The organism is Gordonia sp. IITR100, assembly GCF_002009645.1.
GTDB classification, from domain to species: domain Bacteria; phylum Actinomycetota; class Actinomycetes; order Mycobacteriales; family Mycobacteriaceae; genus Gordonia; species Gordonia hongkongensis.
In genome coordinates this window covers 1-115,343 of sequence record NZ_MVKV01000005.1, presented here as the reverse complement: position 1 = coordinate 115,343, position 115,343 = coordinate 1, and the positions used below count along the sequence as shown (strand labels likewise).

Below are 115,343 nucleotides of genomic sequence, written 5' to 3'. Positions count from 1 at the left end.
GCGGAGCATGCTCGGCCCGTTCGCCTCGCAGGAGGCCATCAAGGAACTCGGCACCAACGGTGGCGGGACACTGTCGGCGAACTCGGCACACCCGTTCTCCAACCCGACGCCGCTGTCGAACCTGCTGGAGATCGCCGCACTCCTGTTGATTCCGGTCTGCCTGACGCGCACCTACGGAAGGATGGTCGGCGACCGCCGGCAGGGACTGACGCTGCTCGGCGTGATGGCCGCGATCTGGTCGCTGATGCTCACGCTCGTGTGGATCTTCGAGAGCCGCACCGCCGGAGGCGCTTCCGCGGCCGCCGGGGCGATGATGGAAGGCAAGGAGGTCCGGTTCGGCATCCCCGGATCGGCGCTGTTCGCGGTGTCGACCACCGGCACGTCGACCGGCGCGGTGAACTCCGCGCACGACAGTTTCTCGGCGGTCGGCGGCGGCGCCGTCCTGTGGAACATGCTGCTCGGTGAGGTCGCACCCGGCGGTGTGGGATCGGGTCTGTACGGCATCCTCGTGATGGCGATGATCACCGTCTTCATCGGTGGTCTGCTCGTCGGGCGCTCGCCCACGTTCCTCGGTAAACGCATCGGACAGCACGAGATCACCATGGCCGCGCTGTACGTGCTGGTGATGCCGGCGCTCGTGTTGATCGGCACCGGGATCTCCATGATCCTGGGATCGACGACGCAGGCGCAGGGCAACAGCGGAGAGCCGGGCACTCCGGGCTCGATCCACGGGTTCACCGAAGTCCTGTACGCATACGCATCGGCGGCGAACAACAACGGCAGTGCGTTCGGCGGACTCACGGTGACCGGTGACTGGTTCCAGGCCTCGCTCGGCATGGCCATGCTCTTGGGCCGTTTCCTGCCCATCGTGCTGGTGCTCGCGCTGGCCGGGCTGCTCGCCCGGCAGACGCCGCGCGGCGGTGACGCCCGGTCCGGGGACCCCGCGCGACCGTCGGCCGCCACCGGGGACCGAGTCGGCGGCGCGTCGACCGCGGTTCTCACCGTCCCTGCCGACACCGCCACCGATGACGTTGCGGCGGATACGCGTTCGACCCTGCCCACCTCCGGACTCCTGTTCGGATTCCTTCTGACCGCGACCATCGTGCTCGTCGCCGGTCTCACCTTCTTCCCGGCCATGGCGCTGGGACCGATTGCCGAGGCACTGCTGTGACCACACAACTCGTCACCACCGACGATCCTGACAAGACGGGCGTCGTGGATCCCACCGACCCCGAGCCGACGCTGGTGTCGCGCGGCGCCTTCGACGTGCGTTCGCTGGTGACGTCGATGCCGCTGGCACTGCGGAAGCTCAGCCCGCGCGATCAGGCCCGGAACCCGGTGATGTTCGTCGTGTTCCTCGGAGCCGTCGTCACCACCCTGCTCGCGATGCTGCGGCCATCCTGGTTCAGCTGGACCGTCGCCGCCTGGCTGTGGTTCACCGTGCTGTTCGCCAACCTCGCCGAAGCCGTCGCCGAGGGACGTGGCCGGGCGCAGGCCGACAGTCTACGAAAGGTGAAGCGGGACACGGTCGCCCGTCGGCTCATCGCCGACGACGACGTCGCCGGCGTCGGCGTCGGGGCGACCGAGGAGATCGCCGGCAGCGACCTGCGGATCGGCGACCTTGTCGTGGTCGAAGCGGGCGAGGTCATCGCCGGTGACGGCGACGTCGTCGACGGGATCGCCACCGTGGACGAGTCGGCGATCACCGGTGAGTCGGCGCCGGTCGTCCGCGAATCCGGTGGCGATCGCTCGGCGGTCACCGGCGGAACCGTGGTGCTCTCCGACCGCATCGTCGTCCGGATCACCACGGCGCCGGGGGAGACCTTCGTCGACCGGATGATCGCGCTCGTCGAAGGCGCCGCCCGAAAGAAGACCCCCAATGAGATCGCGCTGGACATCCTGCTGACGAGCCTGACGGTGATCTTCCTGCTCGCGGTCGTCGCCGTCGGGCCGATGCAGGAGTACGCCGGGCAGTCGCCCGATCCGGTGAAATTGATCGCGCTGCTGGTGTGCCTCATACCGACGACCATCGGCGCCCTGCTCAGCTCGATCGGCATCGCCGGCATGGATCGGCTGGTGCAACGCAACGTTCTGGCCATGTCGGGGCGCGCGGTCGAGGCGGCCGGCGACATCGACACCCTGCTGATGGACAAGACCGGGACGATCACCTACGGCAATCGTCGTGCCGCCGACCTGTTCCCGGCACCGGGAGTGTCCGTCGAGGAACTGGCACGGGTCGCCCACCGGTGCAGCCTCGCCGACGACACCCCCGAGGGACGAAGCATCGTCGACCTCTGCCGGACCGCGTACGGGGTGGCCGCCGACGCGGAGACGGGCCCAGACCGTCCGGTCAGCGACACGATCATCCCGTTCACCGCGCAGACCCGAATGAGTGGCGTGGACTCCCGGGCCGATGGTGTGGCAAGCGGCGGGGCCACGGTCGAGTACCGCAAGGGCGCCGCCGATGCGGTCGCCCGATGGGTCGCCGCCGGCGAGGGCACCGTCGACGACACCGTCGCCGCCGATGTGGAGCGGGTCTCGTCGGCGGGCGGTACACCGCTCGTGGTCGGGGTTCGCACCCACGGGCAACCGGCCCGGGTCATGGGTGTGATCGCGTTGTCCGACGTGGTGAAACCGGGCATGACGGCACGGTTCGCGCAGCTGCGCGCGATGGGCATCCGCACCGTGATGGTCACCGGCGACAACCCGCTCACCGCCCGGGCCATCGCGACCGAGGCCGGTGTCGACGACTTCGTCGCCGAGGCCACACCCGAGCAGAAGCTGGATCTCATCCGCTCCGAGCAGGCCGCCGGGCGCCTCGTCGCGATGACCGGCGACGGCACCAACGACGCACCCGCTCTGGCGCAGGCCGACGTGGGCCTCGCGATGAGCACCGGGACATCGGCGGCCAAGGAAGCCGGCAACATGGTGGATCTCGACTCCGACCCGACGAAACTCATCGAGGTCGTCGGCATCGGCAAGCAGTTGCTGATCACCCAAGGTGCCCTGGCGACGTTCTCGCTCGCCAACGACCTCGCGAAGTACTTCGCGATCCTGCCCGCGATGTTCACCGCCGTCTATCCGCAACTCGACGCCCTGAACATCATGGGCCTGCATTCGGCGCAGTCGGCGATCGTGTCCGCGGTGATCTTCAACGCACTGATCATCGTGGCGCTCATCCCGCTGTCGTTGCGCGGCGTGCGCTACCGGCCGGACTCGGCGTCGAAGTTGTTGGGCCGCAACCTACTCGTCTATGGAATCGGTGGGGTGGTCACGCCGTTCATCGGTATCTGGCTGATCGATCTCCTCGTTCGTCTTCTTCCGGGAATGGGATGACGTCATGAACACAGTCTGGTCCGGCTTCGTCCGGCAATGCGTCGCCGCCGCGGGCATGATCCTCGGTCTCACGATCATCCTCGGTCTCGTCTATCCCGCTGCCGTGTGGGCGATCTCGCGGGTGAACACCGACGGGGCGGAGGGCTCGCGGGTGTTCGATACCGCGGGATGTGCGGTCGGCTCGACGCTGGTCGGTGTCGACCCGCAGGTCGAAGCGGGTGCGCCCGATCCGTACCTGCATGCGCGGGTCGTGGGCGCCCCGGGTGAGCCGATGGCGACCGGCGATCCGTCGGCGTCCGCGGCGACCAATCAGGGGCCCAACAGCGAGGTCCTGCTGACCAACGTCACCGCGCGTCGTGCGCTGATCGCCGAACGGGAGGGAGTGACCCCCGCTCAGGTGCCCGCCGACGCGGTGACCGGGTCGGGGTCGGGTCTCGACCCGCACATCAGTCCCGCCTATGCCGGGCTACAGGTCGCCCGGCTCGCGCGCGAGAACCGTCGGTCACCCGCGGAGATCGAGGCGGTCATCGACGCGCACACCGAGGGCAGACAGTTCGGATTCCTCGGTGAGCCCCGCGTGAACGTCCTCGAGGTGAACCTCGCGTTGGGGCACGCGCCGCCCGGCTGTCGCGCCCCGTGAGCGCGGTTAGACTCGGTCGATGACATCAGCGGTGACCGGGCACCACGATGGTCGCGGCAAGCTGCGGGTGTTCCTCGGTTGTGCGCCCGGCGTCGGCAAGACCTACGAGATGCTCGCGCAGGCCAGAACCCTTGTCGACGAGGGTGTGGACGTCGTGATCGGGGTCGTCGAATCCCACGGTCGGGTCGCGACTGCCGCTCTCGCGGAAGGTGTGGAGGTCGTCCCGCGCACCAGACGGCCCTACCGCGGGACACCGCTGGAGGACATGGATCTCGAGGCGGTGCTGGCTCGCCGGCCGCAGGTGGTGCTGGTCGACGAGCTCGCCCACACGAATGTCCCCGGGCTCCGAAACCGCAAGCGGTGGGAGGACATCGAGGAGTTGCTCGCCGCGGGGTTCGACGTCTACTCGACGATCAACATCCAGCATCTGGAGAGTCTGAACGACGTCGTCGCCCAGATCACCGGAGTGGTCCAACGGGAGACCGTGCCCGACGACATCGTGCGCGGTGCCGATGAGATCGAACTCGTCGACATCGATCCGCAAGCGTTGCGCCAGCGCCTGTCCGCGGGCAAGGTCTATCCGAACGGGCGGGTCGACGGTGCCCTGGCCAACTACTTCCGGCAGGGCAATCTCACCGCGCTGCGCGAGCTCGCGCTGTTGTGGCTCGCCGACCAGGTCGACGACAAGCTTGCGGATTATCGTGCGGCGCGCTCCATCACCGAGACCTGGGAAGCGCGTGAACGGGTCGTGGTGGCCGTCACCGGTGGCGCCGAATCGCCGACCCTGCTCCGCCGCGCGAGCCGGATCGCATCGCGGTCGAGCGCCGAACTGCTGGCCGTCCATGTGGTCAGGGGCGACGGGCTGACCGGTGCGGGCGTGGACCTCGCCGCGCTCAAGGAACTCGCGACGGGATTCGGGGCGCGAATCCACACCGTCGTCGGCGACGACATCCCGGACACGCTGCTGGACTTCGCACGTGGCGTCAACGCCACCCAGCTCGTACTCGGCACCTCGCGCCGACCGCGATGGCAGCGGATCTTCGACGAAGGCGTCGGCGCCGCCGTGGTGAGCGAGAGCGGCCGCATCGACGTGCACATGGTGACCCACGACGAGACGACCCGGCGGTCCCGACTAGACATCCGGGACACCCGCTTCCACCGGCCGTTGAGCTGGGTCTTCGCGGTGCTGGTCCCGGCCGCCGTCACCGGGGTGCTCCAGCTGCTCGACCCGTGGCTCGGTTTCGCCAGCCAATCGGCGCTGTACTTCGTTGCGGTGCTGGCGGTGTCGATGCTCGGTGGCATCCTGCCGGCCGCGTTGTCGGCGGTCATCTCCGGCCTTCTGCTGAACTACTTCTTCACCGATCCCAGGTTCACGTTCACGATCAGCCAGCCCGACAATCTGATCACCATCCTGGTCATGCTGTTGATCGCGATAGCGGTTGCCGTGCTGGTGGATTCGGCGACCGTTCGACGTGCACAGGCGCAGGACGCCGCCCGCGAGGCCGAACTGCTCGCGCTGTTCTCCAGCGTCGTGCTCGGCGGCGCCGACGTCCCGGTGCTGCTGGATCGGTTCCGGGAGACCTACGATCAGTCGGCCGTGTCGGTGGTACGGCGGACCTCGCGGGTCGGCCGGACGGTCGAGGCCGCGGTGGGCGACTCACCGCCGACGACCCCGGAGGACGCCGACACCGTCTGCGTCGTGCCGGGTGACGAGTTCGAACTGCTCCTGCGCGGGCCGAAGCTCGGGGCGCGGGATCGTCGCGTCCTGTCGGCCGTGGCCGGGCAGGCGGCGGGCGCCGTGCAGCGTCACGCCCTCGAAGCCGAGGCGGCGACGGCCGACGCGCTCGCGCGCACCGACGAGCTACGGCGGGCCCTGCTGTCGGCGGTCGGACACGACCTGCGGACACCGTTGGCCGCGGCGAAGGCGGCGGTGTCGAGCCTGCGCAGTGACGACGTCACCTTCAGCGCCGAAGACACCGCGGAACTGCTGGCGACCGTCGACGAGTCGGTCGACCACCTCACCTCGCTGGTGGGGAACCTGCTGGACTCCTCGCGGCTCGCGGCAGGGGCGGTCCGGCCGCAGCGGCAGCGGACCTTCCTCCCCGAGGTCGTGCATCGCGCCGCGGTGACGGCGGGGCGACCCGACCGGCAACCGGGCCCGGTCTTCGATCTCGAACATGCCTGGGCGTATACCGATCCCGGACTGCTGGAGCGTGCGCTGGCGAACCTCATCGACAACGCGCGCCGACACGGCGGCGGGCAGTTCGAGATCACCGCCCGGTTGACCCCCGCCGACCCGCCGCGATGCGTGATCCGGGTCGTCGACCACGGAACCGGTCTCCCGATGGTGGATCGAGACCAGATCTTCGTACCCTTCCATCAGAATGGCGACACCAGCGGCGCGTCGTCGGGGGTGGGCCTGGGGCTGTCGGTGGCGCGGGGATTCGTCACGGCAATCGGGGGCGTGCTGAGCGTCGAGGACACGCCGGGCGGTGGCGCCACCATGGTCGTCGACCTGCCCGCGACCGACGAGGATACGCACGCCGAGACCGAAGGGCCGACTCGATGAGCGCCGAGAAGACGCGGGTCCTGGTCGTCGACGACGAACCGCAGTTGTTGCGAGCCTTACGGATCAACCTCAACGCGCGTGGCTTCGCGGTGACGACCGCGGCCACCGGGGCCGCGGCGCTGACGGCGGCCGCGCGGGAGAACCCGCACGTCGTGGTGCTCGATCTCGGCCTGCCCGACATCGACGGTCTGACGGTTCTCGAGGGACTGCGCGGATGGACGACGGTGCCCGTCATCGTCCTGTCGGCGCGCACCGACGCTGCCGACAAGGTCGTCGCGCTGGACTCGGGGGCCGACGACTACGTCACCAAACCTTTTGGCATGGAGGAGTTCCTGGCCCGGCTGCGAGCTGCGCTACGGCGCGGAGCCGTGTCGAACGCGACGTCGAAAGCACCGGTCGTGGACGCGGGTGCCTTCGTCGTGGATCTGGCCGCCAAACAGGTGACGCGCGGGGAGGTTCCGGTCCACCTGACGCCGACCGAGTGGGGCATCCTGGAGATGCTGGTGCGTCACGAGGGAAAACTGGTGTCGCAGAGTGACATCCTGACCACGGTGTGGGGCCCGGGGTACCTGGGGCAGAGCAACTACCTGCGCGTCTACCTGGCGAGTCTTCGACGCAAACTCGAGGAGGACCCGGCGCACCCGCGGCACCTCCTGACCGAGGCCGGAATGGGCTACCGGTTCGTCCGTGGCGCACCGTGATCACGGCGTCGGAGATCCCGGTCGGTCTGTCGGAGCAGGCCGCGCTCGGTCCGCTGTGGGTGGACTGGCTGTCGCGTCTACCGGGCGCGGTCTCGGCGCTCCTGGACGAGTGGGGATTGCGTCGTGACGGCGACGAGTTGTGGCACGGGTTCGAGTCACTCGTCGTTCCCGTGCTCGACCGGCAGGGTGCGCGGGCAATCCTCAAGGTGGCCTTCGACGGTGACGACGAAGGCGCGCAAGAGGCACTGGGACTGCAACATTGGCACGGTCGCGGAGCGGTAAGCATGTTGCGCGCCGATCCGCGTCGTCGCGCGATCCTCCTCGAACGACTGACGCGACGCGATCTGACCACCGTCGACGATGACGAAGCATGCCGGGTGGTCGCCGGGCTCTACGGCCGGTTGCACGTCCCCGCGCCGGGGCGGCTGGCGCTCCTCACCACCCACCTCGAGCGCTGGCTCGACAGCCTGGCCGGCATCCCGCGGGACGCCCCGGTACCGCGACGGTTCGTCGAGCAGGCGCTGTCGGTCGGCCGAGACTTCCTGGCCGACACGGCCACGGTGGGTGTCATCGTGCACGGCGACCTGCACCACGAGAACGTCCTCGCCGATGCCGACGGCCGCTGGGTCGCCATCGACCCGAGCCCGATGTCGGGGGATGCGCACTACGAACTCGCCCCCATGCTGTGGAATCGCCTCGGCCCGCGCGTATCCGACGTTCGGTACGACATCCGCCGCCGCTTCTACACCATCACCGATGCGGCGGACCTCAATCCGGACCGGGCCCGCGACTGGGTCATCGTCCGGATGATCCTCAACGCGCACTGGGCGATCGAGGACGCCGACCGCGCGTCGCGCCCGCTCCGACCGGCCGACCGAGAGTGGATCACCACCTGCATCACCGTCGCGAAAGCGGTGATCGACTGATCCGTCGACCGTGCGCCGATTCTCGTTGACAGCGCGTCGAGGTCGAGGAGCCCTCCCTCCGCTGGTTGAGCCGGCACGTCTCGCTGGTTGAGCCGGCACCCCCCTCCGCTGGTTGAGGCGGCACCCCCCTCCGCTGGTTGAGCCGGCACCCCCCCTCCGCTGGTTGAGCCGGCACCCCCCTCCGCTGGTTGAGCCGGCACCCTCCTCCGCTGGTTGAGCCGGCACCTCCCTCCGCTGGTTGAGCCGGCACCCCCTCCGCTGGTTGAGCCGGCAACGAGCCGCTAGGCGAGTCGCCGTGTCGAAACCACCTGGTGACCCGAGAAACTCAACTACCGACAATCAGGCCGGCGTCATTCCGGACTGTCTCTGGATTTCGCTGCCGGCGTGACACGCCAGCTTGTCGGGCTACGCCTCCGCGAAGACATTGACTCGACGTACACATTTGCGGCGCTTTCGGGTTGGTCGGTTGAGGGCTGAGGTCGTTACGGGTTTGCCTGGTTACCAGGTGGTTTCGACTCGGCGCCTCGCTCCGCTCGGGGCCGGCTCAACCAGCGGGTGGGGGCGCCCCTCAACCAGCGGGTGGGGGACACACTCTGACGAGACTGGTGAGTGGTTTCGACACGGCGCCTCGCTCCGCTCGGGGCCGGCTCAACCAGCGGGTGGGGACGCCTCTCAACCAGCGGGTGGGGACACCCCTCAACCAGCGGGTGGGGACACCCCTCAACCAGGGGGTGGGCCGGGCGGAGAGGTGAACAAGCTCCCGAGTCCGGGAGCGTCGACCGTGAGCCCGGTGAGTCGGAGCCCCTCCCACGCGGTGACCTGATTCGCGGTCAGCACGGGTTTGCGGAACTTGGCTTCGAGGTCGACGACCCACATCGCGGTGTGCAATGCGGTGTCGGGGACCAGGATTGCTTGTGCCGAGCCGGAATCGGCGGCCGACAGCATGTCGAACAATCCGTCGCCGTCGAACATGCCTGCCTCGGTCGCCGTCCCGATGTCGTTGGCGCGCAGGGCCACCACCTCGACACCCGCGTCGGCGAGAAACCCGGTGAAGCGACTCGCCAGTGGTTCCGGATAGGTGGCGGCGATCGCGACCCGTGACAGACCGAGATGCCGGCAGGCCGCGGCGAAGGCCAGTGACGTCGACGACGCCGGACGGCCGGACTTTTCGGCGACATCGGCGGCCTGGCGTCGGGCACCGTCGAAACCGTAGACGAAGCTGCCCGAGGTGCACGCCCACATCACCGCCGATGGGTGGTGGGCCTGCGCTCGCCGCAGGCCGTCGAAGAGGCGGTCCTGCTCGCCGACCGCAGCCATGGCCTCGACGGTGTGGTCGTCGGAGTCCACCTCGGTGATCACGACCGGCAATCGGACCTCGGAGTGGGGCTCGGCAGTGCCGATCGCCGCCTCGATCAGTTCGAAGTCGTCCTCGGCTGCGTGGCCGGGATAGAGCATTGCGACGGTGGTTGTCACGCCCACACCTCCAAGGTAGATTGTCAACAATCTACCAATCTCCCGAGGGGGCGCATGACGGACGCCACGCGGTGGCTCAGCGCCACGGAACTGGCCGAGGCCTACCGTACCGGCGAGCTGACGCCGGATTCGGTGGCGGCGGAACTGCTCGACGCCATCTATGACGTCGATCCGTCCATCAATGCGTTCTGCCTCATCGACCGCGAACGCACGTGCGCCGAGGCCCGGGAGTCCACTGAGCGATTCGCCGCCGGGACACCCCTCGGCCCGCTCGACGGGGTTCCGGTCTCGATCAAGGACCTGCTGCTGACCGCCGGATGGCCGACGTTGCGCGGCTCGCTGATGATCGAGCCCGATCAGATGGTGTGGGACATCGACGCTCCCGCGGTGGCACGTCTGCGCGAGGCAGGTGCGGTCCTGCTCGGAAAGGTCACCACACCGGAATTCGGATGGAAAGGCGTCACCGACAGTCCGCGCACGGGCGTCACCCGCAATCCGTGGGACACCTCGCGTACGTCGGGCGGGTCGAGCGGAGGCAGTGCCGCGGCGCTCGCGGCCGGCTTGGGTCCGCTGTCGGTCGGCACCGATGGTGGCGGTTCCATCCGGATACCGGCCGCCTACTGCGGCGTCGTCGGGTTCAAGCCGACACTCGGCCGGGTGCCCATGTATCCGCCGAGCCCGTTCGCGCCGGTGGCCCACGTCGGTCCGATGACGCGGACGGTGTCGGATTGCGCTGCGCTGCTGGATGTCCTGAGCGGGTTCGATCCCCGTGACTGGTCCGCACTGCCGTTGCCGACAACCAGTGCGGTCACCGCGGTCGCCGACGTTCGCGACCTCGCCGATCTGCGTGTCGGCTACAGCGCCGATCTCGGCTTCGGCACCAACGACCCAGGCGTACAGGCCAACACCGACCGGGTGGCGTCGGTACTGGAACAGCTCGGGGCGACCGTGGAGAAGGTCGATCTCGGATGGGAGGACCCGGCCTGGGCCTACCACGTCATCTGGTTCGCGGGTGCCGACGTCGTCGTCCGCGGGCTCGGACCGCACGCGGCCGAACACGTGGACCCGCTGCTGATCGACGCGGTGGAACGGCATTCCGGTTTCACTGCAACCGATTTCGTCAGCGCAACCGCGCTACGGATGGAGATGGGTACCCAGATGAGCCTGCTCCATGAGGAATTCGACGTCCTGCTGACGCCGTCGATGCCGACGGTGGCATTCGAGGCCGGTCGTATCGTCCCGGACGGGGCGGGGTCGCCCGACTGGACATCCTGGACCCCCTACAGCTACCCGTTCAATCTCACCGGTCAGCCGGCGATCACCGTGCCGAGTGGATTCGCCGATGGTCTGCCGACCGGCGCACAGTTCGTCGGCGCCCGGCATCACGACGCGACGGTGTTGCGCGTCGCGGCAGCGTACGAGGCGGCCGCCGGCTTCACGATGTTGGGAGACCGCGCGTGACCGACGAACAGCGAACCGGCCCCGCGGCCCGACTTGACCGGTTCATCACCGTGACATTGGAGAAGCGCGGGGTCACGGCGGTCGCCCGGATGCTCGATGCCGAGGCGCCTCGCACCGCGGCTGCGGTCTGGGACGCATTGCCGCTGGGCGGTCAGGTGTTTCACGGAAAGTTCGCCCGCAACGAGATCTACACCCTACTGCCGGCCTTCTCCGCGACCGAACCGGGCATGGAGAACACCACCATCACGCCCATCCCGGGCGACCTGTGTTACTTCACCTTCGACGGGGTGCTCGAGAACCCGGCGTATGGCTACGAGCTCGGCTCGGCCCCCGCCGAGCACCGGCTCCTCATCGACCTCGCAGTGTTCTACGGCCGCAACAATCTGCTGGTCAACGGTGACGTCGGATGGGTGCCGGGCAATGTGTTCGCCACGATCATCGAGGGTCTGGACGACTTCGCCGCAGCCTGCAATGACGTCTGGATGGGCGGCGCGCGCGGGGAAACACTGACTTACGCGCGCCATTCACGGTAAGAAAGAGGGAATGACGGTGACCATGAAGGTGGGGGCGAAGACGCCGGGTCCACAGGATCCGGGGACGAATCGAACCGTCGTCGACCAGGCGAAACAGGACAAATCGCCACGTCGGCGGGTGCTGTCGCCGCTGGTTCAGGAATCGACACCGGCGATCATCGCGCGTAAGTTGCACGATGCGATCGCAAACGGGGACTTCGCGCCCGGCTCGCAGTTGACGGAGTCGGGGCTGGCGGCCGATCTGGGCGTCAGTCGTGGTCCGCTGCGCGAGGCCATGCAGCGCCTGACCGCGGAAGGACTGCTGGTCAGCCACCGTAACCGCGGCTTGTTCGTCGTCTCGATGGAAGAGGACGACATCCGGGACATGTACGTCGCGCGCACTGCGGTGGAACGCGCTGCTGTGCAACAGGTGATCGCGCACCGCGAGCGGGAGGCGGTGGAGGCACTGGGCGGCGCGGTCGACGCGATGCGCGTCTTCGTCGACGAGCCGAACGGTGCGGGGATGGCCGAGGCCGACATGGCCTTTCACCAGACCTTGGTGGAATATGCTGGAAGTCAACGACTTTCGCGGTTGCACGAGACGATCCTCGTGGAGACGCGAATGTGTCTGCGAGCCATGCGAGGGACGTACTCCTCGGGAAAGGACCGGATCGACGAACACCAGGCGTTGGTGGACGCCATTGCCGCGGGAGACGCCGCGGCGGCCGATGCTCTGATGATCGAGCACATGGCCGACGGGTTGCGTCGCCTGCTCGGGAACGGCGAGGACGCCGTGAACCTGCAGGTGGCGAGGGGCTGATCGCCCGCGGCCCCGGGTCCACCGATCGCAGCTACGAGATCGACCTCAGCGGCCCCACGACTCAGGAAGCGCAGATGAGCGACACGACGACAGCAGACAGTTACGAGCAGCTCGCACCAGACCCGAACTCACCAGAGGGCAAGAGACTTCTCCGCAAGGCCATCGGCGCCTCGGCGATCGGCAACGCGACCGAGTGGTATGACTACGGCGTCTACGCCGCGGCCTCGGTCTACCTGACGCAGGCGTTCTTCCCGGGGGAGTTCGGAACCGTCGGCACCATGCTGGGTTTCGCGATCTCCTTCGTCTTGCGGCCCCTCGGCGGTATGGTCTGGGGACCGATCGGCGACCGCATCGGCCGCAAATCGGTTCTGGCGATGACGATCCTGCTCATCTCCGGCGCGACCGCACTGATCGGCCTGTTGCCGACGCATGCGTCGATCGGGTTCTGGGCGCCCGTCCTGCTCATCCTGCTCCGTGTCATCCAGGGTTTCTCGACCGGCGGCGAATACGGTGGTGCCGCAACGTTCATGGCCGAGTACGCGCCCGACAACAAGCGCGGAAAGTACGGCTCGTTCCTCGAATTCGGCACCCTGGCCGGTTTCTGCGGCGGCACACTCTTCGTCCTCCTGCTGCAATTGGCGTTGTCCGACAGCCAGATGGATCAGTGGGGATGGCGCATCCCGTTCCTGCTCGCGCTGCCGATGGGCCTGATCGGGCTGTACCTGCGGTCGCAGATGGAAGACACGCCGGTGTTCCAGGAACTCGAGCAGGACAACGAGATCAAGGGCTCGGCCTGGACCCGGTTCAAGGATCTGCTGGTCAACTACCGGCGTCCGATCATCACCATGTTCGGTCTGGTGATCGCGCTCAACGTGGCCAACTACACCCTGCTGGCCTACCAGCCGACCTACCTGCAGAACACCATCGATCTGTCCGAGACCTCGGCCAGCGTCGTCAACCTCATCGGCCAGCTCGTGATGATGCTGCTGATCCCGTTCTTCGGATGGTGGTCGGACTCGACCGGCCGCAAACCCATGTGGTGGGGTTCGCTGATCGGCCTGTTCGTCCTCGCGCTGCCGCTCTACTGGCTGATGGGGCAGGGATTCGCCTGGGCCATCGTGGCATTCGTCATCCTGGGTGTGCTGTACATCCCCCAGCTGGCGACCATCTCGGCCACCTTCCCGGCGATGTTCCCGACCCAGGTCCGCTATGCCGGTTTCGCGATCTCCTACAACGTCGCGACCGCGGCATTCGGCGGAACCGCGCCGCTGGTCAACGATGCGGTGGTCGAGAGCACCGACTGGAACCTGTTCCCCGCGGTCTACATGATGGGTGCCTGCGCCATCGGCATGGTCGCCCTTTGCTTCCTCAAGGAGACCGCCGGTGCCTCGCTGCGCGGTACCGAGATCCCCAGTCTCGAGAACGATTTCACGGCGCTGCAGAAGCAGAAGGTGAACTAGGGGCCCAGCAGCCGCATCGCGGCGAGGGCGTAGGCTCTCGCCGCGATGACCAGGTCGGCGATGGCCACCGACTCGTCCGGTTGGTGGGCGTCGGTGTTGATGTTGCCCGGACCGAGAACGATCGACGGGACACCGAGGTCGCGGCTGACGAAGCCACCGTCGCAGGCGGCAGTCCAGCCGCCGACCGAGGTGTCCGCCCCGGCATCGGTGACCGCACCGACCGCTGTGGTGACGAGCGGGTGCGTGGCTTCCGTCGCGAAACCGGGCATCTCCATGGTCACCCGGACGTCGACGCTGATGCCGTCGGTGTCGATTCCTCTGTCGCTGATCGCTCTTCGCAGATCGTCGGCGATCCGGTGCGGGTCCTCATCGGGCATCAGGCGCCGGTCGATGCCGAGCGAACAACCCGGTGCCACCACCGAGATGCCCTGTCCGCCTGTGATGGTGCCGACATTCCAGGTGCCGTGACCGAGCAGGTCGTCGGCCGTCTCGGCCAGCCGTCCACCGTCGGCGCGGATGATGTCGACGACGGCGGCCGCGGCGTCGATGGCGCTGCGACCATCGGTGGGACGTCCGGAATGAGCCGCGCGACCGGTCACCTCGATCTCGATGTACGACGCACCGCGGCAACCCCGAACCACCTGCATGTCGGTGGGTTCGGCGACCACGCAGCCGCGGAACTCGAGGTCGGCGGGGCGGCCCACGAAGTCCCGCACCCCGGTCCCGTGTTCCTCCTCGTCGACGGTGCACACCAGGCGGACCGGTCCGGAGAGTTCGACCCCGACCTCGGCGGCCCGGCGTAGCGCGGTCATCGCCGCGACGACGGCGGCGAGTCCGCCTTTCATGTCGGTGGCACCGCGGCCGTAGATGCGGCCGTCGCGGATGCGGACCGTGTACGGGTCCGCTGACCAACCGGGACCGGCCGGGACCACGTCCGAATGTCCGAGGAACATCAGTCCCGGTCCGGTGCCGGCAGGCACGGTGGCGACGAGATTGGGCCGCCCCGGTGCCACTTCGTGGGTCACGACGTCGAAACCGAGCGCGCGGCAGGCACTCTCGAGCACGTCGACCGCGGCTTCCTCGGTACCGCCCGGGTTCTCGCTGGGCGCCTCGACCAGTGCCGAGGTGAGCGAGATGATCGCGGCCTCGTCGATGAAGCCGAGCACCGCGGTCTCGGCGGCGGTCAGGTCTGGTTCACGACTCACCCGGCCATCTTCTCAAGACTGGCCGTGAGACGTCGGACACCCTCGTCGATCCGTTCCGGGGTGCTCGACGCGAAGCAGAGACGCATCGAGTTGCGGAAGCGTCCACCGGGCGACAGCGCGGGGCCGGGAATGAACGCCACCCCGTCCGCGAGCGCGACCTCGAAGAGTTCTCGCGTGTCGATCTCGGCGAACTCGTCGCGCAACGTGACCCACAGGAAGAAGCCGCCCTCGGGGTCCGTGGTCACCACCCGATCGCCGAGGTGACGTCTGATGGCGTCGAGCATGGCCTCTTTGCGCTCGCGGTACAGCAGGCGAATCCCGGCGAGATGGTCCTCGAGTCCGCCGCGGGCGATGTACTCGGCGACGATGTGCTGGTTGGGCACGTTGGTGCAGGTGTCCATCGCCTGCTTGCCGTTGATCAGCAGCTGGCGTAGGGAGGGATCGGCGTCGACCCAGCCGACACGCCAGCCCGGCGCGAGGATCTTGGAGAACGTGCGCACCGAGAAGATCAGCGGGTCGCCGGGGCTGAGCGTCTGGAAGGTCGGGATGTCGGTGCCGGCGAATCGCAACAGCCCGTACGGGTCGTCGTCGATGATGACCGACCCCCAGGTGTGCGCCAGCCGCAGCAGTTCGCGGCGGCGCTCCTCGGACATGGTGACGCCGGACGGATTCTGGAATGTCGGGATCGTGTAGATCGCCTTCGGCGTCTGACGGGTGCGTGCGACGAGTGCCTCGAGCTGATCGACCTGCATGCCGTCGTCGTCGACGGGAACCTCGAGCAACTGCGCGCCGTAGGACAGCGCGGTCGCACTGCCGTTGGTGTACGTGGGGGATTCGACGATGACCAGGTCCCCGGGATCGACGAACAGCTTGCAGGCGAGGTCGAGTCCCTGCATCCCGCCGGTGGTGATGACCAACCGGTCGAGGGACGACGGGTCGGGGGTCGTGGCGAGATAATCGACGAGCAGTTGCAGCAGCCGGGGTTCGCCTTCCGTGGCCCCGTAGGTGAACGAGGTGTGATCGAGGATCTCACCGGCGATCTGACGGAACTCGTCGGCCGGTACGGCCTCGTCCGCGGGGGAGCCCATCGCGAACCGCACGATGTCGTGGGACTGCGCGGCGAGCAGCGAGGTCGACGAGTCGATCATCGAACCGACGAGGTCCTTGGCGCGGCCCGCCAACGGCAGTGTCGGTGCCGAATGCCGGTTCTGGTAGGCGGTTTCGGTTGTGGTCACTTTCTTCACCTCGTCTCGGCAGCCCTTCGTGGCTCGTCGCTTGCGCTCCTCGCACCTCAGGGATCAGATTGTGTGGTCGTCGTGTTGGTTTCGCACCTCAGGGATCAGGTGGTGTGGTCGTCGTGTTGGTTTCGGACCTCAGGGATCAGGTGGTGTGGTCGTCGTGCTGGTTTCGGACCTCAGGGATCAGATTGTGTGGTCGTCGTGCTGGTGTCGATCAGGTTGTGTGGCTACTTCTGGATCAGTTCGCGCGGGAAGTCGGTGAAGCATTCGACGCCGGTCGGGCTGACCCGAACCGACTCGGACAGCTCGAAACCGTAGTTGTCCATCCACATTCCGCAGACGATGTGGAAGGTCATGTTGGTCTCCAGTACCGACTCGTCCTCGCTGCGGATGCTGATCGTGCGCTCACCCCAGTCGGGCGGGTAGCCGATGCCGATCGAATAGCCCAAACGCGAGGGCTTCTCGAGGCCGTACTTCGCGAGCGTCCAGTTCCACGTCGAGGCGAGTTCGCGCGTGGCCACACCCGGCTTGATGGCCTCCAGCACGTTGTTCAGGCCCTCGGCGGTTGCCTTGGCGACGTAGTCGAGGTCCTTGCTCGGGGTGCCGAGGGACACCGTCCGGGCGAGCGGACAGTGATATCGGTTGTGTGCACCGGTCAATTCGATGACGACCGCCTCGTCCTCGACGAAAGTGCCCTGGTGCCATGTGAGGTGCGGGGTGTCGGCCGCCGCGCCGGTGGGCATCATCGGGACGATCGCCGGGTAGTCGCCGCCGTACTCCGGGGTGCCCGTGATCTGCGCCTGCGAGATGGCCGCGGCCGCATCGCATTGCCGGACCCCGATGTCGATGGTGTCGATGGCGGCGCGCATGGCCTCCGAGCACACCATCCCGGCTTGCCGCATCAGCTGAATCTCGGCGTCGGACTTCACCGACCGCACCCAGTTGACGAGTTCGAAGTTGTCGACGAGTTTCCACTCCGGGATCGCGTTGAACAGCGCCCGATAGGCTTTGGGAGAGAAGAAATGCGAGTCCATCTCCAGCCCCACCGAGCCGGCCTTGGACGCCGGTGCGATCTGGTGGCGCTGTCGCAGTGACCAGGCGACCCAGTCGAACGGGTGCAGATGTGGGCGCTGCACGTAACTCTCCGGGTAGCCGACGATCTGGTCGGCAGGCAACCACGACGTGCGATGTGCGCCATGCGCATCCATCTCGCGAGCGTAGAAGATCATCTCTCCGTCGATCGGCACGAACAGCATCTGCGGGGTGTAGAACGACCACGCGTTGTAGCCGATCAGATAGAAGATGTTCGCTGGATCGGTGACGATGATGGCCGAGAGCCCCTGACGGTCCATGAGTTCGCGGACCCGTGTCAGGCGCTGTTCGTACTCGCTGTCGGTGAACAGCTGAGCACCCAGGTACATGGTCTTCTCGCTCCTGTCTGAACGGGATGGATAACGGAACCCCTGTCAGCGACGGGGAATCGGCGTGGCGGTGTACTTCATGTCGAGGAATTCCTCGATGCCCACGCGTCCGCCCTCGCGGCCGAGTCCCGATTCCTTGACGCCCCCGAACGGGGCTGCGGGATTGGACACGGCGCCGGTGTTGACCCCGACCATACCGGTTTCCAGCGCGGCCGACAGTCTGGCGCAGCGGTCGACGTCCTGGCTGAACAAGTAGCTGACCAACCCCCACGGGGTGTCGTTGGCCAGTGCGATGACCTCGTCGTCGGCCGCGGGATCGTCCGCGTCGTCGGCGTTTCCGAACGGGATGATCGCGGCGACGGGCCCAAAGATCTCGGTACGAGTGAGATCCGCGTCGAGCCCGACGTCGGTCAGGACGGTCGGCGGATAGAAGAAGCCCGGGCCGTCCGGGTTCTCGCCCCCGCAGACGACCGTGGCGCCTTTGGCCACGGCATCGGACACCAGCGCCGAGACCTTCTCGACGGCTTTCGATTCGACGAGCGGGCCGACCTGCACACCGTCGGCCGCACCATCACCCACCTGCAACGCAGCCATCTTCGCGGCAAAGGCGTCGGTGAACTCGTCGATCACGCTGCGGTGCACGAAGACTCGATTGGCGGCCGTGCAGGCCTGACCGATGTTGCGCATCTTGGCGAACATCAGGCCGTCGACGGCCCGCGGGATGTCCGCGTCGGCGCAGACGATGAACGGCGCGTTGCCGCCCAGCTCCATCGACGTCCGCATGACCGTGCCCGCCGCCTGACGCAGGAGTAGTTTCCCGACCTCGGTCGACCCGGTGAAGCTGACCTTGCGGGCGAGTCCGCTCTCCATCCACTCGGTGACGACGGTCGACGGGTCGCTGGTCGTGACGATGTTCAGCACCCCCGCGGGCAGACCGGCCTCGACGAGGATGTCGGCCAGCAGCAGGGAGGTGAGCGGGGTGAGTTCGGCGGGCTTGAAGACCATGGTGCAACCGGCCGCGACGGCCGGCCCGATCTTGCGGGTCGCCATGGCCAGCGGGAAGTTCCACGGCGTGATGAGGATGCACGGGCCGACGGGCTGCCTGGTCACCACGACCCGGTGCGATCCGTCGCCGGTGGTGGTGGAGTCGCCACCGATACGCACGGCTTCCTCGGCGAACCAGCGGAAGAACTCGGCGCCATAGGCGACCTCGCCCTTGGCCTCAGCGAGGGGCTTGCCCATCTCCGCGGTCATCGCCGCGGCGATCTCGTCCGCGCGCGTCATGATGAGTTGATGTGCGCGATAGAGGATCTCACTGCGGAACCGCGGTGAGGTCGTGGCCCACTCGGCCTGGTGCGCGGCCGCGGTCTCGAGCGCGCGCCGAGCGTCTACGGCGTCGGCGTCGGCCACCTGGGCGAGTACCTCTTCCGTGGCCGGGTTCACGACGTCGAAGCGCTTGCCCGACGCGGCCGGAGCCCACTCGCCGTCGACGAACAGGTCGGTGTGGACGCGGGACACTGCTTCGGCAGCGGTCTGGGGCGCGATGGTCGTCATGGTTGTACTCCTGGAGTATCGGTATCGGGTGATGCCCTGAGCAGTTCGGCGAGATGGATTCCGCGTACGCGCGCGGGGGCGAGGGCGTCGTCGACGGCGGCGAGGTGTTCGACGGCCATCGCGCAGCTGAACCCGTCGGTGACGACGGCCCGCTGCGGCGCGTTCCGCAGCGCCGGTGCGAGTCCGTTCTCGGCGACGGCCATGCTCACCTCGTAGTGACCCTTCTCGAAACCGAAGTTGCCTGCCACGCCACAACAACCGTCCGCGGTGAGCACGGTGACCCCCAGGGCCTCCAGGGCGGTGATGCCGACCCGGGCGCCGAACACCGCGTACTCGTGGCAATGGGTCTGCAACGTCACCTCGTCGGGCAGTGGTGGTGGTCGCCAGCCGGCATCGAGCAGAGTGGGCACATGGGCGGCGAAACTTCGCACGCGTGCAGCCACGCGACGGGCGGCGTCGGTCGGCACGAGTTCGGGCAGGTCCTTCGCGAGCGCCGCGGCGCAACTGGGTTCGACAACGACGATCGGTCGGTCCGTCCCGTCGTCGAGGTCGGCGACGGTGCGGCGCAGCACCTTTCGGGCGCGGTCGAGCTGTCCCGTCGAGATCCACGTGAGACCGCAGCAGTTGTCGGCCGCACAGCCGACGGAAGCTGATGCACGGTCGACGGGATCCGACGCACGGTCGACGGGGTCGGCGGCTCGGAGGATCTCGGCGACCGCGGTGGCCACCTGCGGCCGGAAGGCGCGGGTGAAGGAGTCGACGAACAGCACGACCGTGGACGACGCGTCGACCGGGGAGAGTGGCCGGAGATGGGTGCGTCGCGCACGTCGTGTCGCAAAGGCGGGCATCGTGCGCCGGGGGTCGAGTCCGCCGGCGCGCGCGGCGAGACCGCTCAGCCTGGATCGCAGTGCGCGGTTGAGGACCGGTGCCGCGAGCCCCGCCGCCGACAGCCACGCGGGCATCCAGCCGAGGGAGTAGTGCGACAGCGGGCGGAGCCGACGTCGATAGTGGTGGTCGAGGAACTCCGACTTGTAGGTGGCCATGTCGACGCCGGTCGGGCAGTCGGTGGAACACGCCTTGCACGACAGGCAGAGTTCGAGCGCCTCCGCGACGTCGGTGGACCGCCACCCCACGTCGACGCTCGGCGCGGTGCGGACCATGTCCTGCAGCACACGGGCCCGCCCGCGGGTGGAGTCCTTCTCGTCGCGGGTGGCCTTGTAGCTCGGACACATCACCCCGCCGGAATCCGCCCGGCACCGTCCGACGCCGATGCATCCCTGCACCGCGTGGACGAACGGGTCGACGAGCGGGAGTTCGTGCCCCAGATCGAAGGTGGTGGGCCAGTGGCGACGCGGCACGTCGGCGAGGGCGAGGTCGGCGGTGATCGGGGGCGGATCGACGATGCTGCCCGGGTTGAGGATTCCGCGTGGGTCCCAGATCGCCTTGAAGCGGGTGAAGGCCGACATCATCGCCGGGCTGTACATGAGCGGCAGCAGCGCCGACCGGGCCCGCCCGTCGCCGTGTTCACCGGACAGTGAACCGCCGTGTCGCACCACGAGTTCGGCGGCCTCGGTGCAGAAGCGTGCCATCACCGCGCGCCCCTCGGGAGAGCGCAGGTCGAACGTGATGCGCACGTGCATGCACCCGGCGCCGAAGTGGCCGTACATGACGCCGGTGAGGCCGTGCCGGTCGAGTAGGTCGGCGAAGTCGTCGAGGTAGTCGGCGAGGCGCTCGGGTGCGACGGCCGCGTCCTCCCATCCGGGCCACGACTCGTAGCCCGCGCCGATGCTCTCGTCGTCGGGGTCGGCGAGGCGCGACGACAGACCGGCGCCGTCCTCGCGGACCCGCCACAGCGCCCGGCGGCGGGCGGGGTCGTCGACCACCGTGGCGTCGGTCATCCGTCCCTGTGCGCGCAGGTGGTCGAGCAACCGCTTGGCGGTCGCCGGCACATCCGACTCGGATTGCGCGGCAGCGCTGTCCTCGTCGACGTCGATGAACAACCACGCGGATCCGTCGGGCAGGCCGGCGACGGCGTCGTGGCCACGCCGCGCCGCCATCGTGGAGACGATCTTGCGGTCGATGCCCTCGATGGCCGACGGTGCGAACGGAAGGATCGCCGGTACGTCCCGGGCGGCGTCGGCGGGGGAGTGGTAGCCGACGCACAGCAGGAGCTGAGACGTCGGGACCGGTACCAGCGTGACGCGTGCCGACACGACGATCGCGCAGGTCCCCTCGCTGCCGACGAGTGCGCGAGCCACGTCGAAACCGTTCTCCGGCAGCAGCTTCGCGAGATGGTAGCCGGAGACCTGCCGCGGGATGGTCTCGAGCTGGGTGCGCAGGATCGCGAGGTTCGCGGTGGTCAGCTCCCGCAGCGACGCGGTGATCTCGGCCGCGCGCTCCGCTGCCGCGGCATCGGCGGCCTCGGTGGCGCGGAGCCCGTCACGCGTTGCGGTGAGCATCAGGCCGTCGGCGGTGACGAGGTGCAGTTCGACGATGTGGTCGCTGGTACGGCCGTACCGAACCGAGTGATTGCCGCAGGCGTCGTTGCCGATCGCGCCGCCGAGGGTCGCGCGCGAGGCCGAGGACGGGTCCGGCGCAAAGGTGAGCCTGCCGCCGGTGGCGGCTCGTGCGTCGGCGGCCAGTGTGGTCAGGACGATCCCGGCGCCCGCGACCGCGGTCGCGGATTCGGCGTCGACGGACAGGACGTGGTCGAGATGCCGGGACAGGTCAAGCACGACGCCGGGCCCGATCGCGTTGCCGCCCATGGAGGTCCCACCGCCGCGGGGAACCACCGGGACGCGGTGGTCATGACACCACCCGACCACCGTCGCGACGTCGCGGGCGCTGCGCGGGAAGGTGACCGCCAGGGGCGGGACACGGTAATTGGAGGCGTCGTAGGAGTATTCGGCCAGGCGACGTGTCGAGGCGTCCGCATCGACACCGAGAGCGGTGAGTTCGGCTGCGATGTCCACCCGTGGCATGTGAGACCGGGCTGTCAGGTCTAGCCCAGGGCCGCGGCGAGCGCGGCACCGAAGCGGGCGACGCCGAGGTCGATCTCCTCGGCGGTGACGACCAGGGCGGGGATGAGGCGCACTACGTTGGCCGACGGCCCGCACGTGAGCGAGAGCAACCCCTGGGTGGTGCTGGCCTGCTGAACGGCGAGCGCGGCCGCCGCGTCGGGCGTCGTGTTCCCGGCGGCATCGGTCGTGATGAACTCGATGCCGGCCATCAGCCCCAGCCCGCGGACGTCGCCGACGCCCGGGAACGGTGCACACACCTGCCGCAGACCGGCGAGCAGCTGCTCACCGCGGACGCGCGCGTTCTCGACGAGGCCCTCTGACTCGATCACATCGAGGGTCGCGATCGCGGCGGCGGCCGCGACGGCGTTGCCGCCGTACGTGCCCCCCTGCGACCCCGGCCACGCCTTGCTCATCAGTTCCGTCGGCGCCGCGATCGCCGAGATCGGGAATCCCGACGCCAGGCCCTTGGCGGTGATGAGGATGTCGGGGGTCAGGTCCGCCGCGTGCTGGTGACCCCAGAACCTGCCGGTGCGACCGAATCCCGCCTGTACCTCGTCGAGGACGAGGAGGATGCCGTGGCGGTCGGCGCGCTCGCGCAGACCCTGCAGGAAGCGCGGCGGGGTGGGTAGGTATCCGCCGTCGCCCAGGACCGGCTCGATGAGGAAGGCCGCGGTGTCGTTGGGGGCGACGCGCGACTGCAGCAGGTAGTCGAGTTCACGGAGTGCGAAGTCGACCGCGGTGTCGGTGTCCCAGCCGTAGCGGTAGGCGTAGGGGAACGGAGCCATGTGCACGCCGCTCATCAGAGGCGAAAAACCGGCGGAGAAGCGGGTTCCGGCGGTCGTCAGGCTGGCCGCGGCGACGGTCCGGCCGTGAAAGCCGCCCTGGAACACGATGATGTTGGGCTTCGCGGTGGCCATCCGGGCGAGACGGACGGCGGCCTCCACGGCTTCGGAACCGGAGTTCGCGTAGAAGACGGAGTCGAGGCCCGTGGGCAGTACCGCCCCGAGTCGGGCGGTGAGCTCGAGGAGCGGGGTGTGCATCACGGTGGTGTACTGCGCGTGGATGATCCTGGCGCACTGCGCCTGCGCGGCCGCGACGACGTGCGGGTGGCAGTGGCCGGTACTGGTCACGCCGATACCGGTGGTGAAGTCGAGGTAGTCGCGACCGTCGGTGCCCCGGATCCACGAACCGGCCGCAGTGTCGACGACGACGGGAGTCGCCTGTTTCAGGGCGGGGCTCAGCGACGCGGTCTGGTCGGTGCGGACCTGGGAACTGTGGATCTGGGACTCGACGCCGGCAGTCATGGCTACACGGTGACGCTCGATCGTACGATTGTCAACAATTAGACATCAGCGCTGGTCGTCGAGTTCGTCCAGGGCGGCGCTGAGATCGCGGAGTGCGGTCAAGGCGTGCTCCCACCGGGCCGGGTCGAGTGCGGCCGCCAACCGGATGGCCGCCGCGCGATGTCCCGGGTTGATCGCGCGGACGGCCGCGAGGCCGGCCGCGGTGGGAGAGACGAGCTTGGCGCGACGGTGGGCCGGATTGTCGCGGTACTCGGCCAGTCCGTCGGCGACGAGGAGGTCGGCGGTGCGCTGCACGCTCTGGCGCGTGATCCCCATCGCCCGTGCGATGCCCGCGACCGGCAGCGGTTCGTCGAGCACCGCGCCGAGCACCTGCCACCGCGTGGCGGTCAGTCCGGCGGGTTCGGCGAGACGCTCGGCGAGGCCGAGGAACTGCCCGTTCAGCCGGAACGCTGTCAGCGCGGACGCCGACAGCAGGTCTTGCGGGTCTTTCACTGCTTGCCGGCCAGCGCGTAGAAGGCGCTGGGGTCCTGGTGGCCGTAGAGCTGGTACCAGGCGTCGAGCACCGGCGGCGTGTAGACGCCGAGCAGCGCGAAGACCTCCCGTGCGAAGTCGATCGGGGCGATCGCCGCCGCGGTGATGACGCCGCGATCGGTGACGGCGGGGGCGTCGACGTAGTGGGCGGCACCGGCATAACCGGTGGGCGACAACTGCTCCGGCGCGTTGCTGGTGTGGCGTCGGTCGTCGAGTAGTCCGGCCCGCGCGAGACCCATTGTCGCGCCACAGATCCCGGCAACCGGGGTGCCGGCTTCGGACCAGCGCCGCGCGGCGTCGACGAAGGCGTCGTTGGTCTCCCAGATCTGGGCGCCGGGCAGGACGAGCATCGCGCTGTCGTCGGGCGTGATCTCGTCGAGCGTCGTGTCGGGGACCATCGTGACCCCGCCGATGGTGCGGACCGGCTCGGTCGTCGCGCCGACGGTCACGATCCGGAACGTTCCCGGCTCGGCCTGGTACTCGGGATTGTTGATGCCGGACGCGACGTACCCGAACTCCCAATCGGCGAGCGTCGGGTACAGGGCGAGATGGACGGTCTTCATGGTGCCTCCTTCGGACGACTATTGACAGCATCCTGTCATTAATGACAGGATGCTGTCAATAGTTGGCCCGCGAGGTCAGCTGCGCAGACGTTGTCGCAACGCGGGTCGCCCGGCGAGCGCGGGAGCCGTCTCGCGGATGACCATCAGGCAGCAGAGGCTGATCGCCATCAGGGCCGCCGCATAGAAGCCGACGGGGATCACGCTGCCGGTGGCGCTGACGATCCGGTTCGCGATCATCGGCGCCAGGCCGCCGCCCAGCACCGCGCCGACCTGGAAACCGATCCCGATGCCGCTGTAGCGCTGCGTGATCGGGAACAGCTCGGCGAAGGTGGTGAGCATCGGACCATAGACGAACCCGGTCAGTGCGAAGCCGATGGAGATGACCGTGATGCAGGCGGCCAACGACCCGGATGCGGTGACGGAGAACAGGATCGGAGCGAACAGCAGCGACGTGATCATCCCGAAGCCGATCACCGTCTTGCGGCCCAGCCGGTCGGACAGGTAGCTGCCCAGCACGACCGTCGCGGCGTGGCAGGCGAGCGCCAGCGTGCTGCCGAAGACCACCGGGGACCGGTCGAAGCCGCGTCCCGGATCGGTCTCGGTCAGGAAGGAGAGTATGAACGTGAACAGCAGGAAGGCGTAACAGTTCTGCCCGACGTTGATACCGGCGGCCAGCGCGACGCGACGCCAGTTCTGGCGGAGCACGGCGAAGGCCGGCGGCGACTTCTCCTCGGCCTGCTTGGACTCGACGAAGTCCGGTGTCTCACTGACGCGGGACCGGGTCCACACCCCGATCGCCAGCACGACACCGCCGATGAGGAACGGGATCCGCCAGCCCCAGGCCAGGACCTGTTCCATCGGCATCAGCAGGACGAGGGCGAACGACAGGTTGGCCAGGATGCCGCCGACCGGCGAACCGAGGGTGACGAAGCAGCCGTACAGACCGCGCCGGTGCGTCGGCGCGTGTTCGGCGGCGAGCAGGGCGGCGCCGCCGATCTCACCGCCGCGCGAGATGCCGTGCACCATGCGCAGGAAGACCAGGATGATCGGTGCCACGATCCCGATGGCCTGGTAGTCGGGGAGGACGCCCATGGCCAGGGTCGATCCGCCCATGAGCAGGAAGGCGGCGGTCAGCGCCTTGCGTCGGCCGAATTTGTCCCCGAAGTGTCCGAAGATCAGGGCGCCGATCGGCGCCATCACGAAACCGACCGCGAAGGTCGCGAAGCCCAGGAAGGTGCCGAACCAGGGATCGTCGACGTTGAAGAAGATCTTGTTGAAGACCAGTGCCGTCGCGGTGCCGTAGATCGCGAAGTCGTAGAACTCCATGATCGTGCCGACACCGGACGCGACGGCGACGCGGGTGGTGCGTTCCCGGCGCGGCCGGCCGGTGCCGGTGGCCGAGGGGTCGGGTGGTGCAGAATTGTCGAGAGTTACCACGGATCACTCCTCATCGGTGGGCGAACGGACCCTCGAGGCCGTCGTTCGTTGGCTGTACTCGTGGATGGATCGATTGTGTCGAACCCGCGAGTCGGGGGGAATCGGGAAAAGCTTTACCGCGCCGAGCTATTGGCCGCGTTCGGGCACGCTTCACCGCGCCACCGGAACCGGGTCCGGTGGCGGGTGAGGTCGTCGCCCGATCCGTCAGTCGGCCGTGCTGAACTCCTCGTGGCGGGCGAGACGCCCGACCGCGTCGAGTACGCGGGCGAAGTCGGCGATCCGCTGGGCGCGGTAGTCGGCCACGGTGGCCGGGTCGAACTCGTAAAAGCCTGCGCCGTCGGATATCCCACGACGCCCGGAGGTCATGTTGGACTCGACCAGCGGGGCGGGCGCGAACCGCTCGCCGAGTTCACCACGCAGATAGTTCGACGCGTGGAACAAGGTGTCGCAACCACCCCAGTCGATGAACTCGAGCAGGCCGAGAACCGCGAAGCGCGAGCCGAATCCGATGCGCACCGCGGTGTCGATGTCCTCCGCGCTGGCCACCCCCTCGTCGACCATCCGGGCCGCCTCGTTCATCACGAGCGCCTGCAGCCGGGGCACGATGTACCCGGGGGACGGGGCGCACACGACGGGTACCTTGCCGACCGCGACGAGCAGGTCGCGGGTGGCGTCGACGACCCCGCGGCCGGTGGCGGTGCCCGGCGCGACCTCGACGAGCGGCATGAGGTCAGCCGGATTCAGCCAGTGCGCGTTGAGGAATCGCTCCGGGGCCGACAACGCCCCGGCGAGCTCGTCGACGAGGAAGCTCGAGGTGGTCGACGCGATGGGGACGGTGTCGCCGACCATCGCCTCGATCCACGTGAGCGCGTCGCGCTTGATCTCGGCGACCTCGGGTACCGCCTCGAACACCAGATCGGCGCCGGCCATCGGACCCAGGGCGTCGACCTCGCCGACGACGGTGACCAGCGCCGCGACGTCGTCGAGGTCCTCGACCGCCAGCAGGCCGAGCGTGACCTTGTGCGCCAGTGCCTGACGGACCGCGGTGCGAACCCCGTCGAGGTAGGCCGCGGCGTCGGCACCGCGGTCGCGGAGGTCGACGACCGTGACCGGCACGTTCCCGAAGGCCAGCGCGGCGGCGATGCCCTGACCCATCCGGCCGGCGCCGACGACGGCGACGTGGCGACCCGTCACTGCGCCGGCCCGTCGTGGAGCAGTGCCTGCATGCCGGACCGGTCGAGGTCGGCCAGTCCCAGGTTCTCCAGGGTCCGGCCGCCGGTTGCGGCCGGACGTCCGGTGACCGCGCCGGCGAGGGCGAGCAGGCCGTCGGCCACCGGCGTCGGTACCGACGCCCACCGCCCCACCGAGCTCAGCAGCGCCAGCCCGATCTCGACGTCCTCGGTCATGTAGCGGTGGGTGTGCAGGTCGATGTTCTCGCGCCAGTCGCCGCTGTCGGTGAGCTTCTCGTGGGCGGCGTTGCCGTACATCCACTCGTCGCCGTCGGCGGTGTAGTGGTCGGCGAGCGGGAAGTGCGGTGCGCCGTAGCCGAGCGCCTCCCGGACCGCGATGCGCTCGGCGTCCAGCGCGGAGGTGACCCGCCGGATGGCGTCCTGGGTGCCCTCGTTGTGGATGTCCCACGACGGGAAGTGTTCCAGCGGACCGGCATTCATCAAGATCAGCGGCGGGTGGATGATCGGGCCGGCGTTCATGAGCGCACCGCTGAGGGCGTCCTCGCTGCGTTCGACGGCGGGATAGACCTCACCGAGGACCGCCAGCGCCCGATCGGTGTGCCGGGCCGGGAACACCCCGGTGGGCAGACGGGTGGCGTACCCGCTGACGACGACCCGGGTGTCGCCGTGCTTGCGTGCGAGGTAGGGCAGGGTCCCGGTCTCGGCGAACGCGACGTCCGCGGGATTGCCGGCCGCGCGCACCGCCCGCGCGAAGACGAACGACCCGAAGCTGCCCGGCGGCAGGTAGACGACCTGGCCGTCGCGCAGGTGCGGGGCGAGCTGCCGCGCGAGCGACTCGTGGGCGAACGCCGGGACCGGCGCGACGATGACCTCGGCGTTGGACACCGCCTCGGCGAGATCGGCGACGATCGAGATCCCGCCGCTCGCTCCGCCGTCGACGCCGATCTGCCGCCGGCCGCGGTGGTCGTCGATCTCGAGCGTGCCGCGCTCGACCAGGGACGAGAACGCTGCGCCGTCCCGTCGCCACCAGGTGACATGGTGGTCCTTCTCGGTGAGCTCGGCCGCGGCCGCATAAGAGCCGTGACCTCCGCCGATGACGCAGACCTTCACGAATCGTCCTCCTCGATCTCGGGCCGCTCAAGCGGCCACTGGGGTGTTGGGAGGAAACGTAGGAGCGCTGCCGCGGACTGTCCCGGCGTCTGCCGAAACCGAAAAAAGTTCACCTCGTGATGCAGGATTGTTGCGTGCCGGACGACCTCGATTATCAGATCGTTCACGCTCTGCAGGTCGCGCCGAGGGCGCCGTGGGGCGTCGTCGGCGACGTCGTGGGCGTGAGCGCGGCGACCGCGGCCCGACGCTGGGAGCGGCTCGTCGACAGCGGTCTCGCCTGGATCGTGACCTATCCCGGGGCCGCGTACCTGAACACCCGCTGCAGCGCGTTCGTCGAGGTCCAGACCTCGTCACGGCGTGCGGCGCTCGTCGAGCGGTTGTCGGCGGACCGGCACGTGGCCACCATCCAGCGCACCGCGGGCGACGGCGACCTGCTGCTGACCGTGATGGTCCCCGATCTCGGCTTCCTCGGCGACTGGGTGCAGCGACTCGCCGACCTCGAGGGGGTCGCCCGGACCCGGACGAGGGTGGTGATGCGTGTCTTCGGCGAGAGCGAACGCTGGCGGGTGCACACACTGTCCGACGCCGAGGAGTCGGTGCTCGCCGAGCACCGACCCGAGCACCGCCCGCTGGCGCACGAACCCGATGAGATGGATCTGCGACTCATCGCCGCCCTGGCGCAGGACGGCCGGCGTTCGGCGGTCGATCTGGCGACCGCGAGTGGTCTGAGCGCGCCGACCGTCCGGCGTCGGCTGACCGCACTCGTCGCCGAACGCGTCCTGTCGATCAGATGCGAGGTGTCGCACGTGATCAGCGGATGGCCCGTCACGGCGAACGTCTGGGCGCGGGCGTCGTCGAGGTCGATCTCGGCGCTCGTCGACGCGCTCGACGAACTACCCCAGGTACGGGTCTGCTGTGAGGTCACCGGTACCGCGAACATCCTGATGGCTGTCTGGCTGCACACCGTCGGCGAACTGTCCGAGTTCGAGCAGCAGCTCGAGAGCCGGGTGCCGGGACTCGTCGTCGCCGACCGCTCGGTCACGCTGGAGACCCCGAAGCGACTGGGTTCGCTGCTCGACCGGTCGGGGTGCCGGACCGGTTCGATCCCGGTGGTCCTGTGACCACGTCGACGTCGCTGCGCTTCGCCCTGCTGATCACCGCGGCGTGCGGTTTCCTCGACAGCTACACGTATCTGTCCCGGGGCGGGGTGTTCGCCAACGCCCAGACCGGAAACGTCATCCTGCTCACGCTGAATCTGTCGGAGCAGCACTGGTATCAGGCCTCCGGTCATCTCTGGCCGATCCTCGCGTTCCTCGTCGGCGTCGTGCTGGCGGTGCACGTGAAGGCCGGCCGCTTCGACCATCTCCTCGTCTACCCGATCCGCGTGACGATGGCGCTGCAGGTGACCATCCTCGTCGTGATCGGCTTCGTCCCCACCTCCGTCCCGCACTCGTTCGTCACCATCCCCATCTCGTTCATCACCGCCATGCAGATCGAGTTGTTCCGCAACATCGGCGATCTCAACTACATCGCGGTGGCCACGACCGGGAATCTGATGCGCCTCGTGGAGGCCGGGTACGGCGTCACCGTCGACCGGTCCCCGGACGCGCGCAAGGCCCTGACGGTCTACGGCCGCGTGGTCGGTGCGTTCGCCGGCGGCGCACTCGTCGGGGCGGTCTGCACCCAGGTGATGGGTGGCCGCGCCGCCTGGGTGCCGGCGGGTTTCCTCGCGGTGACGCTGCTGCTCTTCGTGATCGACGAACGCACCGACCCGTCACCTACGGTGGGGTCATGACCCCACACGTGCCCGTGGTCGCCCTGCTGATCTCGCCCGACGATTCCCCGCCGGGCAACCTCGCCGAGCTCGAGGAGCTCGCGACGGTACGGCTCTGCACGGCCGACGATCTCGGCGCGGCCTTGCCGGGTGCGGACGTTCTCGTGTTGTGGGACTTCTTCTCCCGTGGCCTCGCCGACCACTGGGGCGCGGCCACGGCATCGTTGCGCTGGGTTCATGTGTGTGCGGCGGGCGTCGACTCGTTGCTCTTCGACGGGCTACGGGCCTCCGACGTCGTGGTGACCAACGCCCACGGCGTCTTCGACCGGCCGATCGCGGAGTTCGTCCTCGCCGCAGTCCTTGCGCGGCACAAGGGTTTACACGAATCGATGGCGCTGCAGCGCGATCATGAATGGCGACATCGCGAGACCGTGGCGACCCACCGCACCTCCGCCCTGGTCATCGGGACCGGCGGGATCGGCCGCGCGATCGCGAAACTGCTTCGCGCGGTGGGTGTCCGGGTGGTCGGGGCGGGCCGGACCGCTCGCGACTCGGATCCGGACTTCGGGCATGTCGTGGCCACCGACGATCTCGCCGCACAGGTCGGCGGATTCGACACCGTAGTCGCAATCGCGCCGCTGACCGAGCAGACCGCCGGGATGATCGACGCGACGGTGCTGGCGGCGATGAAACCCGGCGCCCACCTCGTCAACGTCGGCCGCGGCGAACTCGTCGACGAGGCGGCCCTCGTCGAGTCGCTCCGCTCGGGCCACCTCGGCGCGGCCACGCTCGACGTCTTCGTGACCGAGCCGCTGCCCGCCGACAGCCCGCTGTGGGATCTGCCCGGGGTCGCGATCTCGGCGCACATGAGCGGAGATGCCGTCGGATGGCGCGAGGCGCTGGCCGAGCAGGTCCTCGACAACCTGCGGCGCTATGTCGCGGCGGGTACCGCGGACCCGGCCGAGATGCTGGTCAACGTCGTCGACAAGGAACGCGGGTACATCCGGGGAGGCGGATGACCTCACCGCGGGCCCGCCGATAGTAGGCTGTAGCGCGATGACCACCGTCTATTTCCTGATCGCCGCCGTGGCCCTACTGGGTGCGGGTGTCCTGTTGTGGCTCGACCGCCAGCGGTCGAGCGTCGCACGGCACCAGCGTGCGGTCTGGGGCGATGAGCACGAGTTCAAGTTCCGCGAGTCGGACACCAAGCTGCGCAAGGTCTTTCGGCGCGCCACGATGAACGTCGGCGACCACATCCCGGTCCAGGACGTCGCCTACGGCCACTACGCCGGGGTGGAGGCCGTGGTCTTCGACCTGGCCGAGACCGCGACCGTGATCGCCGTCCGACGCTCCTCGCCCTCGCACGTCGTCGTCGACCTCCGGCACGAGGACGTCCTCGCGCCCGCCGAGGAAGACGTGGAACTGCTGGGCGCGATGGGCCCGCGCGTCATGTTCTCCAACAACCTCGACGTCGCCCGCCGGGTCTGCGACCGCCGCATGGTCGCGCTCGCCAACAAGGCGCCCGCGTTCGTCGAGGTCCTGTGGAACGAGGGTAACTGGGCGCTCGGCTCGATGCCGGTGACCAACGACCCGGCGAAGCTGAACACCGGGCTGGAGGTCGTCCGCCGGTTCGCCGATCTGCTCCGGGTGCTGCCGCCGATGCGAGAGCCGGAGGATTCGCCCGATCCGCGCGACCCGCACGGACCCACGCGGGCCGAGCTCGCCGACGAGAAGACCGAGTCCCTCCGCGACAAGCGTCGGCGGCAGGCCGCCGGCACCTCGACCGCAGCGGCGTCCCAGACCGGCGCGTCCGCTGATCCCGAGAGCCCGGCTGCGGCACGCAAGCCCCCGGCCCCGTCCACCGGGGGCCGCCGGATGTCGCCGATGCCCGTCCGCGGGTCCGCCGGGTCCTCCGACGACGCACCCCGCCGCGACGCCGGCGAGCGGCCCAACCGGCACCGCAACTGATCGCCTGACGCTCCATGTTCGACCGAGAGGGAAGCCGCATGTCCTCGTCCGCCCCGGTTCCCGCCGAGACCCCGCAGGTCGACCCGACCGCGAAGGCGCGGCTCGCCGAGCTCGTCCGCGACCTCGCCGTGGTCCACGGCAAGGTGACGCTGTCGTCGGGTAAGGAGGCCGACTACTACGTCGACCTGCGCCGCGCGACGCTGCACCACGAGGCCTCCCGCCTCATCGGCCGGCTGATGCGGGAACTGACCGCGGACTGGGACTACGTCGCCGTGGGCGGCCTCACCCTCGGCGCGGACCCGGTGGCGACGTCGATCATGCACGCCGACGGGCGGCCGATCGACGCCTTCGTCGTCCGCAAGGCCGCCAAGGCACACGGCATGCAACGCCAGATCGAGGGCCCCGACATCGTCGGTCGCGACGTGCTCGTCGTCGAGGACACCAGCACGACCGGCGCCTCACCGTCCACGGCTGTCGAAGCCGTCCGCGGTATCGGCGGCAACGTCGTCGGGGTGGCCACTGTCGTCGACCGCGCGACCGGCGCGGACGCGGTCATCACCGGTCTGGGCGTGCCGTACCGCTCGCTCCTCGATCTCGGTGACCTCGGGCTTGCCTGAGGCCGGCCCGGCGGGCTCCGCCGACGAGACCGGCGCGGTACCCGGTCCCACCGAATGGCAGACCGGGCCGGCCGTGGGAGTCGGGCCCTGGGCCGACGAACATCCCGATCAACCCGTACCCGCCGACCCGCGCCTCGACGCCGAGTTGCTCGCCCACGGCGACACCCGCAACGTCGCCGACGCCTATCGGTACTGGTCGCGCGAGGCGATCGTCGCCGACATCGATGCCCGACGACATCCGCTGCACGTCGCCATCGAGAACTTCGCCCACGACGCCAACATCGGCACCGTGGTGCGCACCGCCAACGCCTTCGCGGTGGCCGCCGTCCACATCGTCGGACGACGTCGGTGGAATCGTCGCGGAGCGATGGTGACCGACCGCTATCAGCACCTGATGCACCACGAGACGGTGGCAGATCTCATCGACTGGGCTCGTGACGAGGGACTGACCGTGGTGGCGGTCGACAACACGCCGGGAGCCCTGCCGCTCGAGACGGCGGATCTACCGCGCGACTGCGTGCTGGTCTTCGGGCAGGAGGGTCCGGGGGTCAGTGACGACGCGCAGCGCGCGGCCGACCTCACCGTGTCGATTGCGCAATTCGGTTCGACGCGCAGTATCAACGCGGGCGTCGCGGCCGGGATCGCCATGCACGCGTGGGTCCGTCAGCACGCGGACCTCGACGCCGCGTGGTGACGGGACTCAGTTGGCGGGAGGGGCGGAGTTGTTGGCCTCGTCGGAGGCGGGGAGGGGCTCCTCCTCGACGACCTTCTTCCGCGAGCGCAGGATGCGCTTGACGATCTCGGAGATGATCGGCAGCACCGAGATGAAGACGATGAACAGGAAGATGTAATCGATGTTGTCGCGGATGAACTCGATCTGGCCCAGGAAGTAGCCGAGCAGGGTGACACCCGCACCCCAGGCGATCGCGCCGACGATGTTGTACGTGAGGAAGATCGGGTACCGCATCTTCGCGGCGCCGGCGACGAGCGGCGCATAGGTGCGCACGATCGGGACGAAACGCGCGAGGATGATCGTCACCGGGCCGTGCTTCTCGAAGAACTCGTGCGCTTCCTCGATGTAGACCTGCTTCAGGACCTTCGCGTCCGGCCGGAACAGCGAGTACCCCGCCTTCTTACCGATCCAGTAGCCGACCTGGTCGCCCAGGAACGCCGCGATGGGGATCAGGACGAGCAGCACCCACAGCGGGGCGAAGGGCTCGATCTCCGCCGACTTCGCCGCGACGATGAGGCCCGCGGTGAAGAGCAGCGAGTCGCCGGGGAGCAGCGGGAAGAGCAGACCCGACTCGATGAACACGACCAGCAGCAGACCGGCCAGCATCCACGTGCCGAACGAATTCAGCAGGTTCACCGGATCCAGGAATCCCGGTAGCAGCGCCAGGTTGGTGGTCGTGGTGGCAAGCGCGGAGTCGATCACGGGGAGCCAGAGTACCTGCGCGTCCGTCGAGGACAGAATCTCACGGGTCCGCCACCGCCGTTTTCCAGCAGGTCCGGGCACGAATGGTGCCCGCGCCGGGCGATGTGGCACCTGCCATACTGGGAGAAGTCCGGCCGCGGGAAGTCCGGCTGCTCGCCACCGAAACATCAGTCGACGGCGAGAGAACCCGAACACCAGAGCACATCAACACCCTGGAGGATTCGTCGATGCCCATTGCAACCCCGGAGCAGTACGCCGAGATGTTCGACAAGGCGAAGAAGGGCGGTTACGCATTCCCCGCGATCAACTGCACCTCGTCGTCGACGATCAACGCCGCGATCAAGGGTTTCGCCGATGCCGGCAGTGACGGGATCATCCAGTTCTCGACCGGTGGCGCCGAGTTCGGGTCCGGCCAGGGTGTCAAGGACATGGTGACCGGAGCGGTCGCCCTCGCCGAGTTCGCGCACGTCGTCGCGGCCAAATACGACGTCCTGATCGGTCTGCACACCGATCACTGCCCCAAGGACAAGCTCGACACCTACGTCCGGCCGCTGCTGCAGATCTCACAGGAGCGCGTCGACGCCGGTCGCAACCCGCTTTTCCAGTCGCACATGTGGGACGGCAGCGCCGTACCGCTCGACGAGAACCTGGAGATCGCCAAAGAACTGCTGGCCAAGGCGGGAGCGGCCAACATCATCCTGGAGATCGAGATCGGCGTGGTCGGCGGCGAGGAAGACGGCGTCGAGAACGAGATCAACGACAAGTTGTTCACCACCCCCGAGGACTTCGAGAAGACGATCGAGGCGCTCGGTGCCAGCGACTCCGGCAACCGCTACCTGCTCGCGGCAACCTTCGGCAACGTGCACGGCGTCTACAAGCCGGGCAACGTCAAGCTGCGTCCCGACGTCCTCAACACCGGCCAGGAGGTCGCGGCCAAGAAGCTCGGCCTCGGCGACGCCGCCAAGCCCTTCGACTTCGTGTTCCACGGCGGTTCGGGCTCGCTGAAGAGCGAGATCGACGAGGCCCTGAGCTACGGCGTCGTGAAGATGAACGTCGACACCGACACGCAGTACGCCTACAGTCGCCCGGTCGCCGGCCACATGTTCAGCAACTACGACGGTGTGCTGAAGGTCGACGGCGACGTCGGCAACAAGAAGGTCTACGACCCGCGTAGCTGGTCCAAGAAGGCCGAGACCAGCATGAGCGAGCGCGTCGTCGAGGCGTGCAACGACCTCAAGTCCAACGGCAAGTCCCTGACCGCCTGACGGACGCACAGCATTCTGCCCGCACCCTGAAAAGGGTGCGGGCAGAACTGTTTCAGGCTTGGAAGGCCCGGTCCCCGCGGCGGCCGGGTTCAGGTGATGGCGAGTCCGACGACGACCGCACCCGCGAGAGCGATCATCACGAGCGCCGCGATCACGACGGCCGGGTCGACACGCGACCGCGATCGCCGCGGCGGTTCGACCGGATAGGGCCGGATCCGGGTGCTCGGTACCCGGTTCTCCCCGAGACGGTTGTCCGCGGCGGGACGCGGCCGCGGCGCCGATGCGGCGGGTGCCACCGGACGGGACGGCGGGGTGTAGAAACCCGGCGTAGAGCGGCCACCCGGTCCGGGCGGCGGGCCCGGCCGGTGTCCGCTCGTCACGTGGGGTTGCACACCTTCCAGTCGTCGCCGTCGCGCTGCAGGTTCAGCGTGACGGTTTCGGGCTGGTCCGGGGCGTTGGTGTGCACCGCGACGACTTCGACGACGGCCTGATCTCCGCCCTCGACGACCCGGACCGCGTTGATCGACTGCGTCTGAACGAGCTCGTTGCGGGCCCGCTGCGCTTCGTAGGTCCGCTGATAGGCGGCGTCGTCGAAGTCGGTGTAGAACGCATTGAGTTCACCGCAGGTGACCGATCGCAGGGTCCCGAGGTCGCCCTCGTAGAGCGCGGTGGTGTAGTCCATGGCCACGGTCGCGGCCTCATCGGCGGGCGCCGGTGCCTGCAGGCTGCTGTAGGCGAAGATGCCGCCGACGACGGCCACGATGGCCACCACGATCGCCGCCGCGGCGATCAGCAGACCCTTGCCGCGCTTCTTCCGCGGTGCCTTGGGGCCGCTGCCCGGGATGACCTGGGGTTCGCGGTCGGTGGTCGTCCATCCGGCGGTCGAGGCGGCCACGGCCGGCTCCGGGGTCGTCCGCGCGTCGTCGTCGGCCGGCGCGTCGGTCTCGGTCCGGGCTTTGGCGGCGGTGGATGCCGCTGCTGCCGCCGGGATGACGGCCGTCGCCGCGCCCGAACCGGAGTCGTCGTCCTCGGTGTCGGTGTCGGTGGTGTCCGGCTCGGTTGTGTCGGTGTCCTCGCCGGTCGGGACGGCGATCGCCTCGGTGGGGGAGTCGGCGTCGGCGTCAGCGTCGGCGGCAGCATCGGTCTCGGTCGGCGAGTCGACCTCCGTCACGGCCGAGTCGTCTGCGGTCGAGTCGTCTGCTGTCGCCGCGTCCGCGGGGGTCTCGTCCGGGGCAGGCTGTTCCGCGACCGGCTCCGCCGGTGCTGGTTCGGTCTCGACGCCCTCTGCCTCTGCGCCCTCCGCCTCGACGCCCTCGGCCTCGGCTGCGGCCGGCTCGTTCTCGGCGTCCGAGTCGGCTACGGGGTCCTGGTGCGCCTCTGCCTCGTCTGCTGCCGTTTCGTCCGTCGCTGCCTCGTCTGGCGCCACGTCGGTATCCACGGCCTCGGACTCGGCCTCGGACTCGTCGTCGGCCTCGGACTCGTCGTCGGAGTCACGAGTCGTTCCGGCTGCCACGGCCGCCGCGCCCGCCGCGCCCACACCGGCGCTGACCGCGGTGCCCGTGGACGGGTCCGTGTCGTCGTCGGCAAGCGCTGGTTCGGCGGCCGCACCGGTGTTCTGATCCGACTCGGATTCGGGCGCGGACCCGGACTCGGTGGACGCGGTCTCGGCGTCGGAGCCCTCGGTCCTGGAGTCGGCGCTCTCTTCTCCGGCGGACGCTGCCTCGGGCTCCGGGGCCGTCGGGTCGATGTCGTCGAGGTCCTCGAGCTCGGCGGCGTCCGGGAGGTCCGAGCGACGGATGACGGTGGTCGCGGAGTCGCTCGGGCCGAGCCGGGCCGGTGCCGGCGGGGCGGCCTCGGCGTCGTCGGGCTCGGTCGTTTCGGTCTCCGCGGTGTCGGGCGCCTCGCTGAGCGGGTCGATGTCGTCCAGGTCTTCGAGGTCTTCGGCGGACGGGAGGTTGTCGCGGTTGATGATCTGGGTGGCGCCGTCGATCCCACGCCCACCTCTCGGGGTGGGTGCCGCGGGCTGCTTCGCATCCTTGTCCGTCGCGTCCTTGTCGGTCGCTGCTTTGCGCGTGGTGGTCTCCTCGGACGTGGACGCGTCTGTCGTGGACTCCGCCGGGGTCGCCTCGGTCGGGGCGGCCGTGTCGTCGGCGGTCTCGTTCTCGGTGGGATCGTCCACGGGTGGCTCGTGACCCTCTCTGCTGGTGCTGGGTGGAGCGGCGTCGGTGCCGGTCGGAACAGTATCGGGGGTCGGCCGCGTGTCCGTCTGACGAGCCCGGCGCTCGTCCCGCACCTGCTTGAGCGTCGACAGTGCCTTGGTGACAGCGGCTCTCGGCCTGTCGGATCGCGCCATCGACTGAATCACCCCGCATCTCGCCCGTGCACGACTACGGCCCGGCCGCCCGGCGTCGCCGTTCAGCGGCGGGCAGCAGGACCGATTGCGCCATTCACCCTAGCGAACGGCCCGGCGGTCCAGCACTAGGGCATTTGATCGAATGGGCGCCGGCCGCCGCGAGCGAACGGCGTCGGAGTCCGCAGGCGGTGCTTGAATAGAGGACATGACGTCTTTCGGAGATCTACTCGGCCCGCAACCCGTTCTGCTCACCGGGGACGACGACGCCGAATCGGACCTGCTCAACGGCGCCGCGCCGGCCGCGGTCGCAGCTGCACACCCGACCGCCTCGATCGCCTGGGCCTACCTGGCCGAGGCGGCTCTAGAGTCGTCGAAGACGGCCTCCGCCGGCGACGACATCGACACCGCCGCGGTCATCGCGGCCTATGCCTACGCCCGGACCGGTTACCACCGCGGCCTCGACCAGCTCCGACGCCACGGTTGGAAGGGTTTCGGGCCGGTGCCGTGGAGTCACGAACCCAACCGCGGCTTCCTCCGCTGCGTCGGGGCATTGGCCCGGGCCGCCGAATTGATCGGCGAGGAGGACGAGCACCTGCGCTGCCTCGACCTGCTCAACGACAGCGACCCGCGCGCGACCGCCGAACTCGGCCTCGTGTGATCGCACCGAGTCGATCGGTCACCTGCGGATGACGTCCGCCTGATGGCTCCGAGTGCCGCGAACCCGTCGTACCCGCGCCGGGTGTTCAATGCGATGCCCGCGCCGCTGAAGAGCCGCCTGCGCCGGCTGCGCGTGTCGCTGGTCCCGATCGTCCAGTGCGCGCTGGCGGCGGGGGCGTCGTGGTGGATCGCGGTGGAGATCTTCGATCATCCCGATCCGTTCTTCGCGCCGATCGCCGCGGTGATCTCGCTCGGGCTCTCCCTGGGACAGCGTTGGCGCCGGGCCGCCGAACTCGTGGGCGGCGTCGCGATCGGCATCCTCGTCGGCGACCTCTTCATCAGTCTCGTCGGCGAAGGCGCCTGGCAGATCATGGTCGTCGTCGCGCTGGCGATGTTGGTGGCGGTCTTCCTCGACGACGGTCCGCTCGTCCCCATGCAGGCCGCCTCGTCGGCCGCGCTGGTCGCGACGCTCCTCCCGCCCGGTGGGGTGGCGGGTTTCCATCGCGCGATCGACGCCCTCATCGGCGGGCTGGTGGGCATCCTCGTGGGTGCGTTGCTGCCGGTGAACCCGGCCAGCCGAGCGCGACGCGACGCGGCGGGCGTCCTGGCGACGGTCCGCGATGCCGCTCGCCGGCTGGCCACCGGACTCCGCGAACGCGACGAGGAGCTGATCGCCGCCGCCCTCGAAGCAGGTCGCGGGACGCAGGCCGAGATCAACAAGATGCGATCGGACATGACCGGCGGCCGCGAGGTCACCCGCATCTCGCCCCTGTACTGGGGATCGAGGATGCGGCTGGACCGGATCTCGGCAACGGCCGACCCCATCGACAACGCGGTCCGCAACTTCCGGATCATCGCCCGGCGTTCCCTCGGCCTCACCCAGCGGGGTGTCGCGGTGCAGCCGGAGCTGATCGAGATCATCGACGATCTCGCCGGGGCGTTCGAGGTGTTACGCGCGATGATGATGGCGGACCCCGGCGAGGCACCCGATCAGGCCGACGCCGCGCGGGTGATCCGCAGCATCGTGCGCAAGGCGCGTGCCGATCTGGTGACCAACAGCGAACTGTCGGAGGCCGCCCTGCTGGCCGAGATCCGGTCGTTGCTCGTCGACCTGCTGATGACCGCGGGGCTCCGCCGATCCTCCGCGCTGGCGACCCTGCGGAGCTGACCCGGCTGTTGCCACATATGCGAAGTTCTGCATATATTGACCGGCATCATGGGGCACTCACATTCGCACTCGCACGCTCCCGCCGCGGCTGCGGGACAGCGTCGGCTCTGGCCGATGGTGCTGGCGGTCGGGCTGATCGGCGGCTACTTCGTCGTCGAGCTCGTGACCGGCATCCTGGTGAACTCGCTCGCGCTGATCGCCGACGCCGGGCACATGCTGACCGATGTCGTCGCACTCGTCATGGGGCTGATCGCGCTGTTGCTCGGCCGGCACGGGCGGATCACCGACACCCGTAGTTTCGGGTGGCATCGCGCCGAGGTGTTCACCGCCGTGGCCAACGCCGTGCTGCTGATGGGCGTCGCGGTCTTCGTGCTCTACGAGGCGGTCGAGCGTATCGGTAGCGACCCGCAGGTCCCGGGCCTCACGCTGATCGTGGTGGCCCTGATCGGTCTGCTGGTGAATCTCGGGGTCATGCTGCTGTTGCGGGCGGACGCCAAGGAGTCGATCGCGGTTCGCGGCGCCTACCTGGAGGTGTTGGCCGACGCCGTGGGCAGCGTCGGCGTGCTGATCGCCGGCGTCGTCGCGATGACGACCGGGTGGGGTTACGCCGACATCGTCGTCGCGGTGCTGATCGCGCTGTGGGTGGTCCCGCGGGCGGTGCGACTCGCGCTCGACGCGCTGCGCATCCTCAACCAGCAGGCGCCGGCCCACATCGACGTCGAGGCCCTGCGGGCCGATCTGGCCGACATCCCCGTCGTCGACGACGTGCACGACCTTCATGTCTGGACGCTGACGACCGGGATGGACGTCGCCACCGTGCATCTCGGCAGCAGCCGGCCCAACGATGAGGTGTTGCCCGCGGCACAGGCCGTCCTGGCCCGCCACGGCCTCGAACATGCGACGGTGCAGATCGACCCCGACGACCATCAGCGACGTTGTCGTGACGAGATGACCTGGTGACCGTGCGTCGTGGCGCCGTGAATGTCGGTTATGCCCTACATTGCGGCGAATGGAACGACGCGATTTTCTCGCGGTGCTCGCCGCCGGCACCGTGGGGGCTCTGACCTCGGGCGTCCTCGTGGGCTGCGCGACGCCGGTCCCGGCGGCCGAGATCGACCCGGCCGATGGGCCGTCCACCCCGCCGCGGCCGACCAGCACGACGCCCGTCCCGTCGTCGGGACTGTTGCCGCCGGCGGTCGGAACCCGCCGACCGCTGCCCGACGGGGCCATCACCGCACTGCCCGGTCCCGGCCGGTGTCTCGCGCTCACGGTCGACGACGGCGCGAGCTCGGAGGTGATCGGCGCCTATGTGAAGTTCGCCCGGGACACCGGCGCCCGGTTCACCTTCTTCGTCACCGGTTCGTTCGACGGCTGGACCGACCACCGCAGCACCCTGCGGCCGCTCGTCGAGTCCGGCCAGATCCAGCTGGGCAATCACACGTGGAGTCATCCCGCGCTCACCGAGCTGTCCTCGCGCGGGGTGGCCGACGAACTGCGCCGGACCAAACGGTTCCTGAGCAACCAGTTCGGTGTCGACGGCACGCCGTACTATCGCCCGCCGTTCGGGTACCACAACGCAGGCGTCGACGCGGTGGCCGCCGACCTCGGTTACACGGTGCCGACCCTCTGGTACGGCTCGTTGTCCGACTCCGGCCTGATCACCGAGAGGTACCTCATCCGCTGCGCGCGCAAGTACTTCCGTCCGCAGAGCATCGTCATCGGCCACGCCAATCACGATCCGGTGACCAAGGTGTATCCGGAACTCGTCGAGATCATCCGAAATCGGAAGCTGCGCATGGTGACACTCGACGATTACTTCGCCGCGGGCCGCTGAGGTCCGACCGCACCTCCGGTGGCGGCGGCGAGGTGCGGACGCCGACCGCAACTTTTCGTTCACGCTGATTCGTAGTCGTCGGATCGGGTCGCCGCGTCGTTACCGTGTGTCGGTCATGGCTACCTCCACACTTCCACCCGTGCTCGCCGGCGAGACCGACGTCGAACGTCGCAAACGGCTCCGGACCGTCGTCGCCGCAAGCCTTCTCGGCACCACGGTCGAGTGGTACGACTTCTTCCTCTACGCGACCGCGGCGAGCCTCGTGTTCAACCAGTTGTTCTTCCCCGACCAGAGTTCGTTCGTCGGCACCCTGCTGTCCTTCGTGACGTTCGCGGTCGGCTTCGTCGTGCGCCCGATCGGCGGAGTCGTCTTCGGGCACATCGGTGATCGCATCGGCCGCAAGCGCACGCTCGCGATCACCATGGTGATGATGGGCGTCGCGACCGCCCTGATGGGTGTGCTGCCCACCGCCGAGACGGTCGGTGTGCTCGCCCCGATCCTCCTGCTCCTCCTGCGCATCGTGCAGGGTTTCGCGCTGGGCGGGGAGTGGGCAGGTGCGGTGCTGCTGTCGGTCGAGCACAGCCCGGACGGCAAGCGCGGTCTGTTCGGGAGCACCCCGCAGATCGGCCTGGCCCTCGGACTCGCCTTGGGCACCGGAGTGTTCGCGCTGCTGCAGGTGGCCCTCGACGAGCAGGCGTTCCTGACCTACGGCTGGCGCATCGCGTTCCTGGTGAGCATCGTCCTGGTGGTCATCGGGTTCGTCGTGCGGTTGAAGGTCGACGAGACGCCGGCGTTCGCCGAGGTGGCCGAGCTCGCCAAGAAGTCCACGGCACCACTGCGCGACGTCGTGGTCCCGCCGAACACGCGCAACACCGTCCTCGGCCTCCTCGCCCGGTGGGGTGAGGGGTCGGCCTTCAACACCTGGGGCGTCTTCGCGATCGCCTACGCGACCACCGAACTGGACATGGAGAAGGTCCCGGTGCTGGTCGCCGTGACCATCGCCTCGCTCGTGATGGCGGCCCTGCTCCCGTTCTCCGGACTGCTCACCGACCGGTACGGCGCCAAGACGATCTACCTGATCGGGATCACCGCCTACGGCGTCGCGGTCTACCCGGTGTTCGTGCTGTTCGGGACCTCGAACCTGCTCTGGTTCACCGTGGGACTGGTGATCGTCTTCGGGGTCATCCACGCACTCTTCTACGGCGCGCAGGGCACCCTGTTCGCGAGCCTGTACCCGACCCCGGTGCGCTACACCGGACTGTCGGTCGTCTACCAGTTCTCCGGCATCTACGCCTCGGGTCTGACGCCGCTGATCCTCACCGCGCTGATCGGGGCGGCCGGCGGGTCACCGTGGCTCGCCGCCGGCTACCTCGTGCTGACCGCGATCATCAGCGTCGTGGCCACGACGCTCATCCGGCGCGACGATCTCCACCTCACGACGGGCCCCCAGGCGCGGCCGGTCGGCTGAGTCCCGGATCAGGGGCGCACCAGCAGGAGATCGGTGACGTGGCGGTAGAACGTCGAGCGCTTGAGCACGCGCGGGTTCACGACGCCCTCGCGCTCGACGACGACGTTGGTCCCGCCCGTCTGACACGCGCGCCCGGTGAACCACTTGCCCGGCAACAACATCCGCTCCACCTGCGCGCGGAGGCCGGGTGCGGTCAGGGTCGGTTCGATGAGGATCGAACGCACCTCGCCGTCGAAGAGGCGCTCGTTGTCGACGTAGGTCTCACCGTGCAGCTTCGCGCCCTCGGCGCCCAGGTGACGCGCGCTGCCGATGATGACGGTCGCGGCGTCGTCGCGGATGAGCGGCACCGCGACCGCCGTGCCGTGTTCGGCGAGCTCGCGGGCCGCGGGTCCGTGCGGCAACCGGTAGCGACGCGTCGCGGGTGTGGCCTCGGCGGAGACGTATGCGATCTCGACGTCGAGTCGTTCGGTGACCATCAATGCGGCCAGCACCTGGGACAGGAAGATGTCGTTCTCGTGCGCCACGGTCGGTGCGAAGCGCTCCGCGACGCGCGGCTCGACGACGAGTCGGGTGACGTCGGGATCGGTGAGGGCGTCGGCGACCGCGGCGCGGACGGCCTTCTTGTCGTCGGCGCGGCTGGTCTGGCTCAGAAGGGCAAACGGCACGCGGATAGCGTATCGAGCGCGCCGACCCAGTAGTGTTGGTCAGGTTTGGTCCCAAGCGCGCCACACAAAGGAGTACCGGACATGGCCGCGATCGTGCTTATCGGAGCCCAGTGGGGTGACGAGGGCAAAGGCAAAGCGACCGACCTCCTCGGAGGCCGGATCAACTGGGTTGTCCGCTACCAAGGTGGCAACAACGCCGGGCACACCGTCGTACTCCCCACCGGGGAATCCTTCGCGCTGCACCTCATCCCGTCCGGCATCCTGACGCCCGGCGTGCAGAACGTCATCGGCAACGGCGTGGTCGTCGACCCCGGCGTGCTGCTCACCGAGCTCGGTGGCCTCGAGGACCGCGACGTCGACACCTCCGGCCTGCTGATCTCCGCCGACGCGCATCTGCTCATGCCGTACCACGTCGCGATCGACAAGGTCACCGAGCGTTTCCTGGGCAACAAGAAGATCGGGACCACGGGCCGCGGCATCGGTCCTTGCTACCAGGACAAGATCGCCCGCGTCGGCGTGCGCGTCGCCGACGTCCTCGACGAGAAGATCCTCACCCAGAAGGTCGAGGCGGCGCTCGAGCTGAAGAACCAGATCCTGGTCAAGATCTACAACCGCAAGGCCCTCGACCCGGCGCAGGTCGTCGACGAGGTCCTCGGGCAGGCCGAAGGATTCAGGCACCGCATCGCCGACACCCGGCTGCTGCTCAACCAGGCCCTGGAGAACGGCGAGACGGTGCTGCTCGAGGGCTCCCAGGGCACCCTGCTCGATGTCGACCACGGCACCTATCCGTATGTGACGTCGTCGAATCCGACCGCCGGTGGCGCCGCGGTCGGCGCCGGCATCGGACCCAACAAGATCACCACCGTCCTGGGCATCCTGAAGGCCTACACCACGCGCGTGGGCTCCGGGCCGTTCCCCACCGAACTCTTCGACGAGTGGGGCGCCTACCTCGCCAAGACCGGCGGCGAGGTGGGTGTCACCACCGGTCGCGCTCGCCGCTGCGGCTGGTTCGACGCCGTGATCGCCCGCTACGCGACCCGCGTCAACGGCATCACCGACTACTTCCTCACCAAGCTCGACGTCCTCTCCAGCCTCGACACCGTGCCGATCTGCGTGGCCTACGAGGTCGACGGTGAGCGCGTCGAGGAGATGCCGATGACCCAGACCGGCTTCCACCACGCGAAGCCGATCTACGAGGAGATGCCCGGCTGGTGGGAGGACATCTCCCAGTGCAAGACCTTCGACGAACTGCCCCAGAACGCGCAGAACTACATCCTGCGGCTCGAGGAGCTCTCGGGTGCGCACATCTCGTGCGTGGGTGTCGGTCCGGGACGGGACCAGACGATCGTGCGGCGCGAGATCGTCTGACCCTTCGCTCCTGGGGTTTCGGCGGCTTGGCGGCCGTCGAGGGTCTACGAAAGAACACCCGTGAGCGTCTGATTTCATGCTCCCTGAGGTGCGAGCGAAGCGAGCCACGAAGGGCTCGCAACGTGTCTCACCAGGCCCTTCGTGGCTCGTCGCTTGCGCTCCTCGCACCTCAGGGGCCAGTGGGGCGGCGGGCAGTTGCTTGCGCTCCTCACACCTCAGGGAGCAATGGGGTCGCTTTTTCGGATTAGGGAGCAGGGTTGGGGCGGGGTGATGCTCCGCTCGGCGAGCTCGTCGCGGATTCGCGGTCTGCTCGTGATTAGCTAGTGCCCATGCGTGCCAAGCGGGGGAGTCGCGACTACGGGTCCATCCTGCTCGGCTCCGTCGGCGAGAGCTCGGTCAAACAGCGGATCCGTATCCAGACCCTGCTGACCGCGTCGATCGTGGTGGCCAACCTGTTCGGGGCGATCGTCGCGGTCGCGCTCACCGCGGTCGGCATCCCGCAGCCGACCATCTTCACCGCCGAACTGTGGTGGGTCAACTTCATCGTGGTGCCCGTCTACATCACCGCGGCGTTCGTGGTCGGGATCGGGTGGGGCACCTATGTCGGCGTCCGTGATCTGCGGTGGGCGATCCGCGATGTCACCCCGACGAAACGCGACGCCCGGCGGACCATGCGGCTGCCGTGGCGACTGTCGCTGGTGCAGGGATTCCTGTGGGGCATCGCCGCCATCATGCTCACGATCATGTACGGGATCGTCGACCCACAGCTGATCCCCAAGACCATCTTCGTGGTGAGCCTCAGTGGTGTTGTGGTGGTGGCGATCTCATATCTGTTCATCGACTTCACTCTGCGTCCCGTTGCGGCGGAACTGATCTCGGCCGGCCACCGCCGGCGCAAACGTACCGGTGTGCGGGCGCGCTCGGTCGTCTCGTGGATGGTGGGTTCGGCGACCCCGATCATCGGCATCCTGCTGGTGCTGGCGTTCGGGCTCGCGCGGGACGAGACCTCCAAGCTCGACCTGTTCGTCGGTGCCACGGTCCTCGGGGTCACCGCACTCTTCACCGGCCTGCTGCTGACGCTGCTGTCGAGCATGAGCGTCACCGGCCCCATCCGCAGCGTGCGCGCCGGGATGAACCGCGTGAGCGACGGTGACCTCGACAACGCCGACCTCGTCGTCTACGACGGCACCGAACTCGGCGACCTGCAGGTGGGTTTCAACTCGATGGTCGCGGGACTCCGTGAGCGAGAACGGATACGGGACCTGTTCGGACGGCACGTGGGCCACGAAGTCGCCGAGGCGGCCATGTCGTCGAACCCGGAACTCGGCGGGACCGAACGTCTCGCCGCCACGCTCTTCGTCGACGTCATCGGTTCGACGACGCTTGCCGCGCAACGACGCCCGACCGAGGTGGTCGAGATCCTCAACAAGTTCTTCGCGGTCATCGTGCGGGCGGTCGAGGAACACGACGGCCTGGTGAACAAATTCGAGGGCGACGCGGTGCTCGCCATCTTCGGCGCACCCATCGATCTCGACGACGCCGCGGGCAGCGCGCTCGCCGCCGCGCGCGACATCGCCCGCGGCCTGGCCGAGGAGGTGCCCGACCTGTCGGCCGGTATCGGGGTCAGCCACGGGGCCGTGGTCGCCGGGAACGTCGGTGCCATCGAGAGATTCGAGTACACCGTCATCGGCGACCCGGTCAACGAGAGTGCCCGCCTGTCGGAACTGGCCAAACGGGATCCGCGGCGGCCGTTGGCCTCCGGACGCGCGGTCAAGGCCGCGCAGCGGGACGAGGCCGAGCGGTGGGAGGAACAGGAGACCACCTCGCTGCGCGGCCGGACCGAGGAGACGACCGTGTTCGCCGCATTCGTCGACGACGAGTGAGGGCCTCGCTCAGCCGATCGCGTCTTCGGAGCTGATCAGCCGCCCGTCCGGGCCGACGATGCTGAGGCCCAGTCCGTCGAAGACCGAGTACTTGTACCCGTTGTTGTAGGCGACGTAGTAGTGACGGCCGCTGCCGTTCTCCTGCACGTGCACCTCGGACACCGGGATGCACAGGGTGTTGCCACTCGAACGCGCGACACCCCGGTATTCGAGGGTGCCGTCGGCGCGCCACTGACAGATCGACGCCGCCGACCGGTCGGTGACGACGGAGGTGACGGTCCGTTGCCCGGCATCGCAGGACGGTGCCGAGGGCGCGGCAACCGCGGTCGAGGTGCCGACGGCGAGCGCGCCGGCGGTGAGGACGAGGGAAGCGCCGGCAGTGGCCAGGCGGGTGATGGTCGTGTTCATGAGAGCGAAGGTAGGACAGGGCTTGTCGAGTGGGAATGGGCAGAACTCCCCGGGTTCGTTCGGATGGGGGACCCTTCGAGACGCGCTCCGCAAGCTCCGGGCTCCTCAGGGAGCGAGGGGGGTGTCGCCCGCAAGCTCCGGGCTCCTCAGGGAGCTAGGGGGGTCGCCCGCAAGCTCCGGGCTCCTCAGGGAGCGAGGGGGGTGTCGCCTGCAAGCTCCGGGCTCCTCAGGGAGCGAGGGGGGTGTCGCCTGCAAGCTCCGGGCTCCTCAGGGAGCTAGGGATCCCGGTCGCCCTGCCCCTCGGCGAAGTCGAGACGACGCAACGCGATTCGCAGGACCTCGTCGTCGATGCGTCCGGCATCGCGTTCGGCGATGAAGACCGCGCGCTGGATCTGCAGGATCTCCGTCCGGAGTCGTGCCCCGGCGGACGTCGGACTCTCGCCGAGATCCTCGGGACCCCGGCCGAGTTCCTCCCAGGCCACATTGCGCTGCGTGGTGATCCACTTGCGCAGCATCGCCACCTGGAGCCGGCGCGGATCGTCGTCGGACAGTTCGGTGGCGTAATCGTCGAGGCGCCGTTCGGATTCCCGGGACGCACGGTCCTGCGCGGCCGCATACGCCAGCCGGTCCTGGGCGCGCTCGTCGCCGCTCACTCCGAGGAAGCGGATGACCCAGGGCAGGGTGGTGCCCTGGATCAGCAACGTCCCCACCACGACCACGAATGTCAGGAACAGGATCTCGGCGCGGGCGGGGAACGGTTCATTCGTCTCGGTGTAGACGGGGATGGCGAACGCGGCGGCCAGTGACACCACGCCACGCATACCGGCCCAGGAGACGACGAACACCGACGCCGGACTCGGCGGCGGCTCGCGGTCGCGGATCCGTCGCGAGAGCAGTCGGGGCAGATAGGTCGCCGGGTAGACCCAGACGATGCGCACGAGGATCGTCGCCGCCAGGACCGCCGCGGCGTCGATGGCGATCTGCGTCCACGACTCGTTCTCGACACCCTCGATGAGCATGGGCAGCTGGAGCCCGATGAGCAAGAAGACGAACGACTCGAGGATGGTGTCGATCGACTTGCGCACCGCCTCGTCCTGCAGGCGCGTCGCATAGCCCAGCCGCACCGACCGGTGGCCGAGGTAGAGACCGGCGGTGACCACCGCGATGACACCCGAACCGTGCAGTTCCTCGGCCGCGTAGTACGTGCTGAACGGGACGATGATGCCGATCGCTGTCTCCATCGGCGGGTCGGTGAGCCAGACACGCACCCAGGACACGACCACCCCGACGAGGAGGCCCACGACCAGGCCGCCGAGGGCGGCCACCGCGAACGTCAGGACGCCTTCGCCGACCGTCGCGGTGGCCCCCACCGCCGCGGCGAGCGCGATCCGGAACGCGGTGAGGGCCGTCGCGTCGTTGAGCAGGCTCTCGCCGCCGAGCAGCGTCATCATCCGGCGCGGCAGACCGAGCCGGCGGCCGATCGCCTGCGCCGACACCGCGTCCGGCGGCGCGACGACCGCGCCGAGGACCAGTGCCGCGGCGAGCGGGAGATTGGGGACGACGAGGTATGCGACGTATCCGACCACCAGGGTCGTCACCAGCGGTAGGCCGACCGCCAGGAATCCGATTGCACGCCAGTTGGCGCGGAACGCCTGATATGAACTCTCCTGCGCGGCCGAGTACAGCAGCGGCGGCAGGATGAGGAAGAGCACGAGCTCGGGTTCCAGGGCCACCGACGGCAACTCGGGAATCCATGCGATCCCGAGACCGACGGTGACCAGCACCAGCGGCGATGACCAGCCATAGCGACGACACAACGCGGCGACCGCCACGGCGATGACCGCGACCAGCAGTAGCGATGCGCCCATTCGAGCGACTCTAATCGCGCCGGCCCGATGGATAATGTCGGGCATGAAGATCTTTCGGCGGAAGTCATCGGCCGCGTCCGGGCCGGCGGGGTCCGGTTCCGACGCCTCGAGCACGGCGCGCTGCGTCGAACTGGAGTCGTTCGACGCCGCGCCGGCCGCCGACCCGGCGCCGGCATCGGGCGACGATCGCAGTTGCCAGGACTGTGTCGCGATCGGCGAGACCCACTGGGCACATCTTCGGAAGTGCCTGACGTGCGGGCACATCGGTTGTTGCGATTCGAGCCCGCGACGACACGCGACCGGTCACTTCCACGAGACCGGGCACCCGGTCATGCGTTCGGCCGAACCGGACGAGGTGTGGCGCTGGTGCTTCGTGCACGAGGTGACGGGATGATCACCCGACGGTCCTTGGTGTGTTCGACGAGGTGGAGGAGTGCGCCGGGATCTGTGCTGGCGGCAAGTAGGATTTGAGGATGACGTCGAACAGCGAGAGTGCGCCCAGCGCAGCCCAGCCGGCGCCGACGACCGGGCCGCCGGACGTCATCGGCACGCCGCTGAGTCCGACCGCGACCAAGGTGATGGTCCTGGGGGCAGGTGAACTCGGCAAAGAGGTCGTGATCGCGTTCCAGCGCCTCGGCGTCGAGGTCGTCGCCGTCGATCGCTACGCCGACGCGCCCGGCCACCAGGTCGCCCACCATGCCGAGGTCATCGACATGACCGACCCCGCCGCCCTGCACGCGGTCATCGACAAGCATCGTCCCGCGTACGTGGTGCCCGAGATCGAGGCGATCGCCACCGAGGCCCTCGTCGACGTCGCCGAACGCGGTATCGCCGAGGTCATCCCCACCGCGAGCGCTGTCGTCGCCACCATGAACCGCGAGGGAATCCGACGTCTCGCCGACGAGGAACTCGGGCTGCCGACGTCGCCGTATCTCTTCGCCGACACTCTAGAGGAGGTCACCGTCGCGGCCCGCCAGGTCGGGTTCCCGTGTGTGATCAAGCCCGTCATGTCGTCGTCGGGCAAGGGACAGTCGGTCGTGCGGGGCCCCGAGGAGCTGGCCTCGGCCTGGGAGACCGCGAACACTGGTGGTCGGGTGCAGGGCAGTCGCGTCATCGTCGAGGGCTTCGTCGAATTCGATTACGAGATCACCCTTCTCACGGTTCGTGCGATCGATCCGGCCACCGGCCGGCTCACGTCCCACTTCTGTGCGCCCATCGGTCACCGACAGATCAACGGCGACTACGTGGAGAGCTGGCAGCCCCATGAGATGAGCACCGACGCGCACGCCTCGGCGACCTCGATCGCGGCGCGCATCGCCACCGCGCTCGGTGACGGAAAGCTGGCCGGGCGCGGCGTTTTCGGCGTCGAACTCTTCGTCAAGGGCGACGATGTCTACTTCTCCGAGGTCAGCCCGCGGCCCCATGACACCGGCCTCGTCACGATGGCGACCCAGCGACTGTCCGAGTTCGAGATGCATGCCCGCGCGATCCTCGGTCTCCCGGTCGACGTCACGCTCGCGTCCCCGGGTGCCTCGGCCGTCATCTACGGGCAACTCGACGAGCCGGCGATCGGTTTCGAGAACGTCGCCGCCGCACTTGCCGTACCCGAGACCGACATCCGACTGTTCGGCAAGCCCGAGAGCTTCCACCGCCGGCGCATGGGCGTGGTCACCGCGACAGCCGACGACGTGCCGGTCGCGCGTGAGCGTGCCGTCCGCGCCGCGTCGCTCGTCACACCCGTGCCGGGCCGCCCGGCCGTTCGCAAGGCCACTAACCTTCCGCCGACCCCGCCCCCGGCGCCTCCGCGACGCCCCGGGCCACCGCCCGGCCCGGTCGGCCCGCCGCGCGGACCCGTGGGTCCGCCTCCCGGTGTACTGAAACCACCGGGTGCGCCGCTGGGACCGCCGCCCGGTCGTCCGGGACCGCCGCCCGGGCCCCGGCCACCCGTACCGCGGCCGGCCGGGGGTCCGCGCCCGGTACCGCCCGCGCCGATACCCCCGTCGGGGACCCCGCCGCGTCCGTCGGGCCCGCCGCCACGGCCGGCCCCGCACGAAAAGGCCCCGCACGATCAGGCCCCGGCGATGACCTCGATGGTCAAGACCGACGACCGGCCCGCCGACGCGCGCCCCGGTGCGTCGTCGAAGCCCGGCGAGTGATCGGACGAGGTCCGGGTGCCGTTCTGGGGTGAGCTGCTGGTCGCAGCGGTGATCTTGGTGGGCCTGGTGGGCATCGTCGTGCCGATCCTGCCCGGCACCTTGCTCATCGTCGGCGCACTGTTCGTCTGGGCCCTCGTCGTGGGTGGCTGGGCCTGGTCGGTATTCGCTCTGGCCCTCGTCGTCATCGGCGTCGGCGAGGTGCTCAAGTACCTGATCGCGGGCCGGTCGCTGCGCGCGGACGCGATCCCGAACCGCACGATCGTGGTCGGGGGCCTGGTCGGCATCGTCGGCTTCTTCGTCGTCCCCGTCATCGGCCTGCTGCTCGGCTTCATCGTGGGCGCGCTGGCATCGGAACTCGTTCGCACGCGCAGCTTCGACGGCGCGTGGCGGGGCGCGTTCTCGGCGCTGAAGGCGGCGGTGAAGACGATCGGCATCGAACTCCTCTTCGCGCTGATCGCGACGGGCATCTGGACCGGCGGCGCCTTCACCTGGTGACCGAACGGGTCGCGGCGCCGGCCGTGACCTGCCAGTATCAAATCCTGTGATCGCGGTCACCGATTGATGTGTACAGTCGTGCACCGAAGGGTAATACCGGTCAGTAACTCCAGCCGTGGGGATTTCTAGGGGAGGAGTCTGAGTGAACCTGTTGAAGTGGAGCAAGCGGCCGGCGGCCGGGGTCGAGGCCCGGAAGCCGGAGGTCAACATCATCCGGGGTCTGGTGGCCCGAGCGACCACCCCGTTGCTGCCCGACGACTATCTGCACCTGATCAATCCGCTGTGGAGCGCGCGCGAGCTCCGCGGCAAGGTGCTCGACGTGACCAAGGAGACCGACGACACCGCCACAGTCACCATCCGGACGGGCTGGGGGTTCCCCGAGTCGTACAAACCGGGCCAGTACGTCGGGATCGGTCTGCAGATCGAGGGCAAGTGGCACTGGCGGTCGTACTCGTTGACGTCGTTCGGCGCCAACGAGGACAAGACCATCGCGATCACGGTCAAGGCGAACCCCGACGGATTCCTGTCGTCGCATCTCGTCGACGGCGTCAGCCCCGGGACGATCATCCGGCTGCAGTCGCCCAAGGGCGACTTCCACCTGCCCGAGCCGGTTCCGGGCAAGATCCTGTTCGTGACCGCGGGCAGCGGGATCACTCCCGTCATGGCGATGCTGCGGCAGCTGAGTTCGCACGGTCAGACACCCGACATCGTGCACATCCACTCCGCGCCCACCCGCGACGACGTGATCTTCCTCGACGAGATGGAGACGCTCGCCGACGAGGCCGATGATTACGATCTGAATCTCCAGCTGACCAAGGAGATGGGCAAGTTCGACGTCTCGCGGATGGACGAGTGGGCGCCGGATTGGCGTGAACGCGAATGCTGGGCCTGCGGACCGGTCGCGCTGCTCGACGCGATGGAGTCGCACTACGAGGACGGCGGCCTGCGTGAACGTCTCCACGTGGAGCGGTTCGCCATCGCGCGCACCGACCACGGTGGCGAGGGCGGCACCGTGAAGTTCGCGATCTCGGACAAGGAAGCCGAGATCGACGGCGCCACAACACTTCTCGAAGCAGGGGAGAACCTGGGAATCCAGATGGCGTTCGGCTGCCGGATGGGTATCTGCCAGACCTGCGTCGTGCCGCTCGCCGGGGGTTACGTGCGTGACCTGCGCACCGGCGAGGAACGTCGCGAAGGAGAACGAATCCAGACATGCATCAGCGCCGTGTCTGGTGAATGCACCCTAGATCTGTAGGAGGCTTCATGGCCATCACCGACATCGATCAATACGCACATCTCACCGAGAGCGACGTCGAAACCCTCGGCGCCGAGTTGGACGCCATCCGTCGTGACATCGAGGAGTCGCGGGGCGAGGCCGACGCCAAGTACATCCGCCGGGCCATCACCCTGCAGCGCAGCCTCGCTGCCGGTGGCCGGCTCGCCCTGATGTTCAGCGACAAGAAGGTCGCCTGGGCTGCCGGGACCGCGATGCTCTCGCTCGCCAAGATCATAGAAAACATGGAACTGGGCCACAACGTGATGCACGGCCAGTGGGACTGGATGAACGATCCGGAGGTCCACTCGTCGTCGTGGGAGTGGGACACCACCTGCCCGAGCGTGCAGTGGAAGCACTCGCACAACTTCGTCCATCACAAGTACACGAACGTCGTCGGGATGGACGACGACGTGGGCTACGGAATCCTGCGCGTCACCCGGGACCAGCCCTGGGAGTGGTGGAACGTCGGTAACCCGATCTACAACCTGACGCTCGGCACGTTCTTCGAATACGGTGTGGCGCTGCACCATCTGGAGACGGAGAAGCTGCGCAACAAGGAGAAGACCTACCGTCAGGCGGCCAAGGATCTCCTGGTGATCGGCACCAAGGTCGGCAAACAGGCGGCCAAGGACTATCTGATCTTCCCGGCTCTGGCGGGTCCGAACTGGAAGACGACGCTCACCGCGAACTTCACGTCGAACATCATCCGGAACTACTGGGCGTACATGGTGATCTTCTGTGGTCACTTCCCCGACGGAGCCGAGAAGTTCACGGTCGACGAGTTCGAGAACGAGGACCAACCGCGCTGGTATCTGCGTCAGATGTTGGGATCGGCCAACTTCAAGGCCGGACCGCTGATGCGGTTCATGAGCGGGAACCTCAGTCATCAGATCGAACACCACCTGTTCCCCGACCTGCCGAGCAGCAGGTACGAGGAAATCGGTGTGCGTGTCCGCGAGCTGTGTGACAAATACGACCTGCCGTACACGACGGGGACCCTCCTGGGTCAATATGCCCAGTCGTTCCGGACCATCGCCAAGCTGGCACTGCCGAACTCGTTGTTGAAGGCGACGTCGGATGATGCGCCTGAGACGGCGTCGGAGCTGCGCTTCGCGATCCGGGAGGGGATGAGCGACCACTTCGGCGTCGACCCGGAGACCGGGAAGCGACGGGGTCTGCGGACGGCGTTGCGTGAACTGAAGAACTCGCCGGTGCGGTCGGCCCATGTGGGGCGGGCCGCGTCCGGGAGTCCGGGACGGAACCAGCACTGACACAACAGATGTCGCGCATCGTTGCGTATCCCGCGACGATGCGCGACATCTGCGAATCGCGCCCGGGCGTGGTGTGCCCGTGTCAGAATGACGCACGTGCGCATCGGGATGACCATGCCTGTGATGGAGCCGGATCTCGACGCCGAGATGCTCCACTCGTGGGCCACCACCATCGACGACGGTCCGTTCAGCTCGCTGTGCTCGGGTGAACGTATCGCGTTCGACAATCCGGAATGCCTGACCTTCCTCGGCGCGCTGGCGGCGTGGACGCGACGGGTGCCGCTCGTGATGACGGTCGTCGTGCCGCAGCTGCACGACCCGGTGATGCTCGCCAAGTCGTTGGCGACCGGCGACATGCTGTCGGGAGGACGCCTCACCGTGGCACTCGGGGTCGGCGGGCGGCACGAGGATTACCGGGCCGTCGGCGCGGACCCGTCCACGCAGACCATGCGTCAACTCGCCGACCGGGCCGAGACGATGAAACGGGTGTGGGCCGGGGAGAAACTCACCGAGTCGGTCCTGCCGGTCGGTCCGCCGCCGCACCGGAAGGGCGGTCCGGTACTGCATGTCGGGACCACCGGGCCGAAGACGATTCGTAGCGCGGTCGATTGGGCGGACGGAATCGCCGGGGTCACCCTCGATCTCGATGCCGGCAAGCAGAACGAGCTCTTCGATATCGCCCGGTCGGCATGGGCGGATGCCGGTCGGGCGGCACCGCATCTCGCGACGTCGTTCTGGTTCGCGATCGGTGAGGGCGACGGTCCCCGAGCGCAGGTGACCCGGCACCTGCATCACTACATGAACTGGATCCCGTCGGAGTTCGTCGACGCGATCGCACCCACCACCGGGTGGGCGGGCACCGAGGCCGAGCTCGCCGAGGTCCTGCGGCGGTTTGCCGACATCGGTACCGACGAGGTGCAACTCATCCCGACGAGTTCGGACCCCGGTCAGCTCCGGCGCGCGGCGGACGTGGCGGCGGCGTTCTCCTGACGGATCGGGGAGCCGGGCGGACCTAGGATGCGAACTGCTCCCGCAGAGCCCGTTTGAGGATCTTTCCGGTCGCCCCGAGCGGGAGGGCCGTCACGACGTGCACGGTCTTCGGGACCTTGTAGCCCGCCAACCGGGTCCGGGCGAACGCGCGGAGATCGGCCCCGGTGGGTTCGTGCCCCGGGGTGGCCACGACGAACGCCGTCACCTCTTCGCCCCACGTGTCGTGCGGCAGCCCGACCACCGCGACCTGTGCGACGTCAGGGTGGTCGCCGAGAACCGCCTCGACCTCGGTGGGATAGACGTTCTCGCCGCCGGTGATGACCATGTCCTTGAGCCGGTCGGTGACGTACACGTAGCCCTCGGCGTCGACTCGGCCGATGTCGCCGGTGTGCAGCCAGCCGTCGGCATCGATGGTCACCGCGGTCTCGGCGTCGCGCCGGTGGTAGCCGCGGGTCGCCTGTGGTGTCCGGACGCAGATCTCGCCCTGCTCGCCGCTCGGTGCCTCGGTGCCCGATGCGGTCCTGATGGACAGCTCCACCCAGGGGTAAGGGCGGCCGACGGAGCGGAGCAGGTGCGCGCGCTCGGGGTCGGTGCCGTGGTCCGCGGCGTCGAGTTGGGTGACCGCGCCGTGGGTTTCGGTGAGTCCGTACACCTGGAACAGCGGCGTACCGAAGGTACGCAGCGTCCGTCGCAGGAGTGCGGGGGTGATCGGCGCGGACCCGTAGGCGATCGACCGCAAGGCCCCGACATCGGCTTGGTCGGCGCCCGGTACGTCCACGAGCATGCCGATGACGGTCGGTACGAGGAAGACATTCGTGATGCGTTCGCGGACAAGGGTGTCCAAGAGGGACTCCGGGGTGAAGTCGGCGATGACCACGTTGTGTGCACCGTTGGCGAGCCCCACCAACGCCCAGCCCAGCCCGCCGATGTGGAAGAGAGGCATGGCGCAGAGGCTGACCGACGAGTCGTCGAAACCCCACGGCCCGCCGGCCTGCGTGCAGGCGCCCAGGTTGGTGTTGGAGGTGAGCACGCCCTTGGCCCGGCCGGTGGTACCCGAGGTGTAGAGCTGGAGGACCACGTCGTCGGCGTCGCCGACGTGGCCCGGATCATTCGGGGACGACGCGGCCAGCAACTGTTCGTAGGAGAGCGATGGTCGTGGATCACCGAACGCGATCGGTTCGCCGAGAGCGTCTGCACCGGAACGGATCTCCGTCACCGCATCGAGAAAGTCGCGGTGGCACACGATCAGACGTGCCTGCGCGTCGTCGACGACCTCGCCGAGCTCGCGGACCGAGAGCCGCCAGTTCAGCGGCACGGTGACCGCGCCGATCTTCGCGGCGGCGAGTACCGTCTCGATGATCTCCGGAGAACTCTTTCCCAACACGGCGATCCGATCGCCGCCTCGGATACCGCGGTCACGCAGCACGTTCGCCAGGCGACTGGTGCGGTCGTCGAGCTGTTCGTAGGTGAGGTGAATCCCGGCTCCGGACAACGCCGGTGCGCTTCCCCGCCGGCGGGCCTGAAGCCGGGTCTGCTCGGCGAGACGGTACTCGGCCGGCGCCGTCATTCGGCGGCCGACAGGTCGGCGAGGTGGCGCATCACATCGGGGTACCGGCGCAGGTGCGCCCCGCCGTTGATGTTGATCGTCTCCCCGGTGACCCACCGCGAGTCGTCGGAGGCGAGATAGAGCACCGCGTCGGCGATCTCCTCCGGTCGGCCGTTGCGCCCCAGTGGGGTGTTCGCGGTGAAGTCGTCCTGGATGGCCGGGATCGAGGTGAGCGTCTGCACCAGCGGGGTGTCCACGAGTCCCGGCGCGATCGAGTTGACCCTGATCCCGCGGGGGGCCAGCTCGAGCGCGGCGACCTCGGCGAGCATCACCATGCCCGCCTTGGCCGCGCAGTAGCCCGCGAAGCCGGCGGCCGGCTGACGGGCGTTGAGTGAGGCGATGCCGATGAGTGATCCGCCGTCGTTCAGGGTTCGTCCGGCGTGCTTGGTCACCAGGAACGAGCCGGTGAGGCACAACTCGACGGTCGTATGCCACTGTGCTGCATCGAGATCGACGATGAAGCCGGGGATGTTGAGTCCGGCGCAGTTCACCGCGATGTCCACACCGCCGTGCTCGTCGGCGACGCCGGTGAATAGTGCCGCGACCGAGTCCTCGTCGGTCACGTCGACCCACCGAGCCCGCCCGCCGCCGGCGAGCCCTCCCGCAACCGACTCGGCCGCTTCGAGATTCACGTCGGCCACGGTCACCGCTGCACCGTGGACGGCCAGGGTCCGGGCCGCGGCTTCGCCGATGCCCGAGCCGCCGCCGATGACGACGGCGATCTTGCCGTCGACACGCTTGTCCGTCATGGTCTCTCCCTCTCGCCGGGTGTGATCGGTGGTCACCGGGGCAGGTTCTCGTAGTAGGGGACGACGATCTCGTCGGTGCTCGTGACGTCGCCGAGCATCATGGTCGTGATCGGGTGGACGACGCCCGGCTCGATCTCGGCGTTGATGCACGCGGGGACATCGGCGCCGAGAGCCTTCTCGACGGCGGGCGCGAGATCGTCGAGATGCTTGACGCGCATTCCGATTCCGCCGAAGGCCTCCGCGATCTTCTCGTAGTCGCTGTCGGCCAGCTCGGACACGACCACGCCCTCGGGCCCGAAGACGGCCTCCTGCCCGTGGATCGACATACCCCAGACGGCGTTGTTGAAGACGACGGTGGTCACCGGCAGGTGATGACGGGCCATGGTGTCGAATTCCTGCGGGTGGAAACCGGCTGCGCCGTCTCCGGTGATCAGCACGACGGGTGCGCCGGGCCGGGCCCGGGCCGCTCCGATCGCGAATCCCGGTCCGACGCCCAGGCATCCGAGATAACCCAGCCGCAGGACGCTTCCCGGACGTCCGACGGCGACGAAGAACTCTGCCCAGGACGGGGCCTCGGCGCCGTCGAGCACGAAGATGGTGTCCGGCGGGCAGGCCTCGACGATGGCCTTGGCCGCGAAGTAGGGGTGCATCTTGCCGGTGTCGGTGGTCGCGTCGGGGAATCCGGCGGCGTGCGCGCCCTTGGCGGCCTTCACGGTGCTCGCCCACTCGGTCCAGTCCGGCCAGGTCCGTCCGGCGGCCGCAGCGGTGAGCTGCTCCAGAGCGGCGCGGCAGTCGGCGACGATCGGCACCTCGACGTCGTAGATCCGGCCGATCTCGGCGGGGTCGATGTCGATCTGGATGATCTTGGCGCCCGGGAACATGCTGGCCCGCCCGCCGGTGAACATCCCGGCTCGCGTGCCCGCCATGACGACGACGTCGGGTGTGGGCGCCCCGAGGGCCGGGATGGTGCCCATCGACAGGAGTCCGCCACCGGCGAGCGGGTGGTCGGCCGGGATCGCACCATCGGCCTTGCCCGGATAGAACACGGGCACGCCGACGGTCTCGGCGAAGGCCACGAGTGCTTCTTCGGCACGGGAGAAGGTGATCCCGCCGCCGATCACGATCGCGGGGTTCGATGCGGTCTGCAGCAGGTCGAGGGCCAGGGTCACGGCGTCGGGATCCGCTCCGGACCGCGTCGAGACCCGGTAGTTGGTGGGGAAGCGCACCTGATCGTCGTCGGCCTCGCCGAACATGACGTCGATGGGCAGTTCGAGCAGCACGGGGCCCGGCACGCCGCTGGTGGCCTTGCGGATGGCCAGCGCGACGATCTCCGGGACGCGGGCGGCGTCGGTGATCCGGTAGGCCCACTTGGTGACCGGGTCGGCGGCGGCGATCTGATCGAAGCCGCCCTGCAGCGGATTGGTCTCGGTTTCGCGCAGCGGAGGCGCCCCGACGACGAACAGTGTCGGCGAGCGGTCCAGGTAGGCATTGGCCAGCGCGGTGTAGACGTTGGTGAACCCCGGGCCCGAGGTGACCACGCACACGCCGAAGCCGCCCGTGACGCGCGCGTACGCGTCGGCGGCGTGGCCGGCGCTCGCCTCGTGGCGGGTGTCGGTGAGCCGGATTCCCTCTCCCGCGCAGGCGATCAGGAAGGCGTCGAGGTGTCCGCCGTGGAGGGTGAAGACCTCCGTCGTGCCGGCCTGGGCGAGTGCGCGGGCAAGAAGTTGACCGCCGTTGACAGTTGCCATTGTGGGGACCTTTCGAGAGCCGTCCAACGTGTGCGGCTGAGAGTAACTGCGATCACAGTGCGACGCCAGAGTCGCATTATGCGAACACATCCGTCGGTGGCACGATGGGCGCATGGCGCGCTCCTCCCCGCAGACCGAACGCATCGTCATGCTGATGCAGCTGCTGACCGACCAGCCGACGACGGCCCGGAGCCTGGCCGACATCGCGCGGCACCTCGGGGTCTCGAAGCCCACGTGCTATCCGATGGTCATCGCGCTGACCGAAGCGGGCTGGCTCCTGCGGGACCCGGTCACCAAGGGCTACCGCCTGGGGCCCGCGGTGGTCCCGATCGGTGAGGCGGCGTCGCGGGCGATGGCCCCGGTGGAGGTCGCTCGTCCGCTGATGCGCGATCTGGCCGACGAAAGCGGCATGGCGGCAATCGCGTTCGTACCCTCGGGGGCCGACCTGGCGATCGGTGAGATCGTGCAACCCGTGGCCGGCCGCCGCGGCACGCTCGGCCTGCGGCTGGGCGACACCCTGGAGATCGCGCCCCCGCTGGGCGCCGGACTGGCCGCGTGGTACCCGCCCGATCGGCTCGACGAGTGGCTGCTCCTCGGTGCGGACCATGTCGGGATCGACCATGCCGAACTGCGCGAAATGTACCGGCCGATGCTCGAGGTGATCCGCGCCCGTGGGTACGCGGTGGAGTGCGCCGACCAGCGAGAGCAGTCGCTGTCGGCAACCGTCGCGGGGTTGCGCGGAACGGGTGTCGCCGGTCAGCGTGCGGTCTCCGCACTGCGCGAGGCGCAGCGTCGTCTGTCCACCGACGTCGTGGTCGGGGAGATCGATCCGGCCGCCGACTACCGGCCCATCTCCGTCAACGCGGTCGCCTTCGCACCCGGCGGGGTGCCCGCGGTCATCGTCGCGGTCGTCGATGCACGGACGACGATGCGCGGGCGCGATGTCATCGAACTCGGTGGCCGGGTGCGGGCCGCCGCGGCGGCCGTCACCGAAGCGCTCGGCGGGGCCACGCCCGGCCGGCCCTAGGTCATCGTGCGGGTGCTCAACCCGTCGGCTGCTCCTCGACGGCCCGCCCGGGGCGCAGCATCACGATTGCGAGGATCGCAGCGGCCGCGGTGAGCACGCCGGAGAACGTGAGGCACAGACGCATTCCGTCGAGGAAGGCGTCGCCGACGGCGTTCATCACGGCCGGGGCGTCGGCGCCGAGGTTCAGGCCGCTCGCGGCGGCCAGGCCCTCGGTGTCGACCGCGCCGATCACCCGGTCACGTACCGGCTCGGCGACATCGGCATCGATCAGCTTCTGCGGCAACGAGTTCACCGCACCGGCGGTCAAGAGGGCGCCGAGCACGGCCGGGCCGAGCGCGCCGCCGACCTGACGGAGGGCGTTGTTCCCGGCCGCGGCCATCCCCGACAGGTGGTAGGGCACGGCCGACACCGCGGTCGCGGTCATCGGCGCCATCACCAGTCCCATTCCGAGCCCGAGCACGACCAGACGCCACGAGATGGCGGCGAAGGAGGTGTGGGCGTCGAGGGTCAGCAGCGCGAACTGGGCGCCGGCGACCATCAGGAGTCCGCCGCCGATCAGGAACCGGGCGTGAATCCGATGCATCATCTTGCCGGCGAGCCCGCCGACCAGCATCGAGGCGCCGTTCATGAGGGCCAGCCGCCAACCGGCCTCGACGGTGCCGAGTTGCTGAACCAGCCCGAAATACATGCTCAGCACGAAGATGAACCCGATCAGAGCCAGGAAGGCGATCATCGCGACCAGGGTGGTGGCGGTGAAGGCGCGGCTCCGGAACAGGTCGAGGTCGAGCATCGGACTCGCCGAACGCTTTTCGATGACGACGAACCCGACTGCGGCGACCGCGGCGGCCAGCAGCGCGACGACGACGCGGGGGTCGCCGAAGCCGTAGACGCCGGCCTCGATGACGCCGAAGACGAGTGCCGTGACGGCGATCGCGGCCGAGATCTGGCCGGACCAGTCGAGGCGACGGGCATGGGGTGCGCGGGATTCCGGGAGCATCGTCGCGGCCACCGCCAGCGCGATGAGGGCGATCGGGATCGGCAGCAGGTAGATCCATCGCCAGCCGGCGGACTCGGCGACCGGACCCGCGACCAGCGGCCCGACGGTCAGCGAGAGCATGAGCGCCGACGCCCAGATGCCGATGAACTTGCCCCGTTCCCGGAAGTCGGGGACCGCGTGACTGATCAGTGCCAGGGTCGTGGGCAGGAGGGCGGCCGCGCCCGTTCCGGCGAGCGCCTGTCCGATCCACACCATGCTGATCGATTGCGCACACAGCGCCACCAACGCGCCCGACGCCGTGAGGCAGAGGCCCACCAGATAGACCTTGCGACGGCCGTGCACGTCGCCGAACACTCCGGCGGTGAGGATGAATGCGGCCATCGGCAGGACAAACGCGTCTTGTACCCAGGACAACTGGGCGGTCGAGGCGCCGAAGGCGCTGCCGATCGCCGGCAGGGTGACGGCGACGCTCGTGATGGGCAGGTAGGCGACGAAGACGCCGAGGCAGGCCATCACGACGGTGGCCGTCCGACGTGCCGGGGGAGTCGGTACGCCGGTGGGAACGGGGGAGATGGTCGCGGTCAACGCGCTCGCTTTCGCAGGTCGATGAGGGTCGCCGAACGGCGCAGGAGTTCATTGTCTGGTCCGCGTCTACGAAACCACGCACAGATCCCGAGTTCCGGTATCGATACGGCACTGTGGGTCGCGCGGCGATACACTTCCTCCACCATGGACGACATCGACGGCACGATCCTCCGTGCGCTGCAGGTGTCGCCGCGTGCGACGTTCCGCCAGCTGGGTGAGGTGGCCGGGATCTCGGAGCAGACCGCGGCGCGCCGCTACCAGGCGATGCGGCGGGCCGGCGTGATGAAGGTCGTCGGGATCATCAAGCCGTCCGTCCGCGGCCAGTCGGAGTGGGTGGCGCGGGTGCGGTGCCGTCCGGGCCGGATGGAACCGCTCGCGTCCTCGCTCGCCCGCCGGCGTGATGTCGCCTTCGCGTATGTCGCGTCCGGTGGTGCGGAGATCATCTGTCTCATCCGGGCGCCGCTCGGCGTGGCCGGTGAGGAGGCCATCGCCAAGACGTTCCCCGCCCGAGCCTCGGTGACCGACGTCCGCATCGATCTCGTCCTGCACGCCTTCGATCCCGGTCACCCCGCGTCGAGGTGGACCGGATTCGGTGGCCACCTCTCTGATCGGGACCGCGACCTCCTCGCTTCCGCTGCGGCTGCCGTGGTCGACGACATGCCGGAGGACCCCGAGCAGGACGATCCGTCGTCGGATGCCTCGGCGGGTGGCGCGCGGTTGACGGCCGACGATGCCGTGCTGATCGACGCGCTGACCCAGGACGGTCGGCGAGCGCACCGCGAACTGGCTCGGATCTGCGGATGGACGGTCGGACGAGTGCGCCGCCGGCTCCGCACGCTCGAGCGCGCGGGTGCGCTCTTCTACGACGTCGAGATCCTCCCCGACCGGCTCGGCTTCGACCTGAGCGCCACGCTGTGGTTGACGGTGACCCCCTCGGCTCTCGATCAGGTGGGCACCGAACTCGCGGCTCACGACGAGGTGGCGTTCGCGGCGGCGATCAGCGGCGAGTGGAACCTCATGGTGTCGGTGATCTGCCGGGACACCGCGCGTTTCCACGACTATCTGCGCACCCGGGTCGCCGCGATCGGCGGCGTCACCGGGTACTCGGTCAGCATCCGGATGCGCCGGCTGAAGCAGAACGCCTCGCTTGTGGTGCAGGGGCGGTTGATTCAGCCGGTGTGATGCCCGCGGCGGGGTAGCGTCCACGTGTGATCTCGCCACAGCGTGCCGACCGCGGCCTGGTGCGGTTGTGTCTGCTGGCGGTCATCGCCGGTCTGCTGACCGGCGTACTCGGTGGAGCCTTCCGCTGGTGCCTGGACCACCTGGACCGCTGGCGGGTCGAGATGCTCGACTGGTCGGCGGGACTCGGTGTCCCCGGGTGGCTCATCCCGATCGCGGTCACCGCGACCGGTGCGGCGCTCGGCGCGCTCGCCGTCCGGCTGGTGCCGACCGCGGCGGGAAGCGGGATCCAACACGTGGAGGCCGTCGAGCGCGGGGAGGCGTCACCGGCGCCCCTGCGCCTCATCCCGGCCAAGTTCTTCGGCGCGCTCGCCGCGATCGGTTCCGGACTCGTGCTGGGCCGCGAAGGCCCGACAGTGCACATGGGTTCGGTCGTCGGTGCGGAGACGGGCCGGCGCGGCGGTCTCGACGACGCCGACGTCCGGGTGATGCAGACGTCACTCAGCGGGGCCGGACTGGCAGTGGCGTTCACGGCTCCGATCGGCGGCGCGCTCTTCGCACTCGAGGAGGTCGGCCGCTCGGTCCGGTTGCGCCTCGTGGTGCCGACGGTGTTCGCCGTGGTGGCCGCCGTCGCCGCCGGACGGGTCATCCTGGGAGACCGCCCGGAGTTCGACGTGCCCTCGCTCGACGTGCCGTCGGTGACGGTGCTGCCCGTCTTCGTGGTCTTCGGTCTCGTCTCCGGACTCATCGGGATCGCCTACAGCCGAGTGGTTCTCGGCACCCTCGGCTGGGTCGGTCGATTCTCGCGGGTGCCGCCGATCGGACGCGCCGCCATCATCGGCGCGGTGATCGGCGCCTTGCTCGCCGTCGACGCGCGCACCGCGGGCGGCGGCGACGGCCTCACCCAGGCGGTCGTCGACGGCGGTGTCGTACTCCCCGCACTCGTCGCGCTCTTCCTCGTCCGGTTCGTCGCGGGTCCGCTCTCCTATGCCGCGGGCACGCCCGGTGGCCTGTTCGCACCGCTGCTCGCGCTCGGCGCCGTGTGGGGTGCCGCCTTCGCCGAGGTCGCCGACATCATTGTGCAACAACCGGATTCAGGTGCGTCGGGATTCCGGGGCGCGATGATCCTCGCCGGGATGGCGGCGCTGTTCGGCGCGGTCGTCCGGGCCCCGCTCACCGGGATGGTCGTCGTGATGGAGATGACCGCGACGACCACGGTCGCCCTCCCCATGCTGGCCGCGACGGCCGCCGCGGTGCTCGTCGCCCATCTGTCCGGGTCGCCGCCGGTCTACGACTCTCTTCGCGAGCGGATGCTCGCGAAACCGGCTGGACGAGAAGAGCCTCCCTCCGCTCCCTGAGGAGCGAGCTTGCGAGCGTCACCCCCGCTCCCTGAGGAGCGAGCTTGCGAGCGTCACCCCCGCTCCCTGAGGAGCGAGCTTGCGAGCTGCCGCACATGCTCCCTAATCCGGAAGAGCCACACACCCACTGGTCCCTGAGGTGCGAGGAGCGTAAGCGACGAGCCACGAAGGGCCTGGTGAGACGCCTTGCGAGACCCTTCGTGGCTCGCTTCGCTCGCACCTCAGGGAGCGGAGGGGCTGTCGCCGTCGCTCTTCGCATCTCAGGGAGCAGGGGCCGCGGGTTCGGATCAGGGAGCGGTGGGGGTGGCGCGGGTCCGGGAGTCCAGCGGCACGATGAGCGGGCCACCGGTGATCGGATCGGTCATGACGTGCGCCCGGAGGCCGAACGCCGCGTCGAGGGTCTCGGCGTCGATGACCTCGGTGGGCGAGCCGGTGGTGACGATGGCTCCGTTGCGCATGACGAACAGCGAATCGCTGTAGCGCGCAGCCAGATTGAGGTCGTGCAGCACCATGACGACGGTCTTGCCGTGCTCGTCGCGGAGCCGGCGGACCAGGTCGAGGACGTCGATGGAGTGCGCGAGGTCGAGGTAGGTGGTGGGTTCGTCGAGCAGGATGAGGTCGGTGTCTTGCGCGAGCGTCAGCGCGATCCAGACCCGTTGCCGCTGACCGCCGGACAGGGCGTCGAGGGTGCGGTCGGCGAGGTCGAGGGTGTCGGTCATCTCCATCGCCAGTGCCACTGCCGCCTCGTCGGCCGCGCTGGCCTGCGCGAACCAGCGCTGATGCGGATGACGTCCCCGCCCGACCAGATCGGCGACGGTGAGCCCTTCGGGCGCGATGGGATTCTGCGGCAGGATCGCCAGGGTGCGGGCGACCTGTTTGGGCCGGACCGAGGAGATGTCGTCGCCGTCGAGGTAGACCGCACCGGCCCGGGGTGGCAACAGCCTTGCGAGACAACGCAACAGTGTCGACTTGCCACATCCGTTGGAACCGATGATCGTCGTGACCTGACCATCGGGGATGTCGATGTCGAGGCCGTCGATGACGATCCGTTCGTCGTAGCCGACGGTCAGTCCGACGCCCCGCAATCGGGCGGTGGTGGCAGGGGATTCGAGGGATGACGCGGTCATACGCTCGCCTTTCGGGACATGACGATCATCAGGTAGATCAGGAACGGGCCGCCGATCGCCGCGGTGACGATGCCGACCGGCAGGCCGCCCGGCAGAACCGTACGCACCAGCAGGTCGCCGCCCAGTACCAACGACGCACCGATGACACCGGACACGAGCGGCGTGGGCACGGCGGTACCGGCCAGCCGCAGCGCGATCTGTGGGGCCAGCAGCGCGACGAAGGCGATCGGCCCGGCCGCGGACACGCTCAGCGCGCTCACCAGGACCGCGGTCAGGAGCAGCGTCGTCGACACCGCGCCGGTCCGGACTCCGAGTCCGCGGGCGAGATCGGGTCCGAGGCTGAGCATCCCGATCTGGCGGGCCAGGACGACCACCACGATGATGCTCGCGACGACACCGGCGGCGACCGGCCACACGTTGGACCAGCCGACGTTGGACACCGACCCGACGATCCACACCTGCGCACGAGCCACATCCCGGATGTCGGCGCGCGAGAGGAGGAACTGGGTCAGCGCCTGCAGCAACCACGTCATCCCGACGCCGATCAGCACGAGCCGGAACGGGTTGATGCCGCTGTTGGCCTTGCGACCCGGCCAGGCGAGGACGTACATCGCGACCGCGGTGAGCAACCCGCCGATCATCGCCGCCGCCGGGACGCCGAGATCGCCCAGCCAGGCACCCCAGCTGGTGGTCGAGAACGCGATGGCGGTCACCGCCGCCACGCTCGCGCCGGCGGTGATGCCGAGCATGTCCGGTGTGGCCAGAGGATTCTGGGCGATCAGCTGGGTCATCGAACCCGCAAGGCCCAGACCGAATCCCACGAGCAGGGCGACCAGCGCTCGGGGCAGAGCGACGTCGAAGACCACCACGTTCTCGACGCGGGTGCCGCCGCCGAGCAGGATGCGGGCGACGTCGACGGGGGTCAGCGGGAAGTCGCTGACACCGACGCTCGTGAGGAACAGGACGATCGTGACGGCCGTGGACACGACCGCGACGGTGAGCATCCGTGGTCGCACCACCATCGACAGCGGTTCGACGGCGATCCGATAACCGCCGGGGTGCGGTGCGATCCGGCCCTTCGTCGTGGTTCCGGACGTGATGTCGGTCTTGATGGAGGTCGGCGGATTCACACGGTCCCCAATCTCTGTCGGCGGACCATGACGATGAGGAAGGGTGCGCCCACCAGTGCCAGCATGACGCCGACCTGCACTTCGCCCGGACGGGCGACGATCCGGCCGAGGATGTCGCATCCGACGAGCAGGATGGCGCCCAGCAGAGCGGAATACGGGATGATCCACCGATAGTCGGCGCCTACGAAGGCGCGGGCGATATGCGGTACGACCAGGCCCAGGAACACGATCGGCCCGCACGCCGCGGTCGCCGCGCCGATGAGCAGCGTGATGGTCAGGACGCCGAGGGCGCGGATGAGCACGACACGGGAACCGAGGGCCTTGGTCATGTCGTCGCCCAGGCTCAGGACGTTCAGGAAGAAGCCGCTCGCCAGCGCGAGGACGAGGCCCACCGTGATGAACGGCAGGCTCGCCCAGAACACGTCGATGCCCCGACCCGCGGTGGAGCCGACGCTCCAGAAGCGCCACTGGTCCAGCGAATTGGTGTCGACGAGCACGATCGCGGACGTGATGGCGGTCAGCATCGCGGTCAGGCCGGTGCCGGCGAGGACCAGGGTCAGTGGGCTCGAGCCGCTCAGCGACGACAGTCCGAACACCACGGTGGCGGCGATGATCGCTCCGACGAGACCGAAGAACATGAACGCGATCGGACTGGTGATGCCCAGCAGGTAGATGCCGCCGACGACCGCGCAGGCGGCACCCGCGTTGACGCCGAGCATGCCGGGATCGGCGATCGGGTTGCGGGTGTGGCCCTGGGTGATGGCACCGGCCGCGCCGATCGCGAGTCCGGCGGCGAGGCCGAGCAGAGTGCGCGGCACGCGCAGATCCCACACAATGCCGTCGACATCGGAATCCTTGGGCACCTGCGGCATCCGTAGGTTGATCAGCGCGTTCCAGATCTCTTCGAGACCAGCGGTGAAGCTGGGCCAGATCTCGTCGAGCGGGACCGGTCGGGTGCCGAAGAGAACCGACGCGACGACCAGCGCTGCGAGGACCGCCAGGAGCAGCGGGATTCCGAAAAGTCGGAGGGATCGGCGCACGAAGGTAAACCTTACCAACCTTCGTCGACGCTTCGTCATGCGCGGCGTCGAGCTCGGTCGTCGGTGTCGTTCGTATAACGAATTGCCGACGAAACCTGAGGGATCGCTGTGCGCGCGGTAACACTTCGCTCAGGCTGGGTCGATAGTCCCGGTGTCGGTGGGTATCTCGGGCCGACCGCAGCAAGACCGGTCGTCGGGTGGGATGGCGTGAACCGCTCCCACGACGGCGACGTCGGGAAACACAGTGTCGCCTACGAACGAGGAGGATCGATGAAATCGCTGAAACGGGCTCTCACAGGGGTTCTGGTCGCTGCAGGAATCGCCGGTGGATCGTTGGTGGGTGCCGCGCCGGCACAGGCCGCCGTTCCCAACCTCCAGATGACGGGCGGGGTCTACTGCCAGTTCGCAGCCCCTGGCACGCCGTGGAATCAGGCGTGGAGCATGACCCGGTTCATGCGCGTCACCGCGCGTGACGGCGATTTCCGTAACGTCACGCTGCAGGAGATCAACGGCGCGACGAAGTTCAAGTCGCTGCTGAAGAAGAACGAGTCGCTCACCATCAAGACCACCTGGTTCGGCTGCTTCCCGTCCTCCATCGCGGGGTACGCGATCTCCGATTACGCCGAGAACCTGACCGACAACGCCGGTTTTTGGTGGAACGTCCGGCGCATCGACAACCCGTTGGACCGATTCGGTACGGGCTCCTCCGCTTCAGCAGCCGCCCTGACCGGCGGTGGCACCGACGTCGCCGGCGTGCCGGCGATTCCGGGTCGCTGACCTCATCCGACGACAGTTGAGAATGCACCACAACTGAGCCATTCGCGCCGGGCGGCGTGCGGGGAGGACGCCCCCGCACCCGCCGGGCGCATGCGAAAGAGCGGCGACCGAGAGAACTCGGCCGCCGCTCTTATGGCTTCGACAGGCTCAGCCGGCGGGGGTGGACTCAGCCGGCGGAGGGTGGCTCAGCCGGCGGGAAGCGGGGTCATGCGGACGGGCGGGACACCTTCTCCGGCTCCGATGCGGCGAGCATGTCCTCGCGTTCGACGACCTTGACGCGTTCGCGGCCTTCGGCGGCGCCGAGGGCGCGTTCGTGTTCGTCGAGGCGGTACCAGCCGTCCCAGGTGGTGAACGGGATGTTCTTGGACTCGAGGAGTTCGACGATGGCGTCTTCGCCGGGGTGGGCCGGGTCGAGGAGTGTGCCGGCTTCCATGTCCTTGAGGATGCAGTCGACGGTTTCGTTGGCGTCGCCCTTGGTGTGGCCGATGAGGCCGACGGGACCGCGTTTGACCCAGCCGGTGGTGTAGATACCGGTCAGCTGCTGCCCTTCGTCGAAGACGCGGCCGGCTTCGTTCGGGATGACCCCGGCCTGGGAGTCGAACGGGATCTGCGGCAGGTTGTCCGAGAGGTAGCCGACCGCACGGTAGACCGCGCCGACCTCCCAGTCGGTGGTCTTGCCGGTGGGTTTGACGTTGCCGGTGCCGTCGAGTTGGGTGCGTTCGGTGCGCAGACCGACGACCTTGCCGTCGGCGCCGAGGATCTCGGTGGGGCTTTCGAAGAAGTGCAGGAACAGCTTGTGGATCGCGCCCTGCTTGGGTTCGCGGATCGCGTAGTTCTCGATGATCGTGGCGACCTGGTCGGTGATCTTCGACCCGCGGCGCGCGACGGCCGATCCCTCGTCGTAATCGATGTCCTCGGGGTTGACGATGACCTCGATGTTGGGGGAGTGGTCGAGTTCCTTGAGTTCGAGCGGGGTGAACTTCGCCTGGGCGGGTCCGCGGCGGCCGAACACGTGGACCTCGACGGCCTTGTTGGCCTTCAGTCCGTCGTAGACGTTGGCGGGGATCTCGGTGGGCAGCAGTTCGTCGCCGGTCTTGGCGAGCACGCGGGCGACGTCGAGGGCGACGTTGCCCACGCCGATGACCGCGACCTTCTCGGCCTCGAGGGGCCAGGTGCGGGGGAAATCGGGGTGGCCGTCGTACCAGGCGACGAACTGGGCGGCGCCGTAGCTGCCGTCGAGGTCGATGCCGGGGATGTCGAGGGCGCGGTCGTCGGTGGCGCCGGTGGAGAAGATCACCGCGTCGTAGTGGGCGCGTAGTTCGTCGATGGTGATGTCGGTGCCGTAGTCGACGTTGCCGAGCAGGCGGACCTGGGGCTTGTCGAGGACCTTGTGCAGGGCGGTGATGATGCCCTTGATACGCGGGTGGTCGGGTGCGACGCCGTAACGGATCAGACCGAACGGAGCAGGCATGCGCTCATACAGATCGATGCTGACCCCGCGGTCCTTGGCGGTGTCGGACTTCATCAACGCGTCGGCGGCGTAGATCCCGGCGGGACCGGCACCGACGATCGCAACCCGCAGCGGGCGGCTGTTGTCGCTCATGGAGTAGGTGTCTTCCGTTGCTCAGCACGCGAGGACAAGCAAATCTCGGTGACCCCCAGGTCCGCGCGTATGGATAAGGCCTATCCCTTCTACGGTAGGCGCTTGCTGTCCCCGACCAAAATCCGTCTGTGAGGTAACCCTCACTCGGCGGGTGCATGGTGTCCGGCGGGTTCGGGCCCGCTACGCCTTGCCGGCGGCCGCGGCGATGGGTCCGACGGCCTGCTCGGCGACCCACGGGATCGTCAGGACCGTCGGCACCGACATCGCGCTGCCGACCTCCTGGGGCAGGTAGACGACCCGGCCCGACTGCGCGACCGCCAGCCGGTTGAACGCCGCGTTGGACTTGAGCTGGTCGTTGGACCCCTGCCAGTCGACGGCGACGACGACGTCGGCCGAGTCCAGCAGGTTCAGGCTCTCGGCCGGCAGGTCACCGTAGAAACCGCTGGTCACCGAAGGTTGCAGCGCGGGCGGGAAGGTGAGTCCGTAACCGGTGAGGGTCTGTCCGCGCCCGTCGCCGGGGCCGTAGATCGACACGCCGCCGGTGGGGCTGGCGGTGACCACGACCGCCGTCTTCCCGGCCAGCTGCGGGTTCTGCTCCCGCACGTTCGCGAGGAACTGCTCGGTCTCGGTCACCTTGCGATCGGCGAGTTCGGGCAGGCCGACGGCGGTACCGATCTGGCGGGTCTGCGCGTCCCACGGCACCTGCCACGGCTGGAACTGGGCGGGCCGCAGGATCGTCGGGGCGGTCTTGCTCAGCAGATCGAACTGGTCGCGGGTGGGATCGGCGCCGACGGCGGTGATGAGGTCGGGCTCGGTGGCCAGCGCCTTGGGGATCTCGTCGCCGAACGCGCCGGACGCGTTCGGCAGCACCACCGGGTCGGAGTCCGCCAGGAGTTCGGCGTTCCACGGCGCCGACGCCTGGTCGGGGTCGGCGAACGGGGCGATCGTGGTGGGGGTGACACCGAGTGCGAGGAGGGTGTCGCCGTCACCCACGCCCATCGCGGCGACGCGCTTGGGTGCCTGGTCGACGGTCGCGGGGGCGTAGGCCTGCTGCACGGTGACCGGGATCGCGCCGGCCTCGGGCGCGGGGACCTGGGCCGTGCCGGAGTCGACCGTCTCGTCCGGCGGCGAACACGAGGTCACCACCAGGGCTGCCGCGAGCAGCCCGACGAGAAGGATGAGGGAACGGTGGGTGGAAGCGCGCATCCGGGTCCTCGCTGGTCGTTGCGGTCGGCGACGTCGTTCGCCGCGGAACTTAGGGCCACCTTACGCAGGACGTGTTCGATGTCGACGTCGTTCGGCGCTCTGCCCGGTGCGTCCGGGCTCCGACGACGCCGGTCTCAACCGCCGCCGGGACGCTCGATAGACTGCCCGCCATGGCCGAAGCTGCAGGTGAGGGCGACCAGAAGCCCCCGTCGTGGAAGAACGCCTGGCCGTTCTTCGTCGCGGCCGGCGTCGTGGGACTCGTGGTGCTCGGCGTCGTGCTGTCGAATGTGACCCGTCCGGCCGAGGACCGGGCCGGCGACTCGGCTCAGGTCCAGTACGCGATCAACGACATCTACACCGCGCGCAACGGTCCGAACTTCGGCGAATACCGGGCGAACACCTGCGCGGCCGACGTCGAGGCGGCCGACTTCGTCTCCGAGGAACAGTTCCTCGCCGACAACCGGGAGTCGCTGCTCGCCAACGGTCACATCGAGATCCCGGAGATCACCGAGCTGGTGGTCGACGGTGACCGGGCGACCGCGAAGGTTCATTGGCACTATGACAAGACCCCCGATGACGTGAACGTCGTGGACACGATCGTGGTGCGCGAGAACGGCGAGTGGAAGGTGTGTTCCTCATGAGCTATGCCGGTGACCTGACCCCGCGCGAGGCGTGGGAGAAGCTCGAGAACAACCCGGATGCGGTGCTGGTCGACTGTCGCACGCAGGCGGAGTGGTCGTTCGTCGGCGTGCCCGACCTCGAGGTCCTGGGCAAGCGCGCGATCTTCGCCGAGTGGACCACCTTCCCCGAGGGGCGTCGCAACGACGACTTCGTGGCACAGCTGCGTGATTCCGGTGTCTCCGACGACCAGGAGGTCATCTTCATCTGCCGTTCGGGGCACCGGTCGATCGGCGCTGCGGAGGCCGCGACCGCCGACGGTATCGCGAAGGCATACAACGTGATCGACGGGTTCGAAGGCGCCCTCGACGAGAACGACCACCGCGGGACGTCGGGCTGGCGTGCCGAGAACCTGCCGTGGAGGCAATCGTGAGTTCTGATCTGCCCGTCAGTCGTGAACTGCCTGAAGGGCTCTCGGCTGACACGATCGCGGTTCGCGGCGGGCTGGCGCGTTCGGGTTTCCACGAGACGGCCGAGGCGCTCTATCTCACGAGCGGTTACGTCTACGACTCCGCGGAGGCCGCCGAGCGAGCCTTCACCGGCGAGGACGAACGATTCGTCTACTCGCGCTACGGAAATCCGACCGTCGAGATGTTCCAGGAGCGGTTGCGCCGGCTCGAGGGCGCGGAGGCGTGTTTCGCCACCGCGAGCGGCATGGCCGCGGTGTTCGTCGCGCTCGGTGCACTGTTGAAGGCCGGCGACCGTCTCGTCGCCGCCCGCAGCCTGTTCGGTTCCTGCTTCGTGGTCTGCAACGAGATCCTCCCGCGCTGGGGGATCGAGACCGAGTTCGTCGACGGTGAAGACCTCGAGCAGTGGGAGCGGGCCCTGTCCAAGCCCACCGACGCGGTGTTCTTCGAGACACCGTCGAACCCGATGCAGAGCCTCGTCGACGTCGTGAAGGTGTCCGAGATGGCGCACGCCGCGGGCGCACAGGTGGTGCTGGACAACGTCTTCGCCACCCCGCTGCTGCAGCGGGGTCTCGAACTCGGCGCCGACGTCATCGTCTACTCGGGCACCAAACACATCGACGGCCAGGGGCGCGTCATGGGTGGCGCGGTACTCGGGACCAAGGAGTACGTCGACGGTCCGGTGCAGCAACTCATGCGACACACCGGTCCGGCACTCAGTCCGTTCAACGCCTGGACCCTCGTGAAGGGGCTGGAGACGATGCGTCTGCGCGTCGACGCCTCGGTGTCGTCGGCGCTGCGGATCGCCGAGTTCCTCGAGAGCGATCCGCGCGTGCGCTGGGTCAAATACCCCTTCCTGCAGTCACACCCGCAGTACGACTTGGCGAAGTCGCAGATGTCCGGCGGCGGCACGGTGGTGACCTTCGAGCTCAACGACCACGACGGCATCGACGGCAAGAAGCGCGCCTTCGAGGTCCTCAACGGCCTGCGGATCGTCGACATCTCCAACAATCTCGGAGATTCGAAGTCGCTGATCACGCATCCGGCGACCACCACTCATCGTGCGATGGGTCCCGAGGGACGCGCGGCGATCGGTCTGAGTGACTCGGTGGTGCGGCTGTCGGTCGGCCTCGAAGGGGTCGACGACCTGTTGGGCGACCTGGACCACGCGCTGGGGTGAGGGTAAGCGCTGACGTATTCCGTTGCGGCACAGCGCGAATCCGCCTCGGTGAGCGGGGCCGAGTCCCCGGAGGGTGGTGCCATTCAGTCGTTCCGGCGATCCCAGGCCGCTCGCACCGTACTCGGGATCCGTCCCTTGGAGGGCACCTCGATCCCTTGGGCGCGAGCCCACGCCCTGATCTCCGACGGTGTCGCCGGTGGACCGTGCAGGCCCTGCACGATGGGCTCGCTGCCGACGGTGAGCCGCCATTCGTGTAGCGCGGCACCGAGCCAGCGGTAGGTCCATTCCTCGGCGAGTTTGCGGTTGTCGCAAAAGACGATCGGCACGGTCGGAAACCGGACCTGCGCCTCGGCGACTGCCTCGGCCAGCGCGGCGCCGCTGACGTATTCGCGCGTGAACACCTTGCTGTATGAGGCTTCGACGACCACCGCGGCGCGTCGGAGTCCCGCGAGACCTGCCAACTGGTAGGTGAGAGTTCCCTTCATGAGACCGTTGCCGAGGTCGTCGATCGACTTGCGTTCGACGGCGGCGACCACCTGGTCGTCCTCGACGATCGCGTAATCGCCGGCATCGAGGCGGTGTCGAGTGGTGGTCGCCTGTTGATGACCGAAGGAGTAGGCGTACTTCTCGCCTGTGTCGACGACGATCTCGAGCGCCTGGCCGTGTGCCCGAGCCTTGGGAAGCGTGACGTTTGGACGCGCCTGCTTGGTGGTTTTGCGCGTCTGCCAGAAGATCATCTCGCGTCCGCGAGCCCGCGTGACGACGAACTGTGACCGATTCTCGCGAGCGCGGTCGAGCACCAGATCGATCGCCGCCCCGCGCCGCGTCACCGACCGAACCGGAAGACGTTCGACGATCTGCGGTGTGGTCGGCCATTCGTCGGCGCGATGACAATAGACCTTGCTGGTTCGCGGCCAGGTCTCCCTCACCTTCAAGACGATCCCGTCACTGCCGAGCGGAATCCGGACCAGAAAGGGCAGTGAGGAGCCCTGTTCCGGATTTCGGGCGATGATCAGGTCGTCGGGCATCATCGACGAGCGTAACGGGCGAAGATCGCGCGCGTCCGCAATTGATCCGCTCAGTCGAGTGCGGCGATGCCCAACGCGTTCAGGACCGTCCGCAGCTTGAACGCCGTCTCCTCGAGTTCGCCCTGCGGGTCGGAGTGTTCGACGATACCGCCGCCGGCCCACGTCCGGAGGCTGCGACGATCGGCCTCGAGTTCGAGGCACCGGATGGTGACCATCCACTCCCCGTCGCCGGCGGCGTCGCACCAGCCGACCGCCCCCGCATAGAAGCCGCGCTCACCCTCGACCTCGCGGATGATCTGCGCAGCAACATCACTCGGCGTGCCGCAGACCGCCGGGGTGGGGCCGAGCAGGAGTGCGAGATCGAGCGCAGTGGTCGCCGGGTCCCGAAGCCGCGCGCGGATCGGGGTGGCCAGATGCCAGACCTCCCCGGTCGACTGCAATTGCGGGGTCGACGGCGCGTCGACGTCGTCGCAGAGGTGTCCCAGCCGGTCTCGCAGGTGGTCGACGACGAAGGCGTGCTCGGCGAGATCCTTCGCCGAGGAGAACAATCCGTCGGCAGCGGCGCGGTCGACGACCGGGTCGGGTGACCGCGGCGCCGATCCCGCGTACGGGTGGCAGGTGACGACGGAACCCGACTTGCGCAGCAGCACTTCGGGACTCGCGCCCAACAGCCACGAACCCGAGCCGGTGGCCGCGCCGAGATCGACACCGAATGCGTTGTGTCCGGCATTGCCGCCCGCCAGTGCGTCGAGGAGTTGCAGAGGCTCGACCTCGGCGTCGAGCACGATGTCGACGCTGCGGGCGAGTACGACCTTGCCGACGTCGCCGGCGACGATCCGCTTCACCGCGTGTGCGACACGTTCGCGGTGCTCGTCGGCCGTGGGGTGCAGGGTCGTCGACACCGGGGTGCGCGTCAGCGGTGGTGTGCCTGCCAGCGGCGCCGCGTCGACGTGCAGGACTTCGGGCACCACCAGCGCGGCGGGCTCGGCGAGGTCGAAGGGGATCGCGCCGGTCAGACCGTCGACGGTCCCGGCGCGCAGGGCGGCCGAGGCGGCGTCGACGTCGGTGAACGCACGGACCGCGCCCATGCCCCGCACGGTGCCGTGCGGGCGGGACAACACGAACACATCAGTCGCTGACACCCCTGACACGCTACAGGTAAGTGTGCCCTAACTTCCGATCACGTTGAGTGAAAATTGACACGTCCGCGCGAGATCGACGACCCTTGGTCGTAGGTCATGAGTGCCAGTGACAAGCCCCGGCTCGCTGGTCGGCAACCCTCCTTCGCGGTGGGGTGCTCCGGGTGACGACCCGGCCGCGTACCGACCGGACGCGGCAAGCGCGAATTGTCTGAGGAGTTTCCTGCCGTGACCGCTGTCCTGTCCGCACCCGCCGGTCGCCTGTCGCCCGCAGTCGACGTCCGCTTCGACGCCGCCCGGGAATCGGTGCGGCAGTTCGTCCGTGCGCGGGTCGACGACACCGTCGTCTTCACCCGCGATGCCGCCGTTGCCCTCGACCTCGCGGCGCGCATCACTCCTGGCGACGTCGTCGTCCTCGACATCGGGCAGGGCGCCGACCTGCTGCGGTGGTGCGCACCACGGCAGGGGCGCGACCGGGCGCGGTTCGTCCCGGCCTGCGAGACCATCGAGGACACCTTGGTCGCGCTGGAGACCGAGCTCGCCTCGGCGCCGGCATCGTTCCTGGTCGTGACCGCGGTATCGGACATCACCGGCGAGGTGCTGCCGATCGGCCGGCTCGCCTCGCTCGCGCACCGGTCCGGGGCCCGCATCCTGGTCGACGCCGCGCAACTCGTCGGGCACCGGCCCGTCTCCGTCGTCAGCCACGGCATCGACTACCTGGCGTTCGGTGAACCAGGTCGTAGGACGGATGGCGCCGGCGTTCTCATCGGTCGTCGTGACTGGTTCGACGCCGCCGATGTCGATGCCTCGCCGGACGCCGACGGCGTTCCCGGGGCGATCGCGGTCGCCGAGGCGTGTCGGGTGCTCGCCGATCTCGGACCCGAGACGATCGGCCTGCATGAACGCCGCCTCGCCGAACGTCTCGACGCCGGCCTGGCCGCGATCGGCAGCTTCACGCCGCTGCGGATCTTCACCGATTCCACCGACCGCGCGGGAGTCGCGGGCTACACCGTCGACGGCCTCGCACCGCCGGCCGACACGGTGCGCGCGAGTTTCGGAGCGGGCACCACCGTCGACGACATCGACCGGATTCTCGATGCATTCCGGGCGCGAACCGAACAGACCGACCGAACTCGACCAGGGGTGAATAGATGACCATCGAACTCGACGCACGTGCTGACCGCGGCACCGTGATCGCCGCACAGACTGCCACCCCGACGGCCCCGATCAGCATCGGACGTCCGGGATTCCAGATCGCGCTCGCGGGAGACGATCTCGCACAGACGTTTCCGATCGTCGTGCGGCGGGAGACCCTCCGCGAGGCGCAGCGCGCCCGCTCCCTGCTCCGGGCCGGCAGCCACGATCAGGCCAATTTCGTGGTCGCACTCGAGGTGGAGGTGGCCGTCGCGCCGGACGCCGCGTCGGCGCGCACGGCCGCTGCTGCGGCGGTGAACGCGTCGTCGGAGACGGGCTCGGGGACCATCCGCTACATCGGGACGACACACGGACTGATCACGCTGGTCCGCGACATCTACGCAGCCGAGGTCGCCGACGCCGTGATCCTCATCCCGATCGACGGCGCGGCCACCGAACGCCGCATCCGCGAACAGATCCTGCCGGTGCTCGCCGAGCAGCGGTACCGCGTGGCCTGACCCACTGCTGGTTGAGCCGGCACCGAGCGTAGCCGCCGGGCCGAGCAAGCGACGAAGGAGCGCGTGGAGGTCGAGGCGCCGAGTCGAAGCCACCTGGTGACCAGACAAGACCGCCGACACCATCTCGGATGATGGTGCCGGCGGTCTCGTGTGTGGGAGAGATCAGCCGCGCGAGGGCTCGTTGGCCGCGTCGGGGTGCGCAGCGAGGCGATCGATGGCCTCCTGTGCGATCTTCTCGGCCTGGTCGCGGCCGACCCATCCGCCCGGGTCGACCTCCTTGCCCGGCTCGAGGTCCTTGTAGTGCTCGAAGAAGTGGGCGATGGGTCCCAGCTCGTATTCGGACACGTCGGAGATGTCCTTGATGTGGTCCCAGCGCACGTCCTTGGCGGGGACGCAGAGCAGCTTGTCGTCGCCACCGGCCTCGTCGGTCATGGTGTACATGCCGACGACCCGTGCGCGCACGATGATGCCGGGGAACACCGACTCGGGGAGCAGGACCATCGCGTCGAGCGGGTCGCCGTCCTCACCGAGGGTGCCGTCGATGTAGCCGTAGTCGGCCGGGTAGCCCATCGAGGTGTACAGGTAGCGGTCGAGGTAGACCTTGCCCGTCTCGTGGTCGACCTCGTACTTGTTGCGGCCACCTTTGGGGATCTCGATGGTCACATCGAATTCCACAGTTCCTCCTGGCAGTCTTGATCGGGGATGCCGCGTCGGGCCGAAACGCCCGCACGCTGCCCCAACGATACTGTTGGTCCGGCGACCTCGATGTTCGTACCCCTCGTTGTGCGTATGTCCGGGCCGTTCCATCGACCGTCAACCGCGAGAGACCCGGAGGCTTTGTGGGCGCATCCACCCGAAACGGCGGTCGTTCCGGTCGGAGACTTCTGTGGTGGACGATCACCGCGGTGGTGATCCTGGCCCTCGTCGCGACGGCCTCGGTGGTCATCGCGCTCCGGCTCGACCGGGAACCCGAACTGCCGCCGGGGGTTCCCCCGCAGCCCGCCGCGATCGCCGTCGACCCCCGGATCGACCCGGTGGTCGCCTCCGCGCCGGAGCCCACGCCGAGCGGTGTGTCGCGGGCCATCGCGCCGGCACTGCGGGATCCGGCGCTCGGCGAACTCACCGGCATGATCAGCGACTCGCTGACCGGCACCGTCCTGTGGACCAGCAACCCCGAGCGTCCGCGGATCCCCGCGTCGAACGCCAAGGTCCTCTCGGCCGCGGCCGTCCTCGAAGCCGTGCCGCACGATCAGCGACTGACCACGACGGTGGTGGCCGGCAGCAACGGGCAGATCATCCTCCGAGGTGCGGGTGACCCGACCCTGTCCGCACAGCCCGCCGGCACCGACACCTTCTACACCGACCCCGGTCGCATCGCCGACCTCGCGCGGCAGATCGAGGACACCGAGATCCCGGTGACGTCGGTGGCAGTCGACCTGAGCGCGTTCTCGGGTCCGACGATGGACACCACCTGGGACCGCCGGGACATCCAGGGTGGCGACATCGCGCCGATCGAATCGCTGATGGTCGACGGCGCCCGGCTCGAACCGCTCGACGAGTACTCGCCGCGCACCGCGGAACCGGGCATCATGGCCGGCGAGGCGCTGGCCGCGGCTCTCGGCGTGGAGGGTCCCGTCACGGAGGTGACCGGTTCCGGCGCAGCCGCATCGGGGAACGACCGCGTCATCGCGAAGGTCCAGTCGGCGCCGCTGGTCACCCGGGTCAACGACATGCTGCGCTACAGCGACAACGTGCTCGCCGAGACCCTGGCCATCGAACTGTCGGTGCACCGGGGCGGGCCGCCCACGCACGCCGGCGGCGTGGAGGCGATCGAACAAGTCCTGTCGTCGATGTTCCCGGACCAGTGGGCGGGCACCACCCTGCACGATGCGTCGGGGATCTCCTACGCCAACCGCACCACGCCGGAACTGCTCGACGCCGTGATGACGGCCGCCAGCGGGCCCAGCCGGCCGGCGCTGCGCCCGATGCTCGACGGGCTGCCGATCGCCGGTGGCACCGGTACGCTCGCGGACCGGTTCGACGCCCCGGGCAACCCGGGCGCGGGCTGGGCACGCGCCAAGACCGGAACACTCACCGGGGTCAGTTCGTTGACCGGCATAGTGCAGACAGTCGACGGCCGCGTGCTGTCGTTCGCCCTGATGTCCGGCGGCACCTCGCCGGCGGACGCGCGACCCGCCCTCGACGCCGTGGTGGGTCAACTGAGAGAGTGCGGGTGCCGATGACCACTTCAGGAATCGCCGGATCGGACGTCACCGACGCCGGGATCACCGGAACCGGGACCACCGAGGTCGCCGAGACCGCCGACCGTCAACCGGGCATCGGGTCGCAGATCGACTGGTCGCTCGCGGCGTCGACCGCGAAACGTCTCACCCGTCCCGGTCCCAAGACCACGGCCTACACCTACGAGGCGGCCCGTACGGAACTGGCCGACGCCGCGACCCGGGCCGAAGCCCCGGTCCGTGAGGTCACCGGGCTCGCCGACGGCCTTCGCGTACCGACCACCCGGGTCCTCGACCGGGCCGGGTGGATCGACGCCGCATCCCGGTCGATGCGCTCGATGCTCGGCTCCGACGAGTCGATCGATGCGGGATCGCCCGGACTCGGGGCCCGATTCGGCGGCCTCCAGGCCGGCGGGTTGCTCGCCTTCCTCTCCACCGCGATCCTCGGCCAGTACGACCCGTTCACCCCCGACCCGGAGACCGGCGAACCGGGTGTGCTGATGGTGGTGACGCCGAACATCATCAACGTCGAACGTCAGCTCAAGGTGATCCCGTCGGACTTCCGCCTGTGGGTGTGCCTACACGAGGTCACCCACCGGGTGCAGTTCTCGGCCAACCCGTGGCTGCGCGACTACATGCAGGACAACGTGGCCGTGCTGACCTCCGACGCCGGCGAGTCCACCACCGAGATCGTCACGCGGATGACCAAGGCGCTCAAGGGCTCCGACGGTCCGCGCGAAAAGGGTGTGATCGGGGCGATGCAACTGCTGCAGAGCCCGGAGCAGCACGCCGCCTTCCAACGCATGATGGTCCTGGGCACGCTGCTCGAGGGTCACGCCGACCATGTCATGGACGCCGTGGGACCGGCGCATGTGCCGTCGGTGGCGAGCATCCGAGCCGCCTTCGACAAACGACGCACCGCACCCCAGAACCCGGTCCAGCGGCTCATCCGGGCGCTCATCGGGATGGACGCCAAGCTCGCGCAGTACATCCGCGGCAAGGCCTTCGTCGACGCGGTGGTCGAGGCCGTCGGGATGGAGCGGTTCAACGTCGTGTGGACCTCGCCGGACACGATGCCGCTGCCGAGCGAGATCGACGACCCGCAGGCATGGATTCAGCGGGTGTTGTGAGGCGGGCGGTCGCGGACTTCGCGGCCGCTCATCTCGCCGGGCCGGACGTCTGCGTGGGACTCTCCGGTGGAGCTGACTCGCTCGCGCTGACCGCCGGCGCGGTCGGTGCCGGACTCGACGTCACCGCGCTGATCGTCGATCACGGCCTCCAACCGGGTTCGACGCAGGTGGCCGCGGCGGCGGCGCGCACGGCGGAGTCCCTCGGTGCCCGCGTGCGAATTCTCCCGGTGCGGGTCGGGTGGCGGGGCGGTCTCGAGGCCGCCGCACGTGACGCGCGATATGCGGCGCTCGAGCAGGCCCGCGACGGCCGGCCGGTCCTGCTCGGCCACACCGCGGACGACCAGGCAGAGACCGTGCTGTTGGGACTGGCACGCGGATCCGGGTCCCGGTCGATCGCGGGTATGCGCCCGTGGAATCGACCCTGGGGCAGACCGTTCCTCGGGGTCCGGCGACATCAGACCCTGGCGGCCTGTACGGAGATGGGCCTCGAGCCCCACCACGACCCGCACAACCGCGATCCGCGTTTCACCCGGGTTCGTCTGCGGGCCGAGGTGCTACCGCTGCTCGACGACGTGCTCCAGGGGGGTGTCGTCGACGCGCTGGGTCGCACCGCCGACGGTTTGCGAGCAGACAACGACGCGCTCGACGAGTGGGCGGCCCGGGTCCTGGCCGAGGCCGGCCGCGGTGACGTACTGGAGATCGCCCCGCTGCGCGACGCGCCGCCCGCGGTCCGGACCCGTGCCCTGCGCGCCTGGCTGCTCGACGTCGGTGCGACCGAGCCGACCCATCGGGTCATCTCCGCGGTGGCGGCTCTGCTGGACCGGACCGGCGCCGCGGGCGACCGGACCCAGGTCGCCGTCGGCGGCGACCCCGCGGTCCGCCGCGTCGTCGTCCGCCGCGGCGAGACACTGACGGTCCGCCTCACCGAGAGGTGAGACGGACCGTCGAGGACAGACTCCGCGATCAGCGTCGCGGCGGAACGAACGGCGAGTTGATCGTCTGGAAGTAGTGGATCCCGGCCCCGATCAGGGTGCCCCCGCCGCCGAGGGCGAGGCCGACGATGCCGCCGATCGCAGCGGCCGGCGCGACGCCCACCAGGCAGCCCACCACCGCAGCGGCGAGTCCGATGACGCACCCGATGATTCCGCCGACGATTCCACCGACGATGGTCCCGACCAATGTCCCGATCGACGTTCCCGCGGCGAGCTGCGAACGGAAACGTTCGAGCGCCTGGTCGTCGCGCTCCTGGCGCGTTTGCGGCGCCGCGACATTGTGTCGGGCCGCCCCGCGTAATTGATCGACCGCGGTCGGATTGAGTGTCGTCGAACGTGCGACCTCACGGGACGGAATGAGGGTCACCTTGTTTCCCGTGGTCCGCGTGTCGATCGGGAACTGCCGATACTCGCTGCGATACATGAGCGGCATGCGAAAGAGTTCCGCGCCGGCGGTGTCCCGGATCGTCAGATTTCCGTTCGCCGTGCTGACCGACGCGTTGTGCACCGTGAGAGTGAGCGCCGAGGCATTCCACGACGCATCGTAGGTCGCGGCGGAGGCCCGCTGAGGTGCGGCTTCGGCGGTCGCGGCGAATACGGTGACGACCGCGGTGACCAGGCACAGGATGGCGCTGAAACGTTTTCTGCGCAGGGGAGAACGCGAAGTGGGGGACACGAGCGCTCCTTCTTGTCCACACGGGGACAGGGCGTGAGAAGGGAGGGGAATTTCGAGGCCTGGTTACTCAGATCTCTGTTCTCGAGAATGTCAGACGCTTGATCCACTCCGAAACGCAACCACTCGGATTGGTGCCGGTGTGGCGACTTGTTATGCGACCGTTATCTGCACGGCAATTCGGCGAAATATCGATATGAAAGGGCGACAATGATTTGAGCAGGAATTTCTCGGAAAACCCCCAGGTGGACGGTCGGTCATTTCTTCGGCCTATGGCGACGACCCCGGTGCGGCCCCCGTTCATCGCGGTGCGGCCGAAACATGCGAAGCTGGGACCGTGCAGTTTGCCGATCCGTATGCCGCCGACATCGACGCTGTCCTGATCACCGAGGACGAGATCAAGGAGCGCACCGCCGAACTCGCCCAGTCCGTGGCGTCGCGCTACGCCGACATCGAAGAGGATCTGGTTCTCATCGGTGTCCTCAAGGGCGCGATCATGTTCATGACCGACTTCGCCCGGTCGCTTCCGATCCCGTCGCAGATGGAGTTCATGGCGGTCTCCAGTTACGGGTCGTCGACCTCGTCCTCGGGTGTGGTCCGCATCCTCAAGGACCTCGACCGCGACATCGAGGGACGCGACGTCCTGATCGTCGAGGACATCATCGACTCCGGTCTGACGCTGTCCTGGCTCATGAAGAATCTCGCCACACGGTCGCCACGCAGCCTGGAGGTGTGCGCTCTGTTGCGCAAGCCGGACGCCGTGCGTTCCACCATCCGGGTCGCCGACGTCGGGTTCGACATCCCCAACGAGTTCGTCGTCGGATACGGCCTCGACTACGCGGAGCGATACCGCGACCTTCCCTACATCGGACGACTGAAGCCGTCGGTGTACACGCACTGATCCATCGCCGGCGCATGACGCGGCGCCCGCGTGTCCGACCTGCGAGGGAACGGTTTCACCAGCGCGATCGTTGACCGGTAGCCTCAATGTGTACGTCGACGGGAAGGACATGGGAACGGCGTCGGCACCGGGACTCGATCCCGTGAGCCCGCACGACCCCCACCAACTGGCATGAACCGTAAGACAGTCTTCCGCAACCTCGCCATCCTGGCGCTCATCCTGCTCGCCCTGTGGGGCTGGAGCGTGATGAGCGACTCCGGTCGGGAGTACCGCGGCGTCGACACCTCTGTCGCACTGCAGCAACTCAACGACAAGAACACCAAGTTCATCAGCATCGACGACCGCGAGCAGCAGCTGCGCATCGAGCTGAACACCCCGATCAAGGTCAACGACGCCGACGCCGACAAGATCAGCGCCAAGTACCCGGCGCAGGCGGGGGACCAGGTCTTCGAGGCCGTCCAGGGCACCGGCGCCCCGTACACGACCAACGTCAACGAGCAGTCCGTCCTGTGGCAGATCCTCATCTTCGTGCTGCCGATGATCCTGCTGTTCGGTCTGTTCTTTTTCGTGATGAGCCGTATGCAGGGCGGTGGCCGCGGCGGCGTGATGGGCTTCGGCAAGTCGAAGGCCAAGCAGCTCACCAAGGACATGCCGAAGACGACCTTCGCCGACGTCGCGGGCGCCGACGAGGCCGTCGAAGAGCTCTACGAGATCAAGGACTTCCTACAGAACCCGACGCGGTACCAGGCGCTGGGCGCCAAGATCCCGCGCGGTGTGCTGCTCTTCGGCCCTCCCGGAACCGGCAAGACGCTACTGGCCCGCGCGGTGGCCGGCGAGGCGGGCGTCCCGTTCTTCACGATCTCCGGTTCGGACTTCGTCGAGATGTTCGTCGGCGTCGGCGCGTCGCGCGTGCGTGACCTGTTCGAGCAGGCCAAGAACAACAGTCCGTGCATCATCTTCGTCGACGAGATCGACGCCGTCGGCCGGCAGCGCGGCGCGGGTCTCGGCGGTGGCCACGACGAGCGTGAGCAGACGCTCAACCAGCTCCTCGTCGAGATGGACGGTTTCGGCGACCGCTCGGGCATCATCCTGATCGCGGCCACCAACCGCCCCGACATCCTCGACCCGGCTCTGCTGCGCCCCGGCCGATTCGACCGGCAGATCCCGGTCGGCAACCCCGACATGGCCGGTCGCCGGGCCATCCTCAAGGTCCACGCCAAGGGCAAGCCGATCGACTCCGACGCCGATCTCGACGGTCTGGCCAAGCGCACGCCCGGCATGTCCGGAGCGGATCTGGCCAACGTCGTCAACGAGGCGGCGCTGCTCACCGCACGGGAGAACAAGCAGACGATCACCGCCGAGGCCCTCGAAGAGGCGGTCGACCGGGTCATCGGCGGTCCGCGCCGCAAGTCCCGGATCATCAGCGAACACGAGCGCAAGGTCGTCGCCTATCACGAGGGCGGCCATACTCTTGCTGCCTGGGCGATGCCCGATCTCGACCCGATCTACAAGGTCACGATCCTGGCGCGCGGGCGCACCGGCGGCCACGCGCTCGCCGTCCCCGAGCAGGACAAGGACCTGATGACCCGCTCGGAGATGATCGCGCGGCTGGTGATGGCGATGGGCGGCCGTGCCGCCGAGGAACTGGTCTTCCACGAGCCGACGACCGGCGCGTCGTCGGACATCGACCAGGCGACGAAGATCGCGCGTGCGATGGTCACCGAGTACGGCATGAGTTCGAAGTTGGGTGCAGTGCGCTACGGCCAGGACCAGGGCGATCCGTTCCTCGGCCGGTCCATGGGCTCGCACACCGACTACTCCGCGGAAATCGCGAGCGAGATCGACGACGAGGTGCGCCGGCTCATCGAGGCCGCGCACACCGAGGCTTGGGCCATCCTGACCGAGTACCGGGACACCCTGGACGTGCTCGCGACGCAGCTCCTCGAGAAGGAGACGCTGACCCGCAAGGACCTCGAGAAGATCTTCGCCGACGTCGACAAGCGTCCGCGGATCACCGCGTTCAACGACTTCGGCGAACGCACTCCGAGTGACAAACCGCCGGTGAAGACGCCGGGAGAGCTGGCGATCGAACGCGGTGAGCCGTGGCCGCCGCCGGAGCAGGCCAAGATCCCCGAGCCGGTGGGTGCCGGTTATCCCGGTGGGCCGCAGGTCCCCGGCCAAGTGCCGAACTACCCGCCGATGTATCCCGAGCCGGGTGGTCCGACACCCCCGACGCAGGGCAATCCGGAACCGCGGTTCCCCGACCACGGATATCCGCCGGCCGATCCCGGCCCCCACTATCCGAATCCCCAATATCCGAACCCCCAGTATCCGAACCCGAACTACCCCAACCCGCAGTATCCGGACCCGGGCAACGGCCGGACGGCGGCACCCGGGTCGGGTGGGCCGTACGGGGGCGGCACGCGTCCGGATTACGGCGCGCCGCGCGATTGGTCCGCACCCGGTTGGCCACCCGAGCCCGACCCGCGGTCGGGTCGCAACGGCGACACGAACGGCTGGGGTCATCGCGCCGGTGACGACGACTCGCGTCCGAGTTCGTAAAGTGGCCGGATGAGTATCAGCGAGCGGCGGGACGCCGTACTCGAGGGACCCCGGTCCGACTTCGACCAGGCACGCGCCGAAGCTGCGGTCCGCGAGTTGCTGCTCGCCGTCGGCGAGGACCCGGATCGGGAAGGTCTGATCCGGACGCCCACGCGGGTGGCGAACGCCTACCGGGAGATGTTCGCCGGCTTGTACACCGAGCCCGATGAGGTCCTCGCCACGACGTTCGACGAGGACCACGACGAGCTGGTGCTGGTGAAGGACATCCCGATGTACTCCACCTGCGAGCATCACCTGGTGTCGTTCCACGGTGTCGCCCACGTCGGCTACATCCCCGGCACCTCGGGCCGGGTGACCGGGCTGTCCAAGTTGGCGCGCCTGGTCGACCTGTACGCGAAGCGTCCGCAGGTCCAGGAGCGGCTCACCAGCCAGATCGCCGACGCGATGATGCGCAGACTCGAGCCCCGCGGGGTGATCGTGGTGATCGAGGCCGAGCACCTGTGCATGGCCATGCGCGGTATCCGCAAACCCGGCGCGACGACCACCACGTCGGCGGTGCGCGGCATCTTCAAGACCAGTGCGGTGTCCCGCGGCGAAGCCCTCGACCTGATCACCCGGTGACGCAGGCGCACGCAGTCCCCGCCGGCGGCGGTGTGCACCGGACTCTCGTGATGGGCGTCCTCAACGTCACCGCCGACTCCTTCTCCGACGGCGGTCGCTACCTCGACGCCGATGCGGCCATCGCGCATGGGCTCGAACTCATCGAGCAGGGTGCCGACCTCATCGACGTGGGTGGCGAATCGACCCGGCCCGGCGCGGTCCGGGTCGACCCCGGTCTCGAGGCGGAGCGCGTGGTCCCGGTGATCGGCGAACTCGCCGCGCGCGGGGTGACCGTGTCGGTCGACACGATGCGCGCCCCGGTCGCGGCCGCCGCGATCCGGGCCGGCGCCGCGATCGTCAATGACGTGTCCGGCGGGCGTGCCGACGCCGACATGGCGCGGGTCGTCGCGGACGCGGGATTGCCGTGGATCCTGATGCACTGGCGCCCGGCCGGGGACAGCACGGACCGGCGGTTCACGCACCGCAGTGGAGACGTCGACGGGTACCGGGACGTGGTCGCCGAGGTGAGTGGGGAACTGCTGGCCCAGGTCGACGCGGCGGTGTCGGCCGGCGTCGACGCCGACCGCCTCATCCTGGATCCGGGGCTGGGCTTCGCCAAGACCGCCGAGCACAACTGGGCCCTGCTCAACGCATTGCCCACCATCACCGGGCTCGGCTTCCCGGTGCTGGTCGGAGCCTCCCGCAAACGCTTCCTCGGGTCGCTGCTGCGTCGCGACGGTGCGGATCGGCCGCCCGCCGGACGTGATGTCGCCACCGCGTCGGTCTCGGCGCTGTCCGCCGCCGCGGGCGCGTGGGGGGTGCGCGTCCACGACGTCGCGAGCAGTCGCGACGCGGTCGCGGTCGCGGCGGCCTGGCGCACCGGCGGTTCCCGAACCTCGTCCTCGGTAGGAGACTCGAATGGCTGACCGGATCGAACTGCGCGGCCTCAAGGTGCGCGGCAATCACGGTGTGTTCGACCATGAACGGGCCGACGGCCAGGACTTCTACATCGACGTCGTGCTCTGGCTGGACCTACGGGCCGCCGGCGAGTCCGACGACCTCGCCGACACCGTCGACTACGGCACGCTCGCGCAGCAGGTCGCCGGCATCGTCGGGGGCGAACCGCGCAACCTCATCGAGAAGGTGGGGGCCGAGGTCGCGGAGTCGATCATGACCGACGAGCGCATCGATGCCTGCGAGGTGACCGTGCACAAGCCGTCGGCGCCGATCCCACTGACCTTCGACGACGTCGCGGTGGTGACCAGACGTTCCCGCAAGGGGACGCGATGAGCCGCGCGGTGCTCTCGGCCGGTTCCAACATCGGTGACCCGACCGCGCACCTGCGTTCGGTCGTCGAGGCTTTCGCCGACGACCTGGTCGCGGTGTCCGCGGTCTATTCGACGCCGCCGTGGGGCGGGGTCGAGCAGGAGGACTTCCGCAACATCACGCTCGTCGTCGACGGCCCGCATGATGCGCGCGGGTGGCTCCAGCGCGGATTCGAACTCGAGCGGGCCGCCGATCGGACGCGCGAGATCCGCTGGGGGCCGCGAACTCTCGACGTCGACGTCGTCACCGTGTCCGAGTCCGGCCAGGTCGTCGTGTCCGGGGACCCGGACCTGACACTGCCCCATCCCCGTGCCGCGCAACGGGCTTTCGTCCTCGTCCCGTGGCTCGAGATCGAACCCGATGCCATCCTCTGGACCCCGGACGGTACGCGCGCGGTGTCCGACCTCGTGGCCGGGCTCGACGCCGCAGAGCGGGACGCGGTGCGTCCGGTCGGCCGCCTGACCGGGGTCGAGTCGTGACCGCGCCGGATCCGCGCCGGCCGGATCAGGACGACGAGGAGACCGGTCTCGGTCCCACCCGGGTCCGCGATCTCGCCGTCATCGCGGCGGTCACGGCGATCGTCGCGTGGATCCTGGTGCGGTACAACTACTCCGATTTCCCGCCGCTGCCGTTGCTCGCCGGTGTGGTGCTGTATGTGCTTGCCGCACTCGAGATCGTCATCGCCTTCGTCGTCCGTTCCCGGGTCGATTCGCGGGATGTCGGTCGCGCGCGGGGACAGCTCCATCCACTCACGGCCGCGCGAGTGCTGGCCCTGGCCAAGGCTTCTGCGATCCTCGGCGCCATCGCCGTCGGGGTGTGGCTGGGTCTGCTGGCCTTCCTGCTCGGCCAACACGATCTGGCCGCTGCCGACCACGACCGGCCGGGCGCGATCGTCGGACTGATCGGCGGGGTGGTCCTCGTCGGTGCCGCGCTGTGGCTCGAGTACTGCTGCCGAGCACCCGACGATCCGTCCGCCGTCGGCGGTCCGTGAGGGTCGGGGCGAGTGTCGGACGCCCCGCGCACTCGTCGCCTAACATGTCGACTATCGGAGAAACTCCGCACCCGCCTGCCGTCCGAATGCACTCACAGCGGGTAAATTCACGATCATGACGACCTCGAACGGCCGTGCCGCCGACTCGCGCCGCTCGAGTCGGTCGACGGCTCAGTGGTTGCTCGGCCTCTTGATCGTGCTCGCATTGATCGCCAGCATCCTGATGGTCTTCACCGACAGGTTGTCGATCACCGGCTCGCTGGCAGTCATCGCGGCGTTGTGGGCGGCCGTCATCGGCGCGATCCTGGTGACGAAGTTCCGTCGACAGGCCGAGAGCGCCGAGGCGAAGAGCCGTGACCTCCGGTTGGTCTACGAACTGCAGCTGGAACGCGAGATCGCCGCGCGTCGGCAGTACGAACTCGATGTCGAGACGACCATCCGCAAAGAGGTCACCGCCGAGTCGAACGAAGAACTCTCCGAGCTCAAGGCCCAGGTGCTGGCGTTGCGTTCCAGCCTGGAGATGCTCCTCGGTGAACCGCTCCCGGATCAGCGGGTCGCCCTGTCGAGTGAGAAGATGCGCGAACTGGCCTCGGGCCTGAACGACGAATCACGCGCGGGTCGTCGATCCGGTGCACCCTACGGCGGTGGCTTCTCCGGTGATCTCGGTGGCGTGTCGTCCTACGGCGCCACCTACGCCGACGACGGGGTGCTCGCCGCGCGCGACTTCGCGGCGACGGCTCCGACCGCGGACGACGGCAGGCATACGGGACCGGTCGATCCCAACGAGATGACCGAGGTGATCCCGGTCGTCACCGACGACCCGATCTCGGGCCGCATCGCCACCGAGGTATCGCCCGACGAGCCCGCGGCGACGAGCGCGCCGGCCGAACCCGCTGCCGCGACGGGGACGTCCGGGAGGACGTCCGACTCAGGCGTCTCCGACGCCGAGATCGTCGACACCGATCACGCCGACGGCACGGAAGCCACCGCGGGCGGCGAGACCTCGGGTGCGGACAGTGGTGCGTCAACCGGCGCCGGAGAGTCCGCGTCCGTGCCGTTCTCCGGGGGCTTCTACCTCGGAAGCGATGCCGACGCGTCGGATACCCGAGGCCCGGGATCGCAGTCGCCGGTCGCGGACGCGAATCAACCGCTCTACACCGACGACACCCCGACCGACGAATGGTCGACCCGGGCGGCGTCGGGCGAAGCACCCGAGAGCGATGAGACCCCGGACGGCGCGGATGCTTCCGACGACGTGGAGCCCCCGCCCTTCCTCGGGTCCGCTGGACGACACGAGAATCAGCCGGGCGGTCGGCCCGCGGAGTCCTTCGGCGGTGGTCGTCGACGCCGTGCGGTCGCCGACGACGCGGAATCGGCACACTCGGCGGGGTTGCCCGTCTCCGAACTCCTGAGCCAGCTGCGGTCACAGACCGAGTCCACCGGCGGCGGACGGCGCCGACGGAACGGCTGATCCGCCCGGGCGGGCCCGGCCGCTTGCGACCCCGGGCGGGCCCGGCTGCTTGCGACCCCGGGCGGGCCCGGCTGCTTGCGACACTGCCGGGTTGCGGTCCGACGCCCGTGTCATCCGTCCGGGTGCATCTGCGGCGTTGCCGCGGATTCGCCGATACGAGTTGGACGATCGCCCTAGTATTCCCGTATGAGCGAGACGCTCGCGGGTGGGGAGTTCGGTCTCGGGCCGGGGTCCGATCCGTCGATGGCCGCGATCCGCCATACCGAGCGCGGGAACGCGGTCAGGCAGTCGCTGGTGAGCACCGCGGTGTTCTTGCCGGTCATCGCGTGGTGGCCGACGGTGTTGTGGCTCTTCACCTTCGACCCGCTCGACGGCACCCCGTTCCCCGAGTACCACGCGAACCTCCAGGCCAACGGTCCCGAGGCGAGCCTGTTGCTCATCTGGTCGCTGACGGCTCTGATGCCGCTGTACATGGTTCTCGTGCTGGGGATCTGGGCTCGTAATCCGATGCGGTCGGGGATCGCGGTGGTGATCGGCGCGGTCGGGGCACTCGGATTCTGGGGTGGTCAGGTCCCGGTCCTGGTGCGATCGGGAGACTACCCCGTGCTCACGTTCTGTTCGGAGCACATGCCCGCCTTCGTCGTGATGCTGATCGTGGCGTGGTCGGTCGCGCGTCGTCGTGGATTCTGGTGGGTGCTGGCCATTCCGGTCATCACCCTGCTGGCGATCAACGCCTATGAGGGCTGGGCGTCGAACCCGGTCGACGCGATCGTCGACGGCACCGGGAGACTCCTCGACGTCCCGGCCTCGCAGGTACTGGACCCGTTCTCGCCGAGATTCCGTTCACCGTTCGACGACGTGGTCGACATCGTGGCGGGGATCCTGACCCTGTGGGTGGTCGACGCCGTGTTCGGCGCGTTGTCCAGGCAGGCGCGTGAGCCGCAGAAGTCCCGGCCGGGGAGCTGGCGCTGACGAAATCCGTTGCGACGACGTCGAAGTCAGAACTGCATCGCCACGGCGCGTCCGACGGTGAACGCGATGAACCCCAGGCTCAGCACGACGCCCAAGACGCACAGCATGCGGGCGAACCGCCCGGCCGAACCCGGCTGACCACGGCCGGCGAGATACCAGCCGGCCACGCCGACCGGCAGGCCCAGTCCGCCGACGACGCTCAACGGGATCGCCGCCACACCGCATGCGAGCGACGCGGTGGTCCGCCGGGTCGCACCCGGGCCGGGCCGAGGTGGGTCCAGCACCGGTAGATCGCGCGAGGCGCGGACCGTCGACGACCCGGGATCATGCTGGGGGACAGCGTGTCCGGGGAGTCCGGAGTATGCCGTCGCGCCCCGTGCGATGGTGGGCCGAGAGCCGTCGTCCCCCGGCCGGGTGGCACCGGCGACCGGGATCGCAGCAGTGGGTGCGAAGGCGGTCGGGGGCAGCGCCCGCGGTGCGGGTCGGGACATCGGTGGACCGGACATCGGTGCCGCCGCGGCGTGGCCGCGCACGGTGCGCTCCGGCCGCGGTGGCGCCGGGGCGAACACCGTCGAGTCGATCGCCGAACGGAGTTCGGCGGCAAAGGCCCCCGCCGACGACGGACGGTCCGTCCGGTTCTTTGCGAGACCGGAGCGCACCACGTCGGACACCGCCGGCGGCACGTCGGGCCGGAGGTCGGACAGCTCCGGGGGCGGGGTGCTGAGGTGGTGGTGGATCATCATGGCGGGCGTCCGTGCGGCGAACGGCACTGTGCCCGCGATCAATTCGAAGACGCTGCAGGCCAGTGAGTAGACGTCGCTGCGGGCATCGAGGGTCTCGGCCGAGAGCTGTTCGGGTGACGAAAAGGGGAATGAGCCGATGACGAGATCCGTCGAGGTGAGCGAGGTGGCACCACCGTCGGTCGGACGCGCTATCCCGAAGTCCGCCAGCCGGATACGCCGGCGCGTGACGTGCTGGGGGAGTCGCGGATCGGACTCCTCGGGGCTGATCAGGATGTTCGCCGGTTTGACGTCGCGGTGGAGCAGTCCGGAGCGGTGCGCGTGATCGAGCGCCGCGCCGATCGCGTCGCCCACGGCCGCGACGTCGGCGAGCGGGAGCCCGCCGGGGCTGGTGGCGAGCAATGCCGCGGCGTCCGTGCCGGGCACGTACTGCATCGAGATCCAGAGTCGTCCGTCCACTTCGCCCCGGTCGTAGACACTGACGATGCACGGGTGGTTCAGCTGGGCGGCGAGGTCGGCCTCGCGGGTGAACCGGGCTCGGAAGATCGGATCGTTCGACACCTGCTCGGCGAGGACCTTGATCACGTCATGGCGCGGGAGCCGGGGATGGCGGACGAGGTACACCTCACCCATCCCGCCCGCACCGATCCTGCGCACGACCCGGTAACCGGCGAACTCTGTGCCCGGTTCCAAGCTCATGGGCGGGACCTTCGTGTGCGCGGGTGTGTCGATGTCGTCCGGGCCGGCAAACCTTGGCGGACTGCGGCTGTCTCAGACTACGCCGCGTCGGCGCAGGTCACCGGTGGTTCGGTGGATCGGTCGGCACGACCGGCGGATCGACCGGACAACCTCGAGGTGACACCTGTCACAGACGTTGGCACCGGCCGCGGTGTCGGACCTACTCTTGCTCTGCAACGTCTGGTACCCGTGCCGACGCCGCCGCGATGAGTCCGCTCATCCGACGGACGTCTCGGCAGATGCGGGACTGGAACGACACTCTGGAGGACAGCGGTGACCTCACCGAGCGGTGATGCCGGTATGCCATCGGCACGGCGAACCGGTGGCGATGACGCCTTCGGCGATGGCTCGCACCTCCGTTCCGGTCTCACCGACCCTTTCCCCGGCATGACGAATCTGCCGACGCCCGCTCGCCTCACCGTCGGCCTCGTGTCCGCCGGCCGCGTCGGGACCGCTCTGGGCGAGGCGCTCGAGAAGGCCGGGCATGTGGTCGGAGCCGTGGTGGCGCGGTCGCCCGAGTCCCGGGCCCGCGCGGTGAGTCGACTCCCCGATTCCGAGGTCCTCGACCTCGACGCGGTCGTCGCGCGATCCGAGTTGCTGCTGGTCAGCGTGCCCGACTCCGAGCTCGCCGCCGTGGTCGACGAGATCGCGGCGTCCGACTCGCTCCGTCCGGGGACGATCGTCGCGCACACCGCGGGCGCGCACGGGGTGGCCGTGCTGCAACCGCTGACCGACCGCGGTGCACTGGGGATCGCACTGCATCCGGCGATGACGTTCGTGGGTTCGGAGGACGACACCGCGCGCCTCACCAACGCCTGTTTCGCCATCACCGCCGCCGATGCGGTCGGCGAGGCCATCGCGTCGTCGCTGGTGCTGGAAATGGGCGGTGACCCGGTGCGGATCGCCGAAGCCGAGCGCACGCTCTACCACGCCGCACTGGCCCACGGCGCCAACCACCTGATCGCCTTGATCTCCGACGCGGTCCTCGCACTCAACGCCGCCATCGACCACTCCGGCCGTGACACCGCGACCGTCGACGGACACGGTAACCGCCTCGCCGAACGCATCCTCGGGCCGTTGGCCGCGGCGTCGCTGCGAAACGGGCTGGAACTCGGCCCATCGGCGCTGACCGGGCCCGTCGCCCGCGGTGACGCGCCCGCGGTCGCCCGACACCTGGCGGCGCTGCGCACCGTCCCCGCCGGCCCGGGACCGCACGGCATCGCCGAGGCATATCGCACACTCGCCCGGCGCGCCGCGGACCACAGCCACGCACCGCAGGCGTTGATCGACGCATTGGAGGACCGATGACATCAAGCGGAGGAGATGGCGTGAGCGGCCCGTCCGACGCACAGCCCACCTACTCGGCCGGCACGATGACCGTGCATCGAGAGCCGGCGTCCCTGAGCCGCGTCACCCGCGCGCTGCGGGCCGCGGGCAAACGTGTCGTGCTCGTCCCGACCATGGGTGCCCTGCACGCCGGCCATCTGCAGCTCGTCCGGGCCGCCAAGGCCAAGGGCAACACCGTGGTGGTGGTGTCCATCTTCGTCAACCCGTTGCAGTTCGGCGCCGGCGAGGACCTCGACGCCTACCCGCGCACCCTCGACGCCGACCTCGCGCTCCTCGAGCCGCTGGGCGTCGAGCTGGTGTTCGCGCCGTCCGCGTCGTCGATGTACCCGAACGGTCCGCGGACGACGGTGCACCCGGGCGAGGTGGGCCGAATCCTCGACGGGATCTCGCGGCCGACACACTTCGCCGGGATGCTGACGGTGGTCCTCAAGCTGCTCAACATCGTCGGACCCAATGCGGCGTTCTTCGGTGAGAAGGACTATCAGCAGCTGGTGCTCATCAAGCAGATGGTGACCGACCTGAACCTCGACGTCGACATCGTCGGCGTCCCGACCGTCCGCGAGTCCGACGGGCTGGCGATGTCGTCACGCAACCGCTACCTCACCCCGGAGCAGCGGGAGCTGGCGACGACGCTCTCGGCGTCGCTCGTCGCGGGGGCCCACGCGGCCGAAGGCGGACGCGAAGCCATCCTCGCCGCCGCACGGTCGGTGCTCGCCACGGTCCCGGAGATCGAGGTCGACTACCTGGACCTGCGCGGGCGTCAGCTCGAGGAACCACCGGAGAAGGGCGCGGGACGGCTGCTCGTCGCCGCCCGGCTCGGCGGCGCACGCCTGATCGACAACGTCGGCGTGACGGTCGGCGGGATCGCCGCGCTCGAAGAAGAAATCGCCTGGACCAATGCCACCACAACCACGACAGAGGGACGATGACCATGTTGCGCACCATGATGACCTCGAAGATCCACCGCGCCACCGTGACCCAGGCCGACTTGCACTACGTCGGCTCGGTGACCATCGACTCCGATCTGCTCGACGCCGCGGGTCTGCTCGAGGGTGAGCAGGTCACGATCGTCGACATCGACAACGGCGCCCGGCTGGTGACCTACGCGATCGCCGGCGAGCGCGGCAGTGGTGTCATCGGGATCAACGGTGCGGCAGCGCATCTCGTTCACCCCGGCGACCTGGTCATCATCATCGCCTACAGCATGCTCGATGCGGCCGAGCTGCGTGAGTACTCGCCGAACGTGGTGTTCGTCGACGCGCAGAACCGCATCGTGACCACGGGCGACGATCCGGCAGACGTACCCGCGGGGTCGGGCCTGCTCGACCCGCGTCACCTCGACGGTCCGATCTTCGCCGACGCCTCGCTCTGACGCGGCGACGACCTTCGATGCTGCTCACCGTCGACGTCGGCAACACCAACATCCATCTCGGCGTGTACGCCGGGGTCGGGGATCACGCGCGCCTGGTGCGTGATTGGCGAATCCACACCGACCCGCATTACACCGCCGACGAACTGGCGTGGGCGTTCCGCGGCATGCTCGGCGACGACATCGAGCAGGTGACCGGGGTGAGTGCGCTGTCGACGGTTCCGTCGCTCCTGCGCGAACTGCGCGTGATGGTGCCGCGCTACTTCGGCAACGGGCCACACGTGCTGCTCGAACCCGGGGTGCGGACCGGGGTTCCCCTCCTGGTCGACAACCCGAAAGAGGTCGGCACCGACCGGGTCGCCAATTGCCTTGCCGCGCACACGGAATTCGGCGGACCCTGCATCGTGGTCGCGTTCGGTACCGCAACGGTCGTCGACGCTGTCTCCGCGACGGGCGAATTCCTCGGCGGGGCCATCGCACCGGGCGTCAACCTCGCGGTCGAGGCGCTGTCGGAGCACACCGTGACCATGCGGAAGGTCGAGCTGATGCCGCCTCGCAGCGTGCTCGGCAAGAACACCGTCGAAGCGTTGCAGTCCGGCATCCTGTACGGCTTCGCCGGCCAGGTGGACGGGTTGGTCGACCGCGTCTGCGACACTGTCCCGGGATTCGACGGCGACGACGTGACGGTGGTCGCGACGGGATTTCTCGCGCCGCTGATGTTCGACGAATGTCGTTCCCTCACCGATCATCACCCGCACCTGACTCTGGATGGCCTGCGTCTGGTTCACGAGCGGGCCAAGGCGAATCCCCGTCGCGGGAAGTAGATCTAGTGTCCCGCGCCGGAAATTCGTTGATGATTGCGACGCCCAGGCGGCGCCTCGCTTCGTTGGCGTCGTCGCAGGTACATCCAGTAGCTGCGTCCTCCGCCGCCTCGCGATGCATCCACCTGGACCGCCGAACTCATGAAACGAATTTCCGACCCGGGACACTAGGCGAACCGAACGGCGGCACGGGGATTCGGCGTGTCATCGGTGCGCGCGGAGTGCTGCCTCGGTGTAGGCCGTGATGCGGTCGGTCAGTTCGCCGGCGGTCACGTCGGTACCGGCCAGCTGGTGGATCTGGGCGTCGACGGCCGCGAAGGCGAGCCATAGGTCGGCGGCCGCGGACTGCGCCGTCCAGCCGTCGGCGAGGAGATGAGCGCTCAACCGGTCGATCAGCGAATCGATCAGGGTGGTGTACTCCGTGGCCAGGCGTGTCGGGTCGGCCAGTTCGCGCAGACGCCCGTGGGCGCGGCCGTGCGTCGAGTTCTCGCGGACCGCGACCGCGATCACCGCATGCAGCACCTCCGGCCACGGGCACGAACCGGGCGGGTGGTCGTCGAGGACGGCCGTCATCGCCCCGTCGGCCGCGTCGAGATGGCGGAGCGCCAGTTCGTCGAAGATCGCCTGCTTGTCGCCGAAGTACTGATAGATCGAGCCCACCGACACCCCGGCCTTCTCGGCGATGCGGTTGGTCGTCATCTCCGCGCCCTCGGTGTCGAGAAGCTGAGTGGCCGCCTCGAGAATCGTGTCGACGGTGAACGAAGAGCGTTGCTGCCGTGGCCTTTTGCGCATCTGATCGATCCTCGGGGAATGCGAGTTGTGGAGTCCCGCCGCCGGTTCGACGATGGATAGATGATCCGCCGATCCGGAACCCCCGAATCCTACCTTCGGTTCCTGCCCGAGCCGTGGCGGTCCGTCGCCGCCGGGGTCGCGGCCGAATCCACCTGGTGGACCTGGCCGTCGAGCTCCGGCCGGGCGTGCGGGGAGGTCGACGTCCACATCCTGCGGGCGCGCCGGAGCGCGGCACCGCTGCGCGTGTTGCTGCTGCACGGCGGTGGCGGACACAGTGCCCTGGTCTGGCCGCTGGGCGCGATCCTCGCGAACGAGGGGTTCGAGGTCCTCGCCCCCGATCTGCCGCAGTACGGACGCACGCGGGTGGCCGATCCTGGGAGGGTCCGCTACCAGGACTGGGTCGATCTGATCTGCGATCTCGTGACGACCGAGACCGAGGACGATCCGCGTCCGCTCATCGTGCTGGGGGCGAGTCTCGGCGGAATGCTCGCCTACGACGTCGCGAGCCGGACCGGACGGGTGGCCGCGGTCGTCGCGACCTGCCTGCTCGATCTGGCCGGGGATCCCGATGCGCGTCGAGCGGTCGCGCGCACGCCGGCGCTCGGTCGCCTCACCCCGCTGATGCCGGTGCTCGCCCGCGTCGGGGTGCTCGCCCGGATGCGGTTCCCGATCCGCTGGGTGGCGCCGATGTCGGCGATGAGTCTCGACCCGGACCTGTCCCGGGCCTGTGTCGGCGACCGTCTCGGGGCCGGGTCGTCGGTATCGCTGGGATTCCTGGCGGACCTGATGACGCACGAGGTGCCGCCCCCTGAGGAGTACCGGGGTCCACGGGTGCTGCTGGTCCATCCGGCGGCCGACTCCTGGACGCCGCCGGAGGTCAGCGTGCGCTTCGCGGGACGGATCGCGGCGCGCGCCGACATCCATCTGCTGACCGGCTGCGGGCACTTCCCGGTCGAACAGCCCGGTGTCGACGAGCTCGCGGCACACCTCCGTGCGCTGGCCGCCGATCTCATCGGGACGACGTGACCCCGGATCGTCAGCGGAACGCGCGCAGCAGGGGAGTGGGATCGTGGTCGGCATCGGTGCCGTCGGAGTTCCGCAGGAGCGCGTCGAGGACGAGGCCGTCGAGCGCGGCGACCAGTTGCCGGGCCTCGGTGCGGGGCAGCCCGGCGTCGACGAGTCCGTCGACGTAGCGCTCCCGATGCCCGACCATCGCGTGTCGCAGGTCCTCGTCGCGTGTCGCCAGGAGCATGAGCTCATACCGCGCCCTGGTACGGACGCGGTCACTGCCCAACCAGCGGACGATCACCTCCTGGGTCGACTCGCCCTCGGCGGCCCGATCCCCGGTGAACACATGCTCGACGAGAGCCGCGAGGAAACCGCTCTGACCGCCGAAATGATGCCGAACGCTCCCGTGGGGCATCCCGGACGCGTCTTCGACCGCACGTGCGGACGCCTGCCGGTTCCCGACGGTGCCGATGAGGCTGATGCCGGTGTCGAGTAGAAGGTCACGCGTCGACCCGTTGGCTGATTTCTCCACGCGGAGAAGTTTATCTGCTAGCTTCTTCTCCATGTGGAGAACAGTCTCATGAAGGTCGTCGTGGTGGGGGCCGGGATCGCCGGCCTGTGTACCGCGGTCGGACTGGCGTCGACGGGCGCCCGGGTGACGGTCGTCGAGCGTGCTCCCGAGGTGCGCGGCGGGGGTGCCGGCCTGAGCATCTTCGCCAACGGGGTCCGCGCACTCGACGCATTGGGTATGCGGTCGGTCCTCGGCGACGCCGCAGCGTCGACCCCGCCGACGAGCGGAACGCGGACACCGGGCGGGCGATGGCTCAGTCGGTTCGATCCGGCGTCGCTGACCGACATGCGCGTCGTCCGCCGCACCGATCTCCACGCGGCCCTCCTTGCCGCCGCGGCCGACGTCGTGGACATCAGGACGGGTTCCGGCGTCGACGACGCCGTGCCCGACCGCGGTCTCGTGCGACTGTCCGACGGCACCGAGATCGGTGACTGCGACCTGATCGTCGGCGCCGACGGTCTGCGCAGCCGGGTGCGTGCCGCGGTCGTCGAGGACCCGGGCGTCCGGCGATGTGGCTACTCGGCGTGGCGGGCCATCACGACGACCCCGGTGTCGGTCGACGCGGCCGGCGAGACGACCGGACGTGGGGCGCGTTTCGGGATTGCGCCGCTCCCTGACGGGCATGTCTACTGGTTCGCCTCGGTGTCGGACGACGGGGGCGACACGGCGGGCGGTCTCGATGCAGTGCGGCAACGGTTTTCGGGCTGGCATCGACCGATCGGGGAGCTGCTCGACGCCACCGATCCGGCGACCGTCGGGTACCTGCCGATCGAGGAGCTCGCCAAGCCGCTGCCCACGTTCGTCAGGGCGGGCCGGGGGTGCTCGAGTGTTCTCGTCGGCGACGCCGCCCACGCGATGACCCCGAACCTGGGTCAAGGTGCCAACCAGGCGATGGAGGACGCGGCCACCCTGACCGCGCTGGTACGTCGGCACGGCCGCGGTGACCTCGACGAGGCGCTGCGCACCTACGACCGGCTCCGACGCCCGCGGACCCAGCGGATCGCGCGGCAGGCGTCGATGATCGGCAGGGTCGGGCAACTGCGTGCCGGCCCCGCGGTCTGGGCGCGCGACCTCGCACTGCGCATGACGCCCGACGCCGTCCTGAACGCGCAGATGCGACGCGTGCAGCGGTGGCAGCCGCCGGAAGTGTGACGTCGGTGTGACGACCTCGGTCGGTCGGGGTCTGGCCGGTGCGGGTGTGCTGTGGCATACTCGTCGCCGTGATCACGAGCTGTCGGGAGTGTTGTCAGGGCTAGTACCGCGTCTGCGGCTGCCCTCCTTCGCGCTCCCCGCTCGATCTCGATCACCTGAGGACCCCCTCTCATGACCGCTTCGGTTGCTTCTTCCGTTCGTCCTTCTTCCACCGGTTCGGTGTTTGCCCCTGCTTCGGTGTTTGCCGCTGTACCGCCGACCGTCGCCCCGGCCCCGTCTGCGCCGCTGTCGTTGCGGGTCGAGGACTACGCGTTCGCCGTCGCCGGCGGTGCCACCCCCGTCGACGTCCGCTCCCACCGGCGCCGTCAGCTCGACGGCGCACTGTTCGGGGCCCTGGCCATCGACGCCGTCGAGGTTCTCGACCGGCTCACGCCGGACACCCCGGACTCACTGCGCGTCGCCCGGCCGGAATCACGATGGATCCTCGTCAGCGAGGACGGGCACGAGGCCGAATGGCTCGCCTGGCACCTGCAGGCGCGCGGGGTGCACGGCGCGGTGTTCGTCGTCGGCGGGCACCGTCGGATGCGGTCGGCACGGGTCAACGGTCGGATTCGGCCCGACGACCTCGCCGTCATCTCCGCCCACGAGAGCTGAACCCGCCCAGCGCGACCCGGTTGTGTCCGCGGTCACCGCGAGGCAGTGAGTTGGAGTCGATGACCGGCCCCGATAGGGTGCGTGGGGTGAGTGACAGCCCGACCAGCACCGCCACCCCCGAAGCGACCGACGAGCAGACGCCCGAGCAGTTGCGCATCCGCCGCGAGAAGCGTGAGCGGATCCTGGCCGAGGGTCGCGAGGCCTACCCGGTCGCCATCCCGCGCACCCACAGCCTCGGTGAGATCCGCGCCGCCTACCCCGACCTCGAGGCCGGTACCGAGACCGGACAGCACGTCGGCGTGAGCGGACGCGTGATCTTCCTGCGCAACAAAGGCAAGCTGTGCTTCGCCACGCTGCAGGAGGGCGACGGCACGCAGCTGCAGGCGATGGTCAGCTTCAACGGCGTCGGCGAGGAAGCGCTGGCGCGGTGGAAGTCCGAGGTGGACCTCGGGGACATCGTGTTCATCTCGGGCGAGGTCATCAGCTCGCGCACCGGCGAACTCTCGGTGATGGCCGACGGCTGGCAGATGGCGTCGAAGTCGTTGCGGCCGTTGCCCGTCGCGCACAAGGACATGAACGAGGAGACTCGCGTCCGGCAGCGCTACGTCGACCTCATCATGCGCCCGGAGGCCCGCAGCATCGCCCGCACCCGGATCTCGGTGATCGCCGAACTCCGTGCGGCGCTGGGCCGTCGGGGTTTCCTCGAGGTCGAGACCCCGATGCTGCAGACCCTGCACGGTGGGGCGGCCGCGCGACCGTTCGTCACGCACTCCAACGCCTTCGACATCGATCTGTTCCTGCGCATCGCACCGGAGCTGTTCCTCAAGCGCTGTGTGGTCGGCGGCATCGACCGCGTCTTCGAGATCAACCGCAACTTCCGCAACGAGGGTGCCGACTCCACGCACTCACCGGAGTTCGCGATGCTCGAGACCTATCAGGCCTACGGCACCTACGACGACTCCGCCGTCATGATCCGCGAACTGGTGCAAGAGGTTTCGCAGGCGGCGCTCGGCACCCAGACCCCGACCATGCCGGACGGTTCCACCTACGACCTCTCGGGCGAGTGGACCGCACTCGAGATGTACCCGTCGCTGTCGGAGGCGCTGGGCGAGCAGATCGTCCCGGCCGGCGCCGACGGGGAGACCACCGTCGAGCAGCTGCTGGCCATCGCGGCGCGCGTCGGCCTCGAGATCCCGAAGGACAAGGGATACGGGCACGGCAAGCTCGTCGAGGAACTCTGGGAGCACATGGTCGGCGAGAAGCTGGACCGCCCGGTCTTCGTCCGCGACTTCCCGGTCGAGACCTCGCCACTCGTCCGCGCACATCGGTCGCAGATCGGCGTCGTGGAGAAGTGGGACCTCTATGTTCGCGGCTTCGAGCTGGCGACCGGATACTCCGAACTCGTCGACCCCGTCATCCAGCGCGAGCGCTTCGCCGACCAGGCCCGCCTCGCCGCCGCCGGCGACGACGAGGCGATGGTCCTCGACGAGGAGTTCCTCGCCGCGATGGAGTACGGCATGCCCCCGACCACCGGCACCGGCATGGGCATCGACCGCCTGCTGATGGCCCTCACCGGCCTCGGCATCCGCGACACCATCCTGTTCCCGCTGGTGAAGCCCCGCTCCTGACCGGGATTTCGTAGCGCGGATACGCGCTATATTCACATTTACGCTACGGATTTCCGGCGTAGGGCTGTACGGATCTGGGCCAATGCCCAGGCGGGCCGCGCAGTGACGTCGTTCCAGGTGAACCGGAGGACAGTCCAGCCGTTGGCGACGAGGTCGTTCTGTCGGGTGCGGTCTCGCTGGAATGCGACGGCGTCACTATGGAAAGCCATCCCATCGATCTCGATGGCGATCTTCGACGCCTCGAACGCGAAGTCGAGGACGTAGCCACACGCCGGCGTGTTGGCCGACCACCCCGTGAACCCGCTGCCGTCGAGTAGCTTCGCGGTGATCCGCTCCGCCTCCGACCTCGCGCCCGACGACATCGCCTCCAGCATCGCCCGCGCGCGTGGCGAACCCCGACGACCCGCGTTGCGGCGCTGGACCGTGTCGAGGGCCGCGACGGTCACCTTCTTGTTCAGTAGCGCGGAGTCCATCACCTTCACCCCCAGCTCCACCGAGGCGTCGAGCACCGTCAACTCGAGGCCGGTCACCGTCAGCCCGTCGACCTCGGTCAGATCGCGAGGCGCGACGGTACGGTGCCACACGGTCACATCCTCGACGCGGGTCCCGTGCCGGCCGTGCGGTGCCACCACGACCGGGACATCCGGAACCCGGCTGACGAGGCCGTGCCACCACGCGGCTGCGGCGCCGGCCAGGGCTGCACCCGGTCCGGTCTGCAGCACGGCGAGCCGCATCCGCATCCGATCGTCGACCGTCCGGTCGGCCACCCGGAAGACACCTCGCGTGACCCGGACCCACTGTCCGGTCCGAACCCGATGCCGGATGCCGTCGGCCGACACCCCGTGCGAGTGTGCCTGATGCGTGGTGAAGACGCCGTCGTGGGAAGCGATCATGGCGCGCAGGTCGTCGGTCATACACACTTGGACGCACCGCACGTCCGGCCGGTTCCCAGCCCCGAATTTCGTAGCGTCAGTAGGTGAATAGCGCGCATTGGCGCTACGAAATCCTGGGGTCAGGTGAGGTTGCGCTTGAGGATCTTGCCCGACGCGTTGCGGGGGAACTCGTCGACGAAGACCACCGACCGGGGGATCTTGAAGTTGGCGAGGTGCTCCTTGGCGAACGCGATGACCTGCGCCTCGTCGAGGTCGGCGTCCGCCCGGACCGTCAGGTAGGCGCGGCCGACCTCGCCGAGCCGGTCGTCGGGCACGCCGACGACCGCGGACTCGGTGACACCGTCGAGCCGCGCGAGGGTCTGCTCGATCTCCGCGGGGTAGACGTTGAACCCGCCGCAGATGTACATGTCTTTGAGCCGGTCGGTGATCTTGAGGTTGCCGCGCTCGTCGAGGGTCCCGATGTCGCCGGTGTGCAGCCACCCGTCGGCGTCGATCGTCGCGGCGGTGGCCTCCGGGTCGTCGAGGTAGCCGACCATCACCATGTCTCCGCGCGCCAGCACCTCACCGTCGTCGGAGAGCGTGATCTCCATACCCGGGAACGCACGTCCGCAGGTGTTGGCAACCGTCGCATCGTCGTCGTCGGGGGTGCACGTCGAGACGAAGCCGCTCGCCTCGGTCAGGCCGTAGGCGGTGATGACGGTGTCGACGCCCAGGTCGTGTTGCAGGCGTTCGACGAGGACGACGGGCACGATCGCGGCACCGGTGATGACGATCCGCAGGCTGGAGAGGTCGTGGTCGGCCCGCTTCGGGTCGTCGAGGATGGTCTGGAAGATGGTGGGCGCGCCCGGGAAGACCGTCGCGCGTTCGTCGGACACGAGTTTCATCGCCTGGTCCGGTGAATAGACGGCGAGCGGCAGCATGGTCACGCCGAACAGCACGCTCGGCAGGATGCCCGCCTTGTAGCCGAAGGTGTGGAAGTAGGGATTGACCATCAGGTAGCGGTCGTCCGGGCCCAGGCCGGCGTTCGCGCCCCAGCCGTACGAGCCGGTCAGGGTCTGCCGGTGGGTGGCCAGCACACCCTTCGACTTTCCGGTCGTGCCGGAGGTGAAGAGGATGTCGGAGAGATCGTCGGGTGAGACGGCATCGGCGCGTCGGTCGGCTTCGGCGAGTGCGTCGGGGGTTGCCGCCCGACTGAGGAACTCATCCCAGTCGACGGCACCGTCGAGCGGGGCGGCGTCGTCCGTGAGCGACACCCGGATCACGACGTCGGGCATCGTGGCGCGGTGATCGCGCAACAACTCGGCCGCATGATCGGCACCGAGGAACTCGCCGGACACGACGACGGCCCGGGCCCCGGACCGTTCGATGATCTCGATCGCCTCGCCCGCGGTGTAGCGCGTGTTCAAGGGGACGAGCGTCGCACCGGCGTAGTGGATCCCGAGCGCCGCAATCGGCCAGTGGAAGCTGTTCGGCGACCAGATGGCGACCCGGTCGCCGGCCTCGATACCCGAGGCCACCAACGCTGCCGCGAAATCCCGGACGGACTCGTGGAGACGGGTCCAGGTCGACTCGATCCGCGGATGCGTCGAAGACTGCCACTGACCGTCGACGAGAGCGATACGGTCGGGCCAGGTCTGCGCCGCCCGGCGCAGTGCGGCCGGGGTCGTGGGCGTGGGGAGGACCTCGTGCAGTGGGGTCTGCGCCATGCGCCCAACCTAGCACTTGCTTGGTGCGTTATGCTAGCGCCCATGACCACGACGAATCTCGCCGATCGTGCCGTCGACCTGGGTGAATGGGCGAAATCGACACCGAACGCCACCACCGAGTTCGCGGCCGCGGTGCGTGCGTGGCTCGACGAGAACCTCGCCGGCGACTTCGCCGATCTGAAGGGTCGTGGGGGGCCGGGCAGCGAACACGAGTTCTTCGCCGAGCGCCTCGAATGGGATCGTCACCTCGCGCGCGCCGGGTGGACCTGCATCGGCTGGCCGGTCGAGTACGGCGGTCGTGGTGCGACGCTCGAACAGCGCATCATCTTCCATCGCGAGTACGCACGTGCAAACGCACCTGCGCGCGTGAATCATCTGGGCGAGGAACTGTTGGGCCCCACGCTCATCGCCTACGGGACCGACGAGCAGAAGCGGCGTTTCCTGCCCGGCATCGTCGATGTCACCGAGTTGTGGTCGCAGGGTTATTCCGAGCCGGGCGCCGGATCGGACCTCGCGGGCGTGTCCACGTCGGCGCGGCTCGAAGACGGCAAGTGGATCATCAACGGCCAGAAGATCTGGACCTCGCTCGCCCACGTGGCGCAGTGGGTGTTCGTGATCGCGCGTACCGAGAAGGGATCGTCGCGCCATGCCGGACTGAGTTTCCTGCTGGTGCCGCTCGACCAACCGGGCGTCACCGTCCGCCCGATCCAACAGCTCACCGGCACTTCAGAATTCAACGAGGTGTTCTTCGACGACGCGGAAACCGATGCCGATCTCATCGTCGGTGACCCGGGCGACGGCTGGAAGGTGGCGATGGGGCTGCTGCAGTTCGAGCGCGGGGTGTCGACGCTGGGTCAGCAGGTCGGATTCGCGCGCGAGCTGGGCAATCTCACCGATCTCGCGCGAGCCAACGGGGCGCTGGACGACCCGGAGATCGCGTCGCGGCTGGCTCGGGCGGATATCGGGTTGATGGTCATGCGCGCCCACGCCCAGCGGACGCTGGACGGGGACGTGACCTCGCAAGCGGGTGCGGCCTCGGTCTCGAAGTTGTTGTGGGCCAACTGGCATCGCGACCTCGGTGAGCTCGCGATGGACGTCGTGGGCGCACCGTCGCTGATCGGGCCGGCCGCGACCGCCGAAGGCAAGGCCAACGACATCGCCGACCCGGAGAACGTCGAACTCGACGAATGGCAACGGCTCTACCTGTTCACCCGCGCCGACACCATCTACGGCGGCTCGAACGAGGTGCAGCGCAACATCATCGCCGAGCGCGTGCTCGGCCTACCCCGAGAGGCACGCTGAGATGACCGGAGTCGACGTCAACGGGGCCCGGGCGGCCGGCCGAGCGGTCTCGCCGCTGGCCACACCGCCTGCCGAGATCGCCGGGCACGGCCTGCTGCTGGGCAAGAAGGTCGTGGTGACCGCCGCCGCCGGAACGGGAATCGGCTTCGCGTCGGCCCGGCGTGCGTTGCTCGAAGGCGCGGATGTGCTCATCAGCGACTGGCATGAACGACGCCTCGGTGAGGCCGCCGAGAAGCTGTCGGCGGAATTCCCGGAGCGCACGGTCACCCAGCGCACCTGCAATGTGCAGGTCACCGCGGAGGTCGACGCGCTGATCGCCGATGCCGCAACCGAACTCGGACGTATCGACGTACTGGTCAACAATGCCGGGCTCGGCGGCGAGACCCCGGTCGCCGAGATGACCGACGAGGAATGGGATCGTGTCCTCGACATCACGCTCACCGGTACATTCCGCGCCACCCGCGCAGCCCTGCGGTATTTCGGCTCGGTCGAGCACAACGGCGTGATCGTCAACAACGCCTCTGTCCTCGGCTGGCGGGCCCAGCGCGGACAGGCGCACTACGCCGCGGCGAAGGCCGGGGTGATGGCCCTGACCCGCTGTTCGGCACTTGAAGCCGCCGACGTCGGGGTGCGCATCAACGCGATCGCACCGTCGATCGCGAAACACCCGTTCCTGGCCAAGGTCACGAGCGACGACCTCCTCGACGAACTCGCCTCCCGAGAGGCCTACGGGCGCGCGGCCGAGGTCTGGGAGGTCGCCGCGACCGTTGCGATGCTGGCCAGCGACTACACCACCTACCTCACCGGCGAGGTCGTCTCGATCTCCAGCCAGCGTGCTTGACCGCCAACGACTTCTACCGATTCAAGGAGCACCGACCATGACCACACCCCAGGCCTACATCGTCGACGCCGTCCGCACCCCGGTCGGCAAGCGCAACGGCTCGCTCGCCAAGACCCACCCCGCCGATCTCGGCGCCCACATCATCTCCGCACTCGTCGAGCGCACCGGCATCGACCCCGCGGCCGTCGACGACGTGGTGTTCGGCTGCCTCGACGCCATCGGTGGCCAGGCGGGCAACGTCGCCCGGACCGCCTGGCTCGCAGCCGGTCTCCCGCTCGAGGTGCCCGGCACCACCGTCGACCGGCAGTGCGGGTCCAGCCAGCAGGCCATCCACTTCGCAGCGCAGGGCATCATGAGCGGAACCCAGGACATCGTCGTCGCCGGCGGCCTGCAGAACATGAGCGCCATCCCGATCTCGCAGGCGATGATCTCGGGCAAGGAGTTCGGATTCACCACGCCCACCGCTGAATCCGCCGGCTGGCAGGAACGTTTCGGCGACGCGCAGATCTCGCAGTTCCTCGGCGCCGACATGATGGCGAAGAAGTGGGACATCAGTCGCGAGGACATGGAGCGCTGGGCGCTGCAGTCGCACGAGCGGGCCCGGGCCGCGATCGCCGACGGCAAGTTCGACAACGAGAACGTCGCCCTCGGTGACTGCGTCGTCGACGAATGCCCGCGCGAGACCTCGATGGAGAAGATGGCCGGCCTGCAGGTCCTCGCCGATGGTTCCCGGCTCACCGCGGCCGTCGCCTCGCAGATCGCCGACGGGTCGTCGGCGACCCTCGTCGTCTCCGAACGCGCGCTGAAGGAACACAATCTGACACCGCGAGCCCGCATCCACCACCTGTCCGTGCGCGGCGACGACCCCGTGATGATGCTCTCCGCGCCGATCCCGGCCACCAAGTACGCCCTCGACAAGACCGGCATGTCCATCGACGACATCGACGTCGTCGAGATCAACGAGGCGTTCGCGCCGGTCGTGCTCGCGTGGCTCAAGGAGACCGGCGCGGACCCGGCGAAGGTCAACCCCAACGGTGGCGCCATCGCACTCGGTCACCCCCTCGGCGCCACCGGCGCCAAGCTGTTCGCGACCCTCCTCAACGAACTCGAGCGCACCGGCGGCCGCTACGGACTCCAGACGATGTGCGAGGGCGGCGGGACCGCCAACGTCACGATCATCGAGCGGCTCGGCTGAGAGTCACCACCTCTGCTGCCTGAGGGCCACAGTTCGCCCCTCGACGTTCCCCTCTCGAGGCCGTACCATTCTGACAACAGGCGTGCCCACATACGGGTGTGATCTGGCGCATACTATTGTGTGGCACACGCGGACCATTTCGTTCCAACCGCCGCACGTCAGGTGCAGCACGACCTAGCTGAGGGGATCTCGATGACCAAGCCTGCTGAGCACACCAGCACCGGCGCCACCGGCGCGACGCGTGGCGTCTCGTCGGAAGCGCATAGTTTGACCGAACTGGTCGAGATCCAGCGCGCGGCGTTCCTGCGCGACGGGATCCCCGACGCCGACACGCGCATCGACCGCATCACGCGGCTTGCAGCCCTGCTCCTCGACAACGCCGACGAGATCGCCGCCGCGCTGGCCGAGGACTTCGGTGCCCGCCCGCGCGAGCTCTCGCTCGCCGCCGATGTGGCCGGCTGCATGATCGACCTCGCCCACCAGCGTCGCGGGGTCAAGGAGTGGATGGCCGAGTCGAAGGTCGCGAAGGTGCAGGGCCTGCTCGGGTACAAGCAGAGCATCCGCCACGACCCGCTGGGCGTCGTCGGCATCATGGGGCCGTGGAACTTCCCGCTGCAGCTGACGGTCGTGCCCGCGGGTTCGGCGTTCGCCGCCGGTAACCGGGTCATCATGCGACCGTCGTCGGTGACCGCGAAGACCACCGACGTGATCGCGAAGCACGCACCGAACTACTTTTCGATCGAGGAGCTGGCGATCGCCACCTCCAAGCACGGCTCGGGATCGGACTTCGCCAAGCTCAAGGTCGACCACATGTTCTTCACCGGCTCGCCCGGCGTGGGTGCTTCGGTGGCCCAGGAGGCCGCGAAGAACCTGATCCCGGTCACCCTCGAACTCGGCGGCAAGAACCCGGCCGTCGTCGACGTCGACGCCGACATCGACAAAGCCGCGACGATGCTCGCCGACGCCCGCATGGTCAACGGCGGCCAGGTGTGCCTATGCCCGGACTACGTCTTCGTCCCCGAGGCCAAGCTCGGCGAGTTCACCGACAAGGTCGTCGCGCGGTGGACCGAGAACTTCCCGACGATCATCGACAACGAGCAGTTCACGTCGACGATCAACCAGAAGAACTACGAGCGGATCCTCGGGCTCATCGACGACGCCGAGCAGCTCGGCGCCACCAAGCGTCAGGTGATCCCCGGCGGCGAACCGCTGCCGGACGCCGAACGCCGCAAGATTCCGCCGACGCTGCTCACCGGCGTCAAGGCGGGCATGAAGATCGAGGAGGACGAGGTCTTCGGTCCGGTGCTGACCGTGTACCCCTACCGCGACCTGTCCGAGGTCATCAGCCAGATCGGCTCGCACCCGCATCCGCTGACCATGTACTGGTGCGGCGATCAGAACGAGCGGTTCCAGAAGCTGGCCGACAACACCCGCAGTGGTTCGATCAACGGCAACGACTTCGCCATCCACCTGTTCAGTGGCGAACTGCCGTTCGCCGGCGTCGGTAACAGCGGAATGGGCGGGTATCACGGCCGCACCGGTTTCGAGACCTTCAGCCATGCTCGGGCCGTCGCGTTCTCGACGCTGCCGGTCAGCGTTGCCGAGATGATGTCGCCACCGTTCCTGCCCAAGGACGCCAGGCTGACCAACAACCAGCTGAAGCTGTGGAAGTTCTTCAACAACCGCGCCATGAAGAAGGTGCGGAAGCGCCTCGGCGCATAACATCGGTCGTCTTGGCCGGGATCGTCGTCCGACGGTCCCGGCCAAGCGCTTGCTAGGGTGAGCGCACACTCTTCCAGGAGGATGCGCTTGTCACCACGAGGTCAGACCAGGATCGACGCGAACGGCCGGACCGCTGCGAGTACCGCCGACGCGCCGACTCGTTCGTCGCGCCGGGACGAGTTGTTGGCGACCGCCGGGCGCATGTTCGCCGAGCAAGGGCTGCGCTCGACGACGGTCCGGGACATCGCCGACGCGGCCGGAATCCTCTCTGGGAGTCTGTATCACCATTTCGACTCGAAGGAGTCGATGGTCGACGAGATCCTGCGGGGTTTCCTCGACGACCTGTTCGCTCGCTACCGGCAGATCGCGGCGTCGAGCAAGTCGGCGACCGAGACCCTGCGGGGCCTCGTCATCGCGTCGTTCGAGTCCATCGATGCCGAACGCAACGCGGTGGCGATCTACCAGGACGAGGCAAAGCGTCTTTCCGGCCAGGAACGTTTCGCCTACATCTCCGAACTGAACGTCGAATTCAGGCAGCTGTGGCAGTCGGTGCTGCAGCGCGGCGTAGAAAACGGGGAATTCCGGGCCGATCTCGACGTCGAACTCGTCTACCGCTTCATGCGCGACACCGTGTGGGTCGCAGTGCGGTGGTATCGGCCCGGGGGCTCGATGACGGTCGACTCGATCGCTGATCAGTACCTGTCGGTGGTGCTCGACGGCATCCTGCCGCGCTAACCACGCGCGTCGAAGTTAGGGTAGCTTTCCTTTCCCAACGTCTGGCCGTTATTGTGCGCGTATGACAATTGGCGGAACCGATGTGGCCGCGCCGGCACCAGTCTCCGACGTCGACGTCGAACCCGACGATCCGAAAGCCGCGCGCGCTCAGGCCAGATCCGAGTCCAAGGCGAAAGCCGCTGCCCTCGCCGACGTCCTGGCCCCGGTGAAGAAGCGCACGCTGCTGGCCCAGTTCGTCCAGATCTTCGCCTCCGCCGCCACGGTGGTGCCGTTCATCGGGATCGTCGAACTCGGGCGCATCCTGCTCGAACCGGGACCGGTCGACTCCGGGCGCGTCTGGCTGGTCGTGTGGCTGGTGGTCGGTGGGCTCGGCGCTCGCGCCGCCTTCAGCTTCCTCGCACTGGCGATCACCCACTTCGCCGATCTCGATCTCCAGGCGCAACTTCGAATCCGCATCGCGGACAAGCTGGGTCGGCTGCCGCTGGGGTGGTTCAGCCGGACCAGCTCGGGTGCGGTCCGCAAGTCGGTGCAGAACGATGTCGCCGACCTGCACTATCTCGTCGCGCACGCGACCGTCGAGGCCACAGCCGCGATGCTGTCGCCGATCTTCGCGCTGATCTACTGCTTCTACCTGGACTGGCGCCTGGGGCTGCTCGCGATCGCGACGGTGCCGCTGTACGCGCTGACCTACTCCTACATGGCTCGGGACCTCACGACCGAGATGGAGAAGATGGACAAGGGCGTCGCGCGGATCAGCGCCACGATCGTCGAGTTCATCTCGGGCGTCGCCGTCGTGAAGACCTTCGGGCAGACCGGCAAGGCACACCGGCGGTTCGTCGATGCCGCCGACGAGTTCAACGACGACTTCGCCGGCTACATGGGGCCGATGCTCCGCGTACAGGCGGTCACCACCGTCCTGATCAGCGCGCCGCTGATCCTGCTGGTCAACCTCGGCGTCGGGTACTGGCTCGTCGACAACGGGTGGGTCCAGCCGATCGAGCTCGTCGGGTCGACGCTGATCGCGATGGTGTTGCCGACCGCGCTGCTCACGGTCTCGACCGCGGTCCACACCCGTCAGCAGGCCTCGGCCGCCGCCCTGCGTATCGCCTCGCTGCTCGCCGAACCGGAGCTGACGGTTCCGGAGAACCCCCAGGTGCCCGCCGGGCACGATGTGCGGGTCGAGAACGTGCACTTCACCTACCCGCCGCGCCTCGGTGTCCCGTCCGGGGTGAAGGCCCTCGACGGGGTCAGTGTCGAACTGGCCGAGGGAACCGTGACCGCTCTCGTCGGGCCGTCGGGAAGCGGCAAGTCGACGCTTGCGACGCTGCTGCCCCGCTTTGGCGATCCCGACTCCGGTGCGGTGCGCATCGGTGGGGTCGATGTCCGCGACATCGCGCCCACCGAGCTCTATCGCCACGTCGGGTTCGTGCTCCAGGACGTGCAATTACTGACGATGTCGGTGCGCGACAACATCCGCCTGGGCCGTCCGGACGCGAGTGACGAGCAGGTCTACGACGCCGCCCGCGCCGCCCAGATCCACGACCGCATCCTCGAGCTGCCCGACGGCTACGACACCGTGGTCGGCGACGGGGCACACTTCTCCGGCGGTGAGGCGCAACGTGTCTCGATCGCGCGGGCCCTGCTCGCCGACACCCCGATCCTCGTCCTCGACGAGGCCACCGCCTTCGCCGACCCGGAGTCGGAGGCGCAGATCCAGCAGGCCATCGGCGCGTTGATGGTCGGGCGCACGGTGCTCGTCATCGCGCACCGTCTGGGCTCGATCACGCACGCGGACAACATCGTCGTCCTGGATCGGGGTCGGGTCGTCGAACAGGGTCGGCAGGACGAACTGGTCGCCCGCGGCGGGTTGTACGCGTCGATGTGGGCCTCCTACGAGGCCGGGACCACCAGGCAGGACGAGGAGATCGCGCGGGGCGCGGTCACGAGCAGCGAGGCGGCACGATGATCCGCGGTTTCTATACGATCCTGGGTTCCGAACGGGCCCGGATGGTCGTCTTCCTGACCTGGGTGGTCGTCTACGGCGTCGCGCAGGGGCTGGCGATGCTGACCCTGGTCCCGATCGTCGAACACCTGCTGACCGGTGACCTCTCCGCCGCCGCGATGTGGTTGTGGCCGTTGGCCGTTCTGGTCGTCATCTGTGCGGTCAGTGCCTACGTGCAGTCGCTCAAGGGCATGACGATGGCGCTCTACGCGATGCGCATGCTGCACCACCGTCTCGGCGATCACATGGTCACGCTGCCGCTCGGCTGGTTCACCCGCGATCGCGTCGGTGACGTCTCCCAGATCGCGGTCAAGGGAACGATGTTCGTGGGCAGCACCGGGGCGCACTACATCACGCCGGTCGTCGTCAACATGGTGAGCTCCGTCGTGGTCGTCATCGGTATCTGCTTCTTCGACTGGCGCATCGGCCTTCTGATGGTTGCCGGGACGCTTCTGCTGATGTACGTCGGCAAGCTGTCGAGCTCGTTCCTCGCGAAGTCCGAGGGCCGTAAGCGTGCCGAGGCCGTCAAGGTCAACAACCGGGTCCTCGAGTTCGCCCGCTGTCAGGCGGTGCTGCGGGCCTTCGGCGACTCGGACTCCGCGCACAAGCCGCTCGCCGACGCACTCGGACAGCAAGCACGCGTGGGCAAGTCGATGCTCTGGCGCTCGATCCTCGGCATCCTGCTGAACGGGCTGTCGGTGCAGGTCGTCTTCAGCGCCGTGCTCGCGCTCGGGGCGGGGCTGGCCGTGGCGGGACACATCGAGCCCGCCCTGCTGATCGCCGTCTTCGGCCTCGCGGCCCGCTTCTTCGGCCCGATCGGCGAACTCGCCGAACTCGGTTCGACGCTGCGCATGTCCACCGACGAGATCAACCGCATCACCGGGGTGCTCGACACCGACCGGATGCCCACCCCCGATCAACCCACGCCGATCACCGAACCGGGTGCTGTCGAACTCGACGGTGTCGCTTTCGGGTACGAGACCGGCGCGCAGGTCCTGCGCGATGTGTCCCTGCGAGCCCGCCCCGGCACGATGACTGCACTCGTCGGCCCGTCGGGGTCGGGTAAGTCGACGATCTTCCGTCTCATCGCACGGTTCTACGACGTCGACGGCGGCGTCGTGAAGGTCGGCGGCGTCGACGTGCGGGAGCAGGAGACCGGTGCACTCATGGGCCAGTTGTCCCAGGTGTTCCAGGACGTCTACCTCTTCGACGACACCCTGTGGGAGAACATCAAACTCGGACGGCCAGATGCGACCGACGACGAGATCCGAGCAGCCGCCGAGACCGCGGGGGTCACCTCGATCGTCGACCGGCTGCCCGATGGCTGGCAGACCGTCGTCGGTGAGGGCGGTTCGGCCCTGTCCGGCGGTGAGCGGCAACGAGTCTCGATCGCACGCGCCCTGCTGAAGGACGCGCCGATCGTGCTGTTCGACGAGGCGACCAGCGCTCTCGATCCCGAGAACGAGTCCCACGTCGCGGAATCCATCCGCCGGCTCGCCGACCGCAGCACGGTGCTGGTCATCGCGCACAAGCTGTCCACCGTGATCGCCGCCGACCAGATCGTCGTGCTCGACGATCAGGGCGGCGTCGACGACATCGGCACCCACGACGAACTGCTCACCCGCGGTGGGCGATACACCGAGTTCTGGAACCAGCGGACCGCAGCTGCCGGCTGGACGCTGACGCCGTCGGCTTAGGCGCGCCCTTCCGAGGCGGTGAGAGCGGGCTGGACCTGTCGACCTCGTTCCGAGACCGATCGCCCCCCGCCCACCGGGATCTCGGAGCGAAATTGCGCAACGCGCAAGAGATTTTCGCCACCAGACCCCGGCGGCCAGGGCTTGTTGAACACTGTGGAGTTGTCAAAGGTCGTGTGGCGTCGGTCGGTGTCGACGCCGGAGGGTCTGGTGGGGGCGGGGTGAGGTCAGACGAGGGCGTCGTCCAGGCGCATGGTGCGCCGGTTGTAAGCCGGCCGAGGTAGACGCCGCGGGTCGATATCGGCCGGTGGGATCAACCACGGATGACGATCAGGGCCCATCACCACCTCCCACCCATGATGATGCACCTGGGTATGACAGCGCTGACACAGTAGACATCCGTTGTCCAGATCAGTCGGTCCGCCGTCAGCCCATGGCACCAGATGATGCACCTGCGTATGCGCCGCTGGTGCACCGCATTTCACGCAACACACATCCCGCACGACGATCGCCTGACGTAAGTGATGCGGAAACAGTCGTTTCGTCGTTCCCATCCGTAGCGGCACGCCTTCGGCGTCGAGGACGATCTCGGCGACCGCGCCGTCACACGACAACCGACGTGCCGTCGATGCCGTGACCGCGCCCACCCACGGCAGAATCGCCGGGCCCACACCATCAGCGGGGATGGTCACCACTACCTGAGTGCGGGGTGCACCTGCGGTGGTCATCGCCGCACCGATCGCGGCCTGATCGAGCAGTAGCTCCAACCCGTCCGCACGACGCTGCCCGACATCACGGCGGTCGTCGGCCCCGTCGGGTTCGGGACGCGGACAGGAGCGTTCGTCGATCATCGCCAGGAACTTCTCGCCGATCACCGCCGTCACATCGCCGGTGATCGCGACCCGGCCTTCGTCGGTCACCCTGGTGTGCAAGGTGTTCAGCGACGCATCATCGGCCGGCGCGACCGCG

At 68.8% G+C, this 115,343-nt stretch carries 103 protein-coding genes and 1 riboswitch (1 of these 104 running past the window's edge); of the genes, 66 read left to right on the top strand and 37 right to left on the bottom strand.

Annotated features, from left to right (window positions below):
- The 6 genes in view from kdpA to B1818_RS10430 are tightly spaced (at most 44 nt apart) and all read left to right on the top strand, a layout consistent with a single transcriptional unit that may run on beyond the window.
- Positions 1–1,171 carry the 3' portion of a potassium-transporting ATPase subunit KdpA gene (kdpA, locus tag B1818_RS10455; RefSeq protein ID WP_058249829.1) on the top strand. It extends 635 nt beyond the left edge of the window, so the window shows 1,171 of its 1,806 coding nt (coding positions 636–1,806); its start codon lies off the left edge, out of view; its stop codon occupies positions 1,169–1,171.
- A 44-nt stretch (positions 1,172–1,215) separates the two neighbouring features.
- Positions 1,216–3,336 carry a potassium-transporting ATPase subunit KdpB gene (gene kdpB, locus B1818_RS10450; protein ID WP_078112753.1) on the top strand — a complete coding sequence of 707 codons (2,121 nt, stop codon included), beginning with the start codon at positions 1,216–1,218 and terminating at the stop codon, positions 3,334–3,336.
- A 4-nt stretch (positions 3,337–3,340) separates the two neighbouring features.
- Positions 3,341–3,976, top strand: coding sequence for a potassium-transporting ATPase subunit C (locus B1818_RS10445; RefSeq protein ID WP_058249831.1), 636 nt, complete (start codon positions 3,341–3,343; stop codon positions 3,974–3,976).
- Positions 3,977–3,995: 19 nt separating this feature from the next.
- Positions 3,996–6,545, top strand: a complete 2,550-nt coding sequence (locus tag B1818_RS10440; RefSeq protein WP_058249832.1) for a sensor histidine kinase KdpD — start codon at positions 3,996–3,998, stop codon at positions 6,543–6,545.
- Positions 6,542–7,246, top strand: a complete 705-nt coding sequence (locus tag B1818_RS10435; protein WP_058249833.1) for a response regulator — start codon at positions 6,542–6,544, stop codon at positions 7,244–7,246. The genes B1818_RS10440 and B1818_RS10435 overlap by 4 nt, the downstream gene beginning before the upstream one ends.
- Positions 7,243–8,172 (top strand): aminoglycoside phosphotransferase family protein, encoded by a 930-nt coding sequence (locus B1818_RS10430; RefSeq protein WP_058249834.1) that lies wholly within the window; start codon positions 7,243–7,245, stop codon positions 8,170–8,172. The genes B1818_RS10435 and B1818_RS10430 overlap by 4 nt, the downstream gene beginning before the upstream one ends.
- A gap of 720 nt (positions 8,173–8,892) precedes the next feature.
- On the opposite strand, the gene B1818_RS10425 is transcribed toward B1818_RS10430, so the two are convergent.
- Positions 8,893–9,645, bottom strand: a complete 753-nt coding sequence (locus tag B1818_RS10425; RefSeq protein ID WP_058249959.1) for a maleate cis-trans isomerase — start codon at positions 9,643–9,645, stop codon at positions 8,893–8,895.
- Positions 9,646–9,699: 54 nt separating this feature from the next.
- On the opposite strand from B1818_RS10425, the gene B1818_RS10420 reads away from it, so the two are divergent.
- The 4 genes from B1818_RS10420 to B1818_RS10405 all read left to right on the top strand — a co-directional run bounded on the left by B1818_RS10420 (position 9,700) and on the right by B1818_RS10405 (position 13,898).
- Complete coding sequence (locus B1818_RS10420) at positions 9,700–11,106, top strand: amidase (protein WP_058249835.1); 1,407 nt, start codon at positions 9,700–9,702, stop codon at positions 11,104–11,106.
- Positions 11,103–11,639: a DUF3830 family protein gene (locus B1818_RS10415; RefSeq protein ID WP_058249836.1), complete on the top strand. Its 537-nt coding sequence runs from the start codon at positions 11,103–11,105 to the stop codon at positions 11,637–11,639. Before B1818_RS10420 ends, B1818_RS10415 begins: the two co-directional genes overlap by 4 nt.
- A gap of 10 nt (positions 11,640–11,649) precedes the next feature.
- Positions 11,650–12,438 (top strand): GntR family transcriptional regulator, encoded by a 789-nt coding sequence (locus B1818_RS10410; protein WP_058249837.1) that lies wholly within the window; start codon positions 11,650–11,652, stop codon positions 12,436–12,438.
- Positions 12,439–12,512: 74 nt separating this feature from the next.
- Positions 12,513–13,898, top strand: a complete 1,386-nt coding sequence (locus B1818_RS10405; protein ID WP_058249838.1) for an MFS transporter — start codon at positions 12,513–12,515, stop codon at positions 13,896–13,898.
- Here B1818_RS10405 and B1818_RS10400 read toward each other — a convergent pair.
- The 11 genes from B1818_RS10400 to B1818_RS10350 form a co-directional block, all read right to left on the bottom strand.
- A complete protein-coding gene (locus B1818_RS10400; protein WP_058249839.1) occupies positions 13,895–15,103 on the bottom strand; it encodes a M20 family metallopeptidase in 1,209 nt (402 codons plus the stop codon). The genes B1818_RS10405 and B1818_RS10400 overlap by 4 nt on opposite strands.
- Positions 15,100–16,338 carry a PLP-dependent aminotransferase family protein gene (locus B1818_RS10395; protein WP_058249960.1) on the bottom strand — a complete coding sequence of 413 codons (1,239 nt, stop codon included), beginning with the start codon at positions 16,336–16,338 and terminating at the stop codon, positions 15,100–15,102. The genes B1818_RS10400 and B1818_RS10395 overlap by 4 nt, the downstream gene beginning before the upstream one ends.
- A 230-nt stretch (positions 16,339–16,568) precedes the next feature.
- Complete coding sequence (locus tag B1818_RS10390) at positions 16,569–17,762, bottom strand: M24 family metallopeptidase (protein ID WP_058249840.1); 1,194 nt, start codon at positions 17,760–17,762, stop codon at positions 16,569–16,571.
- Between the two features lie 45 nt (positions 17,763–17,807).
- Positions 17,808–19,316: an NAD-dependent succinate-semialdehyde dehydrogenase gene (locus B1818_RS10385; protein ID WP_058249841.1), complete on the bottom strand. Its 1,509-nt coding sequence runs from the start codon at positions 19,314–19,316 to the stop codon at positions 17,808–17,810.
- On the bottom strand, positions 19,313–22,297 hold the full coding sequence (locus B1818_RS10380; RefSeq protein ID WP_078112680.1) for an FAD-binding and (Fe-S)-binding domain-containing protein: 2,985 nt from the start codon (positions 22,295–22,297) through the stop codon (positions 19,313–19,315). The genes B1818_RS10385 and B1818_RS10380 overlap by 4 nt, the downstream gene beginning before the upstream one ends.
- A 20-nt stretch (positions 22,298–22,317) precedes the next feature.
- Entirely contained in the window at positions 22,318–23,640 is a 1,323-nt protein-coding gene (locus B1818_RS10375) for an aspartate aminotransferase family protein (RefSeq protein ID WP_078112679.1), read from the bottom strand.
- Positions 23,641–23,685: 45 nt separating this feature from the next.
- Positions 23,686–24,132 carry a MarR family winged helix-turn-helix transcriptional regulator gene (locus B1818_RS10370; RefSeq protein ID WP_078112678.1) on the bottom strand — a complete coding sequence of 149 codons (447 nt, stop codon included), beginning with the start codon at positions 24,130–24,132 and terminating at the stop codon, positions 23,686–23,688.
- Complete coding sequence (locus tag B1818_RS10365; protein WP_078112677.1) at positions 24,129–24,734, bottom strand: DJ-1/PfpI family protein; 606 nt, start codon at positions 24,732–24,734, stop codon at positions 24,129–24,131. Before B1818_RS10365 ends, B1818_RS10370 begins: the two co-directional genes overlap by 4 nt.
- Before the next feature lie 75 nt (positions 24,735–24,809).
- Positions 24,810–26,171: an MFS transporter gene (locus tag B1818_RS10360; protein ID WP_078112676.1), complete on the bottom strand. Its 1,362-nt coding sequence runs from the start codon at positions 26,169–26,171 to the stop codon at positions 24,810–24,812.
- Between the two features lie 204 nt (positions 26,172–26,375).
- Positions 26,376–27,365 carry a 3-hydroxybutyryl-CoA dehydrogenase gene (locus tag B1818_RS10355; RefSeq protein ID WP_078112675.1) on the bottom strand — a complete coding sequence of 330 codons (990 nt, stop codon included), beginning with the start codon at positions 27,363–27,365 and terminating at the stop codon, positions 26,376–26,378.
- The gene (locus B1818_RS10350) at positions 27,362–28,471 is read right to left on the bottom strand and encodes an NAD/NADP-dependent octopine/nopaline dehydrogenase family protein (protein ID WP_078112674.1); all 1,110 of its coding nucleotides are present in this window, start codon (positions 28,469–28,471) and stop codon (positions 27,362–27,364) included. Before B1818_RS10350 ends, B1818_RS10355 begins: the two co-directional genes overlap by 4 nt.
- A gap of 134 nt (positions 28,472–28,605) precedes the next feature.
- Here B1818_RS10350 and B1818_RS10345 point away from each other — a divergent pair, with 134 nt between their 5' ends.
- The 6 genes from B1818_RS10345 to B1818_RS10320 are packed head-to-tail and all read left to right on the top strand — an operon-like array spanning position 28,606 to position 33,524.
- Positions 28,606–29,592 (top strand): Lrp/AsnC family transcriptional regulator, encoded by a 987-nt coding sequence (locus B1818_RS10345; protein WP_078112673.1) that lies wholly within the window; start codon positions 28,606–28,608, stop codon positions 29,590–29,592.
- Positions 29,589–30,266 carry a YoaK family protein gene (locus tag B1818_RS10340; protein ID WP_078112672.1) on the top strand — a complete coding sequence of 226 codons (678 nt, stop codon included), beginning with the start codon at positions 29,589–29,591 and terminating at the stop codon, positions 30,264–30,266. The genes B1818_RS10345 and B1818_RS10340 overlap by 4 nt, the downstream gene beginning before the upstream one ends.
- Positions 30,263–31,264 (top strand): D-2-hydroxyacid dehydrogenase, encoded by a 1,002-nt coding sequence (locus B1818_RS10335; RefSeq protein ID WP_078112671.1) that lies wholly within the window; start codon positions 30,263–30,265, stop codon positions 31,262–31,264. Before B1818_RS10340 ends, B1818_RS10335 begins: the two co-directional genes overlap by 4 nt.
- A gap of 37 nt (positions 31,265–31,301) precedes the next feature.
- Entirely contained in the window at positions 31,302–32,213 is a 912-nt protein-coding gene (locus B1818_RS10330) for a hypothetical protein (RefSeq protein ID WP_078112670.1), read from the top strand.
- Positions 32,214–32,251: 38 nt separating this feature from the next.
- Entirely contained in the window at positions 32,252–32,830 is a 579-nt protein-coding gene (pyrE, locus tag B1818_RS10325) for an orotate phosphoribosyltransferase (RefSeq protein ID WP_068971819.1), read from the top strand.
- Positions 32,823–33,524 (top strand): RNA methyltransferase, encoded by a 702-nt coding sequence (locus tag B1818_RS10320; protein WP_078112752.1) that lies wholly within the window; start codon positions 32,823–32,825, stop codon positions 33,522–33,524. The genes pyrE and B1818_RS10320 overlap by 8 nt, the downstream gene beginning before the upstream one ends.
- Before the next feature lie 6 nt (positions 33,525–33,530).
- Here B1818_RS10320 and B1818_RS10315 read toward each other — a convergent pair whose 3' ends face one another.
- Positions 33,531–34,265: a VTT domain-containing protein gene (locus tag B1818_RS10315; protein WP_065629569.1), complete on the bottom strand. Its 735-nt coding sequence runs from the start codon at positions 34,263–34,265 to the stop codon at positions 33,531–33,533.
- Positions 34,266–34,492: 227 nt separating this feature from the next.
- Between B1818_RS10315 and fbaA the strand changes: the two genes are divergently transcribed.
- Positions 34,493–35,530 carry a class II fructose-bisphosphate aldolase gene (gene fbaA / locus B1818_RS10310; RefSeq protein ID WP_065629627.1) on the top strand — a complete coding sequence of 346 codons (1,038 nt, stop codon included), beginning with the start codon at positions 34,493–34,495 and terminating at the stop codon, positions 35,528–35,530.
- An 89-nt stretch (positions 35,531–35,619) separates the two neighbouring features.
- Here fbaA and B1818_RS10305 read toward each other — a convergent pair whose 3' ends face one another.
- Positions 35,620–35,910, bottom strand: a complete 291-nt coding sequence (locus B1818_RS10305; protein ID WP_226514028.1) for a hypothetical protein — start codon at positions 35,908–35,910, stop codon at positions 35,620–35,622.
- A complete protein-coding gene (locus B1818_RS10300) occupies positions 35,907–37,709 on the bottom strand; it encodes a hypothetical protein (protein ID WP_078112669.1) in 1,803 nt (600 codons plus the stop codon). The genes B1818_RS10305 and B1818_RS10300 overlap by 4 nt, the downstream gene beginning before the upstream one ends.
- 379 nt (positions 37,710–38,088) lie before the next feature.
- Between B1818_RS10300 and B1818_RS10295 the strand changes: the two genes are divergently transcribed.
- The 5 genes from B1818_RS10295 to B1818_RS10275 all read left to right on the top strand — a co-directional run bounded on the left by B1818_RS10295 (position 38,089) and on the right by B1818_RS10275 (position 43,010).
- Complete coding sequence (locus tag B1818_RS10295; RefSeq protein WP_078112668.1) at positions 38,089–38,541, top strand: DUF3151 domain-containing protein; 453 nt, start codon at positions 38,089–38,091, stop codon at positions 38,539–38,541.
- Positions 38,542–38,583: 42 nt separating this feature from the next.
- Positions 38,584–39,708: an aromatic acid exporter family protein gene (locus B1818_RS10290; protein ID WP_078112667.1), complete on the top strand. Its 1,125-nt coding sequence runs from the start codon at positions 38,584–38,586 to the stop codon at positions 39,706–39,708.
- 48 nt (positions 39,709–39,756) lie between these two features.
- Positions 39,757–40,668, top strand: a complete 912-nt coding sequence (locus tag B1818_RS10285) for a cation diffusion facilitator family transporter (RefSeq protein ID WP_078112666.1) — start codon at positions 39,757–39,759, stop codon at positions 40,666–40,668.
- A gap of 49 nt (positions 40,669–40,717) precedes the next feature.
- Positions 40,718–41,542, top strand: coding sequence for a polysaccharide deacetylase family protein (locus B1818_RS10280; protein WP_078112665.1), 825 nt, complete (start codon positions 40,718–40,720; stop codon positions 41,540–41,542).
- Positions 41,543–41,657: 115 nt separating this feature from the next.
- The gene (locus B1818_RS10275) at positions 41,658–43,010 is read left to right on the top strand and encodes an MFS transporter (RefSeq protein ID WP_078112751.1); all 1,353 of its coding nucleotides are present in this window, start codon (positions 41,658–41,660) and stop codon (positions 43,008–43,010) included.
- Between the two features lie 8 nt (positions 43,011–43,018).
- Here B1818_RS10275 and B1818_RS10270 read toward each other — a convergent pair whose 3' ends face one another.
- Positions 43,019–43,675 carry a hypothetical protein gene (locus B1818_RS10270; RefSeq protein WP_078112664.1) on the bottom strand — a complete coding sequence of 219 codons (657 nt, stop codon included), beginning with the start codon at positions 43,673–43,675 and terminating at the stop codon, positions 43,019–43,021.
- A gap of 81 nt (positions 43,676–43,756) precedes the next feature.
- On the opposite strand from B1818_RS10270, the gene B1818_RS10265 reads away from it, so the two are divergent.
- The gene (locus B1818_RS10265; protein ID WP_078112663.1) at positions 43,757–45,043 is read left to right on the top strand and encodes an adenylosuccinate synthase; all 1,287 of its coding nucleotides are present in this window, start codon (positions 43,757–43,759) and stop codon (positions 45,041–45,043) included.
- 329 nt (positions 45,044–45,372) lie between these two features.
- On the top strand, positions 45,373–46,926 hold the full coding sequence (locus B1818_RS10255) for an adenylate/guanylate cyclase domain-containing protein (protein WP_078112750.1): 1,554 nt from the start codon (positions 45,373–45,375) through the stop codon (positions 46,924–46,926).
- 9 nt (positions 46,927–46,935) lie between these two features.
- On the opposite strand, the gene B1818_RS10250 is transcribed toward B1818_RS10255, so the two are convergent.
- Positions 46,936–47,334 carry a hypothetical protein gene (locus tag B1818_RS10250; protein ID WP_068971291.1) on the bottom strand — a complete coding sequence of 133 codons (399 nt, stop codon included), beginning with the start codon at positions 47,332–47,334 and terminating at the stop codon, positions 46,936–46,938.
- A gap of 275 nt (positions 47,335–47,609) precedes the next feature.
- Positions 47,610–49,202 carry a Na+/H+ antiporter gene (locus B1818_RS10245; RefSeq protein WP_078112661.1) on the bottom strand — a complete coding sequence of 531 codons (1,593 nt, stop codon included), beginning with the start codon at positions 49,200–49,202 and terminating at the stop codon, positions 47,610–47,612.
- 43 nt (positions 49,203–49,245) lie between these two features.
- On the opposite strand from B1818_RS10245, the gene B1818_RS10240 reads away from it, so the two are divergent.
- The 6 genes from B1818_RS10240 to B1818_RS10215 all read left to right on the top strand — a co-directional run bounded on the left by B1818_RS10240 (position 49,246) and on the right by B1818_RS10215 (position 55,390).
- Positions 49,246–49,596, top strand: a complete 351-nt coding sequence (locus tag B1818_RS10240) for a UBP-type zinc finger domain-containing protein (RefSeq protein ID WP_078112749.1) — start codon at positions 49,246–49,248, stop codon at positions 49,594–49,596.
- A gap of 79 nt (positions 49,597–49,675) precedes the next feature.
- Positions 49,676–51,358: a formate-dependent phosphoribosylglycinamide formyltransferase gene (gene purT / locus B1818_RS10235; RefSeq protein ID WP_058249870.1), complete on the top strand. Its 1,683-nt coding sequence runs from the start codon at positions 49,676–49,678 to the stop codon at positions 51,356–51,358.
- 15 nt (positions 51,359–51,373) lie between these two features.
- Entirely contained in the window at positions 51,374–51,853 is a 480-nt protein-coding gene (locus tag B1818_RS10230; RefSeq protein WP_068970718.1) for a DUF456 domain-containing protein, read from the top strand.
- 142 nt (positions 51,854–51,995) lie between these two features.
- Positions 51,996–53,108, top strand: a complete 1,113-nt coding sequence (locus B1818_RS10225) for a ferredoxin reductase (protein ID WP_058249872.1) — start codon at positions 51,996–51,998, stop codon at positions 53,106–53,108.
- Between the two features lie 8 nt (positions 53,109–53,116).
- Positions 53,117–54,400: a fatty acid desaturase gene (locus B1818_RS10220; RefSeq protein WP_078112660.1), complete on the top strand. Its 1,284-nt coding sequence runs from the start codon at positions 53,117–53,119 to the stop codon at positions 54,398–54,400.
- 108 nt (positions 54,401–54,508) lie between these two features.
- A complete protein-coding gene (locus B1818_RS10215; RefSeq protein WP_078112748.1) occupies positions 54,509–55,390 on the top strand; it encodes an LLM class flavin-dependent oxidoreductase in 882 nt (293 codons plus the stop codon).
- Positions 55,391–55,412: 22 nt separating this feature from the next.
- Here B1818_RS10215 and B1818_RS10210 read toward each other — a convergent pair whose 3' ends face one another.
- The 3 genes from B1818_RS10210 to B1818_RS10200 are packed head-to-tail and all read right to left on the bottom strand — an operon-like array spanning position 55,413 to position 59,493.
- Complete coding sequence (locus tag B1818_RS10210; protein WP_078112659.1) at positions 55,413–56,957, bottom strand: long-chain-fatty-acid--CoA ligase; 1,545 nt, start codon at positions 56,955–56,957, stop codon at positions 55,413–55,415.
- Entirely contained in the window at positions 56,954–57,745 is a 792-nt protein-coding gene (locus B1818_RS10205) for an SDR family NAD(P)-dependent oxidoreductase (RefSeq protein WP_176455912.1), read from the bottom strand. Before B1818_RS10205 ends, B1818_RS10210 begins: the two co-directional genes overlap by 4 nt.
- Before the next feature lie 32 nt (positions 57,746–57,777).
- The gene (locus tag B1818_RS10200) at positions 57,778–59,493 is read right to left on the bottom strand and encodes a thiamine pyrophosphate-binding protein (RefSeq protein ID WP_078112657.1); all 1,716 of its coding nucleotides are present in this window, start codon (positions 59,491–59,493) and stop codon (positions 57,778–57,780) included.
- 112 nt (positions 59,494–59,605) lie between these two features.
- Here B1818_RS10200 and B1818_RS10195 point away from each other — a divergent pair, with 112 nt between their 5' ends.
- Positions 59,606–60,520, top strand: coding sequence for an IclR family transcriptional regulator (locus B1818_RS10195; RefSeq protein WP_078112656.1), 915 nt, complete (start codon positions 59,606–59,608; stop codon positions 60,518–60,520).
- Between the two features lie 16 nt (positions 60,521–60,536).
- On the opposite strand, the gene B1818_RS10190 is transcribed toward B1818_RS10195, so the two are convergent.
- The gene (locus B1818_RS10190; RefSeq protein WP_078112655.1) at positions 60,537–62,102 is read right to left on the bottom strand and encodes an MFS transporter; all 1,566 of its coding nucleotides are present in this window, start codon (positions 62,100–62,102) and stop codon (positions 60,537–60,539) included.
- A 144-nt stretch (positions 62,103–62,246) separates the two neighbouring features.
- Between B1818_RS10190 and B1818_RS10185 the strand changes: the two genes are divergently transcribed.
- Both B1818_RS10185 and B1818_RS10180 read left to right on the top strand, forming a co-directional pair.
- Positions 62,247–63,284 carry an Lrp/AsnC family transcriptional regulator gene (locus tag B1818_RS10185; protein ID WP_078112654.1) on the top strand — a complete coding sequence of 346 codons (1,038 nt, stop codon included), beginning with the start codon at positions 62,247–62,249 and terminating at the stop codon, positions 63,282–63,284.
- Positions 63,285–63,310: 26 nt separating this feature from the next.
- The gene (locus B1818_RS10180; protein WP_078112653.1) at positions 63,311–64,639 is read left to right on the top strand and encodes a ClC family H(+)/Cl(-) exchange transporter; all 1,329 of its coding nucleotides are present in this window, start codon (positions 63,311–63,313) and stop codon (positions 64,637–64,639) included.
- A 287-nt stretch (positions 64,640–64,926) separates the two neighbouring features.
- Here the strand turns inward: B1818_RS10180 and B1818_RS10175 are convergent, their stop codons facing one another.
- Genes B1818_RS10175 through B1818_RS10165 form a run of 3 tightly spaced genes read right to left on the bottom strand, consistent with a single transcriptional unit; the run spans position 64,927 to position 67,936 of the window.
- The gene (locus tag B1818_RS10175; RefSeq protein ID WP_065629583.1) at positions 64,927–65,766 is read right to left on the bottom strand and encodes an ABC transporter ATP-binding protein; all 840 of its coding nucleotides are present in this window, start codon (positions 65,764–65,766) and stop codon (positions 64,927–64,929) included.
- Positions 65,763–66,896 carry an iron chelate uptake ABC transporter family permease subunit gene (locus B1818_RS10170; protein WP_078112652.1) on the bottom strand — a complete coding sequence of 378 codons (1,134 nt, stop codon included), beginning with the start codon at positions 66,894–66,896 and terminating at the stop codon, positions 65,763–65,765. The genes B1818_RS10175 and B1818_RS10170 overlap by 4 nt, the downstream gene beginning before the upstream one ends.
- Complete coding sequence (locus B1818_RS10165; protein WP_078112651.1) at positions 66,893–67,936, bottom strand: iron ABC transporter permease; 1,044 nt, start codon at positions 67,934–67,936, stop codon at positions 66,893–66,895. Before B1818_RS10165 ends, B1818_RS10170 begins: the two co-directional genes overlap by 4 nt.
- A 270-nt stretch (positions 67,937–68,206) precedes the next feature.
- Between B1818_RS10165 and B1818_RS10160 the strand changes: the two genes are divergently transcribed.
- Positions 68,207–68,713 carry a hypothetical protein gene (locus B1818_RS10160; protein WP_078112747.1) on the top strand — a complete coding sequence of 169 codons (507 nt, stop codon included), beginning with the start codon at positions 68,207–68,209 and terminating at the stop codon, positions 68,711–68,713.
- A gap of 205 nt (positions 68,714–68,918) precedes the next feature.
- Here B1818_RS10160 and B1818_RS10155 read toward each other — a convergent pair whose 3' ends face one another.
- Together B1818_RS10155 and B1818_RS10150 are read right to left on the bottom strand one after the other, a co-directional pair.
- The gene (locus tag B1818_RS10155) at positions 68,919–70,316 is read right to left on the bottom strand and encodes an FAD-dependent oxidoreductase (protein WP_078112650.1); all 1,398 of its coding nucleotides are present in this window, start codon (positions 70,314–70,316) and stop codon (positions 68,919–68,921) included.
- A 180-nt stretch (positions 70,317–70,496) separates the two neighbouring features.
- Entirely contained in the window at positions 70,497–71,522 is a 1,026-nt protein-coding gene (locus B1818_RS10150) for an ABC transporter substrate-binding protein (protein ID WP_068971133.1), read from the bottom strand.
- Positions 71,523–71,692: 170 nt separating this feature from the next.
- On the opposite strand from B1818_RS10150, the gene B1818_RS10145 reads away from it, so the two are divergent.
- The 3 genes from B1818_RS10145 to B1818_RS10135 are packed head-to-tail and all read left to right on the top strand — an operon-like array spanning position 71,693 to position 73,787.
- Positions 71,693–72,163: a hypothetical protein gene (locus tag B1818_RS10145; protein ID WP_065629636.1), complete on the top strand. Its 471-nt coding sequence runs from the start codon at positions 71,693–71,695 to the stop codon at positions 72,161–72,163.
- The gene (locus B1818_RS10140) at positions 72,160–72,573 is read left to right on the top strand and encodes a rhodanese-like domain-containing protein (RefSeq protein ID WP_058249965.1); all 414 of its coding nucleotides are present in this window, start codon (positions 72,160–72,162) and stop codon (positions 72,571–72,573) included. The genes B1818_RS10145 and B1818_RS10140 overlap by 4 nt, the downstream gene beginning before the upstream one ends.
- Positions 72,570–73,787, top strand: a complete 1,218-nt coding sequence (locus tag B1818_RS10135) for an O-succinylhomoserine sulfhydrylase (protein WP_058249966.1) — start codon at positions 72,570–72,572, stop codon at positions 73,785–73,787. Before B1818_RS10140 ends, B1818_RS10135 begins: the two co-directional genes overlap by 4 nt.
- A gap of 83 nt (positions 73,788–73,870) precedes the next feature.
- Here the strand turns inward: B1818_RS10135 and B1818_RS10130 are convergent, their stop codons facing one another.
- Positions 73,871–74,815, bottom strand: a complete 945-nt coding sequence (locus tag B1818_RS10130; protein WP_058249882.1) for an ERCC4 domain-containing protein — start codon at positions 74,813–74,815, stop codon at positions 73,871–73,873.
- A gap of 50 nt (positions 74,816–74,865) precedes the next feature.
- Complete coding sequence (locus B1818_RS10125; RefSeq protein ID WP_058249883.1) at positions 74,866–75,942, bottom strand: isochorismate synthase MenF; 1,077 nt, start codon at positions 75,940–75,942, stop codon at positions 74,866–74,868.
- A gap of 107 nt (positions 75,943–76,049) precedes the next feature.
- Positions 76,050–76,163, top strand: a riboswitch (SAM riboswitch).
- A gap of 19 nt (positions 76,164–76,182) precedes the next feature.
- On the opposite strand from B1818_RS10125, the gene B1818_RS10120 reads away from it, so the two are divergent.
- A complete protein-coding gene (locus tag B1818_RS10120; RefSeq protein WP_058249884.1) occupies positions 76,183–77,109 on the top strand; it encodes an aminotransferase class V-fold PLP-dependent enzyme in 927 nt (308 codons plus the stop codon).
- On the top strand, positions 77,106–77,606 hold the full coding sequence (locus B1818_RS10115) for a hypothetical protein (protein ID WP_058249885.1): 501 nt from the start codon (positions 77,106–77,108) through the stop codon (positions 77,604–77,606). The genes B1818_RS10120 and B1818_RS10115 overlap by 4 nt, the downstream gene beginning before the upstream one ends.
- 162 nt (positions 77,607–77,768) lie before the next feature.
- On the opposite strand, the gene B1818_RS10110 is transcribed toward B1818_RS10115, so the two are convergent.
- A complete protein-coding gene (locus B1818_RS10110; protein WP_058249886.1) occupies positions 77,769–78,281 on the bottom strand; it encodes an inorganic diphosphatase in 513 nt (170 codons plus the stop codon).
- A gap of 164 nt (positions 78,282–78,445) precedes the next feature.
- Between B1818_RS10110 and dacB the strand changes: the two genes are divergently transcribed.
- Genes dacB through tilS form a run of 3 tightly spaced genes read left to right on the top strand, consistent with a single transcriptional unit; the run spans position 78,446 to position 81,911 of the window.
- Positions 78,446–79,849 carry a D-alanyl-D-alanine carboxypeptidase/D-alanyl-D-alanine-endopeptidase gene (gene dacB / locus B1818_RS10105; protein WP_078112648.1) on the top strand — a complete coding sequence of 468 codons (1,404 nt, stop codon included), beginning with the start codon at positions 78,446–78,448 and terminating at the stop codon, positions 79,847–79,849.
- Complete coding sequence (locus B1818_RS10100; protein WP_058249968.1) at positions 79,846–80,976, top strand: zinc-dependent metalloprotease; 1,131 nt, start codon at positions 79,846–79,848, stop codon at positions 80,974–80,976. The genes dacB and B1818_RS10100 overlap by 4 nt, the downstream gene beginning before the upstream one ends.
- Positions 80,955–81,911, top strand: coding sequence for a tRNA lysidine(34) synthetase TilS (tilS, locus tag B1818_RS10095; RefSeq protein WP_058249887.1), 957 nt, complete (start codon positions 80,955–80,957; stop codon positions 81,909–81,911). The genes B1818_RS10100 and tilS overlap by 22 nt, the downstream gene beginning before the upstream one ends.
- Before the next feature lie 28 nt (positions 81,912–81,939).
- On the opposite strand, the gene B1818_RS10090 is transcribed toward tilS, so the two are convergent.
- Positions 81,940–82,644 (bottom strand): hypothetical protein, encoded by a 705-nt coding sequence (locus tag B1818_RS10090; RefSeq protein ID WP_058249888.1) that lies wholly within the window; start codon positions 82,642–82,644, stop codon positions 81,940–81,942.
- A 334-nt stretch (positions 82,645–82,978) separates the two neighbouring features.
- Here B1818_RS10090 and hpt point away from each other — a divergent pair, with 334 nt between their 5' ends.
- From hpt to B1818_RS10045, 9 genes are all read left to right on the top strand, one after another.
- Positions 82,979–83,542, top strand: a complete 564-nt coding sequence (hpt, locus tag B1818_RS10085) for a hypoxanthine phosphoribosyltransferase (RefSeq protein WP_058249889.1) — start codon at positions 82,979–82,981, stop codon at positions 83,540–83,542.
- 171 nt (positions 83,543–83,713) lie between these two features.
- The gene (ftsH, locus tag B1818_RS10080) at positions 83,714–86,104 is read left to right on the top strand and encodes an ATP-dependent zinc metalloprotease FtsH (RefSeq protein WP_058249890.1); all 2,391 of its coding nucleotides are present in this window, start codon (positions 83,714–83,716) and stop codon (positions 86,102–86,104) included.
- 9 nt (positions 86,105–86,113) lie between these two features.
- Positions 86,114–86,725 carry a GTP cyclohydrolase I FolE gene (folE, locus tag B1818_RS10075; protein ID WP_058249891.1) on the top strand — a complete coding sequence of 204 codons (612 nt, stop codon included), beginning with the start codon at positions 86,114–86,116 and terminating at the stop codon, positions 86,723–86,725.
- A gap of 50 nt (positions 86,726–86,775) precedes the next feature.
- On the top strand, positions 86,776–87,630 hold the full coding sequence (gene folP / locus B1818_RS10070) for a dihydropteroate synthase (RefSeq protein ID WP_058249969.1): 855 nt from the start codon (positions 86,776–86,778) through the stop codon (positions 87,628–87,630).
- Complete coding sequence (gene folB / locus B1818_RS10065) at positions 87,623–87,994, top strand: dihydroneopterin aldolase (protein WP_058249892.1); 372 nt, start codon at positions 87,623–87,625, stop codon at positions 87,992–87,994. Before folP ends, folB begins: the two co-directional genes overlap by 8 nt.
- Positions 87,991–88,509, top strand: coding sequence for a 2-amino-4-hydroxy-6-hydroxymethyldihydropteridine diphosphokinase (gene folK / locus B1818_RS10060; RefSeq protein ID WP_078112646.1), 519 nt, complete (start codon positions 87,991–87,993; stop codon positions 88,507–88,509). The genes folB and folK overlap by 4 nt, the downstream gene beginning before the upstream one ends.
- Positions 88,506–89,021 carry a DUF3180 domain-containing protein gene (locus tag B1818_RS10055; RefSeq protein ID WP_068971963.1) on the top strand — a complete coding sequence of 172 codons (516 nt, stop codon included), beginning with the start codon at positions 88,506–88,508 and terminating at the stop codon, positions 89,019–89,021. The genes folK and B1818_RS10055 overlap by 4 nt, the downstream gene beginning before the upstream one ends.
- A 115-nt stretch (positions 89,022–89,136) precedes the next feature.
- The gene (locus B1818_RS10050) at positions 89,137–90,492 is read left to right on the top strand and encodes a DUF6779 domain-containing protein (RefSeq protein ID WP_078112645.1); all 1,356 of its coding nucleotides are present in this window, start codon (positions 89,137–89,139) and stop codon (positions 90,490–90,492) included.
- 186 nt (positions 90,493–90,678) lie between these two features.
- Entirely contained in the window at positions 90,679–91,464 is a 786-nt protein-coding gene (locus B1818_RS10045) for a hypothetical protein (protein WP_078112644.1), read from the top strand.
- Between the two features lie 26 nt (positions 91,465–91,490).
- Here B1818_RS10045 and B1818_RS10040 read toward each other — a convergent pair whose 3' ends face one another.
- Positions 91,491–92,903: a serine/threonine-protein kinase gene (locus B1818_RS10040; protein ID WP_078112643.1), complete on the bottom strand. Its 1,413-nt coding sequence runs from the start codon at positions 92,901–92,903 to the stop codon at positions 91,491–91,493.
- Positions 92,904–93,215: 312 nt separating this feature from the next.
- Between B1818_RS10040 and B1818_RS10035 the strand changes: the two genes are divergently transcribed.
- The 4 genes from B1818_RS10035 to B1818_RS10020 are packed head-to-tail and all read left to right on the top strand — an operon-like array spanning position 93,216 to position 96,482.
- Positions 93,216–94,250 carry a Rossmann-like and DUF2520 domain-containing protein gene (locus B1818_RS10035; RefSeq protein ID WP_078112642.1) on the top strand — a complete coding sequence of 345 codons (1,035 nt, stop codon included), beginning with the start codon at positions 93,216–93,218 and terminating at the stop codon, positions 94,248–94,250.
- Positions 94,251–94,270: 20 nt separating this feature from the next.
- Entirely contained in the window at positions 94,271–95,218 is a 948-nt protein-coding gene (gene panC / locus B1818_RS10030) for a pantoate--beta-alanine ligase (protein WP_078112641.1), read from the top strand.
- Between the two features lie 2 nt (positions 95,219–95,220).
- Positions 95,221–95,661, top strand: coding sequence for an aspartate 1-decarboxylase (panD, locus tag B1818_RS10025; RefSeq protein ID WP_065629606.1), 441 nt, complete (start codon positions 95,221–95,223; stop codon positions 95,659–95,661).
- A 17-nt stretch (positions 95,662–95,678) separates the two neighbouring features.
- The gene (locus tag B1818_RS10020) at positions 95,679–96,482 is read left to right on the top strand and encodes a type III pantothenate kinase (RefSeq protein WP_058249901.1); all 804 of its coding nucleotides are present in this window, start codon (positions 95,679–95,681) and stop codon (positions 96,480–96,482) included.
- A 201-nt stretch (positions 96,483–96,683) separates the two neighbouring features.
- Here the strand turns inward: B1818_RS10020 and B1818_RS10015 are convergent, their stop codons facing one another.
- The gene (locus B1818_RS10015) at positions 96,684–97,271 is read right to left on the bottom strand and encodes a TetR/AcrR family transcriptional regulator (protein WP_078112640.1); all 588 of its coding nucleotides are present in this window, start codon (positions 97,269–97,271) and stop codon (positions 96,684–96,686) included.
- A gap of 60 nt (positions 97,272–97,331) precedes the next feature.
- Here B1818_RS10015 and B1818_RS10010 point away from each other — a divergent pair, with 60 nt between their 5' ends.
- Entirely contained in the window at positions 97,332–98,297 is a 966-nt protein-coding gene (locus tag B1818_RS10010; RefSeq protein WP_078112639.1) for an alpha/beta hydrolase, read from the top strand.
- Positions 98,298–98,307: 10 nt separating this feature from the next.
- Here the strand turns inward: B1818_RS10010 and B1818_RS10005 are convergent, their stop codons facing one another.
- Complete coding sequence (locus B1818_RS10005) at positions 98,308–98,811, bottom strand: TetR/AcrR family transcriptional regulator (RefSeq protein ID WP_078112746.1); 504 nt, start codon at positions 98,809–98,811, stop codon at positions 98,308–98,310.
- Positions 98,812–98,859: 48 nt separating this feature from the next.
- Between B1818_RS10005 and B1818_RS10000 the strand changes: the two genes are divergently transcribed.
- The 3 genes from B1818_RS10000 (at position 98,860) to lysS (ending at position 102,284) form a co-directional block, all read left to right on the top strand.
- A complete protein-coding gene (locus tag B1818_RS10000) occupies positions 98,860–100,002 on the top strand; it encodes an FAD-dependent oxidoreductase (RefSeq protein WP_078112745.1) in 1,143 nt (380 codons plus the stop codon).
- Positions 100,003–100,173: 171 nt separating this feature from the next.
- Entirely contained in the window at positions 100,174–100,656 is a 483-nt protein-coding gene (locus tag B1818_RS09995; RefSeq protein WP_078112638.1) for a hypothetical protein, read from the top strand.
- Between the two features lie 59 nt (positions 100,657–100,715).
- The gene (lysS, locus tag B1818_RS09990) at positions 100,716–102,284 is read left to right on the top strand and encodes a lysine--tRNA ligase (RefSeq protein ID WP_139363012.1); all 1,569 of its coding nucleotides are present in this window, start codon (positions 100,716–100,718) and stop codon (positions 102,282–102,284) included.
- A 38-nt stretch (positions 102,285–102,322) separates the two neighbouring features.
- Here lysS and B1818_RS09985 read toward each other — a convergent pair whose 3' ends face one another.
- On the bottom strand, positions 102,323–103,198 hold the full coding sequence (locus B1818_RS09985) for a type IV toxin-antitoxin system AbiEi family antitoxin domain-containing protein (RefSeq protein WP_078112636.1): 876 nt from the start codon (positions 103,196–103,198) through the stop codon (positions 102,323–102,325).
- 98 nt (positions 103,199–103,296) lie between these two features.
- Complete coding sequence (locus B1818_RS09980; protein WP_058249905.1) at positions 103,297–104,883, bottom strand: FadD3 family acyl-CoA ligase; 1,587 nt, start codon at positions 104,881–104,883, stop codon at positions 103,297–103,299.
- 42 nt (positions 104,884–104,925) lie between these two features.
- Between B1818_RS09980 and B1818_RS09975 the strand changes: the two genes are divergently transcribed.
- The 7 genes from B1818_RS09975 to B1818_RS09945 all read left to right on the top strand — a co-directional run bounded on the left by B1818_RS09975 (position 104,926) and on the right by B1818_RS09945 (position 114,377).
- Complete coding sequence (locus B1818_RS09975) at positions 104,926–106,185, top strand: acyl-CoA dehydrogenase family protein (protein WP_078112635.1); 1,260 nt, start codon at positions 104,926–104,928, stop codon at positions 106,183–106,185.
- A gap of 1 nt (position 106,186) precedes the next feature.
- Positions 106,187–107,026, top strand: coding sequence for an SDR family oxidoreductase (locus tag B1818_RS09970; protein ID WP_058249907.1), 840 nt, complete (start codon positions 106,187–106,189; stop codon positions 107,024–107,026).
- Positions 107,027–107,063: 37 nt separating this feature from the next.
- Entirely contained in the window at positions 107,064–108,221 is a 1,158-nt protein-coding gene (locus tag B1818_RS09965; protein WP_078112634.1) for an acetyl-CoA C-acetyltransferase, read from the top strand.
- 192 nt (positions 108,222–108,413) lie between these two features.
- On the top strand, positions 108,414–109,943 hold the full coding sequence (locus B1818_RS09960) for an aldehyde dehydrogenase family protein (protein ID WP_078112633.1): 1,530 nt from the start codon (positions 108,414–108,416) through the stop codon (positions 109,941–109,943).
- A gap of 87 nt (positions 109,944–110,030) precedes the next feature.
- Positions 110,031–110,678 (top strand): TetR/AcrR family transcriptional regulator, encoded by a 648-nt coding sequence (locus B1818_RS09955; protein ID WP_058249973.1) that lies wholly within the window; start codon positions 110,031–110,033, stop codon positions 110,676–110,678.
- A 61-nt stretch (positions 110,679–110,739) separates the two neighbouring features.
- On the top strand, positions 110,740–112,644 hold the full coding sequence (locus B1818_RS09950; protein WP_078112632.1) for an ABC transporter ATP-binding protein: 1,905 nt from the start codon (positions 110,740–110,742) through the stop codon (positions 112,642–112,644).
- A complete protein-coding gene (locus tag B1818_RS09945) occupies positions 112,641–114,377 on the top strand; it encodes an ABC transporter ATP-binding protein (protein WP_078112631.1) in 1,737 nt (578 codons plus the stop codon). The genes B1818_RS09950 and B1818_RS09945 overlap by 4 nt, the downstream gene beginning before the upstream one ends.
- Positions 114,378–114,601: 224 nt before the next feature.
- Here B1818_RS09945 and B1818_RS09940 read toward each other — a convergent pair.
- On the bottom strand, positions 114,602–115,343 hold a 742-nt coding region (locus tag B1818_RS09940), incomplete at its 5' end, for an HNH endonuclease signature motif containing protein (RefSeq protein WP_139363011.1).

Excerpts from the sequence above, each read along its gene's own strand:
- B1818_RS10290 (WP_078112667.1), top strand. The coding sequence starts at position 38,584 with ATGGCTCCGAGTGCCGCGAACCCGTCGTACCCGCGCCGGGTGTTCAAT.
- B1818_RS10385 (WP_058249841.1), bottom strand. The coding sequence starts at position 19,316 with ATGACGACCATCGCGCCCCAGACCGCTGCCGAAGCAGTGTCCCGCGTC.
- B1818_RS10245 (WP_078112661.1), bottom strand. The coding sequence starts at position 49,202 with ATGGGCGCATCGCTACTGCTGGTCGCGGTCATCGCCGTGGCGGTCGCC.
- B1818_RS10020 (WP_058249901.1), top strand. The coding sequence starts at position 95,679 with ATGCTGCTCACCGTCGACGTCGGCAACACCAACATCCATCTCGGCGTG.
- B1818_RS10050 (WP_078112645.1), top strand. The coding sequence starts at position 89,137 with ATGACGACCTCGAACGGCCGTGCCGCCGACTCGCGCCGCTCGAGTCGG.
- B1818_RS10185 (WP_078112654.1), top strand. The coding sequence starts at position 62,247 with ATGGACGACATCGACGGCACGATCCTCCGTGCGCTGCAGGTGTCGCCG.
- B1818_RS10375 (WP_078112679.1), bottom strand. The coding sequence starts at position 23,640 with ATGACTGCCGGCGTCGAGTCCCAGATCCACAGTTCCCAGGTCCGCACC.
- B1818_RS10115 (WP_058249885.1), top strand. The coding sequence starts at position 77,106 with ATGACCATCGAACTCGACGCACGTGCTGACCGCGGCACCGTGATCGCC.
- B1818_RS10365 (WP_078112677.1), bottom strand. The coding sequence starts at position 24,734 with ATGAAGACCGTCCATCTCGCCCTGTACCCGACGCTCGCCGATTGGGAG.
- B1818_RS09995 (WP_078112638.1), top strand. The coding sequence starts at position 100,174 with ATGACCGCTTCGGTTGCTTCTTCCGTTCGTCCTTCTTCCACCGGTTCG.
- tilS (WP_058249887.1), top strand. The coding sequence starts at position 80,955 with ATGGATTCAGCGGGTGTTGTGAGGCGGGCGGTCGCGGACTTCGCGGCC.
- B1818_RS10015 (WP_078112640.1), bottom strand. The coding sequence starts at position 97,271 with ATGCGCAAAAGGCCACGGCAGCAACGCTCTTCGTTCACCGTCGACACG.
- B1818_RS10210 (WP_078112659.1), bottom strand. The coding sequence starts at position 56,957 with ATGACGGCGCCGGCCGAGTACCGTCTCGCCGAGCAGACCCGGCTTCAG.
- B1818_RS10250 (WP_068971291.1), bottom strand. The coding sequence starts at position 47,334 with ATGAACACGACCATCACCCGCCTGGCCACTGCCGGCGCTTCCCTCGTC.
- B1818_RS10150 (WP_068971133.1), bottom strand. The coding sequence starts at position 71,522 with ATGCGCGCTTCCACCCACCGTTCCCTCATCCTTCTCGTCGGGCTGCTC.
- B1818_RS10380 (WP_078112680.1), bottom strand. The coding sequence starts at position 22,297 with ATGCCACGGGTGGACATCGCAGCCGAACTCACCGCTCTCGGTGTCGAT.
- B1818_RS09980 (WP_058249905.1), bottom strand. The coding sequence starts at position 104,883 with ATGGCGCAGACCCCACTGCACGAGGTCCTCCCCACGCCCACGACCCCG.
- B1818_RS10240 (WP_078112749.1), top strand. The coding sequence starts at position 49,246 with ATGAAGATCTTTCGGCGGAAGTCATCGGCCGCGTCCGGGCCGGCGGGG.
- B1818_RS10145 (WP_065629636.1), top strand. The coding sequence starts at position 71,693 with ATGGCCGAAGCTGCAGGTGAGGGCGACCAGAAGCCCCCGTCGTGGAAG.
- folP (WP_058249969.1), top strand. The coding sequence starts at position 86,776 with ATGGGCGTCCTCAACGTCACCGCCGACTCCTTCTCCGACGGCGGTCGC.
- B1818_RS10410 (WP_058249837.1), top strand. The coding sequence starts at position 11,650 with ATGACGGTGACCATGAAGGTGGGGGCGAAGACGCCGGGTCCACAGGAT.
- folB (WP_058249892.1), top strand. The coding sequence starts at position 87,623 with ATGGCTGACCGGATCGAACTGCGCGGCCTCAAGGTGCGCGGCAATCAC.
- B1818_RS10000 (WP_078112745.1), top strand. The coding sequence starts at position 98,860 with ATGAAGGTCGTCGTGGTGGGGGCCGGGATCGCCGGCCTGTGTACCGCG.
- B1818_RS10130 (WP_058249882.1), bottom strand. The coding sequence starts at position 74,815 with ATGCCCGACGACCTGATCATCGCCCGAAATCCGGAACAGGGCTCCTCA.
- pyrE (WP_068971819.1), top strand. The coding sequence starts at position 32,252 with ATGTCCTCGTCCGCCCCGGTTCCCGCCGAGACCCCGCAGGTCGACCCG.
- B1818_RS10195 (WP_078112656.1), top strand. The coding sequence starts at position 59,606 with ATGGCGCGCTCCTCCCCGCAGACCGAACGCATCGTCATGCTGATGCAG.
- panD (WP_065629606.1), top strand. The coding sequence starts at position 95,221 with ATGTTGCGCACCATGATGACCTCGAAGATCCACCGCGCCACCGTGACC.
- B1818_RS10220 (WP_078112660.1), top strand. The coding sequence starts at position 53,117 with ATGGCCATCACCGACATCGATCAATACGCACATCTCACCGAGAGCGAC.
- B1818_RS10445 (WP_058249831.1), top strand. The coding sequence starts at position 3,341 with ATGAACACAGTCTGGTCCGGCTTCGTCCGGCAATGCGTCGCCGCCGCG.
- B1818_RS10045 (WP_078112644.1), top strand. The coding sequence starts at position 90,679 with ATGAGCGAGACGCTCGCGGGTGGGGAGTTCGGTCTCGGGCCGGGGTCC.
- B1818_RS09985 (WP_078112636.1), bottom strand. The coding sequence starts at position 103,198 with ATGACCGACGACCTGCGCGCCATGATCGCTTCCCACGACGGCGTCTTC.
- B1818_RS10160 (WP_078112747.1), top strand. The coding sequence starts at position 68,207 with ATGAAATCGCTGAAACGGGCTCTCACAGGGGTTCTGGTCGCTGCAGGA.
- B1818_RS10205 (WP_176455912.1), bottom strand. The coding sequence starts at position 57,745 with ATGACGGACAAGCGTGTCGACGGCAAGATCGCCGTCGTCATCGGCGGC.
- B1818_RS10255 (WP_078112750.1), top strand. The coding sequence starts at position 45,373 with ATGCGTGCCAAGCGGGGGAGTCGCGACTACGGGTCCATCCTGCTCGGC.
- B1818_RS10295 (WP_078112668.1), top strand. The coding sequence starts at position 38,089 with ATGACGTCTTTCGGAGATCTACTCGGCCCGCAACCCGTTCTGCTCACC.
- B1818_RS10175 (WP_065629583.1), bottom strand. The coding sequence starts at position 65,766 with ATGACCGCGTCATCCCTCGAATCCCCTGCCACCACCGCCCGATTGCGG.
- B1818_RS10435 (WP_058249833.1), top strand. The coding sequence starts at position 6,542 with ATGAGCGCCGAGAAGACGCGGGTCCTGGTCGTCGACGACGAACCGCAG.
- B1818_RS10200 (WP_078112657.1), bottom strand. The coding sequence starts at position 59,493 with ATGGCAACTGTCAACGGCGGTCAACTTCTTGCCCGCGCACTCGCCCAG.
- B1818_RS10280 (WP_078112665.1), top strand. The coding sequence starts at position 40,718 with ATGGAACGACGCGATTTTCTCGCGGTGCTCGCCGCCGGCACCGTGGGG.
- B1818_RS10285 (WP_078112666.1), top strand. The coding sequence starts at position 39,757 with ATGGGGCACTCACATTCGCACTCGCACGCTCCCGCCGCGGCTGCGGGA.
- B1818_RS09975 (WP_078112635.1), top strand. The coding sequence starts at position 104,926 with ATGACCACGACGAATCTCGCCGATCGTGCCGTCGACCTGGGTGAATGG.
- B1818_RS10265 (WP_078112663.1), top strand. The coding sequence starts at position 43,757 with ATGGCCGCGATCGTGCTTATCGGAGCCCAGTGGGGTGACGAGGGCAAA.
- purT (WP_058249870.1), top strand. The coding sequence starts at position 49,676 with ATGACGTCGAACAGCGAGAGTGCGCCCAGCGCAGCCCAGCCGGCGCCG.
- B1818_RS09970 (WP_058249907.1), top strand. The coding sequence starts at position 106,187 with ATGACCGGAGTCGACGTCAACGGGGCCCGGGCGGCCGGCCGAGCGGTC.
- B1818_RS10390 (WP_058249840.1), bottom strand. The coding sequence starts at position 17,762 with ATGTACCTGGGTGCTCAGCTGTTCACCGACAGCGAGTACGAACAGCGC.
- B1818_RS10040 (WP_078112643.1), bottom strand. The coding sequence starts at position 92,903 with ATGAGCTTGGAACCGGGCACAGAGTTCGCCGGTTACCGGGTCGTGCGC.
- B1818_RS10330 (WP_078112670.1), top strand. The coding sequence starts at position 31,302 with ATGACCACCGTCTATTTCCTGATCGCCGCCGTGGCCCTACTGGGTGCG.
- folE (WP_058249891.1), top strand. The coding sequence starts at position 86,114 with ATGAGTATCAGCGAGCGGCGGGACGCCGTACTCGAGGGACCCCGGTCC.
- ftsH (WP_058249890.1), top strand. The coding sequence starts at position 83,714 with ATGAACCGTAAGACAGTCTTCCGCAACCTCGCCATCCTGGCGCTCATC.
- B1818_RS09960 (WP_078112633.1), top strand. The coding sequence starts at position 108,414 with ATGACCAAGCCTGCTGAGCACACCAGCACCGGCGCCACCGGCGCGACG.
- B1818_RS10215 (WP_078112748.1), top strand. The coding sequence starts at position 54,509 with ATGACCATGCCTGTGATGGAGCCGGATCTCGACGCCGAGATGCTCCAC.
- lysS (WP_139363012.1), top strand. The coding sequence starts at position 100,716 with ATGACCGGCCCCGATAGGGTGCGTGGGGTGAGTGACAGCCCGACCAGC.
- B1818_RS10155 (WP_078112650.1), bottom strand. The coding sequence starts at position 70,316 with ATGAGCGACAACAGCCGCCCGCTGCGGGTTGCGATCGTCGGTGCCGGT.
- B1818_RS10420 (WP_058249835.1), top strand. The coding sequence starts at position 9,700 with ATGACGGACGCCACGCGGTGGCTCAGCGCCACGGAACTGGCCGAGGCC.
- B1818_RS10335 (WP_078112671.1), top strand. The coding sequence starts at position 30,263 with ATGACCCCACACGTGCCCGTGGTCGCCCTGCTGATCTCGCCCGACGAT.
- folK (WP_078112646.1), top strand. The coding sequence starts at position 87,991 with ATGAGCCGCGCGGTGCTCTCGGCCGGTTCCAACATCGGTGACCCGACC.
- B1818_RS10405 (WP_058249838.1), top strand. The coding sequence starts at position 12,513 with ATGAGCGACACGACGACAGCAGACAGTTACGAGCAGCTCGCACCAGAC.
- fbaA (WP_065629627.1), top strand. The coding sequence starts at position 34,493 with ATGCCCATTGCAACCCCGGAGCAGTACGCCGAGATGTTCGACAAGGCG.
- B1818_RS10100 (WP_058249968.1), top strand. The coding sequence starts at position 79,846 with ATGACCACTTCAGGAATCGCCGGATCGGACGTCACCGACGCCGGGATC.
- B1818_RS10140 (WP_058249965.1), top strand. The coding sequence starts at position 72,160 with ATGAGCTATGCCGGTGACCTGACCCCGCGCGAGGCGTGGGAGAAGCTC.
- B1818_RS09950 (WP_078112632.1), top strand. The coding sequence starts at position 110,740 with ATGACAATTGGCGGAACCGATGTGGCCGCGCCGGCACCAGTCTCCGAC.
- B1818_RS09965 (WP_078112634.1), top strand. The coding sequence starts at position 107,064 with ATGACCACACCCCAGGCCTACATCGTCGACGCCGTCCGCACCCCGGTC.
- B1818_RS10275 (WP_078112751.1), top strand. The coding sequence starts at position 41,658 with ATGGCTACCTCCACACTTCCACCCGTGCTCGCCGGCGAGACCGACGTC.
- B1818_RS10440 (WP_058249832.1), top strand. The coding sequence starts at position 3,996 with ATGACATCAGCGGTGACCGGGCACCACGATGGTCGCGGCAAGCTGCGG.
- B1818_RS10010 (WP_078112639.1), top strand. The coding sequence starts at position 97,332 with ATGATCCGCCGATCCGGAACCCCCGAATCCTACCTTCGGTTCCTGCCC.
- B1818_RS09945 (WP_078112631.1), top strand. The coding sequence starts at position 112,641 with ATGATCCGCGGTTTCTATACGATCCTGGGTTCCGAACGGGCCCGGATG.